This window comes from Streptomyces fungicidicus, assembly GCF_003665435.1.
GTDB lineage: Bacteria > Actinomycetota > Actinomycetes > Streptomycetales > Streptomycetaceae > Streptomyces > Streptomyces fungicidicus.
Map to the genome: position 1 here is coordinate 3,119,163 of NZ_CP023407.1, position 113,577 is coordinate 3,232,739.

Here is a 113,577-nt window from a genome sequence, read left to right on the forward strand (position 1 = left end):
GCCCACGCCGCCGCGGTCCCCCCGGCCCCGCACCGCACCCCAGCACCCCCCGCGGCCGCCCCGCAAGGGTCCGCGCCCGCCGGCGCCGCCGCGCGGGAAGCCGCGCTGGGTCATGCGCACGGTCACCACGCTGTCGGTCGTGGTGCTCGCGTCCGCGGGGATCGGGCACGCGGTGATGAGCAGCCTGGACGAGGACATCACCCGGGTCGACCCGTTCCGCGACATGAAGAACCGCCCCGAGGCCGGTCACGGCATGAACATCCTGCTCGTCGGCACCGACGGCCGGGAGCGGATCGGCGAGGAGGAGCGGCGGAAGTACCGGCTCGGCGGGGCGCCCTGCCACTGCACCGACACGATGATGATCGTGCACATCTCGGCGGACCGCGACCGCGCCAGCGTGGTCAGCCTGCCCCGCGACTCGTACGCCGTGACGCCCCCGCACACCGACCGCGTGAGCGGCGAGCACCACAAGGGGCACCCCGTGAAACTGAACGCGGCGTACGCGGAGGGCGGGCCGCGGCTGACCGTGCGCACCGTGGAGAAGATGACCCGGGTGAAGATCGACCACTACCTGGAGGTCGACTTCACCAGCTTCATGAAGACCGTGGACGTGGTCGGCGGCGTCGAGATCTGCACCGGCACACCGCTGAAGGACAAGTACACCGGTCTCGACCTGCCGGCCGGCCGGCACACCCTCGAAGGCGGCCGGGCCCTGCAGTACGTGCGCGCCCGGCACGTCGACGGCGCCTCCGACCTCAGCCGGATGAAGCGCCAGCAGCACTTCATGGCGGCCCTGGTGGACCGGGCCACCTCCTCCGGGATCCTGCTGAACCCGATGAAATTCCGCGACGTGACCCGCGCCGTGCTCGGCTCGGTCCGCGCCGACAAGGGCTTCGGCACCGGCGAGTTCCTCGACCTCGGCCGGGCGATGCGGAACTTCTCCCCCTCGTCCTCCGAGTTCACCACCGTGCCGATCGGGAGGATGGGGTACGCCGTGAAGGGCGTCGGCTCCACGCTGAAGTGGGACGCCGAGAAGGCGGAGCACATCTTCGAGGCACTGCGCCGGGACCGGCCGCTCTCCGCGCGCCGCACCGCCGACGCGGCGCTGCGCGTCCCCGTGGACCCGCGGCAGATCCGCGTCCAGGTGGAGAACGGCACCCACACCGCGGGCCTCGGCCGGCGGGTGGACGCGGCGCTGGCCGCGACCGGATTCGCCACCACCCGGGCCCCGGCCAACGCCGCGCACCAGGACGTGCGGCGCACCGTCGTCGCCTACGACCCCCGCTGGGACCGCTCCGCGAAGTCCCTGGCCGCGGCGCTGCCGGGCAGCGAACTGCGCGCGGTGAAGGGCCAGGGCGCCACGCTGAAGGTGATCGCGGGCACCGACTTCGAGAAGGTCCGCAAGGTGCGGGCGCAGGATCCGGGACAGGGCGAGTTCGGTGTGGTGCGGGGCGACGAGGTCGGCTGCTCCTGACCCGGCCGCCCGGCGCCCTCAGTCCTCGAGGCCCTCCGCGGCCCGCTTCTCCCGCAGCTCCACGATCGCCCGGCGGCGGGCCAGCCGGTGCGTGCGGCGGATCTGGGCCTCCTGGCGGCGGCGCTCGTCCCGCTCGGTCTCGGGTATCACCTGCGGCACCCGGCGCGGCTTGCCGTCGGCGTCGACGGCCGCGAACACCAGGTACGCCGAGCCGACCTGGGTGGCCGGCGCGGACTCGTTCCAGCGCTCGGCCAGCACCCGCACGCCGACCTCCATCGAGGTCCGGCCGGTCCAGTTCACCTGGGCCTTCACATGGACCAGGTCGCCCACGCGGACCGGCTCCAGAAAGGCCATCTCGTCCATGGAGGCGGTGACGGCAGGCCCTCCGGAGTGCCGTCCGGCGACGGCGCCCGCCGCGTCGTCGACGAGCTTCATGATCACTCCGCCGTGCACCGTACCCAGCAGGTTGGTGTCGTTGTGGGTCATGATGTGGCTGAGGGTGGTGCGGGACGCCGAGGTGGGCTTGCCCGGGATGTCCGGACCGTCCATTGCTGCGGCTGGGGCCTGGTCTGTCATGGCCTCTACCTTATGCCGAGGTCGTGCAGGCGTTTTTTGTGTCGGCTTCGCAACAGGGGTGCCCTGATTTTCCGACGACCCTTGTATGGGGCACAGCGGGGACCTGCACACTGTGTCCATGACTGATTGGCCCGAGGCACGGCCCAACGACAACCGCGGCGGACGCTACGGACGCGGCAGCGGGAGCGCACAGCCCGAGGGCGCCCGGGTCATGCGGCAGGTACGCCGCGGACCGGCGGCCCCTCCCGGGCAGGGCGCGTACGGCGGTGTCCCGCAGCAGCCGTCGTATGTGGACGGCCAGGGCCACGGCGGTCACGACGGCTACGACAGCGGCTACAACACGGGCCAGGTGTACGGCGGATCCGGCGGGCCGGGCGGTGGCGGCGGTTACGCCCCGCAGCGTCCCGCGCCGGACTGGCGCCGCCGCATCAAGGTGACGGCGATCACCCTGGTGACCGTGCTGCTGGTGACGACCGTCGCCACGTACTTCTGGGCCGACTCCAAGCTGAACCGCGAGGTCGACCTGTCGAAGGTGATCGAGCGGCCCGAGAAGGGCGAGGGCACCAACTACCTGATCGTCGGCTCCGACAGCCGCGAGGGCATGTCCGACGAGGACAAGAAGAAGCTGCACACCGGGTCCGCCGAGGGCAAGCGCACGGACTCGATGATGATCCTGCACACCGGCGGCAACGGCCCTACCCTGATCTCCCTCCCCCGGGACTCGAACGTCGAGATCCCGTCCTTCAAGGGCTCCGACTCCGGCAAGACCTACCCCGCAACCGGCCGCCAGGTGAAGCTCAACGCCGCGTACGCCGAGGACGGGCCCGAACTACTGGTCCGCACGGTCGAGTTCAACACCGGCCTGCACATCGACCACTACGTGGAGATCGGCTTCGGCGGCTTCGCGAGCATCGTGGACGCGGTGGGCGGCGTGGAGATCGACCTCCCGCAGGACATCAAGGACACCAAGTCCGGCGCCGACCTCAAGAAGGGCAAGCAGACCCTGAACGGCGAGGAGGCCCTCGCCTTCGTCCGCACCCGGTACGCGCTGGCGGGCTCCGACCTGGACCGTACGAAGAACCAGCAGAAGTTCCTCTCGGCCCTCGCCAACCAGGTGGCCACGCCGGGCACGGTGCTGAACCCCTTCAAGCTGTACCCGACCATGGGCGCCGGCCTGGACTCCCTGATCGTCGACGAGGACATGGGCCTGTTCGACCTGGCCGACATGTTCTGGTCGATGAAGGGCGTCAGCAGCGGCGAGGGCACGTCCATGAACATGCCCATCGCGGGTTCCAGCGGCGGCAACCTGCTCTGGGACAAGGCGAAGGTGAAGCAGCTGGTGAACGAGCTGAACAACGACGAGAAGGTCACCGTCAAGGGCAACTGAGGTCACCGTCAAGGGCAACTGAGCCCGCCGTGGGCACCCCTGAAGGGGGTGCCCACATCCCTGTGTGCGCCGGTTGTCACATCGTGGCGCCGGCCATCGCGCGGCACATCTCGGAGCAGCGGCGACAGGACTCGGCGCAGCGCGTCATCCGGTCGTCGTCCGGCAGGGACATGCACGCCTCGGCGCACATGTCGCACGCCTGCGCGCACATCATGCACATCTCGTTCGCCAGCGGCGAGCGGCGCATCATCATGTCCGCGCACAGGCGGGTCATCTCCGAGCAGTCCATGAGCGCCCGCATGATCCGCGTCCGGTCCTGGCCGCCCGTCTGCAGACAGGAGCTCAGGGTCTCCTCGCACACACCGTGGCAGGCCATGCACGCCTGGACGCAGTCCTGCATCTCCTTGCTCATCGGTTCCATGGTGGTCGGCTGCTGCTGAGTCATGGTTCCTCCCGGGAGAACGGCGGGGGCCACTGCCCGGCCCCCGCCCCTCCGTCCTACGCCCCCGTCCCCATGAGCACCACAGGACGGGACCGCTGTCGGGCAGGACACACCGGACGGCTGCGTGGAACCCCCGGCAGCGGAAACAAGAGCAGACGCGCGGGCCGGGCAGACGGCGCCGTGGGGGCGCACGGCCGGCAGAATCCGGGAGAACAGGAATGACCACACCACAGGCGGAGAGGCAACGGCTGCGCAGACGGCTGGAGCGGCTCCTCGGCATCGCGGCGACCGAGGGCAACGAGCTCCTGCCGCTGCGCAACGGCGACCAGATCTTCCCCGCGATGCTGGCGGCGGTCCGCGCCGCAGAGCACACCATCGACATGATGACGTTCGTCTACTGGCGCGGGGACATCGCGCGGGAGTTCGCCGACGCCCTGGCCGAGCGGGCACGCTCGGGGGTCCGGGTGCGGCTGCTGCTGGACGGTTTCGGGGCCAAGGAGATCGAGCCGGAACTCCTGGACGCCATGGACGCGGCCGGGGTCCAGGTGGCCTGGTTCCGCAAGCCCACCCGGCTGTCGCCGATGCGGCAGAACCACCGCTGCCACCGCAAGGTCCTGGTGACCGACGAGCACACCGCCTTCACCGGGGGCGTCGGCATCGCCGAGGAGTGGTGCGGGGACGCCCGCCACCCCGGCGAGTGGCGCGACACGCACGTCCAGGTCCGGGGGCCCGCCGTGGACGGGATCGCCGCGGCCTTCGCCCAGAACTGGGCCGAGTGCCACGACGACCTGTACGACGAGCACGACCGGTTCACCGCCCAGGAGCAGCCGGGGCGGGCCACCGTCCAGGTCGTGCGGGGCTCGGCCAGCTTCGGCTGGCAGGACATGCAGACCCTGCTGCGCGTCGTGATCACGTCGGCGCGGGAGCGCTTCCGGCTGTCCACGGCCTACTTCGCCCCGGACGTCTACTTCATCGACCTGCTCGCCGACGCCGCCCGCCGGGGGGTGCGCGTCGAGATACTGCTGCCCGGCCCGCACACCGACCAGCGGGCCTGTCTGCTGGCCGGACGCCAGCACTACCAGACCCTGATCGACGCCGGCGTGGAGGTGCGGGAGTACCAGCCGACCATGCTGCACACGAAGGTCATCACGGTGGACGGCGTCTGCTCCCTCATCGGCTCCACCAACTTCAACCGCCGCTCCCTGGAGCACGACGAGGAGGTCATGCTGGCCGTCCTCGACAAGGACTTCACGGCCGCGCTGGACGCCGACTTCGACGCCGACCGCAAGCTGAGCGAGCCCGTCGACCCGGACCGCTGGAGGCGGCGCCCGCTGGCCGCACGCCTCGCCGAGGCCGCGGTCACCCCGATCCGCCGCTTCCTGTGACGGCGGGCGGCGGCCGGAAAGGGCGAGGGGCGCCCGGCCTGCGGACGCCCCTCGCTCCCCGGCCCGCCGTTACGGCAGGTTGCGGGCCATCACGATGCGCTGGACCTGGTTCGTGCCCTCGTATATCTGGGTGATCTTCGCGTCGCGCATCATCCGCTCGACCGGGTAGTCACGCGTGTAGCCGTAGCCGCCGAGCAGCTGGACGGCGTCCGTGGTGACCTCCATGGCGACGTCGGAGGCGAAGCACTTGGCGGCGGCGCCCTGGAAGGTGAGGTCGCTGTCGCCGCGCTCGGACTTGGCGGCGGCCGCGTACGTGAGCTGGCGGGCGGCCTCGATCTTCATGGCCATGTCGGCGAGCATGAACTGGATGCCCTGGAAGTCGGCGATCGGCTTGCCGAACTGCTTGCGCTCCCTGACGTAGCCCTTGGCGTAGTCGAGGGCGCCCTGGGCGATGCCGAGGGCCTGGGCGGCGATGGTGATGCGGGTGTGGTCCAGCGTCTTCATCGCCGTGGCGAAGCCGGTGCCCTCCTCGCCGATCATGCGGTCGGCGGGGATGCGGACGTTGTCCAGGTACACCTCGCGGGTAGGGGAGCCCTTGATGCCGAGCTTCTTCTCCGGGGCGCCGAAGGAGACGCCCTCGTCGGACTTCTCGACGACGAAGGCGGAGATGCCCCTGGAGCGCTTCTCCGGGTCGGTGACGGCCATCACCGTGTAGTACTCGGACTCGCCGGCGTTGGTGATCCAGCGCTTCACGCCGTTGAGCACGTAGGCGTCGCCGTCGCGGACCGCCCTGGTCTTCATACCGGCGGCGTCGGAGCCGGCGTCGGGCTCGGAGAGGCAGTACGAGAACATGCCGTCGCCCTTGGCGAGCGGGGTCATGTACTTCTTCTTCAGCGCCTCGGAGCCGGAGAGGATCACCGGCAGGGAGCCCAGCTTGTTGACGGCCGGGATGAGGGAGGAGCTCGCGCAGACGCGGGCCACCTCCTCGATCACGATCACCGTCGCGAGGGCGTCCGCGCCGGCGCCGCCGTACTCCTCGGGCACGTGGACGGCGTGCAGGTCGTTCGCGACGAGCGCGTCGAGGGCCTCCCTGGGGAAGCGGGCCTCCTCGTCCACCGCGGCGGCGTACGGCGCGATCTTCGCCTCGGCCAGTGCGCGGACGGAGTCGCGGAGCATGTCGTGCTCCTCGGACGGGCGGTACAGGTCGAAGTCAGCCGATCCGGCCAAGGTCTCTCACGCTCCAAAACACTGCGATGCTGGTCACGCTAACTACCGTTAAGTAACTCAAATGTTAGGGCTTCACCCGCGTTCGTGGTAGGTGAGCTGGGCGACAGCCCGCCGGTGGCGCTCGCGCACCCCCGGTTATGCTCGGGCCCGCACTGCTTGCCGCATACCCCTGGAGCATCCATGGCCCTCAAGATCACCGTGATCGGGACCGGTTATCTCGGCGCGACCCACGCGGCGGCCATGGCGGAGCTGGGGTTCGAGGTGCTGGGCCTGGACGTCGTACCGGAGAAGATCGAGAAGCTCCGGCGCGGTGAGGTCCCGATGTACGAGCCGGGGCTCGAGGAACTGCTGCACAAGCACGTGGCGGGCATCGAGGGGTCCAGCGGACGGCTGCGGTTCACCATGGACTGGGCGGAGGCCGGCGAGTTCGGCGACATCCACTTCGTCTGCGTGAACACCCCGCAGCGGCACGGCGAGTACGCCTGCGACATGTCGTACGTCGACTCCGCGATCGCCTCGCTCGCGCCGCACCTGAAGGGGCCCGCGCTGGTCGTGGGCAAGTCGACGGTGCCGGTCGGGTCGGCCGACCGGCTGGCCGCCTACCTGGCCGAGCACGCCCCGGCCGGGGCGGACGTCGAGCTGGCGTGGAACCCGGAGTTCCTGCGCGAGGGGTTCGCCGTCGAGGACACCCTGCACCCGGACCGCCTCGTGGTGGGGGTGCGCGGCGAGCGGGCGGAGAAGCTGCTGCGCGAGGTGTACGCCACCCCGGTCGCGGAGGGCTCGCCGTTCGTGGTGACCGACTTCGCGACGGCCGAGCTGGTGAAGACGTCCGCGAACTCCTTCCTGGCCACCAAGATCTCGTTCATCAACGCGATGGCCGAGGTGTGCGAGGCCGCGGACGGTGACGTCGCCAAGCTGGCGGAGGCCATCGGCTACGACGACCGGATCGGCAAGAAGTTCCTGCGGGCCGGTATCGGCTTCGGCGGCGGCTGTCTGCCGAAGGACATCCGGGCGTTCATGGCGCGCGCCGGAGAGCTGGGCGCCGACCAGGCGCTGACGTTCCTGCGGGAGATCGACTCGATCAACATGCGCCAGCGCGGCCGGATGGTGGAGCTGACGAGGCAGGAGCTGGGCGGCGGCGCGTTCCTGGGCAAGCGGGTGGCGGTGCTGGGCGCGACCTTCAAGCCGGACTCGGACGACGTGCGGGACTCCCCGGCGCTGAACGTGGCCGGGCAGATCCACCTCCAGGGCGGCCAGGTCACGGTGTACGACCCGAAGGGCATGGACAACGCCCGCAGCCTCTTCCCCACGCTGGGCTACGCCGACTCGGCGCTGGAGGCGGTGCGCGGCGCGGACGTGGTGCTGCACCTGACGGAGTGGCGGGAGTTCCGCGAGCTGGACGCTCAGGCGCTGGGCGAGGCCGCGGCGCAGCGGCTCATCCTCGACGGCCGCAACGCGCTGGACCCCGAGGTCTGGCGCAAGGCCGGCTGGCGCTACCGCGGCATGGGCCGCCCCACCGCGTAGGCCCCCGGCCGAACGGCACCTGGCGGACTCCGCTACGGCCGGCCGCCAGGCGCCCCCTGTCCAGGTGAGTGACGCGACCGGCTCATCACCGACCCCCGGCCGACCGGAAAACGCTGCCGACGGGCCGCGTGGGACGACGGCGACGGCGCGTCACCGGCCCGGATGAGCCGGGCCCGGTGTCTGCCGGCCGTCAGGCGTCCCCCTGGCCGGCCAGTCGGCACGTTGCCTCCGGCATCCGCGGCGGGCCGCGTCGGACGACGGCGACGAGGCTTCACCGGCCCGGAGGGGGCTGGGGCGGGCGGCGGGGTGCCGGTTCGGCCGAGGCTCAGTCGGCCGAACCGGCGCCCTGCCGCATTCTGCACCACCGGGCGCGGGCGCGGTGGTGCTACGCCTCCTTCGCCCGGTAGCGGCGCATCTTCGCGCGGGCCCCGCACACCTGCATGGAGCACCAGCGGCCGCGTCCGGCGGGGCTGCGGTCGTAGTACGCCCAGAGGCAGTCGGCGGCCTCGCACGCCTTCAGCCGGTCCCAGGTGCCCGCCGTGACCGCCTCCGCGACGGCCGCGGCCACGCGGGAGAGCAGCGGCCCGTCGTCGACGGGGGCGAGGCCGGCCGTGCCGTCCACCGGGTCGACCGTGACCACCAGCGGGGCCCGGGCGAGCAGCTCGCCGAGCGGGGTGACCTCGCGGTGCGGCGGGTGCCCGGCGTGGGCGAGCAGCGTGGCGCGCAGCGACTCGCGCAGTTCGCGGGCCTGTGCTGCCGATTCCCCGGTGATGCCGAGACGCGCGCGGACGTCCGCCGTGTCCAGCGTGTCAACGCCCGACTCGACGTCCAGGGTGTTGACCAGGTCCCGGACCAGGACGAGTGTCCCGGGCGGGGCCGCTCTCTCGCTCATGCCTTCGGGGACCACCTCTCCTATTCCCTTGCGACGTTACCTCCGATGCGGGAGCATGCGGTAACGGTTACTGGTTGACCGGCTTTGCCGGTAACGACAGGAGGAAGTCATGTCCCTTGCCAAGGTGGGAGCCGTCGTCCTGGACTGTCCGGACCCGCACGCGCTGGCCGGCTTCTACGCCGGGGTGCTGGGCGGCACCGTGGTCGACGAGGAGGACTGGGTCGAGCTGAAGGTGCCCGGCGGCCCGGTCGTCGCCTTCCAGACGGCCCCGGAGTACGTCCCGCCCACGTGGCCGTCCCCCGAGGGCTCGCAGCAGTTCCACCTGGACCTGACGGTCGAGGATCTCGACGCCGCCGAGAAGGAGGTGCTGGCGCTGGGCGCGAAGCCGCTGGACGCCGACGACCGGGCGCGGACCTTCCGGGTTTACGCGGATCCGGCCGGGCACCCGTTCTGCCTCTGTGCCTGCTGACGACCGAAGACACCGATGACACCGGGAGGACCCATGGCCGCCGTGGCCCGTCTGCGTTCCGTCGTGCTCGACTGCCCCGACCCGCGCGAGCTGGCCGTCTTCTACGCGGCCGTCGGCGGCGGCACGCCCGAGGAGGACGGCCCGGACTGGGTGGTGCTCCAGATCCCGGCGGGACCGCGGCTGGCCTTCCAGCGTGCGCCGGGATACACCGCGCCCCAGTGGCCGCGCGCCGACCACGGCTCCCAGCAGTTCCACCTCGACTTCGACGCCGGCGGGACCTGGGAGGAGGTCGACACGGCCGAGGAGAAGGTGCTGGCGCTGGGGGCGAAGGTGCTGGACCGGGAGGACTACGAGAGCAAGGACTTCCGGGTCTACGCCGACCCGGCGGGGCACCCGTTCTGCCTCTGCCGGATCGAACAGCCCTGACCGTCGCCCGTCAGGGCCGGTCCAGATCGGCGATGGTCGCCGTCGACGGGGGCCGGCGCTGCTGGGCCACATGGGCGGCGAATCCGGCGGCGCGCAGCACCCGCTGGACGTTGCCCCAGGTCAGCAGCGCGACCTCGGCCTCGTCCCAGCCGCGACGCAGCAGCTCGGCGATGAGCGTCGGGTAGCAGGAGGTGTCGCCCAGCTCCTGCGGATGGGCGCCGCCGGTGTCGTACGTCCCGGAGAGACCGACGCACTCCGGTCCGGCGACCGCGCGGACCCGGTCGAGGTGGTCGGCGACGTCCCGGACGGTCGTGCCCGACTGCTCGGCGGCCAGCGGCACCATGCACAGGCCCTTGGCCCTGCCCACCTCGGCGAGCAGTTCGTCGGGGAGGTTGGCGGGGTGAGGGCGCAGGTCGCGGGCGGCGGAGCGGCTGAACAGCACGGGCGCCTTGGAGACGGTGAGGACGCGGCGGATCACCGGGGTGGAGGCGTACGAGAGGTCGGCGATCACGCCGAGCCGGTTCATCTCGCGGACGACCTCCTCGCCGAACCGGGTCAGTCCGCCCGCTCCCGCCCAGGAGGCGCCCGCCAGGGTGAGCACCCGCAGTCCGAGGGCGTGCAGCGCGCGCAGGACGCTCAGGGAGTCGCCGAGGGCGGCGGCACCGGCGGGGCCGAACAGCACGGCGACCCGGCCGCAGTTGCGGGCGTCGCTGACGTCTCCCGCCGTGCGGGCGGGGCGCAGGCCCCCGTCGTGGGCGGCGACCACCCCCTTCGCCAGGTCCAGCTGGTCCAGGGCGGCGCCGACGGCCCGGTCGCCCTCCGCGCCCTCGGGCAGGCGCAGCGACCAGAACACGGCGCCGACCCGGCCCTCGCGCAGCCGGGGCACGTCCGTGTCGAGGCCGCTCTCCCCGAGGTCGAGGTCGTACCAGGGCAGCCGTCGCAGCGCCCACGGCAGCCCGCTGCAGCCGTCGGCGACGGGGTGGGCGGCGAGAACGGCCCGGGCCCGGGTGAGGGGCTCGGCGTCCGGGTCGGAGACCGGCTCGTACGTCTCCGGCGCGACGACGACAGCCTCCTGCGGATACGGCTCGTCGACGCGGCCTATCTCGGCGGCGGTGTGCAGGTCGTCCTGGAGATCGGCCATCACGGGCTCCGTACGTCGTGACCTCGTCGGTACGGTCACCGTCGCACGGAGCCCCCGCGGGCTTCCTGGTGAACGAGGCGTTCGGGGGTACACCCGCCCGCCGTCCCCGTTCAGCCGTCGAGCGACTCCAGCGTGGCGTGGGAGGGCGCGCGGGTCGCCCGCAGGTCCCGGGCCACGTCCTCGGCGGCGCCCAGCACCCGCACCGCGTTCCGCCAGGTGAGCTTCGCCAGATCGGTCCTGGACCAGCCGCGGTCGAGCAGCTCCGCGATCAGGTTCGGGTAGCCGGAGACGTCGTTCAGGCCGTCCGGGGTGAAGGCCGTGCCGTCGTAGTCGCCGCCGATGCCGAGGTGGTCGATGCCGGCCGCCTCGCGCATGTGGTCCAGATGGTCGGCGACCGTGGAGACCGTCGCCACCGGACGCGGGTGGGCCTCCTCGAAGGCGCGGTGGACCGCCATCGCGTCCGCGGTGGTGTCGAGGTGGTGGAAGCCGTGCGCGCGCATGTTGTCGTCGGCCGCGGCCGTCCAGTCGACGGCGGCCTGGAGCACGAACTTCGGCACGAACGTCACCATCGCGACGCCGCCGTTGGCGGGCAGCCGCTCCAGCACGTCGTCCGGGATGTTGCGCGGGTGGTCGCAGACCGCGCGGGCGGAGGAGTGGGAGAAGATCACCGGCGCCGAGGTGGTGTCCAGCGCGTCCCGCATGGTCGTGGCGGCGACGTGGGAGAGGTCGACCAGCATCCCGAGCCGGTTCATCTCCCGCACCACCTCGCGGCCGAACGCCGACAGTCCGCCCACACCGGGCTCGTCGGTCGCCGAGTCCGCCCACGCCACGTTGAAGTTGTGCGTGAGGGTCAGATAGCGCACGCCCAGGTCGTACAACCCGCGCAGGGTGCCGAGGGAGTTCGCGATCGAGTGACCGCCCTCCGCGCCCATCAGGGAGGCGATACGGCCCTGTCCGCGCGCCGCCTCCATGTCGGCGGCGGTCAGCGCGGGCGCCAGGTCCTCCGGGTACCGCTCCAGCAACCGCCGTACGCAGTCGATCTGTTCCAGGGTGGCGGGCACCGCGTCCGGCAGGTCCGCGCGGACGTACACCGACCAGAACTGGGCGCCGACCCCGCCCGCCCGCAGCCGGGGGATGTCGGTGTGCAGATGGGCGGACTGGTCGCCGGTGATGTCGCGGGCGCCGAGGTCGTAGCGGACCTGTTCGCGCAGCGCCCAGGGCAGGTCGTTGTGCCCGTCGACGACGGGGAACTCGGCGAGCAGCGCCCGGGCTTCGCCGAGGGACGCCGGGGAACCCATGCCGCTCACTTCCCGAAGCCGAAGCCGCTCGCGGACCCCTCGACCTTGGACCGCAGGCGCTTGCCCTTCTCGGTCGCCTGGTCGTTCAGCTCCTGCTGGAACTCCCGCATGCGGCCGAGGAGTTCCTCGTCGTGGCTGGCGAGGATCCGGGCCGCGAGCAGGCCCGCGTTGCGCGCCCCGCCCACGGAGACGGTGGCGACCGGGACCCCGGCCGGCATCTGCACGATGGACAGCAGGGAGTCCATGCCGTCGAGGTACTTCAGCGGCACGGGCACACCGATGACCGGCAGCGGGGTGACCGAGGCGAGCATGCCGGGGAGGTGGGCGGCGCCGCCCGCGCCCGCGATGATCGCCTTGAGTCCACGGTCCGCGGCCTGCTCGCCGTACGCGATCATCTCGCGGGGCATGCGGTGCGCGGAGACGACGTCGACCTCGTAGCCGATCTCGAACTCGTCGAGGGCCTTGGCGGCCGCCTCCATGACGGGCCAGTCGGAGTCCGACCCCATGACAATGCCTACGACCGGGCTCATTCGGTGATCGTGCCTCTCAGGTAGCCGGCTGCGTGACGGGCGCGCTCCAGCACGTCGTCCAGGTCGTCGCCGTAGGTGTTGACGTGGCCGACCTTGCGGCCGGGCTTCACGTCCTTGCCGTACATGTGGATCTTCAGCTGGGGGTCGCGGGCCATGCAGTGCAGGTACGCGGAGTACATGTCCGGGTAGTCGCCGCCGAGGACGTTCACCATGACCGTCCACTTCGCGCGCGGGCGCGGGTCGCCCAGCGGGAGGTCGAGGACGGCGCGGACGTGGTTGGCGAACTGCGAGGTGATCGCGCCGTCCTGGCTCCAGTGGCCGGAGTTGTGCGGGCGCATCGCGAGTTCGTTGACGAGGATCCGGCCGTCGCGGGTCTGGAACAGCTCGACCGCGAGGTGGCCGACGACGCCGAGTTCCCTGGCGATGTTCAGCGCCATCTCCTCGGCGCGCAGCGCGAGCTCCTCGTCGAGGCCGGGGGCGGGCGCGATCACCGTGTCGCAGACGCCGTTCACCTGGCGGGACTCCACGACCGGGTAGGCGACAGCCTGGCCGTGCGGGGAGCGGACCACGTTGGCGGCCAGCTCGCGCACGAAGTCGACCTTCTCCTCGGCGAGGACGGGAACGCCGGCCTTGAAGGGCTCGGCGGCCTCCTCCGCGGAGTCGACGACCCACACGCCCTTGCCGTCGTAGCCGCCGCGGACGGTCTTGAGGACGACGGGGAAACCCTCCCCCTCGGCGGCGAACGCCGCCACGTCCTCGGGGCCGTCCACGATGCGGTGCCGCGGGCAGGGCACGCCGATCGCGTCGAGCTTCGCGCGCATCACGCCCTTGTCCTGGGCGTGCACGAGCGCGTCGGGGCCGGGGCGGACGGGGACGCCGTCCGCCTCGAGGGCCCTGAGGTGCTCGGTGGGCACGTGCTCGTGGTCGAAGGTGATCACGTCGCAGCCGCGCGCGAACGCGCGCAGCGTCTCCAGGTCGCGGTAGTCGCCGACGACGACATCGCCGACCACCTGCGCCGCGGAATCCTGCGGAGTGTCACTGAGGAGCTTGAACCTGATGCCGAGGGGGATGCCTGCCTCGTGTGTCATACGAGCGAGCTGACCGCCGCCGACCATGCCGACTACCGGGAACGTCACGCCCCCAGGGTATCGGCCCGCGCCACGGTGGCCGATTTCGCTCCCGTAGGAAGCCGAAGTCCCCCGCCCGACCTCCACGTCGGCAGGAAGATCGCGCGGGCGGGTGGTTAGCATGACTGGGTTGACGCATTCGACGGACGGGAGCCTGCGGACGATGGAACGTGGTTCCTCGGGGCTTCGACGGCTTTTCCGGGAAGCGGCCAAGTTCGGCGCGGTCGGAGGAGCCGGGGTACTGGTCAACCTGGGCGTGTTCAACCTGGTCCGGCAGGTGACCGACCTCCAGGTGGTGCGGGCGAGCGTCATCGCCACCATCGTGGCGATCGTCTTCAACTACGTCGGCTTCCGGTATTTCACCTACCGGGACCGCGACAAGTCCGGGCGCACCCGTGAGATGTCCCTGTTCCTGCTGTACAGCGCCATCGGCCTGGTGATCGAGAACGGCGTGCTCTACACGGCGACCTACGGATTCGGCTGGGACAGCCCGCTGCAGAGCAACGTCTTCAAGTTCCTCGGCATCGGCGTCGCGACCCTGTTCCGCTTCTGGTCGTACCGCACCTGGGTGTTCCGTGCGATCCCGGCCCGCGAGCCGGTGGCGCGGAGCGCGTCCTCCGACGGCTCCCGCCGGACACAGCGCGTGCCGTAGGGCCCGTCCGGGGCCCGTCAGCGCACCGTGCGGCGGGTCTCGTCGTCCGGGGACTTCTGCGGGGGCGTGCGGGAGAGGAACAGGCCGAAGACGGGCGGGCCGGCCTGCAGCATCTCCAGACGGCCGCCGTCGGCCTCCGCCAGGTCCCGGGCGACGGCGAGCCCGATGCCGGTGGAGTTGCGGCCGCTGATGGCCCTCTCGAAGATCCGCGCGCCCAGGTCGGCGGGGACGCCGGGCCCCTCGTCGGTGACCTCCACGACGACCTGGTTGCCGGTGACCCGGGTGCGCAGGGCGACCGTGCCGCCCCCGTGCATCAGCGAGTTCTCGATCAGCGCCGCCAGCACCTGGGCGACCGCGCCCGGGGTGCCCACCGCCCGCAGCTCCCGCTTGCCCGAGGTGACGATCGCGCGGCCCGCGCTGCGGTAGGCGGGGCGCCACTCGGCGAGCTGCTGCTTGATCACCTCGTCCAGGTCGAAGGTGACCGCGGAGCCGGTGCGCGGGTCGCGGGAGTTGGTCAGCAGCCGCTCCACCACGTCCGTCAGCCGCTCCACCTGCGCCAGCGCAATTGTGGCCTCCTCCTTCACCGTGTCCGGGTCGTCGGTGAGGGTGATCTCCTCCAGGCGCATGGACAGCGCGGTGAGGGGGGTGCGCAGCTGGTGGGAGGCGTCGGCGGCGAGGCGCCGCTCCGCGGTCAGCATCCGGGCGATCCGCTCGGCGGAGCGGTCCAGCACGTCCGCGACCCGGTCCAGCTCGGGCACGCCGTAGCGGCGGTGGCGGGGGCGCGGGTCGCCGGAGCCGAGGCGCTCGGCGGTCTCCGCGAGGTCGGTCAGCGGGGAGGCCAGCCGGCTGGCCTGGCGGACCGCCAGCAGCACCGCCGCGATCACCGCGAGCAGCGCCACCAGGCCGATGATCAGCAGCGTGCGGCCGACCTCCCGGGTCACCGAGGAGCGCGGCTCCTGCACGGTGACCGTCTCGCCCTCCTCGCCGGGCGCCGTGGCGCTGATGACGTCGCCCTCCGGCTTGGCGCCGACCTCGATGGGCGGCTTGCCGGGGATCCGGATGACGGCGTACCGGTCCTCGGCGACCTGGTCGCTGATGATCTCGGCGGTGACCTTGTCCTCGACGAGCAGCCGGCTGTCGACGATGCTGGCCAGCCGCACCGCCTCGGACTCCACCCGTTCCCGGGCGCTCTCGCTGATCGTGCGGGTCTCGACGATCACCAGGGAGACGCCGAAGACGGCGATGACGACGAGCACCACGGCGAGCGTGGACTGGATCAGGCGGCGGCGCATGTCCTCTTACCCAAGACGAAGAGACCCCGGCGGGGTCTCGCTAGCTCTTCTCGAAGCGGAAGCCCACGCCTCGCACGGTGGCGATGTAGCGCGGGTTGGCCGCGTCGTCGCCCAGCTTCTTGCGCAGCCAGGAGATGTGCATGTCGAGGGTCTTGGTGGAGGACCACCAGGTGGTGTCCCAGACCTCCCGCATCAGCTGGTCGCGGGTGACGACCCGGCCCGCGTCGCGCACCAGCACCCGCAGCAGGTCGAACTCCTTCGCGGTGAGCTGCAGCTCCTCGTCGCCCATCCACGCCCGGTGCGACTCGACGTCGATGCGCACCCCGTGGGTGGCGGGCGGCTGCTGGGGCTCGGACGCGCCGCGCCGCAGCAGGGCCCGTACCCGGGCCAGCAGCTCGGCGAGCCGGAACGGCTTGGTGACGTAGTCGTCGGCGCCCGCGTCGAGGCCGACGACCGTGTCCACCTCGTCGGCGCGGGCGGTCAGGATCAGCAGGGGAACCGTGTGCCCCTCGGAGCGGAGCCTGCGGGCGACCTCCAGGCCGTCCATGCCGGGCAGTCCGAGGTCGAGGACCACCAGGTCGATGCCGCCCCGCATGCCGGCTTCGAGTGCGGCGGGTCCGTCCTCACGCACCTCGACTTCGTAGCCCTCCCGGCGCAGGGCGCGGGCCAGCGGCTCCGAGATGGACGCGTCGTCCTCGGCGAGCAGTACACGGGTCATGCCAGTGATGGTAGACCCGCCGCCAAGGGGCCCGGGGTGTGATCACCCGCGTTGATTCTTACCTCCGGCATACCCGTTTCTCACCTCCGGCGCCCGGAGACGGACCTGCGGCTGTGGGGTGCGACCCTGGGAGGGACCTTCGAATGCGTGATCGCGGTTCCACTGAAACCTGTGATCCGTGTCTCAAGTCCTTCCATATCCGGCACTGTACTGCCGTATGGTGAATCAACGCCTGTTGCACCACGGGGACCTTTGGCGCACTTGACGCCGAAGGTCTCTTTCGTGTGCGGGCCGGCCTTCGAGCCGGCCCCTGAAGGAATGACCTGTGGCCGGGCCTCAACCGCGCACCGATGCGCGCTGAGGCGTGGATCCCGGTGGTCGTCGTCCGCCGCTCCGTGACCCGGAGCGGCCGCCCTGGGGCGTGGGGCGGACGGTGCGACCCTGCCGGTGCCGGCCGCCCCCCACCGGGCGCGTACACGCTCGCGCGACGCGTCCCGACCAGCAAGGAACGACCATGGCGTCCAGCCTGACGAAGGACTCGGTCACTCCGGGCACCCCCGGTTCCGAGAAGACCTTCTTCGGCCACCCCCGCGGACTGGCCACACTCTTCATGACCGAGATGTGGGAGCGCTTCTCCTACTACGGCATGCGCGCTCTCCTCCCGCTGTACCTCGTCGCGCCGGGCGGCCTGGCCCTCAGCGCCGGCACCGCGACGGCGATCTACTCGGTGTACGTCTCGCTCGTGTACCTGCTCGCCATGCCCGGCGGCTGGTTCGGCGACCGGGTCTGGGGTCCCCGCAAGACCGTCGCCGTCGCCGGCGCGGTCATCATGGCGGGCCACCTGACGCTGGCGCTGCCCACCTCGGGCACCTTCTACGCGGGTCTCGGCCTGGTCGCCATCGGCTCGGGTCTGCTGAAGGCCAACATCTCCACGATGGTCGGCCACCTCTACAAGGGCCCGGACGACCCGCGCCGCGACGGTGGCTTCACCGTCTTCTACATGGGCATCAACCTGGGCGCCTTCGCCGCGCCGCTGATCATCGGCACCGTCGGTGAGAGCGTCAACTGGCACCTGGGCTTCGCGCTCGCCGCGCTGGGCATGGGCCTGGGCCTGGTGCAGTTCCTGCTGGGCAGCCGCCACCTGGACGCGCACTCCAGCGTCGTCCCCAAGCCGCTGTCGTCCGAGGAGAAGTCCTCGACCCTGCGCAAGGCCGCCCTCTGGGCGGGCATCGCCGTCGTCGCCTACGCCGCCCTCGGCCTCTCCGGCAACTACACGCTGAACTGGGTCCTGGTCCCGCTGACGCTGCTCGGCGTGATCATCCCGGTGATGGTGCTGGCGCGCATCAAGCGCGACAAGGACCTGGATCGCGCCGAGCAGTCGAAGATGTCCGCCTACATCTGGTTCTTCGTCGCCGCGGCCGTCTTCTGGATGATCTACGACCAGGGCGGCTCGACGCTGTCGATCTTCGCCGACTCCTCGGCCGAGAACAGCGTCCTCGGCTGGCAGTTCCCGGTCTCCTGGTACCAGTCCGTGAACCCGGTGCTGATCATGGCGCTGGCCCCGGTCTTCGCCTGGTTCTGGCTGGCGCTGAACCGGCGCGGCAAGGAGCCGAGCACCATCGTGAAGTTCGGCTCCGGTCTGGTGCTGGTCGGCGCGTCCTTCTTCCTCTTCCTGGCCCCGCTGTCGATCGCCGAGGGCGGTCACAAGGCCGCGGCGATGTGGCTGGTGGCGATCTACTTCACGCAGACCGTCGGTGAGCTGCTGCTCTCCCCGGTCGGCCTGTCGGTCACCACGAAGATGGCGCCCGCGAAGTACGCCTCGCAGATGATGGGTGTCTGGTTCCTGGCCGTCACCGCCGGTGACGCCACGACCGGCCTGCTGTCCATCGCCGGCGTCGACCTGAACAAGACGGGCATCGTCGCGATGGAGGCGAGCCTCGCCGTGCTCGCCGGTGTCGCGGTGTGGATGTACCGCAAGAAGGTCAAGGCCCTCATGGGCGACGTGCGCTGAGTCCCCCCACGGCTCGAACCGAAGGGCCCCGCATCCTGATCGGATGCGGGGCCCTTCGGCTTGCCCTGGTGCGGTGGTGCCGTTCCTGCTGCGGTGGCGCTGCTCCTGCGGGGTGGTACGGCGTTACGCCGGCGCCCCGAGTTCCGCCCAGACCGTCTTGCCCGCGACGTCCGGGGCCCGTACGACCCCCCAGTCGAGGCAGAGGCGCTGCACGATGAACATGCCGTGGCCGCCGGGGCGGCCGGCCCGGTGCGGGGTGCGCGGGGCGGGCTGGCCCGTGCCCCGGTCGGTGACCTCGATCCGGATCACCTTCCGGTCGCAGGAGATGGCCAGCCGGTCCGGTCCCTCGGCGTGCAGGCACGCGTTGGTGACCAGCTCGGAGACGACCAGCAGGACGTCCTCGGCGGCGGCCCGCTGGTCGGCGGTGGCGGCGGGCAGCCAGCCCCACGCGTACAGCGCCTGGCGGGTGAAGTCGCGGGCCAGCGGTACGACGCCGCTCTGGCCGTCGAAGCTCAGCCGGCGGACCCTGCCGCCGTCCGGGGTACCCGAGGACTCCGGCGGCGCCGTCGGCACGGCTACGCCCCCGTCGGACGCGCTCCCCGCCGGCACGCCGCCCCCGGAAGTCCCGGAAGCGCCGCTGGGCTCCGGCCCGCGGTCGCCCGGCGAGTAGGGCCGGGTGGTGCTCATCAGCGCTTCACCTCACCGTGTCACCAGTTCACGAATCACAAGATTCCGTACCCGTTCAGTCACGCGTGCACGGACCGTCCGGTTCCCGGCGCTCTCGCGACCACCGCGTCCCGCACGTTCAGGGTGTCTCCTGCCCGGGCGGATCGAGGGAACACCCATGTATTCGCGCGAAAAGGCGCGACGGAGGGGATCCCGCTGTCGCGTGGGGGTGGTGAGCGCCCGTCCGGGCCCGCTCGCGCGGGTCACGCGGAATCGTCGGCCAGCGCCGCCTCGAGAGTGTCGTGGACCGTGAACACCGCGTCCGCTCCCGTGATCTCGAAGACGCGCGCCACCACGGGCTGCATCCCCGCGAGATGGACTCCGCCCCCTGCCGCCTCGGCCTTCAGCCGGGCTCCGAGCAGCACGTTGAGCCCGGTGGAGTCACAGAACTCCAGCCGGGAGCAGTCGATGACAAGCCGCTTGTACCCCTTGGCGAGGCAGTCCTCCAGCGGCTCACGCAACAGATCGGCGGTGTGGTGATCCAACTCACCCGCCGGAGTCACGACGGCACTGGGGCCCTCTTCTCGCACCTCGACCAGAAGCCGGCCCGACTGTGCGCTGCCGACCGTCCCGCGGTCCATGCCGTCTCTCTCTCCCGACCTCGGCTGTGTGCTGACGTCCTCGAACATTACGCCTTCCGGCAACGCTGCGACAGCCGAACAATCACGCACAAACGGACATACACCAACAGAACGCACTTGCGATCGGCTCGGGAAAACGGGTAGGGCTAGTAAGAACACACCCGACACGGCCGGCTTTGGAGGCGCCGCACACCGCAGTGCACGTATCGGCTTCGGCAGCCATATGCCGAGAACGATGGAGGACATCATGTCACCCCGGCTCGACGCATCGCCTACCCCGAGAGCGACGTCGACACTCCCTCCGGAACATCTGGATCCCATCGAGCAGGACGACCCCGGTGTCGTCCCGGACGACCTCCTCGCCGGACTTCCGGAGATCCCCCCGTACGAGGAGGTGGGCCCGGTCGACGCGCGAGCCCTCTCCAAGACCCTCTTCGAGCGCCTCGAGTCGCTGGAGGAAGGCACCTCCGAGTACTCGTACGTACGCAACACGCTCGTCGAGCTGAACCTCGCCCTGGTCAAGTTCGCGGCCTCGCGCTTCCGCTCGCGCAGCGAGCCCATGGAAGACATCATCCAGGTCGGCACCATCGGCCTGATCAAGGCGATCGACCGCTTCGAGCTGTCGCGCGGGGTGGAGTTCCCCACCTTCGCGATGCCCACCATCATCGGTGAGATCAAGCGCTTCTTCCGCGACACCTCGTGGTCCGTCCGCGTACCGCGCCGGCTGCAGGAGCTCCGGCTCGACCTGGCCAAGGCCGGGGACGAACTCGCCCAGCAGCTCGACCGCTCGCCGACGGTGGCCGAACTGGCGGAGCGCCTGGGCATCACCAACGAGGAGGTCGTCGAGGGCATGGCGGCCTCGAACGCCTACACCGCCTCCTCGCTGGACGCCCAGCCGGAGGAGGACGACGCCGAGGGTGCGCTGGCGGACCGGATCGGCTACGAGGACCACGGCCTCGAGGGCATCGAGTACGTCGAGTCGCTGAAACCGCTGATCGCCGAACTGCCGCCGCGGGACCGGAAGATCCTCTCGCTGCGCTTCGTCGCGGGCATGACCCAGTCGGAGATCGGCGAGGAGCTGGGCATCTCCCAGATGCACGTCTCGCGCCTGCTCTCGCGGACGCTGGTGAAACTGCGCAAGGGGCTCACGGTCGAGGAATGATCCTCACCGGGTGACACCTGTCCTCCAGGGGGCGGTCCGGGCCGGGCCGCCCCCTTCGGGCTGTCCGGGGGCCCGCGGCTCACACCTCGCGTACGCCCCGCCGCCACACCCCGGCGACCAGCGGCACACCGGGCCGGTAGGCGAGGTGGACGTGGCTCGGGGCGTCGAGCAGGGTGAGGTCGGCGTACGCGCCCGGGGTCAGCCGGCCGATGTCGGTGCGGCGCAGGGCCGCCGCGCCGCCCGCCGTGGCCGACCAGACCGCCTCGTCGGGCGTCATCCCCATGTCCCGCACCGCGAGCGCGACGCAGAAGGGCACGGAGGACGTGAAGGACGAGCCGGGGTTGCAGTCCGTGGACAGCGCGACCGTGACGCCGGCGTCCAGCAGCCGGCGGGCGTCGGGCCACTCGGCGCGGGTGGAGAACTCGGCGCCGGGCAGCAGGGTGGCGACCGTGCGGCCGCTCGCGAGGGCGTCGACGTCGGTGTCGCCGAGGTGGGTGCAGTGGTCGGCGCTGGCCGCGTCGAGTTCGACGGCGAGCCGGACGCCGGGCCCGTACGTCAGCTGGTTGGCGTGGACGCGCGGGTGCAGGCCCTTCGCCCTGCCCGCGGTGAGGATCGCGCGGGCCTGGTCGCCGTCGAACGCCCCCTCCTCGCAGAACACGTCGATCCAGCGGGCGTGCGGCGCGCAGGCGTCCAGCATCTCGCCGGTGACCAGGTCCACGTAGGCGGCCGGGTCCCCGGCGTACTCGGGGGCGACGATGTGGGCGCCGAGGAAGGTGACCTCGTCGGTGTGCCGGGCCGCCAGGCGCAGCGCGCGGGCCTCGTCCGCGGTGGTCAGGCCGTAGCCGGACTTGGTCTCGAAGGTCGTGGTGCCCTGGCGCAGGGCCTCCGCGAGGTGGCGGGTGAGGTTCGCCTCCAGTTCCGCGTCGCTCGCGGCCCGGGTGGCGGCCACGGTGGTGCGGATGCCGCCCGCGCTGTAGGGGCGGCCGGACATGCGGGCGTTGAACTCCTCGGTGCGGTCGCCGGCGAAGACCAGGTGGGAGTGCGAGTCGACGAAGCCCGGGACGACCGCCCGGCCTCCGGCGTCGACCCGGTTGTCAGTGGGGGGTGCTTTGCTTGATTCACCGGTCCACACGACGCGGTCGCCCTCGATGACGACGGCCGCGTCCCGGACCAGACCGAGGGGGGATTCGTCACCGAGGGAGGGGTCGTTGGTGACCAGCTGGGCGATGTCGCTGATGACGGTGCTGCTCATGGTGTCCTCATGGGTGGTCGTCAGGCGCGCAGTGCCGCGACAGCCTGTGCGAGGGCTCCGGGTACGTCGGGGACGCGCGTGTGCGCCCCGTCGCGTACGACGTGCCGGCCCGCCACGATCGTGTGCCGTACGTCCGCCGCGGTCGCGGCGAATACGGCCGTCTCGGCCCCGAGTCGGGGCAGCGGCCCCGCCGTTCTGACCGAGTCGAGCGCGAGGGTGGTGAGGTCGGCGCGCGCCCCGGCCTCGATGGTGCCCGCGTCGTCCCAGCCGAGGGCCGCGTGCCCGTCGGCGGTGGCCGCCCGCAGCAGCGCGGCGGCCGTCCAGTGGCCGCGGCTGCGGGTGCGCAGACGCTCGTTGAGCTCCATCGCGCGTGCCTCCTCGAGCAGGTCGATCACGGCGTGGCTGTCGGAGCCGAGGGAGAGCGGGGAGCCCTCGTTCTGCAGGGCGGCGGCGGGTCCGATGCCGTCGGCGAGGTCGCGTTCGGTCGTCGGGCACATGCAGGTGCCGGTACCGCTGCCGCCGATGAGGGCGATGTCCTCGGCGGTGAGGTGGGTGTTGTGGACGCCGGTGGTGCGCGGTCCGAGGACGCCGTGCAGGGCCAGCAGCTGCGCCGGGGTGCACCCGTGGATCTCCTGGCAGGCGTCGTTCTCGGCGGTCTGCTCCGACAGATGCACATGGAGCGGGGCCTCCCGCTCCTCGGCCCACCCCGCCACGGTCGCCAGCTGGTCCGCCGGCACGGCCCGGACGGAGTGGACGGCCGCCCCGATCCGGGCGTGCTCCCGTTCCCGGAGGGCCGAACAGCGCCGGGCCCAGGCGTCCGCGTCGCCGTCGGAGAAGCGGAGCTGGTGGGTGGTGGGCGGCTGTCCGAAGCCGGAGGAGAGGTAGGCGGTGTCTAGGAGGGTGATCCGGATGCCGGCCTCGGCGGCGGCCTCGAGGAGTGCCTCGCCCATGGCGTTGGGGTCGGCATAGGGCATGCCGCCGGGCGCGTGGTGGACGTAGTGGAACTCGCCGACCGTGGTGATCCCGGCCAGCGCCATCTCGGCGTACACGGCGCGGGCGAGGGCGTGGTAGGTGTCCGGGGTGAGCCGGTCGGCCGTGGCGTACATGATCTCGCGCCAGGTCCAGAAGGTCCCGGAGCCGACCTGGACGGTGGAGCGCAGGGCGCGGTGGAAGGCGTGGCTGTGGGCGTTGGCCAGTCCCGGGAGGGTCAGTCCGCGCAGTACCTCGGCGCCGGGCGGCGGGGCGGGGGTGCCGGGGTGGACGGCACGGATGCGGCCGTCCCGGACGTCGAGGGCCACGCCCGGCTCGACATGGGTGCCGAGCCAGGCGTGCTCCAGCCAGTACGTCCGCGGGGTGGCAGTCACGTGCAGGCCAGTCCTTCCAGTACGCCGGCGAGGGCGGTCACGCCGGCCACGCAGTCGTCCTCGGTCGCGTACTCGGCCGGGGAGTGCGAGACGCCGGTGGGGTTGCGCACGAACAGCATGGCGGTCGGGACCCGTCCGGAGAGGATTCCGGCGTCATGTCCGGCGCCGGTGCCGAGGACGGGCACCGTGCGGCCGGTGTCGCCGGCCAGGATGCGGGCGAGTTCGTCGCGCAGGGCGTGGTCGAACTCGACGACGGGGGTGAAGGACTCCCGTTCGACGTCCAGGGTGACGCCGTGCTGCCGCGCGTGGTCACGGGCGGCCTTCCGTACGCCCTCGACGACGGTGTCCAGGCTCTCCTGGTCGGCGGCGCGGGAGTCGAGCCAGCCGCGCACCAGGGAGGGGATGGCGTTGACGCCGTTCGGCTCGACGGCAATCTTGCCGAAGGTGGCCACGGCGCCGGCGAGTTCCGCCTCGCGGCGGGCGGCGAGGACGGTCTCGGCGTACGGCAGCATCGGGTCGCGGCGGTCGGTGAGCCGGGTGGTGCCGGCGTGGTTGGCCTCGCCCCGGAAGTCGAACCGCCAGCGTCCGTGCGGCCAGATGGCGGAGGCGATGCCGACGCGGTCGCCGGACAGGTCGAGGGCGCGGCCCTGTTCGACGTGGAGTTCGACGAAGGCACCGATGCGGTCGAGCCGTTCGGGGTCGGGGCCGAGGGTGCCGGGGTCGTGTCCGGCGGCCTCCATGGCCTGCGGGAGCGTGATGCCGTCCGCGTCGGTGAGCCGGTGGGCCTGCTCGACGGTGAGCGCGCCCGCGGTGAGCCGGGAGCCCACGCAGGCGAGCCCGAACCGGGCGCCTTCCTCGTCCCCGAAGTTGACGACGCCGAGCGGCTTGGTGAACCGCGCGCCCCGCCGGAGCAGTTCGTCCAACGCGGAGAAGGCGGAGACCACCCCGAGGGGCCCGTCGAAGGCCCCTCCGTCGGGCACCGAGTCCAGGTGCGACCCGGTGACGACGGCGTCCCCGCGCGCGGGGTCCCCGAGCCACCCCCACTGGTTGCCGTTCCGGTCCACCTCGTACGCCAGCCCGCGCGCACGCACCTGCTCCTCGAACCACTCCCGGCACTCGGCGTCGGCCCCGCCCCAGGCGAACCTCCGGTACCCACCCGATTCGGAGCTCCGCCCGATGCGCGCCAACTGCCGCCACATCTCGTGGAACGAGGACACTCCAGGCTGTGGGCAGTCGTTCCGCGGGGCGAGGGGGGTACCTCCCATGCCCTTTGGGCCATGGGGGCGGGTGGGCACAGCCGCACCCGCGGGCGGCGGCGGTGCCCCCGCCCCCACCGACGCGTCGCCGTCCCTCACGCCGACTCACCCTCACCCTCACGCATCGGCACCCGCACGCCCCGCTCACCGGCCACCGACTCCGCGATGTCGTACCCGGCGTCCACATGCCGGATGACACCCATCCCGGGATCGTTCGTCAGCACCCGCCGGATCTTCTCGCCCGCCAGCCCCGTCCCGTCGGCCACCGTGACCTGCCCGGCGTGGATCGACCGCCCCATGCCGACGCCCCCGCCGTGGTGGAGGGAGACCCACGACGCCCCGGAGGCCACGTTCACCATCGCGTTCAGCAGCGGCCAGTCGGCGATCGCGTCCGACCCGTCCAGCATCGCCTCGGTCTCCCGGTACGGCGACGCCACCGACCCGCAGTCGAGGTGGTCCCGCCCGATCACGATCGGCGCGGCCAGCTCCCCGCTCGCCACCATGTCGTTGAACCGCTCACCGGCCTTGTCCCGCTCCCCGTACCCCAGCCAGCAGATACGCGCGGGCAGCCCCTGGAAGTGCACCCGCTCCCCCGCCAGCTTGATCCAGCGCGCCAGGGACTCGTTCTCCGGGAACAGTTCCAGGATCGCCTTGTCGGTCTTGGCGATGTCGGCGGGATCACCCGACAGCGCGGCCCACCGGAACGGCCCCTTGCCCTCGCAGAACAGCGGCCGGATGTAGGCCGGCACGAACCCCGGGAAGGCGAAGGCCCGCTCGTACCCCGCCAGTTGTGCTTCGCCGCGGATCGAGTTGCCGTAGTCGAACACCTCCGCCCCGGCGTCCTGGAAGCCGACCATCGCCTCGACGTGCCGCGCCATGGACTCCCGCGCACGCGTGGTGAAACCGGCCGGGTCCTTCGCGGCGGCGTCGGCCATGTCTTCGAAGGCCATGCCTGCGGGGAGGTAGGCCAGGGGGTCGTGGGCGGAGGTCTGGTCGGTGACGATGTCGATGGGCGCGTCCATGGCGAGCAGCCGCGGCACCAGCTCGGCCGCGTTGCCCAGCACCCCGATGGACAGCGGCTCGCGCCGGTCCCTGGCCTCGACGGCCAGCCGCAGCGCGTGGTCGAGCGAGTCGGCCCGCACGTCCAGGTACCGGTGCTCGATGCGGCGGTCGATGGCGCGCGGGTCGCAGTCGACGCAGATCGCCACGCCGTCGTTCATCGTCACGGCGAGCGGCTGGGCGCCGCCCATCCCGCCGAGCCCGGCGGTGAGCGTGATGGTCCCGGCCAGCGTCCCGCCGAACTTCTTCGCGGCGACGGCGGCGAAGGTCTCGTAGGTGCCCTGGAGGATGCCCTGGGTGCCGATGTAGATCCAGGAGCCGGCGGTCATCTGCCCGTACATGGTGAGGCCGAGGGCCTCCAGGCGGCGGAACTCCTCCCAGTTGGCCCAGTCGCCGACGAGGTTGGAGTTGGCGATGAGGACGCGCGGCGCCCACTCGTGGGTCTGCATGACGCCGACGGGCCGGCCGGACTGGACGAGCATCGTCTCGTCCTGCTTGAGCGTCCGCAGCGTGCGGACCATGGCGTCGAAGGAGCGCCAGTCGCGGGCCGCCTTGCCGGTGCCGCCGTAGACGACGAGCTTGTCGGGGTGCTCGGCGACCTCGGGGTCGAGGTTGTTCTGCAGCATCCGCAGGGCGGCCTCCTGCTGCCAGCCCAGGGCGCTCGGTTCCGTGCCGCGTGGCGCTCGCACGGGTCGGGGTCCGGACATGGTCTGCCTCCTCCTGCGGACGAATACTGCAGATATTCACATCCTGACCAGCTGAATAGAACTAGTCAAGACAGGGGCGGCTCGGCACGGCCGTGCGAGGGATGTTTGGCTGGTCGCATGCGCGCGAACATGCACAGCACCGAGGGGACGGGGAACGCGGTGGCTCACGAGGACGGCCGGACGGACGAGAGGGACCCGTACGCCGAGGGACGGGCGGCCCGGCGGGACGAGGCGGTGCGGGCCGCCGTGGAACAGGGGCTGCTCGACACCGACAACCCCTTGGTGGGCCTGCTCGACGTCACGGGCATCCGGGAGTCGGCGGCCGAGCTGAAGGCGGCGTTCGAGGCGGTGGCCGCGCCCGGCACCCCCGTGCTGCACGCCTTCGCGGTGAAGGCGAGCCCGCTGGTGCCGGTGCTGCGGCTGCTGCGGGAGGAGGGCATCGGGGCCGAGGTGGCGAGCCCGGGCGAGCTGGCGCTGGCGCGGGCGGCGGGGGTGGAGCCGGAGCGGACCGTCCTAGACTCGCCCGCCAAGACACCGGCCGAGCTGCGGGAGGCGCTCGCGCTGGGCATCGCCGTCAACGCGGACAACCCGCAGGAGCTGGACCGCCTCGACGCCCTGATGGCGGGCTCCGCCTCCCGCTCCCCCGTCGGCATACGCGTCAACCCGCAGGTCGGCGGTGGTTCCATCGAGGCCCTGTCGACGGCCACGGCGACCTCGAAGTTCGGGGTGGCGCTGCGCGACGAGGGAGCGCGGGAGTGGGTCGTGCGGGCGTATCTGGACCGGCCGTGGCTGACCCGGCTGCACGCGCACACCGGCTCGCAGGGCATCGCGCTGTCGATGATGGCGCGGGGCATCACGGAGACGTACGAACTGGCGGAGGAGATCAACCGCCGGGCGGGACGGCGGCAGGTCGACACCATCGACATCGGCGGCGGTCTGCCGGTCAACTTCGCCTCCGAGGAGAGCACCCCGACGTACACGCGGTACGCGCGGCTGCTGAGCGAGGCGGTGCCGGGGCTGTTCGACGGGCGGTACGGGCTGGTCACCGAGTTCGGGCGGTCACTGCTGGCCAAGCACGGCACGGTGGTGGCGCGCGTGGAGTACGCCAAGAGCGCGGGCGGGCGCCCGGTCGCCGTGACGCACGCGGGCGTGCAGGTGGCGACGCGGACGGTCTACGCGCCGGCGTCGTGGCCGCTGAGGATCGCCGCGTACGACGCGAAGGGACGGCCCAAGGAGGGCCCCCCGGTCGTGCAGGACGTGGCGGGACCGGCGTGCTTCGCGGGCGACCTGCTCGCCCAGGCGCAGTCGCTCCCGCTGCTGGAGCAGGGCGACCACGCGGCGGCGCTGGACACGGGCGCGTACTACTTCGCCCACCACTACGCCTACAACTCGCTCCCCCGCCCGGGTGTCTACGGCTTCGTGCCGGGCGGGGACTCCGGCATCGCCTTCGCGACGGTGCGCACGCCCCAGACGGTCGAGGAGATCGTCACCGAGTCCGGCGCCGCCCACACCGACGCCCTGGTCTCGGGCCTCACTCCCTGACCACGGCGCACCCGCGGGGCCTCCTCACACGAGGGCCGGCGTCCGGCGGCGCGCGCCGCCCGGCGCCGCGTCGCCCGCCGCGATCCCCGTGGTGCGGTAGCCCTTGACCCTCCTGCCCGCGGGCCGGCCCACGCCGGCCCGCAGCCAGTCGACGCGCACCCACAGCAGCACCTCGTCCGACTGCTCCAGACGGCCGATCCAGGCCGCCTTCAGCCACAGTCCGGTCCCGCAGCCGGCGAGCAGCATCCCGCCGGCCGCGGGCACGGCGAAGGCCGTGCCCAGCGCGGCGAGGAAGGCGAGCAGCAGCCACCAGCGGTGCCCGCGGCGCCAGTTGCGGACGGTCACCGCCCGGTCCTGGAGCACGTCGTGCCGGCCCGCCCGGACCGCCGCACGGGCCGGGGCGCGGTAGCGTCCCCGCCCCGCGCAGGCCACGACGGCCGCCGCCACGAGGAACAGCGCGGCGCCCGCCGTCACCCCGATCCGCCGCCCGGTAAGCCCCGGCACCAGCGTCCCGGCGCCCGCCGCGACCACTCCCAGCCACCACAGCGGCGCGGCCCCGGCCCGCACGACGACGGCCACCCGGGCCAGCCCCTGTCCTCCGCGTGTCATCTCCGGCCTCCCGTCTCTCACTCCAGTGGGCAAGGGAGGCTAGCGGCACAAGGTGAGACGAGTCTGAGAGGACGGCGCGGCGGCGAACGGCCCCGCCGTCAGTCCACGAACAGTCCGCGCGCCGCCGCCCTCACGTCGAACTCCTCCAGCCGTGCCTGCGCGTCGGGCAGGTCGTCGCACATCGCCTCCAGCAGCACCCGGCCCAGCAGCATCGGCGCGCACGCCGTGTCGAAGGCGAGGCCGGTCCCGACGGCCGCGGGCAGCAGCAGGTCGGACAGCCCGGCGACCGGCGCGAACGGCGAGTCGGCGACGGTGACCACGGTCAGCCCCGTCTCCTTGGCGTGGATGAGGGCGTCGACGACCTCCCGGGGATGGCGGGGCAGCGCGAAGCACAGCAGGGCGCTCGCCCCGGCCCGCGCGGCGGCGTCGATCCGGTCGTGGAGCATGGTGCCGCCCTCGTTGAGCAGCCGTACGTCGGGATGGACCTTGGCGGCGAAGTACGCGAAGCCGTGCGCCTGGGCCGCCGCCGCCCGCAGTCCCAGCACGGGCAGCGGCCGGCTCCCCGCCAGCATGCGCCCGGCCTGCCGCACCGGCCGGGGGTCGGCCAGCACCTCCGCCAGATGCCGCAGGTTCTCGATCTCGGCCTCGACGGCCTGCTGGTACTCGTTGGAGGAGCCGGTCTCCGGCGCCGGTTCGGCGGGCGCGACCTCGCGCAGGTGCCGGCGCAGCGCCGGATAGCCGTCGAAGCCGAGGGCGACGGCGAACCGGGTCACCGACGGCTGGCTGACCCCGGCCAGCTCGGCCAGCTCCACGCTGGACAGGAACGGCACGTCGGCGGCGCGCCGGACCATGCTGTGCGCGATGCGCCGCTGGGTCGGCGTCAGCCGATGCCCCTCGAAGAGCGCCTGCAGGCGCGCCGCAGGGCTCCCGGTGCCGCTCATGACGTGACTCCCCCTCGACTATTCACCGCTCAGGTCCTCTGCATGCCGTTATACAGGCGCATCCGGGGCCGCGCCGTCCGCACGGCGCGATGGGCGGAGTTCGCGCACTGTGGCCCGATTCGGGGACAGATCCGGAACTCGACGATTTTGCTACGACGTCACCGCGTGCCGAACCGGCCGGTTAGCGTAACTCCTCGAACAACAGAGCGCCTTGAGGCGCAGGCGGCCCATGTGGCACCCGACGGAGGCTGGAGCAGGCGTGGACGCGCAGAGTCGTGGGCAGGCGGACGGAACCGATCCTGCGGACCAGTGGGTACTGAATCCGGAGACCGGGGACTACGAGCTGCGGCTGAACGATTCCGCGGAGCGGCCGGGGGCGCCCCGCCCGCGCAGCGCCCCCCGCCCCGGTTCCGCCGCGCCGCCCCGGGTCCCCGCCCAGCGGGGCCGCCCGCCGGCCCCCGCCCCCGCTCCGGACGGCGACGACACGGCCGGCGCCGGCCGCCGCAAGCGCAAGCAGAAGAGGAGCGGCAGGAGGAAGGCGCTGATGTGGACGGGAGGCGCCCTGGGCCTGGTCCTGGTCGGCGGTTCGGCGTTCGCGTACTACTGGTACGACCGCCTGTACGGCAACATCGACACCGTCGACATCGGTGACGTGGGCAGTGACAAGGTCCTGGCGGACGGGCCGGTCAACATCCTGATCATCGGCAACGACGTGCGCACCGGCGAGGGCAACGAGGCCTACGGCAACCGGACCAACGTCACCGGCCACGCCGACACCACGCTCCTCTTCCACGTGGCGGAGGACCGCTCCAACGCGACCGTGGTGAGCATCCCCCGGGACCTCATGACCACGATCCCGGACTGCACCTCCAGGCAGTCCGACGGTTCGAGCAAGGACATCCCCGGCTCGACGGTTCCCACCCGGTTCAACGAGTCCTACGGTGTGAACGGCCGCGACCCGGGCTGCACCATGCTCACGGTCGAGGGGATCACCGACCTCGAGGTCGACCACTTCATGATGTTCGACTTCAACGCGGTCAAGACGCTGTCCACCGCGGTCGGCGGCGTCAAGGTGTGCCTGGAGAAGCCCATCAAGGACCTGGACGGCGGCTCCGGACTCGATCTGCCGTCCGGGGAGAGCACGGTCGAGGGCGAGGACGCCCTGTCGTTCCTGCGCAACCGGCACGGGCTGAAGAACGAGAGCGACCTGGACCGGATCGAGATGCAGCAGAAGTTCGTCGCGTCGATGATCCGCCAGCTGAAGGAGGACACGCTCAACAGCCCGTCGAAGATGCTCGACGTCGCCGACGCGGCCACCAAGTCCCTCACCGTGGACAAGGGGATAGGCAGCCCCGGCAAGCTGCTCACCCTCGCCAGGGAACTCGGCAAGATCAACCTGAAGAACATCACCATGATGACCGTGCCGGTGAAGGACAACCCGGCGGAGCCCACGCCCGTCACCGTCGTCCTGGACCCGGAGAAGGCCCCGAAGGTCTTCAGCATGCTGCAGAACGACGTCTCCTTCACCGAGGTCGAGAAGAAGGCGAAGAAGGCCAAGGACAAGCAGGCCGAGCTGCTGGAGGGCCCGCGGGCGGAGGAGTCCGCGATCCGCGTCGACGTCTTCAACGGCGGCGGCCCGCAGGGCGCCGCGCAGGACACCCTGGTCTGGCTGCAGACCGACGAGGGCGTGGCCAGGTCCACCAACAAGGGCAACGCACCGGCCGAGGTCAAGAAGACCCGGCTGGAGTACGGCCCCGACCAGGCCGACCAGGCCCGGGCGCTCGCCGATCTGATGGGCCTGCCCGCCTCGGCCCTGAAGCCCGGCACCGAGGACGCCGGCGAGGCGACGCCGATGACGCTCACCCTCGGCCCGGACTTCACGAAGGCCGGCGTCCCCGTCGCCCCGCCGAACAAGGTCGACGGCGTCGATCAGTCCCGGGCCGACGAGAAGATGTGCAAGGCGTAGGACGGCCCGTCACGGCGCGGCGAACCCCCGGCCGACAACGGGGGTTACCCCCAGTGCCACCGGCCTCCCGGCTGCCTACCGTGGGACGCATGACCGGAATGGACGCGCGGGACACCGAGCTGAAGAAGGAACTCGACGCCTCCCTGCAGGCCCGCAGGGAGCTGGGCGAGGAGTACGAGTCCGCGCTGGTCGACTCGTTCCTGGAGAAGGTCGACCAGCGCATCGACGGCGCGGTGGAGCGCCGTGTGCGCCGGCAGCTCGCCGAGCAGCAGATGACGGTGGCCCGGGACACCCGGTCGCCGAGGGCCACGGACAGCTGGGCGGAGCGCTTCGGCTTCGGGATCGTCTCGCTGGTGCTGGCGGTGCCGCTGTCCGCCATCGGCGGGGGCGTCGGCAATCTGCCCGGCCTGATGGTCACCTGGGCGGGCATCGTCGGCGTCAACGTCGTCCAGGCCGCCCGCACCAACCCGGGCCTGTTCGGACGCGGGAAGTCCTCCCGGGACGGTGACTGGGAGGACTGAGGCCGTTTGCGCGGGGACCGCCGCACCCCCGTCGCCGGGGGGCGGGACGACGGCGGTCCCCGCGAGGGACGCGCGCCCGTTGAGGCAGGCCGCGTCCGAGGCGTCCATGGAGGTCCGGGAGCCGCTCCGGAGGTCCTTCGACGCCGTTTGGCCGCCGGCCGGAACGGGGAGCCGCTCCCGTCCCGCCGACACCCACCAATCTGCCGGACCCGTGTTAAGCGAGTGCTGCGCGGACGTGACGCGCTCGTACCACTTCCGCGAAGTCCGCGAAGATCACGAACGCGCCGGGGCCCGGCCGTTCACCGCGGGTTCACCGGAGGCCGGACCGGAGCCCCGTCACTTCCCGCTCTGGGCGAGGAAGGACAGCAGGTCCTGACGGCTGACCACACCGGTCGGCTTGCCCTCGACGAGGACGATCGCCGCGTCCGCCCTGCCCAGCACGGCCATCAGGTCCGCGACGGGCTCACCCGAGCCGACCTGCGGCAGCGGCGCGGACATGTGCTTCTCCAGCGGGTCGTCGAGCGAGGCGCTCTTGCTGAACAGCGCGTCCAGCAGCTCCCGCTCCACCACCGAGCCGACGACCTCGGCGGCCATCACGTCCGGGTGGCCGGCGCCCGGCTTGACCACCGGCATCTGCGAGACGCCGTACTCGCGGAGCACCTCGATGGCCTGCCCGACGGTCTCGTCGGGGTGCATGTGGACCAGGGAGGGGATGTGGCCGCCCTCCTTGTCGTTGAGCACGTCGCCGACCCGGGCGCTGGTGCCGGAGTCCTCCAGGAAGCCGTAGTCGGCCATCCACTCGTCGTTGAAGATCTTGCTGAGGTAGCCGCGTCCGCTGTCCGGGAGGAGGACGACGACCACGTCGTCCTCGCCGAGCCGCTCCGCCACCTCGAGGGCCGCGACGACCGCCATGCCGCAGGAGCCGCCCACCAGCAGGCCCTCCTCCTTGGCGAGCCGGCGGGTCATCTGGAAGGAGTCCTTGTCGGAGACGGCGACGATCTCGTCCGCGACGTCACGGTCGTAGGCGGTCGGCCAGAAGTCCTCACCGACGCCCTCCACCAGGTACGGCCGTCCGGAGCCGCCGGAGTACACCGAGCCCTCGGGGTCGGCGCCGATCACCTTCACTGCGCCGTCGCTGGCCTCCTTCAGGTAGCGGCCGGTCCCGGAGATGGTGCCGCCGGTGCCCACGCCCGCCACGAAGTGGGTGATCCTCCCCTCGGTCTGCTCCCACAGCTCGGGGCCCGTGGAGTGGTAGTGGGAGAGCGGGTTGTTCGGGTTGGAGTACTGGTCCGGCTTCCAGGCACCCGGCGTCTCACGCACCAGCCGGTCGGAGACGTTGTAGTAGGAGTCGGGGTGCTCGGGGTCCACGGCGGTCGGGCAGACGACGACCTCGGCCCCGTAGGCCCGCAGGACGTTGATCTTGTCCGTGGAGACCTTGTCGGGGCAGACGAAGATGCACTTGTAGCCCTTCTGCTGGGCCACGATGGCGAGCCCGACCCCGGTGTTGCCGCTGGTCGGCTCGACGATGGTGCCGCCCGGCTGCAGCTCTCCGCTCTTCTCCGCCGCCTCGATCATGCGCAGGGCGATGCGGTCCTTCACGGAGCCGCCCGGGTTGAAGTACTCCACCTTGGCCAGGACGGTGGCCCTGATGCCCTTGGTCACGCTGTTGAGCCGCACCAGCGGGGTGTTGCCGACGAGGCTGATCATCGAGTCGTGGAATTGCACCGTTGTCTCCGGATGCTTGCAAAAGAGGTCGTAGTGGTGAGGCCAGCCTAGGCCCTCGCCTGTCAACGCCCCGGCCGGGTCGTTCACTCCCTGTCGGGATTGGAGCACGGTCCGTACGGGGCAAGGAGTGGGTGTACGGGTTCGAGGAGGTGGCGGCGAGGGATGACGGGCTTGTCGAGGGCGAGGGTGGCCCGGCGGATCGCGGCCGGCGCGGCATACGGCGGCGGGGGCATCGGCCTGGCCGGGGCGGCCGCGGTGGGACTGCTGCTGGCCGAGGCCCAGCTGGCGCGGCGCCGGGTGGGCAACGGCGCGTCCGGGCACGTACCGAACGCGGACGGGCTGTACGGGGCGTCCTACACGGTGCCGGGTGAGCCCGCGCTGCGGCTGACGATGCTCGGCGACTCCACGGCCGCGGGGCAGGGCGTGCACCGGGCCGGGCAGACGCCGGGGGCGCTGCTGGCGTCCGGGGTCGCGGCGATCGCGGAGCGCCCGGTGGGGCTGAGCACGGTCGCGGTTCCCGGGGCCCGCTCCGACGACCTGGAGCGGCAGGTGACGCTGGCGCTGGCGGACCCGTCCCGGGTGCCCGACGTCTGCGTGATCATGATCGGCGCCAACGACGTCACGCACCGCATGCCGCCGGCCCATTCCGTGCGCCATCTGTCCTCGGCGGTGCGCCGGCTGCGGACGGCCGGCGCGGAGGTGGTCGTCGGCACGTGCCCCGATCTGGGCACCATCGAGCCGGTGCGGCAGCCGCTGCGCTGGCTGGCCCGGCGGGCCTCGCGGCAGCTGGCGGCGGCGCAGACGATCGGCGCGGTGGAGCAGGGCGGGCGGACGGTGTCGCTGGGGGACCTGCTGGGTCCCGAGTTCGCGGCGAACCCGCGGGAGCTGTTCGGGCCCGACAACTACCACCCCTCGGTGGAGGGGTACGCCACGGCCGCGATGGCGGTGCTGCCGACGGTGGGCGCGGTGCTGGGGCTGTGGCCGGCGGAGGAGGAGCGGCCGGACGCCGCCCGCCGGGAGGGGTTCCTGCCGGTCGCCAGGGCGGCCGCGGAGGCGGCGGAGGAGGCGGGCACGGAGGTCACGGCGGCGATGCCGTCCGGGCCCCGGGGCCCGTGGGCCCTCCTCAAGCGACGCCGCCGCCGCAGGCTCCCCGAACCCGAACCCGCCCCCTCGACCCAGCCCACGTAGCCCCGTCCGCCCGCCGCGGGCAGCTCCACCCCGCTCCGCGGGCAGTCGTGCCGCGCGAACACCTCCCCAGGCACCGCAGCGGGAAAAGCAAGCGCTTAGACAGTTGCGGTCCATGTCACAGCGCGGGACCCGTGACCCCGCTCATACGGCCGGGTAACTTCCCAGGGAGCCCGCACCAACCCACCGGTATGCCCTCCGTCACCCGACCACCACCCCCTTGGAGCCGTGATGCCCGAAGCCGTGATCGTCTCAGCCGCCCGCTCCCCCATCGGCCGCGCCTTCAAGGGCTCCCTGAAGGACCTGCGCCCGGACGACCTGACCGCCACGATCATCCAGGCCGCCCTCGCCAAGGTCCCTGAGCTGGACCCGAGGGACATCGACGACCTCATGCTCGGCTGCGGCCTCCCCGGCGGCGAGCAGGGCAACAACCTCGGCCGCGTGGTCGCCGTGCAGATGGGGATGGACCACCTCCCCGGCTGCACCATCACCCGCTACTGCTCGTCCTCCCTGCAGACCTCCCGCATGGCCCTGCACGCCATCAAGGCCGGCGAGGGCGACGTCTTCATCTCGGCCGGCGTCGAGACGGTCTCCCGCTTCACCAAGGGCAACTCCGACAGCCTCCCGGACACCCGCAACCCGCTGTTCGCCGAGGCCGAGGCCCGTACCGCCGCCGTCGCGGAGTCGGAGGGCTCGACCTGGCACGACCCGCGCGAGGACGGCCTGGTCCCCGATCCGTACATCGCGATGGGCCAGACGGCGGAGAACCTGGCCCGGCTCAAGGGCGTCACCCGGCAGGACATGGACGAGTTCGGCGTCCGCTCGCAGAACCTCGCCGAGGAAGCCATCAAGAACGGCTTCTGGGAGCGCGAGATCACCCCGGTGACGCTCCCCGACGGCACGGTGGTCGCCAAGGACGACGGCCCCCGCGCGGGCGTCACCATGGAGGGCGTGGCCGGTCTGAAGCCCGTCTTCCGCCCCGACGGCCTGGTCACCGCGGGCAACTGCTGCCCGCTCAACGACGGCGCCGCCGCGCTCGTCATCATGAGCGACACCAAGGCCCGCGAGCTCGGCCTCACCCCGCTCGCCCGGATCGTCTCCACCGGCGTCTCCGGCCTCTCCCCCGAGATCATGGGCCTCGGCCCGGTCGAGGCGAGCAAGCAGGCGCTGTCCCGCGCCGGCCTGACCATCGACGACATCGACCTGGCCGAGATCAACGAGGCCTTCGCCGCGCAGGTCATCCCCTCCTACCGCGAGCTCGGCATCCCGCTGGAGAAGCTGAACGTCAACGGCGGCGCCATCGCCGTCGGCCACCCCTTCGGCATGACCGGCGCGCGCATCACCGGCACGCTCATCAACTCCCTCCAGTTCCACGACAAGCAGTTCGGTCTGGAGACGATGTGCGTCGGCGGCGGCCAGGGCATGGCGATGGTCGTCGAGCGCCTCAGCTGAGCACCGCACGGTAGCCGTCGCGGCACGGTCCGTGAGACAACGGCCCGGCTCTCCGGAACCTCCGGGGGTCGGGCCGTTCCGTGATCCAATCTCCCCCAGGATGTGACCTATCTCGCTCGCGGAGGGAATCCGCGCAGGTCAGCACGGGCACCCGTTCGGGCGCACCACCAAAGGACTGTCCGTTTCGTGACGTTACGCACTGACAGATGGTTAGTCCACCCTTCAAGCTGATGTAGTAAGTCGGGGGTCGACTTTGAACCGGGAGTACGTCAGTGAGCGCCATGCCGATCGCCCTGCTGGTCACCACGGCCGCCACCGGCGCCGTGGGCGTCGCCGTCCTGCGCAGCATCATGGTGCTGCGCCGGCAGGTCGCTGCCCTGCACTCCGAGCTCGCCGGGAACCACGCCGCCGCCACGCGCGCGCACATTCCCCCCGCCCGCTCGGCCGGGGCCGACGAGATACGCGCCGCGGTGGCGGAGGCGCTCGCCGAGGAGCGGGAGCGCGAGCTCGCCGAGGCGCGGGCCTTCTGGGCCGCCCAGGAGGCGCGTGACGCCTCCGACGCGCCGTCCCTGCTGGGCCTCGCGGACAGCGAGCTGTTCCTGCCCCGGCAGGCCGACTTCGTGGGCCTGGAACCGGTGACCGAGCCGGGCGCCGACACCGAGGACCACCCCGGGGACTCCCCCGAGCTGGCCGCGGCCCGCCGCCGCCACCCCTCGCACCCCGACTTCGTCCCGCACCCCTCGCCGGTGGTGAACGACCACGAGCGGACGGTGTCCACGCTCGAGGAGCTGGCCGCCTCCCGCACCGAGCTGACCGACGTCCGCCCGGGCCCGCTCGGCACCCTCGACGTCTACGTCTTCGCCGACGGTACGACGCTGTGCATGACGCCGGGCCACCGCGAGACCTCGGAGCGCCTGGCCGCGGCGCTGGTCGCGGGCGAGACCCCGTTCCTGCTCGGCGGCTCCGGGATCTCCGGGGCGTACACGCTGACCTTCGCCTGCGGCGACGAGAACGTCTACATCCTCGCGGACCGCGTCATCGCGTCCCTCTAGTCCGGTCCGGACCGGCTAGACCCCGGCGCGCCGGCGCGCCTCCTCCACCAGGCGTACCGCCTCCTCGACCTCGCCCTCGTCCTTCAGTACGAGCGCCAGGTCGTGACCGGCCACGGTGATCTGGTCGGCGGCGGCGAACATGCCCGCGTCGGGCATCTCACGGAGTTCGGTGCCCGGCTCCTCGACGCGCTGGGTGCGCCGCGCCAGCTCCCTGGCCAGGGCGAGCGCCTCGGCCGCCCCTCCCCGTTGCAGCCGGCTCTGCGGCGCGGCCCGCAGCCGGTCGGCGAAATGATCCACGGCACGGATGAAGGGCGTCGTATCAACCACGCGGTGAGCGTACGCGGCGCGGCAGGACTGTTGCCAACGGGCGAACCCTCGGGCACGGTGACCTGAAGGACCGGCTTACATCCCATACGTCCGGAGGCGCCGATGTCCCAAGTCTTCTCCGCCGAGACCCACCGCAACATGCTCGCCCGCATTCCGCACTGCACCGGTCGTGAGATCTCCGACTGGCTGCGCACCGTCGAGGACGGCCCGGCGCTCTTCCGCTTCGAGGAGAAGGTCAGCTGGCTCCGCCACGAGTACGACCTGGCGTACGGCCACGCCAAGGCGATCGTCCACGAATACGACCTGAGAAGGGCTGCGCGCAAGCTGCTCTAGCGCGCCGCCACGACGAAGGGCCCCGGGTGAACCCGGGGCCCTTGTCCGTACTGCCGCGGCACCGCCGCGGTACTGCCGGTCCGCTAGTCGCTGCTGTTGAGGATCGAGATGAGCCGCAGGAACTCCATGTAGATCCACACCAGCGTCAGCGTGAGGCCGAAGGCGGCGAGCCAGGCCTCCTCGCGCGGCGCGCCGTAGGCGATGCCGTCCTCGACCTGCTTGAAGTCCAGGGCGAGGAAGCACGCGCCGAGGAGGATGCCGACGACACCGAAGACGATGCCGAGCGGGCCGCTGCGGAAGCCGAGGCCGTCACCGCCGCCGAACACCGCGAACAGCAGGTTCACGGCCATCAGCAGGATGAAGCCGAGCGCGGCCGCCATCACGAAGCCGTAGAAACGGCGGTTGACGCGGATCCAGCCCGCCTTGTACGCCACCAGCACGGCGGCGAAGACCGCCATGGTGCCGATCACCGCCTGCATGGCCGCACCCTCGGCGATGCGGTTGTCGACGATGCTGGAGATCACGCCGAGGAAGACACCCTCGAACGCGGCGTACGTCAGGATCAGCGCGGGCGAGGCCTTGCGCTTGAAGGACTGCACGAGCGCCAGGACCATGCCGATCAGCGCGGCGCCGATGCCGATGCCGTAGGACCGGCTGATGTTGGCGTCGTCGACCGGCAGCAGCGCCCAGGCGAGCGCGGCGGTGACGATGAGCACACCGAGCGTGGTGCCCGTGCGCATGACGACGTCGTCGATGGTCATCCGGCCCGTGGAGGCCGGCGCCTGCGGCGGTGCGCCGTACTGCAGGTCCTGCTGGGCGTAAGGGTTCTGGGCGTACGGGTTGCCCGTCGGCTGCGCGTACGGGTTGGCCTGCGTGGCGACTGCGGGACCCCCGGCCTGCGGCGCGGTGTTGAAGCCCGCGTAGCCGTTGTCGCGGCCGAACCCCCGTCGCGAGAAGACCGGGTTACTGCTCCTCATTTCACTCCTCCATGGCCACACGGCGCGGCCTTGGCTCAAGAGTAATAGGTAGGCAAAGGATTACCCTACTGCTTGGGAAGGATCTTTCCCTCGTCGTGCTCCCCAACACGCTACGCGGCCGGGTGATTCCCCTCACCGGGCGGCGGCGAACCATGACCGACCCGGTACCTCCCCGGAACCGACCGGAGATCAACCCGTTCCCCCGGACCGGTGAGCCGGCGGCCGCGGCTACTCCGGCAGCGCCCTGCGCACCAGGTGGTCGAGCCGCTCGTCGAGGAGCCGCGCCGGGTCGTCCGCGCACGACGCCAGGGCGACGAGGACGGTCACCGCGACGTCGCACAGCTCCGTCGTGACGTCGTCCCAGGTGTGGGAGGCCCCCTTGCGCGGGTTGGCGCCCATCACGCCGTGCAGGGCCTCGGCGACCTCGCCGAACTCCTCGCCGATCTTGAGCACGCGCAGCAGCTTCGCGCTGTCGTCGGCCACGGGGGCGGCGTTCTCGTCCAGCCAGCCGCGCAGCCACTGCACCCGGTCCCAGGTGCTGTCGTCCATGCAGGTTCTCCTCGTCCCGGGCGCCGCCGTTCGGGGGTGCGCCGCGACCTCGCGCGAGGGGAGGGAAGGTGCCCGGAGCCGGACTTGAACCGGCACGCCCGCTCAGGGGCAGCGAGGTTTAAGCTCGCCGTGTCTGCATTCCACCATCCGGGCAGGCCGTGGGCTCCGCATCGAGGTCCCGAGCCTATCGGTGGCCCTCCCGCCCGCAGGGACCGGAGGGGCCGATCTTGTCTTATTTTATTGGCGCCTGATGGTGCATCAGCACCGTGAACACGCCGACAGCACATGCCCACAGCCTTACAAGTGACGATCCGTCATGCATGCGGAATGACGGAATTTCACCGTCGGAACAGGGGTGCTCCACCTGTTCCGCGCTCCCCCGGTCTCAGGGCCCGCCGTCATCCTGAGGTATGACGGCGCGCCCGGCGGTCCGTCCCGAGTCGCCCCCCGGAACGGGAGCAGCGGCTGACTCCACGGCGGCGATCGGGCGGAACGATGGTCACTGTCCCCGGAACCGTTCCCGGGACCACGTCGCCCCGACAGGAGTGTTCACCCGTGACCACCGCATCCCTCGCCGACCGGACCACCGCCGTGGCCGCGCGCGCCACGGAGCTTTCGAAGATCTACGGCCAGGGAGAGACCCGGGTGGTCGCCCTGGACCAGGTCTCCGTCGCCTTCCAGCAGGCCGAGCTCACCGCGATCATGGGCCCGTCCGGCTCCGGGAAGTCCACGCTGATGCACTGCGTGGCCGGGCTCGACACCTTCTCCTCCGGTTCGGTGCGCATCGGCGAGACCGAGCTGGGATCGCTGAAGGACAAGCAGCTGACGAAGCTCCGCCGGGACAAGATCGGCTTCATCTTCCAGGCGTTCAACCTGCTCCCGACGCTGTCCGCGCTGGAGAACATCACCCTTCCGATGGACATCGCGGGCCGTAAGCCGGACAGGCAGTGGCTGGACAGCGTGATCCGGATGGTCGGGCTGTCGGACCGGCTGGGCCACCGGCCCTCGCAGCTGTCCGGCGGTCAGCAGCAGCGGGTCGCCGTGGCGCGGGCGCTGGCCTCCCGGCCCGAGATCATCTTCGGCGACGAACCCACCGGGAACCTCGACTCCCGCTCCGGCGCCGAGGTGCTGGGCTTCCTGCGCAACTCCGTGCGCGAGCTGGGGCAGACGGTGGTCATGGTGACCCACGACCCGGTGGCCGCCGCCTACGCGGACCGGGTGGTCTTCCTCGTCGACGGCCGGATCGTGGACGAGATGCACGGACCGACGGCCGACTCGGTGCTCGACCGCATGCGGAATCTCCCTGGGGGCAACCCCCGGACCCCCGGCTTCGACGCCAAGGGCCGCACCAGCTGACACCCCGCTCCCGCACCCGCCCCTCCCCCGCCTCCGCACGTCTGGACTCGAGAAGACTCCCATGTTCCGTACCGCCTTGCGCAATGTGTCCGCGCACAAGGCCCGGCTCCTGATGACCGTGCTCGCCGTGATGCTCGGCGTGGCCTTCGTGTCGGGGACCCTGGTCTTCACCAACAGCCTCTCCGACGCCCTGCAGAAGCAGTCCGCCAAGGGCTTCGACCACGTCGACGTCGCCGTCACCCCCCAGTGGAGGGAGGCCGAGGGCGACAAGGTCGGCGAGTACCGGGAGCTGACCCGCGACCTGGTCGACGACAGCGCGAAGGTGCCCGGCGCCGAGCGGGCCATCGGGGTCGTCGAGGGCTTCACCGCCCTCGCCGGCAAGGACGGCAAGCTGCTCGGCAACGGCTTCCAGTCGCAGGGCGGCAACTACTGGGGAGCCGACGACCCCCGCTACCCGCTGGCCGACGGGCGGGCGCCGAAGGGTGAGGGCGAGATCCTCATCGACTCCGAGACGGCGGAGCGTGCCGGTTACGAGGTCGGCGACACCGTACGGATGTCGGTCGACGGTCCCGTCATGGAGCCGGAGATCACCGGGATCTTCACCACCGACGACGGCAACGTCGCGGCCGGCGGCAGCCTCACCCTGTTCGACACGGCGAGCGCGCAGAAGCTGTTCGGCAAGGCCGGCACCTTCGACGAGATCGACGTGAAGGCGAAGGACGGCGTCAGCGACACCGCCCTGGAGGCCCAGCTGAAGAAGGCGCTGCCCTCCGACGCCGTGGAGACCACGACGGGCACCCGGCTCGCCGACGACCAGGCGGAGGCGATCGCCTCGTCGATGAGCGGCATCAAGCAGGGTCTGCTGGTGTTCGCCGGCATCGCGCTGTTCGTCGGCACCTTCATCATCGCCAACACCTTCACCATGCTGGTCGCCCAGCGCACCAAGGAGCTGGCCCTGATGCGCGCGGTGGGCGCCTCCCGGCGCCAGGTGACGCGCTCGGTGCTGATCGAGGCCTTCGTGGTCGGCGCGGTCGCCGCCGTCGCCGGACTGCTCGCCGGTGTCGGCATCGGCGCGGGGCTGCGCTCCCTGATGGGGACGCTGGACGCGCCCATGCCCGACGGGCCGCTCGTGGTCACCCCGGGCACCGTCGCCTCCGCGTTCGTGGTCGGCATCCTGGTGACGATGCTCGCCGCGTGGCTGCCCGGCCGCCGGGCCGCGAAGATCCCGCCGGTCGCGGCGATGAGCGCGGTGCACGCCACGGCCACCACCAAGTCGCTGGTGCTGCGCAACACGCTGGGCGCGCTGTTCTCGGCGGCCGGTGTCGCGGTGGTCCTCGCGGCCACGACGATGAGCGGCTCCGACGGTCAGGCCCCGATGGGGCTCGGCGCGGTGCTGCTGATCATCGGCGTCTTCATCCTGACCCCGCTGCTGTCCCGTCCGCTGATCGCGGCCGCGGCCCCGGTGCTGCGCGTCTTCGGGGTCTCCGGGAAGCTGGCCCGGCAGAACTCGGTGCGCAACCCGCGCCGTACCGCCGCCACCGCGTCCGCGCTGATGATCGGACTCACCCTGATCACCGGTATGACGGTGATGGCAGGCAGCCTGCAGCACTCCATCGACAAGATGGCGGCCTCCGCGGTCGAGGCGGACTACATGGTGTCCATGGCGAACGGCCGCCCGCTGTCGCCGGACGTCGAGAAGAAGCTGAAGGGGGCCGGCGACGTCACCGCCACCAGCCCGCTGCGCAACGCGGAAGCCCGCATCGACGGCCGGAGCGAGTACCTGACCGGCGTGAACGGCGGCACGATCGGCGAGCTGACCGAGTTCCCGGTCCTCGGAGGCGCCTTCGAGGTCGGAGGCGCGCGGGTCGTCGTGGACGAGGACACCGCGACGTCGTACGGCTGGAAGGCCGGGTCGGCCTTCACCGTCGCCTACGCGGACGGCGAGAAGCAGAAGCTCACGGTCGCCGGGGTCTACCAGCCCAACGAGCTGATGAGCGGCATCATGATCGACACCGCGACCCTCGCCCCGCACCAGTCGGAGACGGCCGACATGATGGTCATGGTGAAGACCGCGGGCGGCACCTCCGACGCGGCGAAGGAATCGCTGGAGAAGGCGCTCGGCACCAACCCGGCGATCAAGGTCCAGGACAAGCAGGACCTCTCCAACGAGATCGCGAAGATGTTCACCCTGATGCTGAACATGGTCTACGGCCTGCTGGCGATGGCGGTGATCGTGGCGGTCCTCGGTGTGATCAACACCCTGGCGATGTCGGTGTTCGAACGCTCCCAGGAGATCGGGGTGCTGCGGGCGATCGGCCTGGACCGCAAGGGCATCAAGCGGATGGTCCGGCTGGAGTCCCTGGTGATCTCGCTGTTCGGCGGGGTGCTGGGCATCGGTCTCGGCGTGTTCTTCGGCTGGGCCGCAGGTGAGCTGGTGGGGACCTCGATGGCGACGTACGAACTCGTCCTGCCGTGGGCCAGGATGGGGATCTTCCTGCTGCTGGCCGCGCTGGTGGGCGTCCTGGCGGCGCTGTGGCCGGCCCGGCGGGCGGCCCGGCTGAACATGCTGCAGGCGATCAAGGCCGAGTAGCGGCCCAGGGCCCGTTGCGAAAGTGCCGTCGCCCGGCAGACGGCACTTTCGCAACGGGCCCGAGGCGGTGACGCGGGCCCCGTTCCGGGTGGAGCGGGGCCCGTGGCCGTGCCGAGTCAGTTCCAGGTGCGGGAGCGCAGCGGGAGGGCGCAGGCGCCGGACTCCGGGGTCCTGACGGCGAGGACCTGGTTGACGCCGATGCGGTTGCGTTCGAAGGCGAGGGCGGAGGCGGCCATGTAGAGCTGCCAGACCCGGGCCCGTCCGGGGCCGGTGAGGGCCACCGCGCGGGACCAGCCGGACTCCAGGTTCGCCACCCAGCCGCGCAGGGTCAGCGCGTAGTGCTCACGGATCGACTCGACGTCGCGCACCTCGAAGCCGGCACGCTCCAGCAGGGTCACCGTGCTGCCCAGCGGGGCGAGTTCGCCGTCGGGGAAGACATAGGCGTCGATGAAGTCGTCCACCCGGTACGTCGTCTCGTCCCGCTGCGGGCGGCGCGCGATCTGGTGGTTCAGCAGCCGTCCGCCCGGCTTCAGCAGGCGGTGCAGGGCGGTGGCGTATTCCAGGTAGCGCCGCGATCCGACGTGCTCGGCCATGCCGATGGAGGAGATGGCGTCGTAGGGGCCGTCCGTGACGTCCCGGTAGTCCTGTACGCGGATCTCGATCCTGTCGGTCAGGCCCTCGTCGGCGACGCGCTTGCGGGCGTACGCGGCCTGCTCCTGGGACAGGGTGACGCCGACGACGCCCACCCCGTGGTCGCGGGCGGCGTGGACGGCCATGGAGCCCCAGCCGCAGCCGACGTCCAGCAGGCGCCGTCCGGGCTCCAGGGCGAGCTTGCGGGCGACCAGTTCGAGCTTGTCGTGCTGGGCCTGTTCGAGGGTGCCCCGCGGGGGCGGGGCGGGCCAGTAGCCGCAGGAGTACACCATCGACGGGCCGAGGACGAGTTCGTAGAAGTCGTTGCCGACGTCGTAGTGGTGGCTGATGGCGCGTCTGTCGCTGTGCCGGGTGTGCAGCCCGCGGCGGGGGCGGCGGGCCTCCTCGGGGGGCGGGGCGGGCGGCAGCGGGCTTCCGGCGAGCGCGAGGAGGCCGCGTACGGCGGAGCGGAAGCCGGGGTCGCGCAGGGACCGGGTGAGGGTGCGGGTCTCCTCGTCGCGCTCCCAGATGAGGCCGGAGAGCCGGTCCAGGGCCGTGTAGAGGTCGCCCTCGACGGCGAGGTCGCCGGCCACCCAGGCGCGGGCGAGGCCCAGCTCGCCGGGCTTCCACAGGAGGTGGCGCAGGGCGCGGCGGTTGCGTACGACCAGGGTCGGGGTGTCCGGGGGGCCGGCCTGGGAGCCGTCCCAGGCGCGGACGCGGACGGGCAGGGGTGTGCCGATCAGCTGTTCGAGGATGCCTTTCAGCCGCGGTGCGGCGTCTGCCATGGTGTACACCTCCGTGACGGGGAATCCCGGAATGTCCTCACCACGTAAACACCTGGGGGGCGGGTTGGCAGTCCCCGGCGCGCGTCATCACCGGGCAAAGCCCACGAACGCACCCGCCGGGAGGCACCCGCGCCCCGCCGGGGAACGGCGAAGGGGCCGCCCGCACCACGGATGGCGGGCGGCCCCTCCAGGGGTGACCGGGGGTCAGGAGGCCTTGGCCTCGGTCTTCTTCGGTTCCTGCTGCGCCGCGGCGGGGGCCGGCTTGGCGGCCTCGTAGAACTCCTCGCGCGGCGTCTCGATCGCGCCCAGGGACACGACCTCGCGCTTGAGGAACATGCCGAGGGTCCAGTCGGCGAGGACGCGGATCTTGCGGTTGAAGGTCGGCATGGCCATGCCGTGGTAGCCACGGTGCATGTACCAGGCCAGACGGCCCTTCAGCTTGATCTTCACCTTGCCGACGACGATCATCGCGACGCCCTTGTGCAGGCCGAGACCCGCCACCGCGCCCTTGTTGGCGTGGCTGTACTCCTTCTGCGGGAAGCCCCGCATGCCGGAGATCACGTTGTCGCCGAGGACCTTGGCCTGGCGCAGCGCGTGCTGGGCGTTCGGCGGGCACCAGGCGTTCTCGTTGCCGGCCTTGCGGCCGACGAGGTCCGGGACCTGGGCGTTGTCGCCCGCGGCCCAGATGTAGTCGGTGCCGGTGACCTGGAGGGTGGCCTGGGTGTCGACGTGGCCGCGCGGACCGAGCGGGAGGCCGAAGCGGGACAGCGCCGGGTTCGGCTTGACGCCCGCCGTCCATACGATGGTGTTCGAGTCGACCTCGAGGCCGTTCTTCAGGACGACGTGGCCGTCGACGCAGGAGTCCATCGAGGTGGACAGGTAGACCTCGACTCCGCGGCTCTCGAGGTGCTCCTTGCCGTACTTGCCGAGCTTGGGACCCACCTCGGGGAGGATCTTGTCGGCGGCGTCGACCAGGACGAAGCGCATGTCCTCGCGGGACACCGTCTTGTAGTACTTGGCCGCGTCCCGGGCCATGTCCTCGACCTCACCGATGGTCTCCGCGCCGGCGAAGCCGCCGCCGACGAAGACGAAGGTGAGTGCCTTGCGCCGGATCTCCTCGTCCGTGGTGGAGTCGGCCTTGTCGAGCTGCTCGAGGACGTGGTTGCGCAGGCCGATGGCCTCCTCGACGCCCTTCATTCCGATGCCCTGTTCGGCGAGGCCGGGGATCGGGAAGGTGCGGGAGACCGCGCCGAGCGCGATCACCAGGTAGTCGAAGGGCAGCTCGTACGCCTCGCCGACCAGCGGGGCGATCGTGGCGACCTTGCGGTCCTGGTCGATGGTGGTGACCCGACCGGTGAGTACCTCCGCCTTGGGAAGCACGCGTCGCAACGGGACGACGACGTGCCGCGGGGAGATGTTGCCGGCGGCGGCTTCGGGGAGGAAGGGCTGGTAGGTCATGTACGACCGCGGGTCGACGACGGTGACGGTCGCCTCGCCGTAACGCATCTTCTTCTGGATGCGCCGAGCTGCGTACAGGCCTACGTACCCACCGCCTACTACGAGGATCCTGGGACGCTCCGTGGTGCTCATGCCATCGAGTATCCACCTGCCTCGGAGGGGTACCTCGTGCGCCCCTTCACAAGCTTCGACAGTGCCTGTGTTACCGACCCGCATTTCTTGATCCAGATCACAGCGCGAAGCGGGAACCGAGACCCCGCACGGCACGTTGTCAATGCCGCGTGAGCTGCCTCTCTGTCGGTCCGGAGGTCCTGTGAGGCGGTCCGCGCGATGCGCGCGACGCCCTCCGGCGGGACCCTCTTTCACACCTTCTGAACGTGTTCAAAGGGGTGTTGAGAGCCCGAACGGGTCAACCGGACCCGCTTCTTCGCCCTCGCGGGGCCAATTCCTTGTGAAGAACTTCACGAACTTTCCCGGCGGGGTCCCGCCGGGGGCTCCGGAAGAGCCCCCGAACGCCGCTCAAACGCCGTCCCGACTGCTCAGCGGAGTGCTACCGGCCGGCCGCGGAGGGGCCCTGCGCCACGGACCAGGCGATGCCGTCGAGGATGTCGTGCTCCGAGACCACGACCTCCTCCGCGCCGATCCGCTCCATGATCGACAGCAGCACCAGGGCCCCGGCGCCGATCACGTCCACCCGGCCGGGGTGCATGGAGGGCACCGCGGCGCGCTCGGCGTGCGTGGAGCGCAGCAGCCACTCGGTGATCTCGCGGACCCGGTCACGGGAGACGCGTGAGTGGTGGATGGCCGCGGAGTCGTACTCGGGGAGGTCCTGGGCGATCGCCGACACCGTCGTCACCGACCCGGCCAGGCCCACCAGGGTGCGCGCCTCGCGCAGCGGGACCGTCTCCTCGGCACGGTCGAGGGCGGCCTCGACGTCGGCCCTTATGGCCGCGACCTGCTCCGCGGTGGGCGGGTCCGACACGGCCCCGTCCCGCACCAGGTGGCGCTCGGTCATCCGCACGCAGCCGACGTCCACGGAGCGGGCGGCGCGCACATGCTCGCCGCCGACGACGAACTCGGTCGAGCCGCCGCCGATGTCCACGACCAGGAAGGGGCGGTGCAGATCGGTCCGGCCGGTCAGCTCCTTGGTGGCGCCGGTGAAGGAGAACTCGGCCTCCTGGTCGCCGGTGATGACCTCGGGCTCCACGCCCAGGATGTCCACCACCCCGCGCACGAACTCGTCGCGGTTCTCGGCGTCGCGGGAGGCGGAGGTGGCGACGAAGCGCAGGTTCCGGGCGCCGTGCTTCTCGATGATCTGCGCGTACTCGCGGCAGGCGGCGAAGGTCCGCTCCAGCGCCTCGGGCGCCAGCCGCCCCGTGCGGTCGACGCCCTGGCCGAGCCGCACGATCGTCATCCGCCGGTCCAGGTCGGTCAGTTCACCCGTCACCGGGTCCGCGTCGGCGACCAGCAGCCGGATGGAGTTGGTACCGCAGTCGATGGCGGCGACCCGGGTCACTGGCCGTCCTCCTTCACGGGCTTCACGGGCTTCACGGGCAGCGTCACGCAGGCGCCCTTGCGCCACCACTCCGGCAGCATCGCCAGCGCCTCGTCGCCCAGCGGGTTGACGCCGGGGCCGGCGGCCAGCGAGTGGGCGACCAGCACGTGCAGGCACTTCACCCGGTCCGGCATGCCGCCCGCGCTGGGGAAGTTCTTCAGCTCCTCGATCTCGTCGCGGCGCCGGACGTAGTCCTCGTGCGCCGCGCGGTAGGCGGCCGCCAGCTCCGGGTCCGCGGCCAGCCGCTCCGTCATCTCCTTCATCACGCCGTTGGCCTCCAGCGTCCCGATCGCGGAGTTCGCCTTCGGGCAGGTGAGGTAGTAGAGCGTGGGGAAGGGGGTGCCGTCGGGCAGCCGCGGCGCGGTCTCCACGACGTCCGGCTGCCCGCAGGGGCAGCGGTGCGCGATGGCGCGCAGCCCGCGCGGGGGCCGCCCGAGCTGCTGCTTGAAGGCCTCGACGTCCGCGTCGGTGGGCTCGGTGCGGGGGGTCGTGGGCGGAGGGGTTTCCATACCTGTCTTCTCTGCGGCTTTCGATGGGGGTTACCGGGCGGCGGCGTCGGCCTTGTCGACGCCGTCCCAGACGTTCGCGTACCAGGGGCGGTCGGCGGCCTCGAGATCCGCACGGGACTGCTTGGCCGTGCCCGGGTCGATGACGATGTATCCGGTCTCGCCGGGCAGGACGTAGTGCAGTCGCCGGCGGATCTCCTGCTCGGCGTACGCGTCGTCCTGCCAGCGCGCCTTGAGGTCGCGCAGCCGTTCGACCCGCTGGCGGGTCTCGGCCTGCTCCTGCTGGAGGTCGGCGATGTCCGCGCGCTGGGAGACGTACTGCCGCATGGGGTAGGCGAGGGCCACGATCAGGGAGCAGACCACCAGGGCGAGCAGCGCCGCCCGTCCGGTCAGCCGGGAGCGGCGTGCCTGGCGTTTGGTCTGCGAACGGTAGACCCGGGCGGCGGTCTGCTCACCGATCAGCCGGATCCTGGTCGCGGTGGAGAAACGGTCCCGGTCCTTGACCGCCATGTTCCGCCTCCGGTTCACCTGCTTACGCGCGTACGTCCCCGCACACGGTACGGGACCGGGTACGGGGACGTACGTACGACGCCGCCTCTACGGGGCAGGTCAGCCCTTGAACCGCGGGAAGGCGCTGCGGCCGGCGTACACCGCGGCGTCGTCGAGGATCTCCTCGATGCGCAGCAGCTGGTTGTACTTGGCGACGCGCTCGGAGCGGGCCGGGGCGCCGGTCTTGATCTGGCCGCAGTTGGTGGCGACGGCGAGGTCGGCGATGGTGACGTCCTCGGTCTCGCCGGAGCGGTGCGACATCATGCACTTGAAGCCGTTGCGCTGGGCCAGCTCGACGGCGTCCAGGGTCTCGGTCAGCGAGCCGATCTGGTTGACCTTGACCAGCAGGGCGTTGGCGGCGCCCTCGTCGATGCCGCGGGCGAGGCGCTCGGGGTTGGTGACGAACAGGTCGTCGCCGACGAGCTGGACCTTGTCACCGAGCTTGGCGGTGATGGTCTTCCAGCCCTCCCAGTCGTCCTCGAACAGCGGGTCCTCGATGGAGACCAGCGGGTACGCCTCGACGAGCTCGGCGTAGTACTCGGTCATCTCGGCCGCCGAGCGCTCCTTGCCCTCGAAGGTGTAGACGCCGTCCTTGTAGAACTCGGACGCGGCCACGTCGAGGGCCAGGGCGATCTGCTCGCCGGGGGTGTAGCCGGCCTCCTTGACGGCCTCGAGGATGAGGTCGAGGGCCTCGCGGTTGGAGCCGAGGTTCGGGGCGAAGCCGCCCTCGTCGCCGAGGCCGGTGGCCAGGCCCTTGCTCTTCAGGACCTTCTTGAGGGTGTGGTAGACCTCGGTGCCCCAGCGCAGCGCCTCGGAGAAGGACTCCGCGCCGATCGGCGCGATCATGAACTCCTGGATGTCCACGTTGGAGTCGGCGTGCGAGCCGCCGTTCAGGATGTTCATCATCGGCACCGGCAGCAGGTGCGCGTTCGGGCCGCCCAGGTAGCGGAAGAGCGGGAGGTCGCTGGCCTCGGAGGCGGCGTGGGCGACGGCGAGCGAGACGCCGAGGATGGCGTTGGCGCCGAGGGAGCCCTTGTTGTCGGTGGCGTCCAGGTCGAACATCGCCTGGTCGATCAGGCGCTGCTCGGTGGCGTCGTAGCCGACGAGCTCCGGGCCGATCTGCTCGATGACGGCCAGGACGGCCTTCTCGACACCCTTGCCCAGGTAACGGTTGGCATCGCCGTCACGGAGTTCGATGGCCTCGAAGGCACCGGTGGAGGCGCCGGACGGGACGGCGGCACGACCCGTGCTGCCGTCGTCGAGGCCGACCTCGACCTCGACCGTGGGGTTGCCTCGGGAGTCCAGGATTTCCCGGGCTACGACGACGTCGATGGACGGCACGAGCATCTCCTTCATGGATGTGACGCGGGTGAGCAGGGCCACGGCGGGTCCTGCGAGACCGAGCCTAACCGGCTCCGGGCGATCGGCCATCCGGCCACCCGCCCCGTGGACAGAACCGAGAGTAAATTGTTTCCGGACGGAACAAAGCAGTTTTCGGGAAACCCGCGCGGAACCCGGTCCGGTCCCGACATGAGAACCCCGCCCCGGTGCGTACGGGGGAAGACGCACCGGGGCGGGGAGCAGGGGGACCGCTGCCGCTTACTTCAGGTGCAGCTGCTGGCCCGGGAAGATGAGGTCGGCGTCGTCGACGATGTCGTCGTTCAGCTCGAAGAGCTTGGCCCAGCCGCCCTTGACGTCGTGCTCCTTGGCGATCGAGCTCAGGGTGTCGCCCTTGAGGACCTTGTACTCGCCGTCGCCCTTCTCGACCTTCTTGCCGGTCGGGGTGGTGACGGTCTTCTGCTCGGCCTTCGGCTCGGCCTGCTTCTCGGCGGCCGGGCGCTCGGCGGAGCGGGAGGCCTTCTGCTCGGTCTCACGGGTCTCGGTGGAGCCGGAGCCCTGCGAGGAGCCGGAGCCGTTGGAGGAGGAGCCGCTGTAGGCCGCGCCGGACAGGCCGGTGCCGCAGACCGGCCAGGCGCCCTTGCCCTGGCCCGCGAGGACCTTCTCGGCTATCTCGATCTGCTGGGCCTTGCTGGCCTGGTCGGCGGAGGCGGCGTACTGGGTGCCGCCGTACGCGGCCCAGGTGGAGGCCGAGAACTGCAGACCGCCGTAGTAGCCGTTGCCGGTGTTGATGGACCAGTTGCCGCCGGACTCGCACTGGGCGACGGCGTCCCACTCGGAGGCGGTGGCGGCGGAGGCGTTGCCGGCCGCCATCAGCGGGGCGGCGACGGCGGCGGAGGCGACGCCGGCCACGGCGAGCGCGCGGGTGGCCTTGGACGGACGACGGTGCTTGCCCTTGGTGGAAAACAGCATGCTGGGATCCCCTCACCGACGCCTGCGAGGTGAGCTGTCGGGTTCGGGCCGGTTGAGTTGCCCGGCCGCGCCCCTCCCGGGACACGGCTTCACCCCAAGCCGGATCCGGCGTCAACTGCCCGGACTCGGCGCTTACCTTGGGTCCCCCGCTCCTGCCTACGGCGCATTACGCGACGACTGTTCCCGTGCTGCCACTGGCAGGATTCGGCGTGGCGGCAGCCGGGGCCCGCGATGGCGAGCGGTCACGACCGTAGACACGCGATCCGCGGAATATCAAAGACGATCAGGGCTTCTGAGACCTATATCTCACAGTCTTTAAACCGGACATTCAGCGCGAACCATGACGCCAACTGCCGCCGCCGTCAGGCCCTTTCGGGCGTCACTTTTCGCCCGGTTCGACCCCGACCTCAAGCTCCTGACCGGGCAGGATGAGGTCCGGGTCGACGCCGACGACCTGCTCGTTCACGGCGTAGAGCGAGCGCCATCCGCCCTTGAGCTCAAGGGAGTCGGCGATGAACGAGAGGCTGTCGCCGGTGCGCACGGTGTACGAGCCGTCGGCGGCGTCGCGCGAGGCGTCCGCGCCGCGGGAGGCATGCCGTCCGGACGATCCCGGCGCACGGTCCCCGCCGTCACCCTCCTCGGCGCTCACGCCGCGATGACGGCCGTTGCCCGTGTCCTCACCGTCGACGGCCCCCGAAGAACCGGTACTCTGCCCCGACTTGTCCGACTCGTCACTCTTCGGCGCGTTCGAGGCGGAGGGGGAGGCGCCGGATCCCCCGTCGGAGGCGGTGTCCGAATCCTTGCCGGAATCGCTTGACTTGTCGGACTTGGCCGAATCGCCGGCGACGCTCTCGTCATCGGACGAACCGGAGGAAGGGGAGGATTCGCTGGAGTCGGACGATCTGGATGAGTCGGAGGAATCGGATGAGCCGGACCCACTCTTCGTCGAGTCCTCCGACACGCCGGTGTCGATGTCGGCCGATGCCGAGCCCTGCTCCAGGCCCGAGAGCAGCCCGCAGGTGCGCCACGCGCCGACCCCCTGGTCGGCGAGGATCTTCTCGGCCACGGCTATCTGCTGGCCGCGGCTGGCCTGGTCGGCGCTGGGCGCGAAGTCCAGGCCGCCGTAGTTCTCCCAGTCGTCCTGGGTCAACTGCAGTCCGCCGTAGTAACCGTTGCCGGTGTTCTGGCTCCAGGAGCCGCCGCTCTCGCACTCGGCGACCCGGTCCCAGGTGGCGCCGTCGGCCGCGCTCGCGCTGCCTGCCCCGAGGAGGGGGATCGCGATGGCGGAGCCGGTCACTCCGGCCGCGACGAGGAGAGCCGGAGCCTGGCGGGGGCGACGGTGCCGACCGTTCCCGGAGAGCATGCGGAGACCTTTCGCGAGACAGCAATGACGGTGCGGCGAGTCGGAGTACGAGCCACCACACTTGATGGGTGAACGTATCGGCAGTCGATCACTTGTCACAAGTTCATGCCGCGCAGATCACGTGAAGATCACAGACATGAGGGCGTGTCATGTTTGCGCTGGTCCGTTGGCGGGCAGGGCGGACGGCCGCCCGGTCCGTCACGTCCGCGGCGGGGTGAACTCCACGGGCAGCGTGCGCAGTCCGCGCATGATGAGCCCGCCGCGCCAGCGGAGCTCGGCGGGATCCGCGGCGAGCCGCAGGTCCGGGAGGCGGGTCAGCAGGGTGGCGAGCGCGGTCTGGCCCTCCAGCCGGGCCAGCGGGGCGCCCAGGCAGTAGTGGATGCCGTGGCCGTACCCCAGGTGCTGGTTGTCGCGCCGGCCGAGGTCGAGCAGGTCCGGGTCGGCGAACCGCTCCGGGTCCCGGTCCGCCGCCGCCAGCACGACGAGGACGGGGTCGCCGGCCGCGATGCGCTGCCCGCCGAGGGTGACGGGCTCGGTGGCGAACCGCCAGGTGGCGAGCTCCACGGGGCCGTCGTAGCGCAGGAGCTCCTCGACGCCGGTCTCCAGGAGTCCGTGGTCCCCGGCGGCGAGACCCCGCTGCAGCCGCTCGCGCTCGCCGGGATGGGTGAGCAGGGCGTAGGTGCCGTTGCCGATGAGGTTGACGGTGGTCTCGAACCCGGCGAACAGCAGGATGAAGGCCATCGCGGCGGCCTCGTTCTCGGTGAGGTGCTCGCCGTGGTCGGAGGCGCGGATGAGACCGGAGATGAGGTCCTCGCCGGGGGCCGGCTCGGCGGGGAGCGCCTCGCGCTTGCGGTGGATCAGCTCGGCGAGGTACCCGCGCATCTTCTTCACGGAGCGGGCGACTCCGCCCCTCGGTCCTCCGCCGTGACGGATCATCATGCCCGCCCAGTCGCGGAAGTCGTCCTGGTCCTCGCGCGGGACGCCGAGGAGGTCGCAGATGGCGTAGATGGGGAGGGGGAAGGCGAACTCGTGGATGAGGTCCGCGGAGCCGCTGTCCGCGAACCGGTCGATGAGCCCGTCGGCGAGCTCCTGCACCCGGGGCGCGAACTCGGCGACCCGGCGCGGGGTGAACGCCTTGCTGACCAGCCGTCGCAGCCGGGTGTGGTCCGGCGGGTCGATGTTCAGCAGATGCGTCATCAGCTCCGCCTGCCGCTCCCCGGGGATGCCGGTCTTCCCCTTGGCGTGCGCGGGCTCGTCGTGGTGCGCGGGATTCTTGGACAGCCTGCTGTCGGCCAGGGCCTGCCTGGCGTCGCCGTACCGCGTGACCAGCCACGCCTCCACCCCGCTCGGCAGCCGTGTCCTGCGCACCGGCGCGTGCTCGCGCAGCCAGGCGTAGGCGGGATAGGGATCGGCGGCGAACTCCCAGCTGAACAGCTCGGGGGTGGGGGTGGAGGCGGAGGGGTGGTTGGTCACACCTCGACGGTAGCGGGCGGGCGGGGCGGGCCCGTCCCGCGCTATCCCCCGCTCTGCCCCTCCGCCGCCCGTATCGCGTCGCGGTACACCCGCGCCGCCGCCCGCAGCGCCGCCTCCGGGTCCACCCCGGCGGCCTCCGCCCGCACCGCCAGCGCCAGCAGCTCGTAACCGACGTCCTCCCCCGCCGGCAGCGGCACCTCCAGTCCCGCGCTCCGCGCCCGCGACCCCAGTTTCGCCGCCAGCGCCAGCCCGGGCTGCCCGATCGGCACCCCCTCCGTCACCGAGCTGCGCCGCTTCTCCTCGGCCTTGGTGCGCATCCAGTGCGCCTTGACGTCCTCCGGCGTGTCCGCCGTCTCCTCGCCGAAGACGTGCGGGTGGCGGTGGATCAGCTTGGCGACGATGCCGCCGGCCACGTCGTCGACCGAGAAGGGCGCGTCGGGGTCCTCCTCCGCTATACGGGCGTGGAAGACGACCTGGAGCAGCACGTCCCCCAGTTCCTCGCGCAGCTCGTCCCGGTCGCCCTCCTCGATGGCCTCGACGAGTTCGTACGCCTCCTCGATGCCGTACTTCGCCAGGCCCTTGTGGGTCTGCCGGGACGACCACGGGCACTCGGCGCGGATCCGGTCCATGACCTGCACCAGGTCGAGCAGCCGGGCGCCGGGGAGGTCGTAGGAGGCGGGCAGCAGCTCCAGACCGGGCATCCGGACCCTGCCCGACCCGGCCAGCCGGGCGAGTCCGTCGGTGAGCGCGGGTTCGCCCTCGCCGGTGGCGACGACCACCACCGTCCGCCCGCCGGAGCAGGCGCCGACGATCTCCTCGGCGGTCGGTGACGCCTCCTCGACCGGTATCCCGGCCTCCCGCAGATACGGCAGCTGCGGGTGGGCGCCGTCCGCGCACAGCACCCTGTCGGCCGCGTGCAGGGCCTGCCAGGCCGGCCAGGACAGCAGGCCGGGCGCGACACGGTGGCTGGTGGTGAGCAGGACGACGCGGCCGGTGGCGGCCTCGGAGCTCGGTGCGGGGCTGTGTGCGTTCACGCTTCGAAACTAGCCCACCGCGCCGACAGCCCCCGAGTTGTCCACAGGCCGGTTGCCGAGGGACCGGTTGTCCACAGGCCGGTCGTCCACAGGCGGCCGGTCAGAGCGTCTGCGGCATCCCGGCCGCCGTGACGTCCCGTACCCACGGCGTCTTGGCGTCGACCCGGCTGCTCTTCTCCACGTCCCAGTCGCCGTAGCGCGGGTTGAGGTCGACGTCGAGCTTCTTGCTCGCCTCGGACAGCGCCTGCCAGAACTCGGGCCGGCTGGTGTCGGTGCCGAGCCGCTGGGCCAGCTTCTGTGCCTGGACCTGGAGGCGGAAGTTGTCGTCGAGGCGCTGCGGCGGGATGCCGTACTGCTGCAGCCAGGCCGCCTCCAGCGCCTCGGCGCCGCCGGTCTGCTGCTCCAGGCCGGACCGCATCTGCTGGACCTCCTTGCGGGTGACGCTCACGCCGGCGTCCCGCGCGGCGCGCTCCAGCACGCGGTCCAGGACCATGCTGTGCAGGGTGTCGCGGGTGAGGGTGCCGGTCCGGGCGATGGCCTGCTGGTACTGGGCGTCGTCCGGTACGGCCGCCCGCTGGGCCGCGCGGACCTCGTCGACGCGGTTCTCCAGCTGCGACACGGTGATCCGCTCGCCGCCGACGACGGCCGCCGCACCGGGGTGCGCGTCGTTTCCGCAGGCGGTGAGCAGGGGTGCCGCCGCGGCGATCGCGGCGGTGAGGAGGAGCGCGGTGCGACGGCGGCGGTGCAAGGAGACCTCCTGAGGAGAGCTTGTGCGGCGGTGCACAAAGTCTTGCGGTGATCGATGGTAGGCATCGGCCAAGCTCTGGCCAACCCATTCGACCAACGATTCACGGCAACTTCCGGCACCGGCACGGGGGCCGTCCGGACGTACGGCCCGTCCGCGCGCCGTCCGCGGCCCCCTCGGGGCCCTCGCCGTCCCGCTAGCCGCGCACCTGCCCCAGCCACTGCAGGGTCCGCCGGATGTCGGCGGCCAGCGGGTGCCCGGGGCCCTGCACGCGTTCCACGTCGTGCAGCAGCCGGACCAGCGTGTCGTGGGCGGCGGCACGGTCGCCGAGGGCGAGCAGCAGATGCCCGATGCGGCGGCGCACGTCATGGGCGAGCTGCGGGTCGCCCGCCGCCACGTACTGGTTCTCGTAGTACCCCAGCAGCGCCCGGTACTCGGCGAGCGCCGCCGCCGGTTCGCCGAGCTGTTCCAGGCACTGGGCGGACTCGTAGCGGTAGCGCAGGGACTGCGGGTCGGCCTGGCCCGCCTCGGCGGCGCGTTCGTCGGCGAGGCGGCGCAGCTCGGGCAGGGCGCGCCGGTACTGGCCGTCGTCCAGGAGCGTGGCCGCGTACTGCTTGCGCAGGGTGCGGACGACCGGGGAGTGCTCGCCGTGCTGGTCGGCGGCGACGGGCAGGATCGAGCCGAGGATGTCGACGGCCTGGGTGATGCGGCCCTCGCCGAGCAGCCGCTTCACCTCGTCCACGGCCGCGGCGACATCGGCCTTCTCCCCCGTCGGCGCCGGCGCCGCGGCGGGCGCCGGCTGGGGGGCGGGGGTGCGCGCCCGGTCCGGCCAGGGGGCGTGCGGGCGCAGGAAGGGGCGGGTGGGGTCCAGCGGGGCGCCGGTGGGCGTTCCCCGTGCGGGGAGCAGCAGCGCCAGGTGTTCGTAGACCTCCTGCGCGGAGTCCGGGCGGTGCTGGGGGTCCTTGGCGAGCAGGCGCAGCACCAGGGCCTCCAGGGCCTCGGGGACCTCCGGGCGGAGCCGGCGCACCGGCACCGGCGGCTCGTACAGGTGCCGGTGCAGCACTCCGAGCGCCGTGGAGCCGGCGAACGGCACGTCGCCGCTGAGGAGTTCGTGCATCAGCACGCCGAGCGCGTACAGGTCCGTGTACGGGCCGACCGCGCCGCCCATCGCCTGCTCGGGGGCCATGTAGGCGGGCGATCCGATGGGCGAACCGGTGTGCGTCAGCCGGGTGGTGTCGCTGTCCATGACGGAGGCGACGCCGAGGTCGAGCACGGTGACGGTGCCGTCCTGCTTCACCATCACGTTGCGCGGCTTGAGGTCGCGGTGGACGATCGGCACGGCGTGCACGGCGCTCAGCACCGCGCACAGCTGGGCCGCGACCGCGACCGTCCACTGCCACGGGTAGGGGTCGTGTTCGGCGAGGTGGTCGCCGAGGTCGGCGCCGTCGACGTACTGCATGACGAGGAACAGTTCCTCGCCCTCGCTGCCCGCGTCGTGCACGGTGACCAGTCCGGGGTGGTCGACCTGCGCGGTCACCCGGCACTCGCGCACGAAGCGGCGGCGCAGCTCGTCGGCCTCCTGGCCGGCCACCTTGTCGGGCCGCAGCAGTTTCACCGCCACGCGCCGGTCCAGCCGCTTGTCGTAGGCCGTCCAGACCTGCCCCATGCCGCCCTGTCCGATGAGCGTGGACAGTTCGTACCGGCCGGCGACGACTCGTCCCGCCGTCACGCTCACTTGCCGCCCTCGCCGCCGCCGTGCTGTCCGGGACCGCCGTCCTGGCGGCGCAGGTAGTCGCTGAGTTCGTCCAGCTCGGCGCGCACCTGGTCGATCCGGGCGGGCGCGGGGCGCTGCGGCGGCTGCTGCGACTGCGGCGGTACGGGGGTGGGCGGCACGGGGGTGGGCGCTGCCGGGGTGTGGGGGGCCTGCGGCTGGGGCACCGGCGTGGACGCGTACGGCGAGGCGGGCCCCGGGTAGCCGTACGGGGAGTGGACGCCCGGCGCGTGCACCGTGGTGGCGTGGGGCGACGGCGGCACCTGGCCCGGGTAGGGGCGCGGCTGCCGGTGGAGGCGGATGTCCACGGTCAGGAAGTACGCGGCGGAGCTCGCACCCAGGATCAGGACGGCGGCCAGGGCCACGTCGGTCCGGTAGTCCGACTCCGGCAGCGAACCGACCACCGCCAGGCAGGCTATGGACAGCGGGAGGCTCACCCAGGCCATCGCCCAGTCGAGCGGACGCCCCCGCAGGAACGCGATCCGGAACAGCGGCACACAGGCCAGCAGACCGCAGCACAGGACTCCGGCGGCGGCGTACAGCACGCGCTGCGTGATGACCATTGCCGCGCTGGGGGTGGGCGGCGCCGCGCCGTGGCCGTACATGACTGCTCCTGGACAGGTGTAGCCGATGGAAACTCGGAGTCCGAGCGTATAGGCCGACGGCGACAACCGGTCCCGGGATGTACCGAACCGTTGTCGTACGGGGCCCTCCCACGGGCTCAGTCGGGGGCGACGGTCCCGTCGGTCAGGCCGTCGTACATCCCGCGCAGCAGCTGTTCGCCGAGCCGGCCCGCCTGCCTGAGCGTCCGTTCGAACTCGTCGAGGGCGCGGAAGCGGGCGCCGTAGCGCCGCTGTTCGGCGGGCAGGAGCCGGGGCAGCTGGAGGCGGCGGACGTCGAGCCGGGTGGCGGTGGACGCGTAGCTGCTGGCCTGGCGGTTGTTGGCGGTGCCGCGCAGGAACCCGGCGAGGAACCACGCGTCGAGCAGCTCCGGATCCGGGCGCAGCAGTACGAGGTTGCGGCCCAGGGCGGCCCCGGCGGTCGCGTCGTCGATCACCCGGGCGACGGCGCCCCCGCCCAGCACGGGGACGACGACGTCGCCCGCCTCGGTGAGCACCGCTTCCTCGTCGCCCTCCGGGAGCGTCCCGGAGGGGGCGGTTCCCGCGAGTACGTCGTGGTCGGTGAGGACGGGCAGGCGCGTGCGGCCGCCGTTTCCGCCCGTGCGCATCACCAGGGCGCCCGCGCGGGCGAGTTCCCCGACGGTGGTGAGCGGCCGGCGTCCGGCGGCGGGAAGCGCGGGGTCCACGGGCGGGGTGAGCCCGGCGGTCAGGCGCAGGGTCTCGGCGAGCCGTTCGCGTACGTCGGTGAGCCGGCCGGCGCCGTCCGCGGCGGCCGGGGGCGGCAGATGGCGGGCCGGGGCGAGGTCGACGTCGTCGTCGAGGAGTTCGATGACGGGCACGGAGCGGGCCAGGCCCGGCCGTTCGTCGAGCCGGCCGGCCCGGTCGAAGGCGTGCCAGGCGTCGAGGACCGTCTCCCGGACCCCCTGCCAGTCGGGCCCGCCGCGCCCCTCGCCGGCGAACCGCCCGGCGTCGGCGAGCAGCACCTCCGGCTGCGCGCAGGCCCGTTGTGGCCGGCGCAGCACCCACAGGTGCAGCGGGATGTTGTACGGCGGTGCCGCCCCGACCGGCAGCGCGACGACGGCGCGGAGCGCGCCCCGGCGCAGCAGGTCGGCCCTGATCCGGCGCCCGGAGCGGCGTGAGGCGGCGGCGGGCGGCATCAGCAGCACGGCGGTGCCGCCCTCCCCCAGCCGGGCGAGCGCGTGCTGCACCCAGGCCAGCTCGGACTCGGTGCGGGCCGGGAAGCCGTACTCCCAGCGGGGGTCGTAGGCGAGTTCGTCGTGTCCCCAGTTGCGCTCGTTGAACGGGGGATGGCACAGCACCGCGTCGGCCCGCAGCTCCGGGTGCGCGTCGGCGCGCAGGGCGTCGCCGGCGGCGGCGTGCACTGGGGCGCGGGTGTGCAGGGCGAGACGGAGCGCGGTGAGGGCGGCGAGCTCGGGGGAGCTGTCCTGGGCGTACAGCCGGCGGCCGGTCGCGCCGCCGCTGCCGTTGGCGCTTGGGCCGCCGTTTCCGCCGGCGTTCCCGCCGCCGTTCCCGCCGCCGGCGGAGCGCAGCAGGGCGCCGGTGCCGCAGGCGGGGTCGAGGACGGTGCGGGCGGTCCCGGCCAGGGCCGCCATGAGACCGGCGAGGTCGGCGGGGGTGACCGTGTACTGGCGCGGGTTGGCGTCGAGGTGACGGCCGAGCAGGAACTCGAAGGTGTGCCGGGCGCCCAGCTCGGCGGCGAGTTCGGCGACGGCGCGGAAGAGGGGGGCGGACGGAAGCAGCTGAGGGGCGGTGGGAGTGTTCACAGGAACGGTGTTCACAGAGCCCGGGGAGTTCGCGCGTGAGCCGTCCGGGCCGCCGCCGAGCCGGGTCGTGAGCACCTGTTCCAGCGCTGCGGGGAGCAGTGCGGCGAGCCGCTCGTCGGTGCCGGAGCTCACCTCCAGCCACACCGGGGAGCGGTCGTGGATCAGGAGCAGGACGCAGCCGGCGTGGGTGAGCGCGGTGACGGGCCCGGCGGGGTGCCCCGCGAGCCGCTGCCAGACGCGCTCCTTCAGCGGGACCTCGGCGAGCTTGCTGTGCCGGCGCAGCCAGCCCTCGACCTCGGCGAGCGCGAACGCGGGGCTGGTCTCGGTGCCGCCCACCGGCCGGGGGAAGTCGGTGTGCCGGCGGCGCCAGTTGCTGACGGCGGCGCGGCCGACTCCGGCCAGCCGCGCGATCCCGGCGGCGGTCACCTCCGTCGCGTTGTCCTGCATGCCCGGCATCCCGCCCCGCTTTCCCTCTGTCCCCTGTGTGGCGACGAGCATACCGACGACGGCGAGATCCGCGGATTCACTGTCACTCATCCCCTCTCACACGTGAACTGTGTTGACGCGGTTCACAGCACATGCTCTTATTGACTCCGTGAACGGGTGACCGCCGAACAGGTGGCGGCCGCCGCTTGGGGAGGGACACAGCCATGGGCATGAAGAGCAAGCTCGTTCTGGGCGCCGTCGTGGGGATCGTCGTCATCGGCGCCGTCTCGGCGAACTCCGGTGACGCGGACGGCGGCTCCGGCGACAAGGGCACCTCGGCGTCCGCCGAGCAGCAGTCCGCCGGCACCAAGTCGGACGGCAGGTCGGACGCGAAGCCCGCCGAGGACAAGGACGCCGAGAAGGCGTCCCAGGCCGAGCAGTTCAAGGCCTTCGTGCGGAAGAACGGCACGCCCCAGGAGAAGGACGCCGTCTCGCACATCACCAAGGTGCAGGGCGCCGACGAGCAGAACGACATCCTCGACGCCGCCGACGTCTACACCGACTTCACCGGCGGGATCATGGGCGAGGGCACGGGCCCCGCCAAGCTCATCGCCTCCGCGTTCGCCGACTGGAAGCAGAGCGACAACGGCCTCGTCACCGTCTACGACGCCGACGGCGAAATCATCGGCAACGGCAACTTCTGACACCCCTGGGGGATCCCGCCATGCGTCGCACCGCACTCGCCGCCCTCTGCCTCGCCGCCGTGGCCACCGCCGGTCTCACCGGCTGCGGCAGCGAGGGCAAGGCGGACGGCAGCTCCTCGCACGACCCCTCCGCACGGAACACCGCGAAGGAAGGGAAGAACACTCCGGAGCCCGAGAAGGAACCGTTCGCCGGCCTGACCGCCGGCGACATAGCCGAAAGGGCCTTCGAGGCCACGAACGGCGCGTCGTCCCTGCGCATGACGGGCGACGTCCCGGACGACGGCGGTGGCGGCAGCATCCGGATCGACATGGCCCTGAACAAGCGGGGCGAGTGCGCCGGAACGATGGGCGTGGAAGGTCAGGGCGAGGCCGAGCTGATCCGGACCGGCGACACCGTCTACCTGAAGTACGACGAGGAGTTCCTGCGGTCCCAGAGCGAGGGCGAGCCCAAGGAGAGCGTGGACGCGACCGTGGCGCTGCTGGCCGGGAAGTGGACCAGGATGTCCGCCGAGGGCGCCGACGCCGAGGATCTTGCGGAGCTCTGCGACCTCGACCAGATCTTCGACGGGGCGAAGAAGGGCGACTCGGGTGCGACCCGCGGGAAGACCACCACGATCGACGGCACTCCGGCGATCACGCTGACGGCGCGGGACGGCGCCGACCGCTACACGCTGTACGTCGCCACCGAGGGCGAGCCGTACCTGCTGCGCCTCGACAGCGCGTCCACCACCGAGCCGGGGTCCCTCACCTTCAGCGACTACGACGAGCCGGTCCCGGTGGAGAAGCCCGCCGGTGACGTCCTGGACCTCGACGCGCTGGGCTGAGCCGCCCCGCCCGGCAGCTCACAGCGGATGCCGCATCCACACGTTGGGCTCGACGTACACGGCGTATCCGCGCTCCGCCTCGCAGCGCACCGGGGCCAGCGCGCCGGGCACCTCGATGTCTCCGTCGGTGTCGAAGGGCAGCCCGGTCCAGCGGCGCCAGTCGTCCAGCGAGGCGGACACGGTCATGGACACCGGTGCCACGGACTCGATCGTGGCGCCGGCCCTGGCGTGGACCCGCAGCCACGGATCGTGCGGCAGTCCGTCGGGGCGCACCCGCCGCGCGTACTCCTCGATGGAGGTGCGCGGTTCGAGGTGTTTGGCGCTGGGCCGGACCGGGGCGACGACCTCGCGGAAGCCGCGCGCCCGCGCGTTGTCCCGCATCGCGGAGAGCATCACGCCGGACAGTCCCCGCCCCTGGGCCCCGGGGGCGACGGTGACCGAGATGGCGCTGACGGTGTCCGGCCGGACCCCGTGCCGCAGATCGGAGAAGGCCCACACCAGGACCCCGTCCCAGCCGCGGGCGGGCAGTGCGCCCCGGCCCTCGGCGGCGAGGGAGAACGGCACACTGTGGGCGGTGGCGACCACCTCGCCCCGCTCGTCCTCGGCGAACAGCACATACTCGGGCAGTTCCGCGGCGATGCGCGGGAAGTGCGCGTTGCCCACCAGGTCCTCGACCACGAACCGCGGCCAGCTGTCCGCCATCTCCCGCACCGCCCGCTCCATACCGGGACGGTCCGCGAGCCTCGACACCTTGCATTCCATGGCGTCACCGTAGGCAGCGGCACGGCCGGGGGAAAGCGAATTCCTCTCGCTCAGCCCCCGCACTGCTCCAGCATCATCCGCCGGTCGGCCGTCGTCACCGGCATCTCGTACTTGAGGGCGACCTGCGCGAAGCGGACCGCGTAGGAGCACCGGATGCCCTTGTCCGGCGGGAGCCAGGCGGCCGGGCCGGAGTCGCCCTTGGAGGAGTTGGCGCGGCCCTGCACCGGGATCAGGTTGAGGGTGTCGTTCGCCAGCCGCTTCCGCTTGTCCTCCGCCCACCGCGAGGAGCCCATCTGCCAGCTGTAGGAGAGCGGCACGACGTGGTCTATCTGCACCTCGGCGGCCTTCTGCTTGCGCCACTCGATGGTCGTGCCGGTGTACGGGTCGGCCAGCGTCATGGCGACCACCACACAGTTGGAACCGGACCGGAACCGCACGTCCTCGCCGTCGCGCTGGAGCAAATCGTTGCGCGTGTCGCAGCCGTTCCTCGCGAGGGGGACGCCGTCGGCCGTGTCCATCCAGGCGTAGCCGAACTCGTCGCGGTCGTAGCCCGTCTTCGGGCCGCGGCCCTTGGTCGGCACCTTGGTGATGAGTGCGACGGCCTCGGCCCGGTCCGCGTCACCGGTCACCGGCGCGAGGCCCGGTTCGGTGCCGTCGGGGTTGTCCAGCGGGCTGACGGCCCGCCCGTCCGGGGCGGCGCTCGCGGCCCCGCCGCCGGCCGGGGGGCCGGCGTCCTGGATTCCCTCGCAGCCGGCGAGGAGGGCCACCGCCGCGATCACCGCCGGGCCCGTGCGCCCGGTCCTTACGCCCCACCCCTTGTATCGCGTCACCGCGCCCCTCCCTCTGCTCATGTCAATTCCTGCCCCGGCCGGAGCGGGTCGATCCGGATCTCACCATAACGAGTGAGAGGTCCAGACCAATTCAAGGCTGTAGGGGCGTTTCGGGCGAAGCGCGCGTATCGTCGGTTCTGGGTTCACCTCCGGAAGGAGTTCTGCATGGGCATCCTCGACAAGTTCAAGAGCAACAAGGCGGCGCGCGACAAGGCCAAACACGCCTCCGACACCGCCGAACGGAAGATGAACGAGAGGACCGGCGGCAAGTACGAGGGCCAGATCGACACCGCGCAGCAGCAGGCCGAACGCCGGCTCGGCATGGACCGCGATCGCCCCGACCAGCCGTAAGGGCTCGCTCGACCGTTCAGGGCCGTCCACGGCGCCCAGCGCCGCGGACGGCCCCGTCCGTGCGGGTCAGGATCCCAGGACCGACGTCAGGAACTCCCCGGTCCAGCCCAGCAGGTCCCGCCCGACCAGCGGCTTGCCGCCCACCTTCGCGGTCTTCGGACGCGGCACCAGCACCTGGTGGACGGACGGCTTGATCACCGTGCCCGGGTACAGGCGCTTGAGTCGCAGCTCCTGCGACTCGCGCAACTCCACAGGAGCGAAGCGGACGTTGTTGCCCTGGAGCACGACCTCGCCCACACCGCACGCCCGGGCGAGCATCCGCAGCCCCGCCACCAGCAGCAGGTTCTCCACCGGCTCCGGCAACTTGCCGTAGCGGTCGACGAGTTCCTCCCGCACCGCCTTGATGTCCTCCTCCGAGTTCGCGGAGGCGATCGCCCGGTACGCCTGGAGGCGCAGCCGCTCGCCCGGCGCGTAGTCGTGCGGGACGTGCGCGTCGACGGGCAGCTCGATCTTCACCTCGAGCGGCGGCTCCTCCTCGATCCCGCCCGTCTCCAGCTGCCTGCGGTAGTCCGCGACCGCCTCGCCCACCATCCGCACGTACAGGTCGAAGCCGACGCCCGCGATGTGCCCGGACTGCTCGCCGCCGAGCAGGTTTCCGGCGCCGCGGATCTCCAGGTCCTTCATCGCCACGTACATGCCCGCGCCCATCTCGGTGTGCTGGGCGATGGTCGCGAGCCGCTCGTGCGCGGTCTCCGTCAGCGGCTTCTCCGGCGGGTACAGGAAGTAGGCGTACCCGCGCTCCCGGCCGCGTCCCACCCGGCCGCGCAGCTGGTGCAGCTGGCTGAGGCCGAAGTTGTCGCCGCGCTCGACGATCAGGGTGTTGGCGTTGGAGATGTCGATGCCGGACTCGACGATCGTCGTCGACACCAGCACGTCGGACTTCTTCTCCCAGAAGTCGACGACGACCTGCTCCAGCGCCGACTCCGACATCTGGCCGTGCGCGGTGGCGATCCGCGCCTCCGGCACGATCTCGCGCAGCCGGGCCGCCGCGCGGTCGATCGACTCGACCCGGTTGTGGATGTAGAAGACCTGGCCCTCGCGCAGCAGTTCACGGCGGATGGCGGCACCGATCTGCTTCTGCTCGTAGGGGCCGACGAACGTGAGCACCGGGTGGCGCTCCTCCGGCGGCGTGGTGATCGTCGACATCTCCCGGATGCCGGTGACGGCCATCTCCAGGGTGCGCGGGATCGGCGTGGCGGACATGGTCAGCACGTCGACGTTGGCGCGCAGCTTCTTCAGCTGCTCCTTGTGCTCGACGCCGAAGCGCTGCTCCTCGTCGACGATGACCAGGCCGAGGTCCTTGAACTTGGTCTCCGAGGAGAACAGGCGGTGGGTGCCGATGACGACGTCCACCGAGCCCTCGCGCAGGCCCTCCAGGACCGCCTTGGCCTCGGTGTCGGACTGGAAGCGGGACAGCGCCTTCACCACCACGGGGAACTGCGCGTACCGCTCGCTGAACGTCCCGAAGTGCTGCTGCACCAGCAGCGTGGTGGGAACGAGCACGGCGACCTGCTTGCCGTCCTGCACGGCCTTGAAGGCGGCCCGGACCGCGATCTCCGTCTTGCCGTAGCCGACGTCGCCGCAGATCAGCCGGTCCATCGGGACCGACTTCTCCATGTCCTCCTTGACCTCGGCGATGGTGGTGAGCTGGTCGGGGGTCTCCGCGTACGGGAAGGCGTCCTCCAGCTCGCGCTGCCAGGGCGAGTCGGCGCCGAAGGCGTGGCCGGGGGCGGCCATGCGGGCGCTGTACAGCTTGATCAGGTCGGCGGCGATCTCCTTGACCGCCTTCTTGGCGCGTGCCTTGGTCTTGGTCCAGTCGGCGCCGCCGAGCCGGTGCAGGGTGGGCGCCTCGCCGCCGACGTACTTGGTGATCTGCTCCAGCTGGTCGGTGGGGATGTACAGCCGGTCGCCGGGCTGGCCGCGCTTGGCGGGGGCGTACTCCACGACCAGGTACTCGCGGGTGGCGCCCTGGACGGTGCGCTGCACCATCTCGATGTAGCGGCCCACGCCGTGCTGCTCGTGGACGATGTGGTCGCCCGCCTCCAGGGTGAGCGGGTCGATGGTCTTGCGGCGCCGGGCCGGCATCCGGGCGCCCTCGCGGCCGGAGGCCTTCTGGCCGGTCAGGTCGGTCTCGGTGAGCACGGCGAGGCCGAGCGCAGGGTCGACGAAGCCGTGGTCGATGCAGCCGCAGGAGACGTGCACCACGGACGGGGTGATCTCGCCGAGGTCCGGGTCGAGACGGGCGGCGATGCCCTCGCCGCCGAGCACCTCGACCGTGCGGGCGGCCGGGCCGTGTCCCTCGGTGACGAACACCGTGCGCCAGCCGTCGGCGAGCCAGCCCTTGGTGTCGGCGAGGGCCCTGGCGGTGTCGCCGCGGTAGGTCTCCGGGGCGTGCATGCCGAGCTTGAGGGTGTCGGAGTCGAGTTCCTCGTCGGCGGCGAACGGGGACACCGACCACCACATCATGTCCAGCTCGCGGGCCCGGTCGCGGACGTCCGCGAGGGACCACAGGGAGGCGGCGTCCACGTCGATGGGCGCCTCGCCGCCGCCTGCGGTGGCCGCCCAGGAGGCCTGCAGGAACTCCTGCGAGGTGGCCACCAGGTCCGACGCGCGCGTCCGCACCCGCTCGGGGTCGCAGACCACGGCCATGGCGCCCTCGGGCAGCACGTCCAGCAGCAGCTCCATGTCGTCGACGAGGACCGGGGCCAGGGACTCCATGCCCTCGACCGCGATGCCCTCGGCGATTTTGCCCAGCAGTTCGCCCAGCTCCGGGTGGTCCTCGGCGAGGGCCCGGGCGCGTTCCCGTACGTCGTCGGTGAGCAGCAGCTCGCGGCACGGCGGGGCCCACAGACCGTGCTCGGCGACCTCCAGGGAGCGCTGGTCGGCGACCTTGAAGTAGCGGATCTCCTCGACGTCGTCGCCCCAGAACTCGACGCGCAGGGGGTGTTCCTCGGTGGGCGGGAACACGTCGAGGATGCCGCCCCGGACGGCGAACTCGCCGCGCTTCTCGACGAGCTCCACACGTGCGTACGCGGCGGCGGCCAGGGCTTCGACGGTCGCGCCCAGGTCGGCGGTCCCGCCGGTGCGCAGGGACACCGGCTCCAGGTCGCCCAGGCCCTTGACCTGCGGCTGGAGCACGGAGCGCACGGGGGCGACGACGACGGAGACCGGGCCGGTCTCGGGGTCGTCCGGGCGCGGGTGGGCCAGGCGGCGCAGCACGGCGAGGCGGCGGCCGACGGTGTCGCTGCGCGGGCTGAGCCGCTCGTGCGGGAGGGTCTCCCAGGACGGGTACTCCACGACGCCCTCGGGCGGGAGCAGCGAGCGCAGGGCCGCGGCCAGGTCCTCCGCCTCGCGTCCGGTCGCCGTCACCGCGAGCACCGGGCGGCCGGTGTCACGGGCCAGGGCGGCGACCGTGAAGGGCCGGGCCGCGGGCGGCCCGACCAGGTCGATGTGCATGCGGTTGCCGTCTGCGGCCGCCGCGATCGCTTCCGCGAGGGCGGTGTCCTTGACTACGGCGTCGAGCAGACCGTGCAGGCTCATTCGGGGCGCTTTCCGTCCGGGGGTGTGCAACACGACGGGCCCGACGCGCGCTGCGGGCCGGGGGTATCCAGCGTACGTCGCCGCGTACGCGGGCGCGGGGCCGTGAACGACGCCCCCGCGGGCCGGCGGCACGTTTCCCCGCACCCCTGGACCCCCGGACCCGGCCCCGGGTGACCGCGCACCGGAGCCCGCGCGGGCATACACGCATCCGGCCCAGAGAACCCCCGGCGCCGGGTGTGTACGCCGCCGCGTACGCGGGACCGCGAACGACGCCCGCCGACCAGGCGCCGGGGCCGGTGGGCCCGCCGTGGGCCGCCGGCCCATGGGCGGCCGCGGACCGGCCGGGGCTCGTGGCGCGGTTCCCCGCGCCCCTGGACCGCTGGACCGGGTCCCGGGTGACCGCGCACCCGGAGCCCGCGCAGCAGGCACGCACCCGGCGCCGGAAAGCCCCCCGTGGACTCTCCGGCGCCGGGTGTTTCCTCCGCAACCCCCGTGTGCGGTGGCTAGTCGGTGGCGATGGCGTTCAGGACGTTCATGCGGCCGGCGCGGAAGGCCGGGACCAGGGCCGCGAACAGGCCCACGAAGGCCGAGCCGATGAAGACGCCGGTGATCGTCGGCCACGGGATGTCGAGGACCTTCAGGCCCTCCAGGGCGAGCAGCTGCTGCGCGGTGGCGCCCCAGCCCATGCCCAGTCCCAGGCCCAGCAGGGCGCCGAAGAGGGCGATCACGACCGACTCCATGCGGATCATGCGGCGCAGCTGCCGGCGCGAGAGGCCGATGGCCCGCATCAGGCCGATCTCCCGGGTCCGCTCCACCACCGACAGGGCCAGGGTGTTCACCACTCCGAGGACCGCGACGACGATCGCCAGGGCCAGCAGGCCGTAGATCATGTTCAGCAGCTGGCCGATCTGGTCCTTCAGCGCCTCCTTGTAGTCGGTCTGGTCGCGCACCGTGTACTGCGGGTAGTCGTGCAGCCCGTCCTTGAGCGCCTTGTACGCGGCCTCCTGCTGACCGTCCTTCGCCGAGACGAAGAGCAGCATGTCCAGCGGCATCCTGTCGGCCGGCACGTACTTCGCGAGCGTGTCGATGGACGTGTACATGGCTCCGGCGTCGACGACGGCCTCGCTGCTGGTGATCGCGCGGACCGTCAGCGCGCCCGTCCCGCCGTCCTTGAACGCGATCTCGATCTTCGAGCCGACGCTGATCCCGTGGTCCTTCGCGAAGTCCTCGTGGACGGACATCGAGCCGGGCCGGTAGGCGTCGGCCAGCTTGCCGGCGACCGTCTCGACCCGCAGGTCGGTCGCGTACGTCGGGTCGGCGGCCGTGATCGCCGTGTCCTTCAGCGTCTTGCCGTCGGGCGTGGTGAAGTCGGCCTCGGTCCACTTGTACTCGGTGACGCGGTCCACCCCGGACGCCCCCCGTACGGCCTCGACCGCCTGCGGGGTGATCAGCTGGCCGCTGTCGGACTGGATGATGAAGTCCGTGCCGACCGACTTGTCGAGCTCCTCGGTGGCGGAGGCCACCATGGAGGAGCCGACCACCGACAGGCACGCCACCAGCGCCAGACCGATCATCAGCGCCGCGCCCGTCGCCCCCGTGCGCCGCGGATTGCGCAGCGCGTTGCGCTCGGCCATGCGGCCCACCGGGCCGAAGGCCCGCAGCAGGACCGCGCCGAGGACGCGCACCACACCACTCGCCAGCACCGGACCGACGACGACGAACCCGATCAGGGACAGCACCACGCCCAGGCCCAGCCACATCGAGCCGTCCGTCGCCTTGTCGGCGCTCCCCGCCAGGTACAGGGCGGCTCCGCCCGCGGCGGTGAGGACCAGGCCGATGCCGCCACGGATCCGCCCGGCCCTGGCGTCCGCCGGGGTGCCGGCGTCACGCAGCGCGGCCATCGGGGAGATCCTGCCCGCCCGCCGGGCGGGCAGGTAGGCGGCGAGGACCGTGACGGCCACGCCGAGGAACAGGCCGATCGCCGGGGTCGTCCAGGCCACCGTGAGGTCGTCGGTGGACAGGTCCATGCCCGCCAGGCCCATGAGCTTCATCAGGCCGACCGCGAGACCGACGCCCGCGCCGGCGCCGAGGACCGAGCCGATGATCCCGAGCAGCAGCGCCTCGACCAGCACCGAGCGGTTGACCTGCTTGCGGGAGGAGCCGATCGCCCGCATCAGGCCGATCTCCCGGGTGCGCTGGGCGACCAGCATGGAGAAGGTGTTGATGATCAGGAAGATGCCGACGAGGAAGGCGATCCCGGCGAAGCCGAGCATCGCGTACTTCATGACGTTCATGAAGCCCTCGACGTCCTTCTGGTTGGCCTCCGCCGTCTCCTCGGCGGTCTGCACCTTGTAGTCGCCGCCGAGCGCGGTCACGACGTTCTTCTTCAGCTGCGCGTCGCTGACGCCGCCCGCGGCGGTGACGTTGACGTTGGTGTAGACGCCGCTCTCGCCGACCAGGACCCGCTGCGCGGTCTTCGTGTCCAGGTAGAAGATCGCCGCGCCGGGGTTGGTGACCGTGAAGTCGGCGATGCCGGAGACCTTCGCGGTGTGCGTGCCGACCACGGTGATGACACCGATCTCGTCACCGGGCTCCAGGCCGTGCTTGTCGGCGGTGTCGGCGTCGACCATGATCTGGTCCGGCCCCTCGGGCGCCGCACCCGAGGTGATCTTCATGGTGCGGGCGTCGTTGGCGTTCCAGCTGCCGACGATGGTCGGGCCGCCGCTGGTCGGCGACAGGCTGTCCTTGTCGCCGTCGACGACGGTCACCGAGGTGGAGACCACCGTGCCCTCGGCCGACTTCACGCCGGCCGCCCCCCGCACCTCGTCGACCACGGCGGCAGGTATCACCGGCGGCTTGCCGTTGTCGGACGTGGTCTCCCCGGTGTCGGAGGAGTCCTTGGCGCTCACCGTGACGTCCGAGGAGGTGGCCGCGAACAGCTTGTCGAACGTCGTGTTCATGGTGTCCGTGAACACCAGCGTCCCGCACACGAACGCCACGGACAGCAGCACCGCCACCGCCGACAGCGCCATGCGCCCCTTGTGCGCGAAGAAGTTGCGCATCGAGGTCTTCAGCACGGTCATGACGTGCGCCCCCGGGCGTCGAAGTCCTTCATCCGGTCCAGGACCTGATCGGCCGTCGGCTGGTGCATCTCGTCGACGATGCGGCCGTCGGCGAGGTACAGCACCCGGTCCGCGTAGGAGGCGGCCACGGGGTCGTGGGTGACCATCACGATGGTCTGGCCCAGCTCGTCCACCGAGCGGCGCAGGAAGCCGAGCACCTCGGCGCCGGCCCGCGAGTCGAGGTTTCCGGTCGGCTCGTCACCGAAGATGATCTCCGGGCGGGCGGCCAGCGCCCGCGCCACGGCGACCCGCTGCTGCTGACCGCCGGACAGCTGCGTCGGCCGGTGCTTCAGCCGCTCCGCGAGCCCGACGGTCTCCACCACCCGGTCAAGCCACGCCTTGTCGGGCCTGCGGCCCGCGATGTCCATGGGCAGCGTGATGTTCTCGATCGCGTTCAGCGTCGGGAGCAGGTTGAACGCCTGGAAGATGAAACCGATCCGGTCCCGGCGCAGCCGGGTGAGCTTCTTGTCCTTCAGACCGGTGATCTCGGTCTCGTCCAGATAGATCTGACCCGACGTCACGGTGTCGAGCCCGGCCAGGCAGTGCATCAGGGTGGACTTGCCGGACCCCGACGGGCCCATGATCGCGGTGAACCGGCCGCGTGCGATGTCCACGTCGACGTGGTCGAGGGCGACCACACGGGTCTCCCCCGATCCGTAAGCCTTCACGACCTGCCGCGCCCGTGCGGCAACGGCCGTACGCCCTCCAGTGCCCCCGTGCCTGGGAATGGTCACAGCCGATGTCACGGTATGTCTCCTATGTCGGTCAGCAAGTCAGTACGGTGCCCCGGCGGCCACCCCCGTCTCCCGGCGGCCGTTCGGTGCGTGTTCGTCCGGTGCGCTTCAGTCTCGCCCCGGAGGGGGGCCGGGCGCCCTGGTGCCCGGCGCAGTCTTTTCCTGAGGAAAACCCCACCCCCGCCGGTGTGCTCCGCCACCCCCCAGCGGCGTAAAGCCAGGTTAAGGACGGCCGGCACCCGGTCTCGTCCTCCGCCAGTACGAACCCTCCCCGACCCGTAGTACGGAGGTACCCCTAAGGGCTCTCCTCCGCCGGGCGGACACCGTCTCAGGGTCACTCCTCCCGACGGCCCATCCAGCCTCCACCCTCCCGCGGCGCGAGGGTCAACCCCGGAGCCGGGCGAAGACATGGGCCGCTCCGACCGGGGCGCGGGGCCGGCCCCGCGCCCCGGGACCGTCACTCCACGGCGCGGCCCGTCAGCGCGCTGAGGCTGGCGCAGACGTGGTCCATGTGGGTCTGCACGTCCTCCCGGCGTTCCGCGTGGTCGCGCAGCACCCGCTCGGTCTCCCGCGCGACGCCCTCCGCGCGGACCCGCGCCTCGGCCAGCACCTCCTCGGCCCGCTCCCGCGCCTCCTCCGCGCGGCGCCGCGCGGACTCCTCCGCGTCGGCGAAGACCTGCCGCGCCTCGGCCAGCAACCGCTCGGCGGCCGCCTCCGCCTCTACCTGCCGGGCGTGCAGCGCGGCCAGCCGCACGGCCTCCTCCCGCTCCACCTCGTCCAGCCGCTCCGCCTGCTCCCGCGCCCCCTCGGCGAGCGTCGCCGAGGTGCGCTCCCGCATCTCCCGCAGCGCCGCCAGCGTCTCCCCGCGCCGCTCCTTCACCTCCAGCCGCGCCCCGACCCGGATGCCGTCGGCCTCCGCGCGGGCCGCCTCCAGCACCTCCCGGGCACGCTCGTCGGCGTCGGCGCGCACCGCGCCGGCGTACACCTGGGCGGCCTCCCCGACACCGGCCGCCTCGTCGCGCGCCAGGTCCAGCACGTCCTGCGCGTGCTGCCGCGCCGACTCCCGAACGGCCGTCGCCTCCTCCTGGACCAGTCCGAACAGCCGCCGCGCGCTCTCCCCGAGCGACTCGTAGGTCTGCGGGGCCAGTCCCGCCACCCGCACCCGCAGCAGCTCCAGCTCCTCCTCCATCTCCCGCGCGAGCACGGTGAACCGCGCGGCCCGTTCCCAGGCGGCGTCACGCTCGTCCGAGAGCGCCTCGACGAACGCGATCACCTGCAAGGGACGGTAGCCACGCCCCCGTACGACCTCGAAGCCCTGCGACGACACCGATGCGCTGCTCACCCTGGAACCCCTCTCCACCGACGGACACGAAGCCCAGCACCAAGACCGAGCACGAAATGGGATGAATCGCGCACATCTTGATGGATCACACGGAAGTGTTCATAACGCGACACTCCGCGAGGAGGACACGCAAAAGCCGGGCCCGGTCGTCCTGACGACCGGGCCCGGCTCCTCCCACGGCGGCGGCGCTCAGCGCCGGAGGGTCACAGCAACCCGTCCCACATCTCCTCGAGCAGCACCGACCACCAGCTCTCCGGCGAACCCAGCGCCGCCGGGTCCAGCGCGGCCAACTGCGCCTGGAAATCGACCGTCCAGCGGCCCGCCTGCTCCTGGTTCAGCCCGAACCGCAGCCGCCACATCCTGCCCAGCAGCGCCAGACAGCGCGCGAACTCCGGCAGACCGGTGTTCACGAACTGCGGCGGCACCGGCGCACCGCCCGGCCCCGCCTCCACCGGCACCGCGACGATGTTCGCCGTGCCGTACTGCACACAGATCGCCTTGCCGAAGTCGCTGCCCATCACCAGGTACGAACCCGCGTCCGGCGCGGGCTGCACGCCACGCTCCGCCGCCAGCTCCGCCAGCGTCGGCACCGGACGCCCCGGCTGGGCCTGCGCCCAGAAGAACGGGCCCATGTCCACCGGCAGACCGGCCGCCACCAGCGTGTGCGCCACCACCGGCGGCACCCCCTGCCGGGACACCGCCGCCTGCTCGAACCGGAACACGCCCGGCCCGAACGCGCCCGCCAGCTCCTGCGCGACGGCCTCCGGCGGAACCGGCGGCGCCGGCTGCACCGGCGGAATCGGCGCGCGCACCGGCGCGGGACGCGCGGGACCGTCCGCGACCTGGTGCAACTCACCCTGGTGGGCCAGCAGTTGCTGCATCCCCTGCTGCCGGCTCGCATGATCCGCGCCGTACGGGGCGATGCTCGTGATCCGCGCCTGCGGCCACTGCTCCCGGATCATCCGCGCGCAGTACGCACCGGGCAGCTCGCACGACTCCAGCTCGGTGTGCAGCTCCAGCACCTGGTCCGGCGGCACGTTCATGGCGCGCAGCTCGTGGAAGATCTGCCACTCCGGGTGCGGCGTGCCCGGCGCCGAACGCCGGATCAGCTGCTGCTCGCTGCCGTCCTGCGCCCGGTAGCGCAGCACCGCCTGATAGCCGGGGCCGACGGTCGGCTGACCGGCGGGCTGCGGCGGATAGCCGTACGCCGGAGGCTGCCCCGGCGCGGGAACACCGGGCGGCATCGCGCCGGGCGGCATCGGCGGCGCACCCGCGGGCACGCCCGGAGGCGCCGGCGGCGGGGGCGCGCCGGGACCGCCCACCGAGGGCGCGGCCAGCACGGTCTCCGCGTGGTGCACCGGCCCCCGCCCGCCCGCCGTACCGGGAGCGGCCGGAGCACCGGGCGGCTGCGGGGCACCGGGCGCACCGGGCGCGCCAGGAGGCTGCGGGGCGCCGGGCGCGGAGGGGGGACCGGGGGGCGCCGGAGGCTGCGGCGCGCCGGGACCGGCCGGCCCCATGCCCGACGGATCGGCGAACATCGTCGCCGCGTGGTGCACCCCACCCGGCGGCGTACCCGGCGTACCCGGCGCGCCGGGCGGCGGCGGAGGCGGCGCCGGGGTCCCGGGCGGCGGCGTCGCGCCACCCGGAGCACCGGGCCCGTCCGGGCCGAGCGACGACACCATCTGCGTCGGCACGTACCCGCCCGCCGGCGCACCCGGAGGCGGCGTCGGCGTACCACCCGGGCGCGCGCCCGGCGTACCCGGAGCGCCCGGCGGAGGCGGAGTCGTCGCACCCGGGCCGCGGCGCGGAGGCGGAGCCGCCTTGCTGGTCGCCGCGTCGGCGATGTCCCCCGCGTTCGGCGCGAGCGGCCGCTCCGGCGCACCCGGACCGGGTGGCGGAGGCGCAGCGGGCATACCGGGAGGAGGCGTCCCCGGCACACCCGGCGGAGGCGTCCCGGGAGGAGGCGTCCCCGGCGCACCGCCGGGACCCTGCGGATAGCCGTACTGCGCGGGCGCCTGCGGCACACCCTGCGGCGCGCCGGAACCCGGAAGCGCCGGCGCGACAGTCGTCGCCGGCAGCCCGCTGCCACCCGACATCAACGTCGTCTTCGCCTCCGGCGGCGCAGCGGGCGGCGGAGCGTCGTCGTCCGGCTCGCTCAGCTGCTGCGCGAACACCGTCTCCGGCAGCGGCACCGAACGGTCCTCACCCGCATCCGCGTTCGTGTCCGTACCGGCCCACGGAGTGGCCCCGGCCGGCGCCCCCGCGCCCGACTGCGCACCGCTCCCCCCGGCAGCGGGCCACGCGGCCCCGCTCCCCGACGCGTCCGCGGACGCCGCCGCAGGATCCGGAGCGGAACCCGAGGACGACCCCGAACCCTCCCCCCGACGGTCCGGAATCCCCAGCCGGTCCGCCGCCTCCTGCAACCACTCCGGCGGACTCAACAGGAACGACGTCTGATTCAGATCCACCCGCGCCGCAGGCGCCGGAGCCGGCTCGGACGCCACGTCCTCACGGCCGTACTCCTCCTCGTACCGGCGGATCACCTCACCCACCGGCAACCCCGGCCACAACGTCGCCTCACCACTGTCACGGGCGATCACCAGGCGCTGCGCGCCCCCGTCCGAACGAGGCCCGTCCGCACGGTCCTCCGCCCACACCACGAACCCCAGGTCGAACTCCCGTACCCGCACCTCACGATGCTGGTACGACGGCACATCGCCGTTGACCCACTCCTCCGCACGCTCCTGCGCCTGCGCGAACGTCACCATCGCCGAAGCTCACTCCCCCGCGGAAGAAACCGGAACGGCACGCGCGAACCCACCGTCCACCATCAGATTCGCCACCGTCTCCAGCTCCGGCGGAGACCCCGCCAACCGGGACAGAAAACCGTCGAAGTCGTCCCCGCACGACAGCAGCAGCCGCTCCACCCGCTCCGCCGGCGGCAACGACGGATCCACGTCACGCACATCGTCGTACGCGCAGAACCACACCGAACCCTGCCGCTCGCCCCGCACCTTCACCGCCAGCAGACCACCCTGCACGAACGCCACGCACAGATAGTCCTTGGTCAGATGATCACGCAGGCACTTGTTGACATAGACGAGGTCATTGACCGCCGCCTCGTCCCGCACCGTGAAGAACGGCTGGTCCACCAACAACCCCAGCTCCGCGTCCAACGCCGTCCCCACCGGCGCACAACCACCCGCCGCCTTCAAGAACGACCGGTACGCCCCCGGCAGCCGGTACCCGAGATCCTCCTCGACCCCCAGCACCTGCGACTCCGTCACCGCCACACCCGACTTCGGCAGCCCGAAATGCGCCGGACGCGTCTCCTGCAACGGCCGCGTCCCCCGCTTGCCCTGGTCCACCACCGCCGTCGCCACCCCACCGTGATGCCGCAGCAACGCCTTCACATCGACCGGAACCAGCTCCAGCCGCCGCGAACCCACCACGTGATGCCACGTCCAGCCGTGCGGCGTCGCCACCGCCGGCACCGTGTCCCACAACTCGTGACCACTCGCCGCCAGCGCCGCGTTCGCCGACACGTAGTCCGTCAGCCGCAACTCGTCCACGCCGAAACCCTCCGGCGGATCCGCGATCTCCGCCGCCGCCCGCGCGTACGCCGAAAAATCGGGATAACCACGCTCGTCCACCCGCACACCTCTCGGGTGACGCGCCGCCCGCACCGGATCCGGGAAGTGCACGACCTGCCCGGCATAGGCCGCGTTCGGCGGCACGGCATCTCCCCCGGCCTGGCGGCCGGAAGGTGCCCCCAGCCCGAGCCGACCTGTCGTCATCGCGGTTGCCCCCTGCGGCACTCTGTACGACTCCCACCGCCCCCTACGGACGGTTACGGAACGTATTCGACTGTCACGTCTGTCTCGACTGCATTCCGCCCCGACCCCCACAGCGCCCGCACACCCAACCGCGCGGTCACCGCAGGAATCGCGGTGCCGACAGCCTATGCCGTACGACTCCACCGGTCACCGGCACCGGCCCCCCACCCTTCCGCTTCCGTGACCAGCCGTCACCCTCCCGTGACAGCCCGCCCCGAACAGGGCGTGTCGCCCCGCCCCAGCTTCCGCATCAGCCACCCCATTTGGCACTCTGTGACCTCCGAGGGGATGCTCGGGAGGGGATGACGATCATGAACGCAACGCAGACAGGGCCGCACAGCGGCCCCTCCGGCGACCCTCGCTCCGGCGACCCCCGCATCGGCTGGAGCGCCACCGACACCGCCCACACCCCCACCCTCCACCACCGCCGCGACGGCATCCTGCCCACCATCGCCGCCGCCCTCTCCGTCCGCGGCGACACCCTCACCGGCACCGCCGCACGCGGCGACACACCCCCCGCCCTCCACCCCCTCGTCCAGGACTTCCTCGACACCCTCACCAGCGACCAACGCGACCGCTTCACCGGCCGCTGCGCCGAGACCATCCTCATCTCACGGCACATCACCACCGCCGACAACGCACGCAGCAAACGCGCCGCACGCAAACCCATGACCAACGGCGAAGCCCGCAAAGCCCTCAAACAAGCGAAACTCACCACCCGCCGCATCCGCGAAGACGGCGACCCCCTCCACGGCAGCTACGCCGCCCCCTGCCGCGCCTGCGCCGCCCTCAGCGCCCACTTCGGCGTCCGCACGGTCGACCCGGCCACCACCGCCAACTGACCCACGGCCCCCACGACCACGAACGAAGAACAGATGCACACCGACCGCACCTCGACCACCCGCTTCGCCGTACCCGTCGACGCGGCCCTGCGCACCGCCGGCTGGCAACCCGGACACTGGGACATCAAACAAGCGGAGATCTGGGCCGACACCCTCCGCGACCACACCTCACCCGCCGGACACCGCCACGCCGTCTTCCCCGCCGCCGTCGAAGCCTGGGCCGAATTCGGCGGCCTCCGCATCAGCCCCGGAGGACCCGGCCGGCAGATCGCCCCCGCCACCCTCCACCTCGACCCCCTCCACGGCCTCCACATGGCCCGCACCCTCGGCGACCTCGGCCGCGCCCTCGACACCGAGGTCAGCCCCCTCGGCGCCGAAACCGACACCCAGGCACTCCTCGCCATCGACACCCAGGGCCGCGTCTACGCCCTCGACCACACCGGCGACTGGTACCTCGGCCCCCACATCGACCACGCCCTCACCAGCCTGGTCTCCGGCACCCAGCCCACCCGCCTCACCACCGGCTGACCCCGCGCACCCACCCGGCTACGACGCCGGAATCACCGCCGACACCCGGAAACCCCCCGCGTCCGTCGGCCCCGACACGAACACCCCACCCAGCGCCGACACCCGCTCCCGCATCCCCACCAGACCATTCCCGCCCGACGGCAGCCCCGCCGACGACACCGCCCCCGACGGCGGCTCGTTCTCCACCTGCATCGCGATCTCCGACACCCGATGCGCAAGACGCACATACGTCTTCGCACCCGCCGCATGCTTGTGCACGTTCGTCAACGCCTCCTGCACCACCCGATACGCCGTCGACTCCACCTCCCGCGCATACGACCGCTCCTCCCCCACCACCGACAGATCGACCACCATCCCCGCCGCCGCCGACTGCCCCACCAGCTCACCGATCTCCGACAGACACGGCCCCTCCGCACCCGCCGCCTCGTCCACCGCCCGCGACGCCGCAGCCGCAGCCGCCACCCCCACCGCCGCCAACGGCACCGACGCACTCTCCCGCCGCCGCTCACCCTCCCCGCCCGAACGCAGCACCCCGAGCATCTCCCGCAACTCCGTCAACGCCTGCCGCCCCATGTCCCCCACCAGCGCGGCGTTCCTCACCGCCTTCTCCGGATCCTTCCGCGCCACCGCCTGCAACGCCGCCGCATGCACCACCATCAGACTCACCCGGTGCGCCACCACGTCATGCATCTCCCGCGCGATCCGCGTCCGCTCCTCCCCCCGCGCCCACTCCGCACGCTCCTCCGCACGCTCCGCCAGCAACTGGAGCTCCCGCTCCAGACTGTCCGCCCGCTCCCGCAGGCTCTCCATCAGCCGGCGCCGCGCCCCCACGTACAACCCCAGCAGCAACGGAGGCGCCGTCACCCCCAGCGCCGTCGTGATCGACGCGAACGGCACGATCCAGTCCCCGACGTCCACATCCCCCTTCGCCATGTCCTGCCGCATCCGCACGAACATCACGACGAGCACACCCACCAGCTGCATCCCCGCCAGCGACCCGATGATCCGCCGCGGCACCTCCGACGCCGCCAGCGAATACAGACCGACGATCCCCATCAGGAACCCCATCGCGGCCGGCGTCACGGCGATCGCCACCAGCACCACCGCGATCGGCCACTTCCGCCGCACCAGCAGCACGGACCCGGCCAGGAGACCGAAGACCACCCCCACAGGGACCGGAATCCCCGCCTCCCGCGCGAACGGGACCCCCTCCAGCCCACACTCCAGCGCGGACACCACCGCGAGCCCCACATCGAGCACGGCACTGCGCCGCCGCTCCCACCACCACGGCCCTCCCCGGGCCGTCACAAGCTCTTCCCCCGTCGTGGTCATGCGACCAGCCTACGGGCGCGCGGCGCCCCAAATCCGGCGAGTTTCCACGACCGCGCCACACCACACAGGGTGACCCTTCGGACGCGATACGCCCTGGAATCCCTCGAACTGCTGAATCGATCACCGTTCGAGAGGGGAAGCGCCCATTCCGCCCGGACGGTAGGGACGTGACACACGCACCAGGCAAGTACGCCGACTTCGAGGGCCTGCGGGAGCGGGCGGTGGCGCTGCGACGGGCGGGACTGAGCCGTCGCCAGATCCGCGACCGGCTCCACGTCGACAACAACGACATCCTCAACCGCCTCCTCCGGGGCGAGCCGGCCCCGGAATGGACGAAACGACCGAACGCCAGGGACGACCTGCGCGAGAAGGCGAGGGAGCTACGGCTCCGGGGCTGGACGTACGACCGGATCCAGGTCGAGCTGGGCTGCTCCAAGAGCTCGATCTCGCTGTGGGTGAGGGACCTGCCGAAGCCGGAGCGGAAGCGGAGCCCCGAGGAGGCTTCGGCGATCGCGAGGAGAGGCTGGGAAGCCACGCTCCGACGACGCGAGGAGGAACGGCAGCGGACCAAGCAGCAAGCCAAACAGGCGGTCGGCAACCTGACGCCCCGAGAACTGTTCCTACTGGGAGTCGGCCTCTACTGGGCGGAAGGCTCCAAGGACAAGCCGTACGACCGACGCGAGAACGTCGTCTTCGTCAACAGCGACCCGGGAATGATCCAGGTGTACCTCAGCTGGCTCGACATACTCGGCATCGAGCGGGAACGACTCCGGTTCAACGTCATGATCCACGAGAACGCCGACGTCTCCGGCGCGGAGGACTACTGGGCCGAGCTCACCGGAGCCGACCGCTCCGCGTTCAACAAGACGACGCTCAAGCGCCACAACCCCAAGACGGTGCGGAAGAACGTGGGCGACGGCTACCGCGGGTGCCTCGTGATCAAAGTGCTCAAGAGCGCCGACCTGTACCGTCGCATCGAAGGCTCCTGGTACGGCATAGTGTTGGGAGCCACCCAGCAGACTGACCAAATGTCCGTTTAGCCGGGTTGATTATCCCCTGTGGTGTAATCGGCAACACTATCCACTTTGGATGGATCATTTCAGGTTCGAGTCCTGGCAGGGGAGCCGAGCTCGAGTCAGGGCCCCGACCGGTCACCGGGTCGGGGCCCGCTCTCATGTCTCCCTCCGGAAACACCCCGGTATCCTGCGGATGTCACCCCACCCCAACACAGCCGAAGGGCATCCCGTGAGCGCCAATCGCCCGGCAGCCGTAGTCGTTCTCGCAGCGGGTGAGGGCACCCGTATGAAGTCGGCCACACCGAAGGTCCTGCACGACATCTGTGGCCGTTCCCTGGTGGGTCATGTGCTCGCCGCAGCCGGTGAGCTGGAGCCGGAGAATCTGGTCGTCGTCGTGGGGCACGCCCGCGAGAAGGTCACCGCGCACCTTGCGGGGATCGCCCCCGACGTCCGCACCGCGGTGCAGGCGGAGCAGAACGGCACCGGGCACGCGGTGCGGATGGGCCTGGAGGAGCTGGGCGGTTCCGTGGACGGGACGGTGGTCGTCGTCTGCGGTGACACCCCGCTGCTGACCGGTGAGACGCTGCGGCGGCTGTCGGCGACGCACGCGGCGGACGGCAACGCGGTGACCGTGCTGACGGCCGAGGTGCCGGACGCGACCGGGTACGGGCGGATCGTGCGGGACGACAGCGGTGCGGTGACCGCGATCGTGGAGCACAAGGACGCGTCGGGGGCGCAGCGGGAGATCCGGGAGATCAACTCGGGTGTGTTCGCGTTCGACGGGGCGTTGCTGGCGGACGCGTTGAAGAGGGTGCGGACGGACAACAGTCAGGGTGAGGAGTACCTGACGGATGTGCTGGGGATTCTGCGTGCGGCGGGGCACCGGGTGGGTGCGTCGGTGGCGGGGGATCACCGGGAGATCGCGGGGATCAACAACCGGGTGCAGTTGTCGGAGGCGCGGCGGATCCTGAACGACCGGTTGCTGACGGCGGCGATGTTGTCGGGGGTGACGGTGGTCGATCCGGCGACGACGTGGGTGGATGTGACGGTGTCGTTCGGTCAGGACGTGGTGGTGCATCCGGGGACGCAGTTGCTGGGTGTGACGCTTTTGGCCGAGGGGTGTGAGGTGGGTCCGAATTCGCGGCTGACGGACACCCGGGTGGGTGTGGGGGCGCGGGTGGACAACACGGTGGCGGTGGGTGCCGAGGTGGGTGCCGAGGCGTCGGTGGGTCCGTTCGCGTATCTGCGGCCGGGGACGCGGTTGGGCCGTAAGGGCAAGATCGGTACGTATGTGGAGACGAAGAACGCGTCGATCGGTGAGGGGACGAAGGTTCCGCATCTGTCGTATGTGGGTGATGCGACGATCGGCGATTTTTCGAACATCGGTGCGGCGAGTGTGTTCGTCAACTATGACGGGGAGCACAAGCACCACACGACGGTCGGGTCGCACTGCAAGACGGGTTCGGACAACATGTTTGTGGCGCCTGTCACGGTGGGGGACGGTGCTTATACGGCTGCCGGCTCGGTGATCACGAAGGATGTGCCGCCGGGTTCGCTGGCCGTGGCCCGCGGTCAGCAGCGGAATATCGAGGGTTGGGTGGCTCGAAAGCGTCCTGGGAGTGCTGCCGCGAAGGCGGCGGAGGCGGCGTCCCGGGGGTCGGCTGCCGAGGAGTGACCGGATTCCGCCCCTTCGGACAGGGCGTACCGTGATAAGTGCACATGCGCACCCCCACCTGCTGCGACACCTCTGAGGAGACAGTGCTGTGACCGGGATCAAGACGACCGGCGAGAAGAAGATGATGTTCTTCTCCGGCCGCGCCCACCCCGAGCTTGCCGAGGAAATCGCCCACCAGCTGGGTGTCGGGGTCGTCCCGACGAAGGCCTTCGACTTCGCCAATGGCGAGATCTATGTGCGGTATCAGGAGTCGGCTCGTGGTGCCGACTGCTTCCTGATCCAGAGCCACACGGCTCCGATCAACAAGTGGATCATGGAGCAGTTGATCATGATCGACGCGTTGAAGCGGGCGTCGGCGAGGTCCATCACGGTCATCGTGCCGTTCTACGGTTACGCGCGGCAGGACAAGAAGCACCGGGGTCGTGAACCGATTTCGGCGCGTCTGATCGCGGACCTGATGAAGACGGCGGGTGCGGACCGGCTGCTGGCGGTGGATCTGCACACGGATCAGATCCAGGGTTTCTTCGACGGGCCGGTGGACCATCTGTTCGCGTTGCCGCTGCTGGCGGACTACGTGGGTGCGAAGGTGGACCGTTCGAAGCTGACGGTGGTGTCTCCGGACGCGGGCCGGGTGCGGGTCGCGGACCGGTGGTGCGACCGGCTGGGTGCGCCGCTGGCGATCGTGCACAAGCGGCGGGACAAGGACGTGGCGAACCAGGTCACGGTGCACGAGGTCGTCGGTGATGTGAAGGGGCGTATCTGCGTCCTGGTCGACGACATGATCGACACGGGTGGCACGATCTGTGCGGCGGCGGACGCGTTGTTCGCGCATGGTGCGGAGGACGTCATAGTGACGGCGACGCACGGTGTGCTGTCGGGTCCCGCGGCGGACCGGCTGAAGAACTCGCGGGTGAGTGAGTTCGTGTTCACGAACACGCTGCCGACGCCGGGTGAGCTGAGTGAGTCGCTGGACAAGATCAAGGTGCTGTCGATCGCGCCGACGATCGCGCGTGCGGCGCGTGAGGTGTTCCAGGACGGTTCGGTGACGAGTCTGTTCGACGAGCAGTAGGGGTGCCGCTGCGGTGCAGTAAGGGTTCTGCACTGTGTCGTGGCGCCGGGTCTCCCGCTGATCGTTTTGGGTGCGGCCTCCTGGTCCGAGTAGACTGCTGAAGTTGCTCGGCGAGGGAGGCCGTACCGCTTTTCATGGAGCGGGTGCGGTGGTCCGTTATCGACGCGCTCTTCGTAGCAGGCCGTTCGTGGCCGGGTGACCACGTCCGTTTCTGACTTCGAGGAGTGACTATGTCCGAGGTGAAGATCTCCGCCGCCACGCGCGACGAGTTCGGCAAGGGTGCGGCGCGCCGTATCCGCCGTGACAACAAGGTTCCGGGTGTTCTGTACGGGCACGGTTCGGACCCGCGGCACCTGACCTTCCCGGGTCACGAGCTGCTGATGGCGCTGCGTACGCCGAACGTGCTGATCGCGCTGGACATCGACGGCAAGTCGAACGAGCTGGCGATCCCGAAGTCGGTTCAGCGTGACCCGATCAAGGGTTTCCTGGAGCACGTGGACCTGCTGCTGGTGAAGCGCGGCGAGAAGGTCCAGGTCGAGATCCCGGTGCAGACCGAGGGTGAGCTGGCCCCGGGTGGTTACCTGCTGGAGCACGTGCTGTCCGCGCTGCCGGTCGAGGCCGAGGCCACGCACATCCCGGAGAGCGTGACGGTGTCCGTGGAGGGTCTGGAGGCCGGTGCCGCCGTCCTGGCGAAGGACATCTCGCTGCCGAGCGGTGTGACGCTGGCCGTCGAGGAGGACGCGGTGGTCCTCCAGGTTCTGGCCGCGCAGGCCGAGGAGGCGCCCGCCGAGGGTGCCGAGGGTGAGGGCGAAGCGGGCGCCGAGGCCTGATCCTCTTCCTGAGTCGTCGTTTCGTCGGCCGCTGTTCCCGTGCGGGGCAGCGGCCGACGTGCTGGTAGAGGCGTGCGCGAGGGCGCGGGTGAAGGAGACATGGACGTGACGACGGATGCGGCGGCCGGTGCGGCGGGTCCCTGGCTGATCGTGGGGCTGGGCAATCCGGGGCCGGAGTACGCGATGAACCGCCACAATGTGGGGTTCATGGTGGCGGATCTGCTGGCGGAGCGGATCGGGGCCCGGTTCAAGCGGGCGGGGAAGGCGCAGGCGCAGGTCGTGGAGGGCCGGATCGGACCGCCGGGGCCGGCGGGCCGGCGGGTGGTGCTGGCGAAGCCGATGTCGTACATGAATCTGTCGGGCGGGCCGGTGAACGCGCTGCGGGAGTTCTACAAGGTGCCGGTGGAGCGTGTGGTGGCGGTCCATGACGAGTTGGACATCGACTACGGGACGCTGCGGCTGAAGCTGGGTGGCGGGGACAACGGTCACAACGGGCTGAAGTCGATGACGAAGGCGTTCGGGCGGGATTACCACCGGGTGCGGTTCGGGATCGGGCGGCCGCCGGGGCGGATGCAGGTGGCGGATTTCGTGCTGAAGGACTTCGCGTCGGCGGAGCGCAAGGAGCTGGACTACTTCGTGGACCGGGCGGCGGACGCGGTGGAGTGTCTGGTGATCGAGGGTCTGGAGCGGGCGCAGGGGACGTACAACTCGTGACCTGCTGAGGGGTGCATCGGCCGACTTGTCGTGCCTTCGGTGCCTGCCGGGCCCGGTCGAGTTGACCGGCCGCAAGGTCATGGCCAAGGATCTCCGCCATGTCTCCCGCTGCCCGTTCCTCCCGTGGCTCCTCCGCCCTGCGTTTCGGCCGGTTCGCGGTGATGGGCACGGTCGCCGCGCTGATCCTGATCGCGGGTGTGTGGGCGTCGTGGGGTACGGCGCAGCACGTGATGCTGCCGAAGGGGCGCGAGCGCGGCACGGTCGAGGTGGCGCGGTGCGGTGAGGGGATCTGTACGGGTCCGTACACGCCGGTGTCCGGGGGGTCGCAGCCGCGTGCCGAGGTCCGGCTGGAGGACTCGGTGGCGGTGGAGAAGGGCCGGACGTACGCGGTGGTGCTGAAGCCGGGTGGCGGGGAGGCCGTCCGCTCGGGTCCCGCGGGGGTGCTGTACGCCTGGGTTCCGCTGGGTGGCGCGTTGCTGCTCGCGTCGGTGGTGGTGGCGGGCGGGCTGTTGCGGACGCGGTGGGCGTGGGTGATGGCGTCGCTGGGGGCGGTGCTGCTGACGGGGGCGTTCCTGGCGGTGTGACGGCGTGGGGAACGAAAAGGGTGCCCCCGGCCTCGTGCGAGGCCGGGGGCACCCTTTTCGTGCCGGTGGGTCAGCCGGTGTTGCGCAGGCCGGCCGCGACTCCGTTGACGGTGAGCAGCAGGGCGCGGGCGAGCAGCGGGTCGGGCTGTTCGCCTGCGGCGGCGGCGTCGCGCTGGCGCTTGAGGAGGGCGACCTGGAGGTAGGAGATGGGGTCCAGGTAGGCGTCGCGGATGGAGAAGGTCTGCTTGAGGACGGGGTCGGCGTCGAGGAGTTCCTGTTCGCCGGTGACCCGCAGGACCTCGGCGACGGTGAGTTCGTGTTCGGCCTTGATGGCGTCGAAGACGTGCTGGAGCTCGTCGGGGACGAGGGTGTCGACGTAGTGCCCGGCGATGCGCAGGTCGGTCTTGGCGAGGGTCATCTCCACGTTGGAGATGAAGTTGCGGAAGAAGTGCCACTGCTGGTGCATCTCGTCGAGCACGGTGTCGAGGCCGGCCTCGCGCAGTGCCTTGAGGCCGGAGCCGACGCCGTACCAGCCGGGGACGATCTGCCGGGACTGGGTCCAGCCGAAGACCCAGGGGATGGCGCGCAGTCCGTCGAGCGAGACGCCGGAGCCGGGGCGGCGGGAGGGCCGTGAGCCCAGGTGCAGGTCGGCGAGCTGGTCGACGGGGGTGGAGGCCAGGAAGTACGTCGGCAGGTCGGGGTCCTCGACCAGCTTGCGGTAGGTGGTGTGGGCGGCGTCGGAGACGACGTCCATGGCGGCGTCCCAGCGGGCGAGTGCCTCGACGGACTGGCGGGGCGCGGTGTGCAGGGCGGACGCCTGGAGGGTGGCGGCGACGGAGAGTTCGAGGTTCTCGCGGGCGAGGGCCGGGATGAGGTACTTGTCGGAGATGACCTCGCCCTGTTCGGTGACCTTGATCTCGCCTTCGAGGGTGCCCCAGGGCTGGGCGAGGATGGCGTCGTGGGTGGGGCCGCCGCCGCGTCCGACGGTGCCGCCGCGGCCGTGGAAGAGGCGCAGACGGACGCCGTAGCGGTGGGCGACGTCGCGCAGCCGGCGCTGGGCGCGGTGGATCTCCCACTGGCTGGTGGTGATGCCGCCGAACTTGGAGGAGTCGGAGTAGCCGAGCATGACCTCCTGGACGTCGCCCCTGAGGGCGACCAGGCGCCGGTAGGAGGGGTCGGCGAGCATGTCCTCGAGGATGGTGTCGGCGGCCTTGAGCTCGTCGGTGGTCTCCAGGAGGGGGACGATGCCGATCTTCGCCCAGCCGGCGTGCAGGTCGATGAGTCCGGCCTCGCGGGCGAGGACGGTGGCGGCGAAGACGTCGTCGGCGCCCTGGCACATGGAGATGATGTAGGACTCGATGACCTCGGGTCCGAAGACGGCCAGGGCCCGCTTGACGGTCTGGAAGACGCCGAGGGTCTTCTCGCCGGCCGCGTCGACGGGCGCGGGGGTGGGGGCGAGCGGCCTCCTGCTGCGCAGTTCCTTGGCGAGGAGCTTGCCGCGGTAGTCGCGGGGCATGTCGGCGTAGCGCCAGGATTCCTCGCCGAGCCGGTCGAACAGCTGGCCGAGGGCGTGGTGGTGGGCGTCGGCGTGTTCCCGTACGTCCATGGTGGCGAGCTGGAGGCCGAAGGCGGCGAGGGTGCGGATCGTGCGGGCGAGGCGGCCGTCGGCGAAGAGTCCGCCGCGGTGTTCGCGCAGGGAGGCCTGGATGATCCGCAGGTCGGCGAGGAGTTCGCCGGTGCCGAGGTAGTCGCGGCCGGGTTCGTGCGTGGTGCCCTTGGCGAGGCGGAGCTTGGTGTTCTCCAGCTTCTGCCGGATGCAGGTGGCCTTGAGCCGGTAGGGCTCCTCGGCGTTGAGGCGCTTGTAGCGGGGGCTGATCTCGGGGAGGGCGTCGAGGTCGGCCCGGAGGGAGGTGAGGAGTTCCTCGGTGGCTCCGGTGTAGCGGATGGAGTTGGAGAGGAAGCCGCGCAGTTCGTCGATCATCTCCAGGGCGTCGTTGATGCCGTGTTCGTGCTGGAGGATGAGGACGTCCCAGGTGACCTGGGGGGTGACGTTGGGGTTGCCGTCGCGGTCGCCGCCGATCCAGGTGCCGAAGGTGAGGGGGCGGGTGTCGTCGGGGAGGTGGACGCCGACGCGCTCGAGTTCCGCGGTCAGGTCCTCGAGGACGTCGCCGACGGCGCCGGCGTGGAGTTCGTCGAGGTAGTAGATGGCGTTGCGGGCCTCGTCGGCGGGTTCGGGGCGGACCACGCGCAGTTCGTCGGTCTGCCAGACGAGGTCGATGTTCTCGGCGAGCCGGGTGTCGAGGCGGCGGCGGTCGGACTCGATGACCGGGGTGTCGAGGAGCGCGGCGATCCGGCGGAGCTTGTTGAGGACGGAGCGGCGGGCGGCCTCGGTGGGGTGGGCCGTGAAGACGGGCCGGATGTTGAGGTTGCGGACGGTGTCGCGCAGGTGCTCGGGGTCGGCGTCCTTGAGGCGGTCGGCGGTGCGGGAGAGCAGTCCGCCCTCGGCGGCGCGGCGGGCGCGCAGTTCGCGGCCGCGGTGCACCTGCTCGGTGACGTTGGCGAGGTGGAAGTAGGTGGAGAACGCGCGGACCAGCTTGGCCGCGGTCTGCAGTTCGGTGCCTCGCAGCAGTTCGGCGGCGGCTTCGCCGTCCTCACGGGTGAGCCGGCGCACCTTCTCGACGAGGTCGAGGAGTTCCGGGCCCTCCTGTCGCACCAGGGTCTCGCCCAGGAGGTCACCCAGTCGGCGGATGTCGGCACGCAGTTCGCTGCTCGTGGTCGCCGTGGATACGGTCTGGTCGTCGGCACTGCTCACAGGTGCGGCTCCTTGCAGTGTTGAAGCTCGTCCGGGAGGGAACCCGGCGTGCGTCTCGCGCGGCGTGCGCCGCTTACGGGCCGGACGTCCGGGAAGAAATCAGAGCGGACCGCGCTGTCCGACCGACTTCAAGGATAGGTGCCGACCCGGACGCGCAGACTCGCGGGCTCTTGCCGCCGGGCGACGCACTGCCATACTTACGTTGCCGTAGGTTACGGAGGCGTAGGTGTGAGTTGCGTCTCCGGCGGTGCGGCACCCACCCTCAGTCCACATACCCCACAGGGGACACGCATGACCTCAAGCTCCGACGTGCTCGACGAAGCCCCGAAGCAACCCCGGTCCGACGACGCCATGCCCTCCGCCACGCTGGGCGGTGAGCGCAAGCGCTCCCTCGAGCAGATCACGCTGCTGCTCTTCATCATCGTCCCCTTCCTTGCGCTGGTGGCGGCGGTGCCGCTGGCGTGGGGCTGGGGGGTGAGCTGGCTGGACCTCGGTCTGCTGGTGTTCTTCTACTACCTCGGGTGCCACGGCATCACGATCGGTTTCCACCGTCACTTCACGCACGGTTCGTTCAAGGCGAAGCGGCCGCTGAAGATCGCGCTGGCGATCGCCGGGTCGATGGCGGTGGAGGGCCCGCTGGTGCGGTGGGTGGCCGATCACCGCAAGCACCACAAGTTCTCCGACGCGGAGGGCGACCCGCACTCGCCGTGGAAGTACGGCGAGACGGTCCCGGCGCTGATGAAGGGCCTGTGGTGGGCGCACATCGGCTGGATGTTCGACGAGGAGCAGACCCCGCAGGACAAGTACGCCCCGGATCTGATCAAGGACCCGGCGCTGCGGGCGATCTCCCGGCAGTTCATCCTGTGGACCCTGGTGTCGCTGGCGCTGCCGGCGGTGATCGGCGGTCTGGTCACCATGTCGTGGTGGGGCGCGTTCACGGGCTTCTTCTGGGGCTCGCTGGTGCGGGTGGCGCTGCTGCACCACGTGACGTGGTCGATCAACTCGATCTGTCACGCGGTGGGCCGGCGACCCTTCAAGTCGCGGGACCGTTCGGGCAACGTGTGGTGGCTGGCGGTGCTGTCGTGCGGTGAGTCCTGGCACAACCTGCACCACGCCGACCCGACGTCCGCGCGGCACGGCGTGGAGCGCTGGCAGCTGGATTCCTCGGCCCGGCTGATCCGCTGGTTCGAGCAGCTGGGCTGGGCGTACGACGTGCGGTGGCCGTCACGCTCGCGTATCGATTCGCGCCGGAACTCCGCGGAAGACAGCGTCCGGCGCGGGAAGGAACGCGTCGAGGCGGCATGATGGTCGGTGTGGCCACCGACTCCAGCAGCACCCCGAACAGCGAGAAGCCCCGGCGCGCCCGCCGCACCCGGATGACCGGTGCGGAGCGCCGCCAGCAGCTGCTGGAGATCGGCCGCACCCTCTTCGCGGCGAAGGGCTTCGAGGGCACGTCGGTGGAGGAGATCGCGGCGCGGGCCGGGGTCTCCAAGCCGGTGGTGTACGAGCACTTCGGCGGCAAGGAGGGTCTGTACGCCGTGGTGGTGGACCGGGAGATGCGGCGCCTGCTGGACATGGTGACCGGTTCGCTGACGGCGGGCCATCCGCGGGAGCTGTGCGAGCAGGCGGCGTTCGCGCTCCTCGACTACATCGAGGAGTACACGGACGGTTTCCGCATCCTGGTCCGGGACTCCCCCATCCCCCAGTCGACGGGGTCGTTCGCCTCGCTGATCTCGGACATCGCCACCCAGGTGGAGGACATCCTGGGCCGCGAGTTCAAGAGCCGGGGCTTCGATCCGAAGCTGGCGCCGCTGTACGCGCAGGCCCTGGTCGGGATGGTGGCCCTGACCGGCCAGTGGTGGCTGGACGTCCGCAAGCCGAAGAAGGCGGAGGTGGCCGCGCACCTGGTCAACCTGGCCTGGCACGGTCTGGACGGCCTGGAGCCCAAGCCCCGGCTGATAGGCCACCGGAAGAGCTGAACCGGTAGCGCACTGCGATCGTTCTCGAGCCGCACGCCCTGAGATCAACTCCCCTTGCGCGCGACGGCGAAGACGCGGCGGAAGGGGAACGGGGTGCCGTGGGGGCCCGTCGGGTAGGCGGCGCGCAGGGCGGTGCGGTACTCGGCGACGAAGGCGTCCCGGGCCCGCGGGTCGTCGGCGAGGGCGGTGAGGACGGGGCGCAGTCCGGTGCCCTTCACCCAGTCGAGGACCGGGTCCTCGCCGGTCAGCAGGTGGACGTAGGTCGTCTCCCAGGCGTCGGCCGCGCAGCCCAGGGCGGTCAGGTGCTCCAGGTAGGCCTCGGGGCGGAGCACGGCGTCGTCGTGGCGCAGGACGCCGTCCAGGCGGTCGCGCCAGCGCGGGGAGCCGGCGATGTCGCGCATCAGGGTGTGGCTGGGGGCGTCGAAGTTGCCGGGCACCTGGAAGGCGAAGGTGCCGCCGGGGGCGAGCCCGGCGATCCAGTCGGCGAACCTCTCCACGTGTCCCGGGACCCACTGCAGCGTGGCGTTGCTGACGATCAGGTCGTACGGCTCGTCCGGGGTCCAGGTCCGGACGTCGGCGTGGGCGAAGTCGAGCCGGCCGCCCCCGGAGACCGGGCCCCCGTGGTCGGCGCGGGCCCTGCCGAGCATCTCGGGCGAGTTGTCGTAGCCGGTGATCCGGGCCGTCGGCCAGCGGCCGGCGAGCAGCGCGGTCACGTTGCCGGCGCCGCAGCCGAGGTCGGCGACGCGGGGCGGGTCGCCCGGGAGGCCGGGGACGCGGGCGAGCAGGTCGGTGAAGGGCCGGGCGCGGTGTCCGGCGTGACGCAGGTACTGGGCGGGGTCCCAGGCGGGGGTGGCGGCTGCTGCGGACATGGGGCCTCCCGGGGGTGGTGGACGGGTACCCACCCTCACTCCCCAGACATCTCGACGTCAAGAGACTTCACATCAAGAGACTTCACATCGACACAACCACTACACTGATCGCCATGGAGGACGAGGTCGATCGGCTGGTCGCAGCGTGGCGCCGGGAGCGCCCGGACCTCGACGTGGAACCGCTCGAGGTGCTCAGCCGGGTGAGCAGACTGGCCCGGCACCTGGACCGGGCACGCCGGCTCGCCTTCACCGAGCACGGGCTGGAGTCCTGGGAGTTCGACGTGCTGACCGCGCTGCGCCGCGCGGGCACCCCGTACCAGCTCTCCCCGGGGCAGCTCCTCACGCAGACGCTCGTCACCTCGGGCACGATGACCAACCGCATCGACCGCCTCACCAAGAAGGGCCTGGTGGAGCGGCTGCCCGACCCCAGCGACCGGCGCGGTGTGCTGGTCCGCCTCACGGCCGAGGGCCGCGACCGGGCCGATCAGGCGCTGGCCGGACTGCTGGCGCAGGAGCGGGCGATCCTGGCGGAACTCACCCGCGCCCAGCGCGGCGAACTCGCCGGTCTGCTACGCCAGTTGACCGCCCCGTTCGACAACATCCCCGGTTAGGTCGACGGGCCCGACACCCGCCCGCCGGGCGAGGGCCACCGCGGCCAGCGTGGAGTGCACGCCCAGTTTCCCGAGCACGTTCTGCATATGGGTCCGCACGGTGTGCGGGGACAGGTACAGGCGCTCGGCGACGGCCTTGCGCCCCAGTCCCGCGACCATGCACCGCAGCACCTCCCGCTCGCGCGGGGTGAGGGACTCCACGAGCCGTTCGCTCTCGGTGCGGTGCCGCCGGGCCGCGGTCAACTCCCGCAGCACCCCGGTCAGCAGGGCGGGCGGCAGATGCGTCTCGTCGCGCAGCACGCCCCGGATGACGGTGAGCAGACGGTTCAGCGAGCAGTCCTTGGCCACCCACCCGGAGGCGCCCGCCTGCAGCGCGAGCGCGGCACGGGCCGGGTCGTCCTTCTCGGCGAGGACCACGATCCTCACCAGCGGCTGCGCCGAACGCACCCCGGTGACCAGCGACATCCCGTCGACGAGCCCGTCCTCGTCACCGGCCTGCACGGGCACGGCCGGCCGGCCGCCCGGCACCTTGCCGCCCAGATCGGCGTCGACGAGGAGCACGTCGAACCGCCGCCCCTCGGCGGCCGCCCGCTCCAGGCAGCGCAGCGCGGCCGGGCCGCTGCCCGCCGCGGACACGTCGACGTCGGGCTCTGCGGCCAGGGCCGCGGCCAGCGACTCCGCGAAGATGCGGTGGTCGTCGACGACCAGGACTCGAATGCGCACCACGAAACCCCCTTCCCCGAGCTCCTCACAGAGCAGGGGACTACCCCATCGTCGGAGGTCGACACCGGCGCGGGTACGACGCCGAGGCCCCTGTCACTGCACTCACCTGACCCGGGACGGGCCGCCGCGGCCGCACGGCCGCCGCCGCGCGACAACCGCCACCCCCGCCCCGGACGCCGTACCCGACCGTCTCGCCCCCGGAACGGCGCCGGCCCCCACCGGCGCTGTTCATCAGGGTACGGGCGGGGGCCGGGAGCGGAAGCGGATTTGCAGAACTGGCGGCCTGACGCGTTTATGGTGAGCCGCATGTTTCGTCTTGAGACAGAAGTCGACAAAGCCCGACGCGATCTGCTCCACAGGCGGCTGAGGGACACCAACACCGCGGCCTCGGCGGTCCTGCGCGCCCTGCGCGGAACCCCGGCCGCACGCGAATCGCCTTTGCACGTGTGGGCGTCGGATGCGAACGGCGAGCTGGCCGGCGGCCTGGTCGGCCACACCTGGACGGCCTGGCTGCACGTGACGTACCTCTGGGTCGACGACCGCCACCGGGGAGCGGGCCTGGGCTCCTCGCTCCTCGCCGAGGCGGAACGCGTCGCCGCCGGACGCGGCTGCACGGCCTCCCGCGTGGAGACCTGGGACTTCCAGGCCCCGGACTTCTACCGGCGCCAGGGCTACGAGGTGGTCTGCGTGATCCCCGACTACCCGCCGGGGATCACGGAGTACACCCTCACCAAACAGCTGCGCTGAGCGGTCAGCGCACGCGCCGCGCGCCCGCCGAGGGCACCGCCTCGAAGACGCGGGGAGCGGCGAAGCCGGCCGCCGCGAAGGCCTCTTCCACCGCCTTGGTGACGGCGGGGACGTCCGCCTCCTCGGCCAGGACGATGGCCGAGCCGCCGAAGCCGCCGCCGGTCATCCGGGCGCCGAGGGCGCCGGCGGTGACGGCGGTGTCCACCACCAGGTCGAGTTCCGGGCAGGAGACGCGGAAGTCGTCGCGGAGGGAGGCGTGGCCCTCGACCAGGACCGGGCCGATGGCGCGGGTCTCGCCCGACTCCAGCAGCCGGACCACCCTCTCCACCCGCTGGTCCTCCGTCACCACGTGCCGGACCAGGCGGCGGACCTCCTCCTCGTCGCCCAGCCGCCCGAGCGCCGCGTCCAGTTCCGCGTACGGGACGTCCCGCAGGGCGTCGACGCCCAGCAGGGCCGCGCCCTTCTCGCAGCCCGCGCGGCGCTTGCCGTACTCGCCCTCGCTGTGGCTGTGCTTGACCTGGGTGTCGACGACGAGCAGGCGCATGCCCTCGGCGGCCAGGTCGAAGGGGATCTGGCGCTGGGAGAGGTCGCGGGTGTCGAGGAACAGGGCGTGACCGGTCTCGCAGCACGCCGAGGCCGTCTGGTCCATGATGCCGACGGGGGCGCCGACGTAGACGTTCTCCGCGCGCTGGCACAGCCGGGCCAGCTGCCAGCCGCGCAGGCCGAGGCCGAACAGGTCGTTCAGGGCGAGCGCGACGACGACCTCCAGGGCCGCCGAGGACGACAGGCCCGCCCCCGCCGGGACGCTCGAGGCCAGGTGGATGTCCGCGCCGGTCACGGTGTGCCCGGCCTCGCGCAGCGCCCACACCACGCCCGCCGGGTAGGCGGTCCACCGCCTGTCGGACTCGGGGGTCAGGGCGTCCACCGCCAGTTCCACGACCGGCCCGTCCACGTCCGCGGAGTGCAGCCGCAGCACTCCGTCGTCCCGCCGGGTCACCGCGGCGACCGCGGTGTGCGGCAGGGCGAACGGCATGACGAAGCCGTCGTTGTAGTCGGTGTGCTCACCGATGAGGTTGACCCGGCCCGGTGCCGCCCACACCCCGTCCGGCGCGGCACCGTACAGCTCCTCGAACCGCTCGGCGACGGACCCCGCGACGGCCTCGCTGGACTCGCTCATGCCCTGACCCCTGCCCCTTCGTGACGTTCTAGTCGGTCTGCTCGGCGCGCTGCTGCGCGAACTCCCACGCGTCGGCGACGATCCCCGCGAGGTCCGTGCGCGACGGATTCCAGCCCAGCCTCTCGCGGGCCGTGGCGGCCGACGCGACCAGGACCGCCGGGTCGCCGCCCCGGCGCGGGGCCACGACCTCGGGGATCGGCCGGCCGGTGACCTTGCGGACCGTCTCGACGACCTCGCGGACGGAGAAGCCCTCGCCGTTGCCGAGGTTGCAGACCAGGTGCTCGCCCGGCGCGGCGGCCCCCAGCGCGAGCAGATGGGCCTCGGCCAGGTCGGCGACGTGGATGTAGTCGCGCACACAGGTGCCGTCCGGCGTCGGGTAGTCGTCGCCGTAGACGGAGATCGACTCGCGCCGGCCCTGGGCCACCTGCAGCACCAGCGGGATGAGGTGCGACTCGGGGTCGTGCCGCTCGCCCTGCCGTCCGTACGCGCCGGCCACGTTGAAGTAGCGCAGGGAGACCGCGCCCAGCCCGTGGGCGGCCGCCTCGCCGCTGATCATGTGGTCGACGGCGAGCTTGGAGGCGCCGTAGGGGTTGGTGGGCCGGGTGGGCGCGGACTCGGTGATCGGCACCTGCTCGGGTTCGCCGTAGGTGGCGGCCGTGGAGGAGAACACGAGCCGGCGCACGCCCGCCTCGCGCATCGCGCCGAGCAGCGCCATGGTGCCGCCGACGTTGTTGTCCCAGTACTTCTCGGGCTTCGCCACCGACTCGCCGACCTGTGAGAAGGCGGCGAAGTGCAGCACCCCGTCGTACGACGAGTCCAGCCATTTGGCGGCGTCGCGGATGTCGCCCTCGACGAACGACGCGCCCGTGGGAACGCCTTCCCGGAACCCGGTGGACAGGTTGTCGAGGACGACGACCTCGTGTCCGGCCTCGATCAGATGCTGGGCGACGACCCCGCCGACATACCCCGCACCGCCGGTGACCAGGTACTTCCCGCTCATGAACTCGCTACCTCCCGCAGTCGCTGGGCCGCGCGCTCCGGCGGCACGTCGTTGATGAACACGTTCATGCCGGACTCGGAGCCCGCGAGGAACTTCAGCTTGCCGGACGTGCGGCGGATGGTGAAAAGCTCGAGGTGCAGCGCGAAGTCGTCACGCGTCACGCCCTCGAAGTCCTCCAGCTGCCCGAACGGGGCCTGGTGCCAGGCCGCGATGTACGGCGTCGGAGGCTCGTTCTCCCCGAAGATCCGGTCGAAGCGCTTCAAGAGTTCCAGATAGACCTGGGGGAACTCTGTGCGCGCCGCCTCGTCCAGCCCGAGCAGGTCGGGCACCCGGCGCAGGGGGTAGAGGTGGACCTCGTAGGGCCAGTGCGCCGCGTAGGGCACGAAGGCCACCCAGTGTTCACTCCGGAGGACGATCCGTTCCTCCGTCAGTTCCCGCTGCAGCACGGCGTCGAAGAGGTTCTCCCCGCCGGTCGCCTCTTTGTGTGCGGCCACTTGGCGCAGCATCAGGGCGGTGCGGGGGGTGGTGAAGGGGTAGGCGTAGATCTGCCCGTGGGGGTGCTGGAGGGTGACGCCGATCTCGGCTCCCCGGTTCTCGAAGCAGAAGACCTGTTCGACGGAGGGCAGATGCGACAGCTCGGAGGTCCGGTCGGTCCAGGCGTCGAGCACCAGCCGGGCCTGCGGCTCGCTCAGCGAGGCGAAGGACGCCTGGTGGTCGGAGGTGAAGCAGACGACCTCGCACCGGCCCGAGTCGCCGGCCAGGGAGGGGAAACGGTTCTCGAAGACCACCACGTCGTACGAGGAGTCCGGGACCTCGCTCAGCCGGTCGCCCCGGGAGGGGCAGAGGGGGCATTCGTCGGCCGGCGGGTGGTAGGTGCGGCCCTGGCGGTGGGAGGCGATGGCGACGGAATCGCCCAGCAGCGCGTCGTGGCGCACTTCGGAGGTGGTGACGGTGGCGTCCAGCGGGCGGCGGTCGACGGCGTCCCGCACGGTGTCGTCGCCCAGGTCGTAGTAGACGAGCTCGCGACCGTCGGCCAGCCGGGTCGAGGTCTTCTTCACTGCGGCACTCCTCTGCACCCACCAGTCACCCAACACAATCGAACATAACACATCACAACTCACCAGCGCGCGGCTCTCATCACGATCAAACAAAGAACATCACCAGAAGTGTTCAGTTACTGAACACAGAGGCATAGGTTCCGCACCGGATCAGTTCGCGAACGAAGCGAGTGTGTATGCAAACCCCCACATATCTGGCCGCAGAGCTTCGACTCCCCACCAACTGGCTGGACTACACGATCCTCGGGATCTACTTCGTCGTGGTGCTGGGCATCGGCTTCGCGGCCCGCCGCTCGGTCAAGACCAGCCTCGACTTCTTCCTCTCCGGCCGCTCCCTGCCCGCCTGGGTCACCGGCCTCGCCTTCGTCGCCGCCAACCTGGGCGCCACCGAGATCCTCGGCATGGCGGCCAACAGCGCGCAGTACGGCGTCTACACGACCCACTGGTACTGGATCGGCGCCATCCCCGCGATGGTCTTCCTGGGCCTGGTGATGATGCCGTTCTACTACGGCAGCAAGGTCCGCTCGGTCCCCGAGTTCCTGCTGATGCGCTTCGACAGAGCGGCCCACCTGCTCAGCTCGATCCTCTTCGCGGCCGCCGCCATCCTGATCGCCGGCGTCAACCTGTACGCCCTGGCGATCGTCGTCGAGGCCCTGCTCGGCTGGCCGCAGTGGGTGGCCATCGTCGTCGCCGGCTTCTTCGTCCTGGCCTACATCACCCTGGGCGGCCTCTCCTCCGCGATCTACAACGAGGTCCTGCAGTTCTTCGTCATCCTGGCCGCGCTCATCCCCATCACCGTGCTCGGCCTGAAGAGCGTCGGCGGCTGGGACGGCCTGTCCGACTCCCTGAGCGCGTCGCACGGCGGCGACTTCATGACCGCCTGGGGCGGCACCGGCATCGGCAGCGACAACCCGCTCGGCGCCAACTGGCTGACCATCGTCCTCGGCCTCGGCTTCGTCCTCTCCTTCGGCTACTGGACGACCAACTTCGCCGAGGTGCAGCGCGCCCTGTCCGCGAAGAACCTCTCGGCGGCCCAGCGCACCCCGCTCATCGCCGCCTTCCCGAAGATCTTCATCGTGTTCCTGGTGATGATCCCGGGCCTGGTCGCCGCGGTGCTGGTGCCCAGCATCGGCACGCCCGACTCTGACCTGCAGTACAACGACGCCATCCCGTACCTGATGGAACAGCTCCTGCCCAACGGCGTCCTCGGCATCGCCGTCACGGGTCTGCTGGCCGCGTTCATGGCCGGCATGGCGGCCAACGTCTCCTCGTTCAACACGGTCTTCACCACCGACATCTGGCAGAGGTACGTGGTGACCGACCGCGAGGACGCCTACTACGTCCGCTTCGGCCGCCTGATCACCGCGATCGGCGTCCTCGCCTCCATCGGCACGGCGTTCCTGGCCAGCTCCTTCTCCAACATCATGAGCTACCTCCAGACGCTGTTCTCCTTCTTCAACGTGCCGATGTTCGTGGTCTTCATCATCGGCATGTTCTGGAAGCGCGCCTCGATGAAGTCCGGCTTCTGGGGCCTGATCGCCGGCACCACCGCCGCGATGGTCAACTACTTCGTCATCTACAAGCAGGGCATCATCGACATCCCGTCCGACCAGGGCGCCAACTTCGTCTCCGCGATCGCCGGCTTCGTGGCGGGCGCGGTGGTCATGGTCGCGGTGTCCCTGTTCACCGCCCCCAAGCCCGCCGACGAACTCCAGGGCCTGGTCTACGGCACGCGCTCACCCGGCATGGCGGAGCCGCCCGCGGAGGGCGACGACGCGTGGTACCGGAAGCCGGCGCTGCTGGGCTGGGGCGCCGTCGTTCTCGCCGCCGCCTGCTACATCCCGTTCTCGTTCTGAACGCGGGAGGATTGAGGGACCATGTCCGAGCACTTTTCCGAGCGTGATCTTCAGCAGCAGGTCTCCGATCTGGAGACCAGGTCGACGACGGCCGCGCGGCTGTTCGACATCCGGCGGATCATCGGTGGGCTGTTCGTCCTGTACGGCGTGATCGTGACGATCGCGGGGTTCACCGCGTCCGACGCGGACATCGACAAGGCGCAGGGGGTCAACATCAACCTGTGGACCGGGTTGGGGATGCTGGTCCTCGGCCTGCTGTTCCTGCTCTGGCTGAAGCTGAGGCCGACGGCTCCGCCGCCTGAGCCCCTGCCGGGGGAACGGGAGGAGTAGCCGCGGGCCTCGCGGCGCCCGGCGCCATACCGGTACCCGGCGCGGGTGTGGGCCGGGGGTGGGTCTGCGCAGCCCGGCGCCAACGGGGTGCCGTCGCGCCCACCCGTGCCGCCCCAGCGGCACGACTGCCCGCGGAGTGCGGCGGTGTGGCGGGTTCGGCGGTTAGCCGCTTACGGCGCGGAGGGGGCGGGGCGGGGGTGGTCGCCCGCAGTGGCTGGCGCGTCCGCGCCCTGTGCCCCTTCCAGCCGGGACAGTCGCGCCAGTCCGAGGACGTCCACCCCCGACACGACCCCGCACCACCCACCGCCCCCAGGCGTTCAACCCACCGGCCCCGCGCGGTCCAGGAGGCCCGTGCGGGCGGCCAGTGCCGCCGCCTCCAGCCGGGACCCCACCCCCAGCTTCATCAGCACCCGCTGCACATGCGTCCGCGCCGTCGACGGCGCGATCCCCATCCCCGCCGCGATCAGCCGCGTGTCCTCCCCCTCCGCGACCCGCACCAGCACCTCCACCTCCCGAGGCGTCAGCATCTGCAACAGCCGCGCCCCCTCGTCATCCGGCTGAGCCACCGGATTCAGCAGCTCCCCGAACGCCCCCTGCAACAACTGCGGCGCCACAGCGGCCTCCCCCGCCCGCGCCTTCATGATCGCCCGCTCGACCCCCTCGATCCGCTCGTCGTGCCGCACGTACCCCGACGCCCCCGCCGCGAAAGCCGCCGCGATCCCCCGAGGCGACGGCACCGGCCCCAGCACCACCACCGCCACCTGCGGCCGCTCCCGCTTGATCTTCACCACCGGATCGAACGCCCCCGGCTCCGCCGGCCCGGCCGTCCCCAGCAGGCACACCTCCGGCGCCCTGCTGATCACCAGATCCGCCGCCCCCGCCGCCGGCGCCGCGGCCGCCAGCACCCGGTGCCCCCGCAGCTTCAGCGCCGAGGCCAACGCCTCGGCGAGCAACCGGTGGTCGTCGACCACCATCAGCCGCACACCCATCGAACAACCAACCCCCCAGACCAACGCACCCCCGGATGCCCCCGGAAGCTACACGCTTGTTCGACGTCGCGCTCCCCCTACCGGCGAGAATCGCCCCGGATCGCCGAACTTCCCGTATTCGGTGCCGATGAGCCCATGATGAGCGGTACGCGCACGGCCCCGTCCCTGAACAGGGACGGGGCCGTGGAAATTGTCCGACCGACGATCAACTCGTACCGAACGCGATCACCAGATACTCCTTGCGGTCCGTTCCCGCCGAGAAGTCACTGGCGTACACACTCGACATGTACAGACCCCCCTTGGAGAACAGGATCTCCGCGTAGTCCGGGGACATCCGCGCCTCCACGTCCCGCACGTTCTCCGTCGCCGGGTTCTCCATCAGCGTCGTCTGCTTGAAGGTGCCGCCGTCGATGCTGACGATCTGCCCGCCCTTGTCGTACGGCGGACGCTTGTACGCCAGGACGTTGTTGCCGTCCATCCGCAGCGGGTAGATCTCGTAGTCGTCGCCCGCGTCGGCCCGCTGGCCGGTCTGCTTGCCGGTCGCCAGGTCGAAGGCCACGATCTCGTTGGTCTGGCCGTACGACTCCCCGCTGCCGTCGTGCTCCTCGGTGGCGATGTACAGCCGGTCGTTGCCGACGGCCAGCCCGCTGCACTTCTCGATCTTGTAGATCGCGTCGCAGCGCGCCGCGAAGTCCTCGCCCGGCGCGGAGATGCGCGTGCGCAGCTTGCCGGTCTTGTTGTCGACGGAGAAGAAGTCCGAGATGCCGCTGCCGTCACCCGCGGAGTCACCGACGTCGGCGGCCACGACCAGCGGGTCGGTGGAGACCACGGCCGCGTACTCGATGCCCTCGTCCATCTTGTACTCGGTGATCACCTTCCCGGTCTTCGGGTCGATGTTCTGGATGTGCAGCTGACGCGCCTCGTACTCACCGCACTTGCGCACCGCGACGAGCTTCGCGCCGCCCGCGTACCCGGAGTCGTAGCAGGAGTCGGACGTCTTCGGCGCCCAGAGCTGCTTGCCGGTGGCGACGTCCCAGGCGGCGCCGCCGCTGGTGCTGCCCGCCGCGACGGTGCCGCCGCTGACGGTGACGTTGTTGAAGCTGATCGGCATCGTGCCGGACTGGGCGGTCTTGGTCCAGACCTCCTTGCCCGTCTCGAGGTCGATCACCGCGACCTGCGTGCAGGACTGCGGGTCGCCCTTCGTCGGCATGTCGGGCTTGAAGATGATCGCCGTCTTGTTGTCCTCGGTGGTGCGGCCGCTGCCCTCGCACACCGGTCCGGGCAGGTCGATCGTCCACTTCTTGGTGCCCTTGGCGCGGTCGTACCCGACGACCTCGGCGATCCCGCTCTTGGCGTACACCGTGTCGGTCAGCCAGGAACCGGCGGTGGAGATGCTGGTGACGTCCTTGGGCGTCTTGGGCGCGGGCACCTGGAACAGCACCTTGGAGCCGGTGTCGGCCGGCGCCTTCTCCTGGGCCCCGGAGGAGCCGCTGCCGCTGCCGTTCTCACCCCCGCCGCCACCGTTGGTCTTGTTCTTGCCGTCGCCCCCGGCGGTGTTCTTGCTGTCGTCGTCCTTGCCGGACGAAGACGCGTACCAGACACCGCCACCGACGATGAGGGCGATGGCCACGACCGCGGAGACGATGATGGCGATCTGCGAGTTGAACTTCTTCCCGCCACCCCCCGGCTGCGGCTGCATCGGCATGGTCGCCGGCTGCGGATACCCGTAACCGGGCTGCCCGTAGCCGGGCTGGCCATAACCGGGCTGCCCGTAGGCCCCGGGCTGCTGCGGCTGCCCGTAGGCACCCGGCTGCTGCGGCTGCCCGTACGGCCCGGGCTGCGCCTGCCCCGGATACCCGTACCCGGCGGCCGGCGGCTGCTGCTGCTGCGGATACCCGTACCCCGGCCCCTGCGGGGCGGCCGGAGGCGCGGACGGCTGCGGCGCCTGAGGATAGCCGTACCCCGGCTCGGGAGCCTTGTTCAGATCAGGCCCGCCCGCCGGAGCGGACGGCGGCTGCTGCGGAGACTGCGCGGGCTGCTGCTGCGAAGGATCCTGCGGCGGCCCGAACCCCGGCTGCTGCGGGGGCTGGTTGGGCGGCGGAGGCGGCTGGGTCATGGCGTGAGTACCTCGGGGAAGGGGACGACGGGCGACGGAAAGGGGACGGGCGGGACCCTCACTTGCCGTAGGCGAGCATCAACTTCTCCTTCGACTCGTCGTTGCCGGTCAGCCGGGTGGTCGAGATGTAGAAGCGTCCGTCGACCCAGTCGATCGACTTGCTGAAGAAGCTGTTCTCGATGTCCGCGACGCCCTGCGGGTTCTGCATCAGCTTGGCCGGCTCGTGGCTGCCGCCGCCGACCGGAATCGCCACGATCTGGCCGCCGGCGTCGTACGACGGGTCGACGTAGGCGACGAGCTTGCCGCCCTCCACCTTCAGCGGCTGCATGGACTCCCCGGCGGGGGACTTGACCCGCCACCGCTCCTTGCCGCTGTCGAGGCTGATCGCGACGATCTCGTTGGCTCCGGTGGTCGCCTTGGTGGGCAGGTACAGGGTGTCGCCGTCGACGACGACGCCCTCGCAGCCCTGGAGGTCGCGCGCGAGGATGGCCCAGCCGCAGCCGGGGGCGAAGTCCTCGTCGACGGTGACCTGCGAGCGGAACGTTCCGCTACCGGTGAAGGCGGAGATGTTCCAGGCCTTCTTGTCCTCGTTGGTGCTGTAGATGACCACCGGGTCGACGGAGTAGGCGCGCTCGACGCGCCACCCCTTGTCGAACTTCTGGGTCCACTTCACCTTGCCGGTCTTCGGGTCGAGCTCCCGGAGCTCGTCGTGCTCGTTGTCGCCGCCGGCGCCGCAGGACGCGACCTGGAGCAGCCGCTCGCCGCCCGCGAAGGCGCCGGGGAAGCAGGGCGCGTCGCCGTACTTCTTGGAGTCGAACAGCTTCTTGCCGCTGGTGACGTCGTACGCCGTGCCGGACTGCGAGCGGCCCACCATCAGGGTGTCGCCGGTGAGGGACATCTCGATGGAGAGCACGGAGTCGAACAGCGCGCCCTCGGCGACCTCCTGCGTCCAGCCCTTCTCGCCGGTGTCGAGGTCGACGAGCTGGAGCTGGTTGCACTTGGCGCGGTCGCTGCTGCCGCTCATGTAGGCGATGACGACCTTGTCGTCGGCCGTCTTGTCCTGGGTGACCGCGCAGATCTTCTGCGGGAAGGCGATGGCCTCCCAGGCGGGCTTGCCGTCGGCGACGTTGTAGGCGAAGAGCTCCTTGTAGGCGGCCTTGACGGCCGTCTTGCCGGTGACCCACATGCCGGGGGCCTCGGCGCCGGAACCGGGCGCGTCGGGCGCCTCCTTGTACCAGAGCACCTTGGACTCACCGGCCTGGCGGCCCTCGTTGAGGTCCTCCGGGTCCTCGCCGCCGTCGCCGCTGCCGTCGCCCGGGTTGACCGGGGCGCCTGAGGCGTCCGGCTTGGGGTCGTCGGTCTGCTGGGCGACGGGCTTCTTGTCCTTCTTCCCGTCGTCGCCGCCGGAGACGGCCCACACGGTGCCGCCTATCAGCAGCAGCGCGGCCACGGCGGCGCCAACGACCAGGGCGGGCTTGCCCTTGAACGGGTTGCGGGAGCCGGTCCCGCCGGGCGGCGGCGTGCCGGGCGCCCCGGGGAACTGCGGCTGCGTCGGGTATCCGTACCCGGGCTGCTGCCCGTACGGCCCCGGCTGCTGCGGCTGGCCGTAGGGGCCGGAGGCGTACGGTCCGCTGTTGTACGGGCCCGGCTGCTGCGGTGCCTGCTGCGGGTATCCGTACCCCGGCTGCGGCGCCCCGGCCGGAGGCGGCGGCGTCTGGGGCGCCCCCTGCGGGGGCGGCGGGGTCGGTGCCCCGAAGCCACCTCCCGGCGGCGGATCCTGCGGCGCTCCGAAGCCGCCCTGAGGCGGCTGGTTGGGCGGCTGAGTCATCAGCGCGTTCCCCCTTACTCACTGATTTTTAGCCACGCCCTGAGGCACCCGGTGGACTCAGAGTCGTCTTCATACTGTTTTCAGACGGCCTCTTTCTATCACCCGGCACCGGCAGGTCACCGGGCCGCGCCCTCCCCTGTTCCCAAGGGAGAACCGGCCTGTGATGCCCCCGTTACGCGCCTTCACGCCCTCTTCACGCCACCCGCGCCCCCCTGCACGCGGAACCGGCCCGGCGCTCTCAGGCGTCCTCCGCCAATTCCAGCCAGCGCAGCTCGAGTTCCTCGCGCTGACCGGAAAGCTCCCGCAGCTCGGCGTCCAGTTCGGCCACTTTCGCGAAGTCGGTGGCCTGCTCGGCGATGGCGGCGTGCAGCGCGGTCTCCTTCTCGGAGATCTTGTCGAGCTGCCGCTCGATCTTCTGGAGTTCCTTCTTGGCGGCGCGCTGGTCGGCGGCGCTCTTCTCCGGCGCGGCGCCCCGCGCCGGAGCGGCCGGTACGGAGGCCGCCGCGGCGGCGGTCTCCTCCATCCGCTTGCGGCGCTCCAGGTACTCGTCGATCCCGCGCGGCAGCATCCGCAGGGTGCCGTCGCCGAGGAGGGCGAAGACCCGGTCGGTGGTGCGCTCGACGAAGAACCGGTCGTGGGAGATGACGATCATCGAGCCGGGCCAGCCGTCGAGGACGTCCTCGAGCTGGGTGAGGGTCTCGATGTCGAGGTCGTTGGTGGGCTCGTCGAGGAAGAGGACGTTGGGCTCGTCCATCAGCAGGCGCAGCAGCTGGAGGCGCCGCCGCTCACCGCCGGACAGGTCGCCGACCGGCGTCCACTGCTTCTCCTTGCTGAACCCGAAGGTCTCGCACAGCTGCCCGGCGGTCATCTCGCGACCCTTGCCGAGGTCGACCCGCTCCCGGACCGCCTGCACGGCCTGCAGCACCCGCCAGGACGGGTCGAGTTCGGCGACCTCCTGGGACAGGTAGGCGAGTTTGACCGTCTTGCCGACGCGGACGGCGCCGGCCGCGGGCTGCGCCTCGCCCCCGGTGCGGGCGGCCTCCGCCAGCGCCCGCAGCAGGGACGTCTTCCCCGCGCCGTTGACCCCGACGAGACCGATGCGGTCGCCGGGGCCGAGCTGCCAGGTGATGTGCTTGAGCAGCACCTTGGGGCCGGCCTGGACGGTGACGTCCTCGAGGTCGAACACGGTCTTGCCCAGCCGCGAGGAGGCGAACTTCATCAGCTCGCTGCTGTCGCGCGGCGGGGGGACGTCCTTGATGAGCTCGTTGGCGGCCTCCACGCGGAAGCGCGGCTTCGACGTCCGTGCGGGAGCGCCGCGCCGCAGCCAGGCCAGCTCCTTGCGGACCAGGTTCTGCCGCTTGACCTCCTCGGTGGCGGCGATGCGCTCGCGCTCCGCGCGGGCGAAGACGTAGTCGGAGTAGCCGCCCTCGTACTCGTACACGGTGCCGCGCTGCACGTCCCACATGCGGGTGCAGACCTGGTCGAGGAACCAGCGGTCGTGGGTGACGCAGACGAGCGCGGACCGGCGCTCGCGCAGGTGCCGGGCGAGCCAGGCGATGCCCTCGACGTCGAGGTGGTTGGTCGGCTCGTCGAGGACGATCAGGTCCTGCTCCTCGATGAGCAGCTTGGCGAGCGCGATCCGGCGCCGCTCGCCGCCGGACAGCGGTCCGATGACGGTGTCCAGCCCCTTGGGGAACCCCGGCAGGTCCAGTCCGCCGAACAGTCCGGTCAGTACGTCCCTGACCTTGGCGTTGCCGGCCCACTCGTGGTCGGCCATGTCGCCGATCACCTCGTGCCGGACGGTGGCCGCGGGGTCGAGGGAGTCGTGCTGGGTGAGCACCCCGATGCGCAGCCCGCCGGAGTGCGTGACGCGCCCGGTGTCGGCCTCCTCCACCTTGGCGAGCATCCGGATGAGGGTGGTCTTGCCGTCGCCGTTGCGCCCCACGACCCCGATCCGGTCCCCCTCGGAGACGCCGAGGGAGATCCCGTCGAGCAACGCGCGCGTGCCGTACACCTTGCTGACGTTCTCGACATTGACCAGATTGACGGCCATTACTCTCCTGCCCGGTGGATCGATCAGCTTTCAAGCGTAGGCCCTGACGGAGGGCTGCCGGAACGTGAGAAGGCGGCCGCTCTCCGTGAGCGGGCGGGCGGCTGCCGTGGAGGGCGGCGGCGGGTTCAGACGAGCGCCGCGCCCGGTACCGGGCCCGCCGCCGTGCGCACGGTGCGGCAGGTGCCGGAGGCCCGCAGCGCGCCCGCGATCGCCTCCGCGCCCTCCGCGTCCCGGGCGAGGAACGCCGTGGTCGGCCCCGATCCCGAGACCAGCGAGGCCAGTGCCCCGGCGGCGCGTCCGGCGGCCAGCGTGTCCGCCAGTTCGGGGAACAGCGACAGCGCCGCCGGCTGAAGGTCGTTGGAGACGGCGGCGGCGAGCGCGTCGGCGTCCCCCTTTGCCAGTGCGCCCAGCAGGTCCTGCGAGGCGACGGGCCCGGGGATCTCCCGCCCCCGCGCCAGCCGGTCGAACTCCCGGAACACCGCCGGTGTCGAAAGGCCCCGTGCGGCCATCGCGAACACCCAGTGGAAGGCGCCGCCCACCTCGAGCTCCGTCAGCCGCTCACCGCGGCCCGTGCCCAGTGCCGCCCCTCCGACCAGGCTGAACGGCACGTCGCTGCCCAGCTCGGCGCAGAGGGCGAGGAGCTCCTCGCGCGAGGCGCCGGTCCCCCACAGCGCGTCGCAGGCCAGCAGGGCGCCCGCGCCGTCCGCGCTGCCGCCCGCCATGCCCCCGGCGACGGGGATGTCCTTGGCGATGTGCAGGTGCACGTCCGCGTCGCGGCCGTACCGCTCGGCGAGCGCCAGGGCGGCGCGGGCGGCGAGGTTCGTACGGTCCAGGGGGACCTGGCCGGCGTCGGGGCCCGCGCAGGTCACCCGCAGCTCGTCGGCCGGGGTGACGGTCACCTCGTCGTACAGGCCGACCGCGAGGAAGACGTTGGCCAGGTCGTGGAAGCCGTCGGGGCGGGCCGCGCCGACCGCGAGCTGGACGTTGACCTTGGCGGGGACTCGGACGGTGACGCTCACTGCTGGCCCGGCTCCTTCTTCTCGGTGTGCTGGGCGTTCTCGGCGATGCGCGCGAACTCCTCGACGGTCAGCGACTCCCCCCGGGCCTGCGGGGAGACCCCCGCGGCGACCAGGGCGGCCTCCGCGGCGGCGGCCGATCCCGCCCACCCGGCGAGCGCGGCCCGCAGTGTCTTGCGGCGCTGGGCGAACGCCGCGTCGACGACGGCGAAGACCTCGCGCCGGGAGGCGGTCGTCTTCGGCGGCTCGGCGCGGCGGACCAGCGAGACCAGGCCGCTGTCGACGTTCGGCGCCGGCCAGAACACGTTGCGCCCGATGGCACCGGCCCGCTTGACCTCCGCGTACCAGTTGGCCTTGACCGACGGGACGCCGTACACCTTCGAGCCGGGGGCGGCGGCCAGCCGGTCGGCTACCTCCGACTGGACCATGACCAGGGTGCGCTCGATGCTCGGGAAGCGCTCCAGCATGTGCAGCAGCACCGGGACCGCCACGTTGTAGGGGAGGTTCGCGACGAGCGCGGTCGGGGCGGGTCCCGGGAGCTCGGTGACGTGCATCGCGTCGGAGTGGACCAGCGCGAACCGGCCGGCCCGCGCGGGCATGCGGGCGGCGACCGTCGCGGGCAGCGCGGCGGCGAGCACGTCGTCGATCTCGACGGCGGTGACCCGGTCGGCGGCCTCCAGGAGCGCCAGCGTGAGCGAGCCGAGGCCCGGGCCGACCTCGACGACCGTGTCGTCGGGGCGGACCCCGGCGGTGCGCACGATGCGGCGGACCGTGTTGGCGTCGATCACGAAGTTCTGGCCGCGCTGCTTGGTGGGCCGGACGCCGAGGGCGGCCGCCAGTTCACGGACGTCGGCGGGGCCCAGGAGGGCGTCAGGGGTGGGGCTGGTCACGGGACAAGGGTACGGGGCACGGTGACCGGGCAGGTCACGCCTGTGGATAACCGAAGGCGCGGGCCGTGTTCGCGCCGAGGGCGGCGGCGAGGGTGTCCTCGTCGACGCCCCGCACGGCCGCCATCGCCCGCACGGTCACCGGCACCAGGTAGGGGGCGCCCGGCCGCCCCCGGTAGGGCACCGGGGTCAGGAAGGGCGCGTCGGTCTCGACCAGGACCAGCTCCAGCGGGGCCACGGCGAGCGCGTCCCGCAGGTTCTGCGCGTTCTTGAAGGTGACGTTCCCGGCGAACGACATGTAGTAGCCGGCGCTCGCGCAGATCTCCGCCATGTCGGCGTCCCCGGAGTAGCAGTGGAAGACGGTGCGCTCGGGGGCGCCCTCCTCCTTCAGCACCCGCAGCACGTCGGCGTGGGCGTCCCGGTCGTGGATGACGAGGGCCTTGCCGTGCCGCTTGGCGATCTCGATGTGGGCGCGGAAGGAACGCTCCTGCGCCTCCTTGCCCCCGGGGCCGGTGCGGAAGTGGTCCAGTCCGGTCTCGCCGACGCCCTTGACCTGGGGCAGCGCGGCCAGCCGGTCGATCTCGGCGAGCGCCTCGTCCAGTCCGGCGTCGCCGCCGGGCTCGCGGGCGCCCTGCCGGGACCAGCCGTCGGGGTCCCCGTGGACGATGCGGGGTGCCTCGTTGGGGTGCAGGGCGACCGTCGCGTGGACGGCGTCGTACGCCGCGGCCGTCTCCGCCGCCCACCGGGACCCCTCGAGGTCGCAGCCGACCTGCACCACCGTCGTCACGCCCACGGACGCGGCCTTGGCGAGGGCCTCCTCCACCGTGCCGGACTGCATGTCGAGGTGGGTGTGCGAGTCCGCGACCGGTGTCCGCAGGGGTTCCGGGAGCGGCGGGGCGGCGTTCTTGTCGGGGGCGTTCGCAGGCATGTCCCCGATCCTACGGAAAGCGGCGCGGGCGTCAGCCCGCCCTGCGGAAGGGGTGCAGCAGGTCCGACAGATGCCAGTGGTGACGCCCCGCCGGCGGCGGGGCGTCGTCGGGCTCCCACACGGCCTCGACGGGCCCGGCGGGCGGCACCCGGCGCTCGCGGTGGGCGGCGTTCCGGGCGGAGGCGACCCGGCCCGGCCGCATGATCCGTACGACGTGGCCGTCGCAGTGCCGGCAGGCCGGCCGGCTGAGCGGGGAGGGGACGATCCGTCCGTCGGCGACGTACAGCACGAACTCGTGGCCGTCGGCGCCGGTGTGGTGCTCTATCTCGTACGACTGCTCCCAGCCGTGGCCGCAGCGCATGCAGGCGAAGGAATACGACTCGTTGACGACGGCGGTGGCGCCCGCGCGCAGCGCGGCCCGTCCGGTGATCTCGGTCATGCCGACTCCTGTCGGTCCTCTGGAGGGGCGGATGCGCCCCGCCCACCAGTGGACTCCTCCGCGGACCGGAAGGCAGGCGGGGCAGCCGAGTGTTGGAGCCGATTTGGGGTCCCCTTGCCCGACCGGCCTCCGGACGGCCCCGGCGCTTTGCCTTCCGCACGGCTGCTTTACCCGCCCGTGGGGCGTCCGCTCACCGGAGGAGCGGCCTGCTCAGAGGGGTTTCGCGTCCCCGGCGCCGTTCACGCCCCCGCGTTCTTGGCCGCCACCACCGCGTCGAAGACCTGCCGCTTGGGCAGCCCGGCCGCCGCCGCCACCGCGGCGATCGCCTCCTTGCGCCGCTCCCCGGCGTCCTCCCGCACCCGCACCCGCCGCACCAGCTCCGCCGCGTCGATCTCCTCGGGGCCCTGCTCCGGGGCGCCCTCGACGACCACGGTGATCTCGCCGCGCACGCCCTCGGCCGCCCACGCGGCCAGTTCGGCCAGCGGCCCCCGCCTGACCTCCTCGTACGTCTTGGTCAGCTCCCGGCAGACGGCGGCCCGGCGTTCCCCGCCGAACACCTCGGCCATCGCGGCGAGGGTGTCGTCGAGGCGGTGCGGGGCCTCGAAGTAGACGAGGGTGCGGCGCTCCCCGGCGACCTCCCGCAGCCGTCCCAGCCGCTCGCCGGCCTTCCGGGGCAGGAACCCCTCGAAGCAGAACCGGTCCACGGGCAGCCCGGACAGGGCGAGCGCGGTGAGCACGGCGGACGGGCCGGGCACCGCGGTGACCTTGATGTCCCGCTCGACGGCCGCCGCGACCAACCGGTACCCGGGGTCGGAGACCGACGGCATCCCCGCGTCCGTCACCAGCAGCACCCGCGCCCCGCCCGCCAGCTCCTCGACCAGCTCGGGCGTACGGGCGGACTCGTTGCCCTCGAAGTACGACACGACCCGGCCCCCGGGTGTGACGCCGAGCGCCTGGGTGAGACGGCGCAGCCGCCGCGTGTCCTCCGCGGCGACGACGTCGGCGCCCGCCAGTTCCTCCGCGAGCCGGGGCGGCGCGTCGGAGATGTCGCCGATGGGGGTGCCTGCGAGTACGAGGGTTCCGGTCACGCCCCCATCCTCCCAGGAGCGGACGGAGGCGGGGCATACCGGCCATGAGCGGGACTCGCACAGCGCCGTTCCCTACGATGGCGCGGTGACCAGTACCGCGTCCTCCACGGACACCCGGCAGGACCAGGCACCGCACGAGCAGCGGCCGTCGTGGCAGCAGCGGCTGCGCCGTTTCGGCTACCCGGCGCCGGGGCGGGCGCCCTCGGGGGACGACGTCCGCGACCGCCTGGTACCGCCGTACACGGAGCCCTCGCCCCGGCTGTGGGACACGCTGGGCGTGCCGCCGCGGCTCGGGGGGCGGCTCACCCGCTGGTCGGCGTGGGGCGGTCCGCTGCTGGTCACGCTGCTGGCGGGGGTGCTCCGGTTCTGGAACCTGGGCAGCCCGAAGGCGGTGATATTCGACGAGACGTACTACGCCAAGGACGCGTGGGCGCTCATCCACCGCGGCTTCGAGGTCAACTGGGACAAGAACGCCAACGATCTGATCCTCTCGGGCGGCCCCGTCCCCATCCCGACGGACGCGGCGTACGTCGTGCATCCGCCGGTCGGGAAGTACGTGATCGGGCTGGGCGAGCTGATGTTCGACTTCGACCCGTTCGGCTGGCGGTTCATGACCGCCCTGCTCGGCACGGTCTCCGTGCTGATGCTGTGCCGGATCGGCCGGCGTCTGTTCCGCTCCACGTTCCTCGGCTGTCTGGCGGGCGCGCTGATGGCGGTGGACGGGCTGCACTTCGTGATGAGCAGGACCGCGCTGCTCGACGGCGTGCTGATGTTCTTCGTGCTCGCGGCCTTCGGCTGTCTGGTGGTCGACCGGGACCGGGCGCGGGAGAGACTCGCCGCGGCGCTGCCGGTGGACGCCGACGGCCGGGTCCGCCCGGACGCGTACCTCGCGGAGAACACCCGGATCGGCTTCCGGCCCTGGCGACTGGCGGCCGGCCTGATGCTGGGCCTTGCGATCGGCACGAAGTGGAACGGCCTGTACATCACGGCCGCGTTCTGTGTGATGACGGTGCTGTGGGACGTCGGCGCGCGCCGGGTGGCGGGCGCCCGGCGGCCCCGTACGGCGGTCCTGAAGCGGGACCTGGGCTGGGCGTTCCTGTCGACCGTGCCGGTGGCGGTGGTCACCTACTTCGCGTCCTGGATCGGCTGGATCCTCTCCCCGTCCGACGGCACGGGCGGCTACTACCGCGACTGGGCCACCAAGGACGGCAGGAGCAGCGACTGGTCCTGGCTGCTGCCCGACTGGTGGCGCAGCCTGTGGCACTACGAGAACCAGGTCTACGACTTCCACGTCGGCCTGTCCTCGCCGCACACCTACGAGTCCAACCCGTGGAGCTGGATCGTCACGGGCCGCCCGGTGTCGTACTTCTACGAGTCCCCGGCCCCCGGCACGGACGGCTGCCCGGCGGACGCGGGCGAGAAGTGCGCCCGCGAGGTCCTGGCGCTGGGCACGCCCGTGCTGTGGTGGGTGGGCTGCTTCGCGCTCCTGTACGTCCTGTGGCGCTGGCTGTTCCGCCGGGACTGGCGGGCCGGCGCCATCGCCTGCGGCCTGCTGGCCGGCTACGCCCCCTGGTTCCTCTACCAGGAACGCACGATCTTCTTCTTCTACGCCATCGTCTTCCTCCCCTTCCTGTGCCTGGCGGTGGCGATGATGCTGGGCGCCCTCGTCGGCCCACCCCGCTCCACCGACGCCCGCCGCGTCGCGGGCGCGACGGCAGCGGGCGTCCTCACCCTGCTGATCGCCTGGAACTTCATCTACTTCTGGCCCATCTACACCGGCACGTCGATCCCCATCGACGACTGGCGGGCGCGGATGTGGCTGGATACGTGGGTCTAGCCGTGTTGGCGCCGCCGTCCTGCGGCGGACCGGCCGCCGACAGGTTGATTCCGACGTCCGGCGGAAAGACTGCCCTGGAGCCGGGAGCGAGCGCGGCCTGACCGCCGCGGGGCGAGTGCCGGTTCCGGATCCGCAGGGGGTACTGATGGATCAGGGGTTGGCTGCGATCTTCGCAGGCGTAGCGGGCCTTGTCGGTACGGGCGTCGGGGGGATGGCCACGGCGTACGGCGCGCGCACCGGAGGCAACAAGATGCTGGAGACCGCGCATGCCCAGGTCCGGGCCCAGTCCAGTGCTGAGCACGGTCACTGGGTACGAGAGCAACGCCGGCAGGCGTGTACGGAGATAATCGACACCTACGGGATCTTCATGCTCGCGCTCAATCGCGTGACGGACAACGTCTGGGTGAGCGTTCCGCCGACGGACAGCGACCTCGAAGCCGTGACAGTCGACGCACGGAACTTCCATCTCGCCGCCGAACGTCTGGCTCTGTGGGGTCCGGACGAACTCGTGGCGCTCGTTCCGCCGATCAGAGCGGCGGTGGAGGGCCTGCACTCCCTCGCCTTTGCCTCGTGCGACGTCGTGGCGACGGCCAACCCTGTCGTGATCGATGACCACTACGACGCGTGCCGCGTCATGGGCGACTCGGCCAAGGCGGCGAGAGGGGCGTTCATGGCCGCCGCCCGCCGCATCCTGGGCAGTCCCTGACCTCCCTCACCGAGCTCCCGGGAGTCTCTGTTCGGACAACAAAGGGGAACGGCGGGCCCGGGGGGCGGCTGTGGCGCATAGAGTGCTCACTCACCCGGGCTTTTTGAACGCGTTCATAAGATGCGGGAGGCCCGGTCGAGGGGGAGCGTTCGATGGGCAAGGGGGTCAAGGCCGCCGTCGTCGGGGGTGTCTTCGCGGTGATGCTGGGCGGGGCCGGGTACGGCGCCTACAACATCGTGTCCGCCGTCAGCGGGGGCGGCACCGGCGGGGCGGAGACAAAGAAGTCCGGGCCGCCGGACGCGGCGGAGGTCGCGGAGACGACCGGCAGTTTCTTCGCGGCTTGGGAGAAGGGCGAGGCCGCGCGGGCGGCGTCGTACACGAACGACGCGGAGCAGGCGGGCGCCCTGCTGACGGCGTACGGCGACGACGCCCGCATGGGCGAGGTCGCGATCACGCCCGGCAGGCCCGCCGGGACCACCGTGCCGTTCACCGTGAAGGCGACCGTCACCTTCGACGGGAAGTCGAAGCCGCTGACGTACCGGAGCGAGCTGACCGTCGTGCGCGGGCAGACCACCGGGCGGCCGCTGGTCGACTGGGGGCCGTCCGTCGTGCACCCGGACCTGAAGGAGGGGGACACCCTCGTCACCGGGGAGTCCGCGCAGCCGGCCATCGAGGCCGTGGACCGCGACGGCAAGGTGCTGACGAAGGAGAAGTACCCCTCGCTCGGCCCGGTCCTGGACACCCTGCGCCAGAAGTACGGGGAGAAGGCGGGCGGCACCCCCGGCGTCGAACTGGTGATCAGGCACGCCGACGGCGCCACGGGCGAGGCCGCCGCCGACACCCCGCTGCTGACCCTCGCCGAGGGCAGGCCGGGCAGGCTGCGCACCACCCTCAGCGCCGGGGTGCAGGCCGCGGCCGAGAAGGCGGTGCGGCAGTACGCCGAGTCGTCGGTGGTGGCGGTGAAGCCCAGCACGGGTGAGGTGCTGGCGGTGGCCAACCACCGCGAGGACGGCTTCAACGC

General features: G+C 71.8%; 98 protein-coding genes, 2 tRNA genes and 1 riboswitch (2 of these 101 running past the window's edge). Of the genes, 39 read left to right on the forward strand and 61 right to left on the reverse strand.

The genetic code is table 11. The features are described 5' to 3' along the window. Positions 1–1,474, forward strand: partial view of an LCP family protein gene (locus CNQ36_RS13980; protein ID WP_121546250.1) — the 3' portion only. The gene continues 2 nt to the left of window position 1, outside the view; only the last 1,474 of its 1,476 coding nucleotides appear in the window; its start codon straddles the left edge of the window (only 1 of its three bases is visible, at position 1); its stop codon occupies positions 1,472–1,474. 18 nt (positions 1,475–1,492) lie between these two features. On the opposite strand, the gene CNQ36_RS13985 is transcribed toward CNQ36_RS13980, so the two are convergent. Then, positions 1,493–2,050 carry an acyl-CoA thioesterase gene (locus CNQ36_RS13985; RefSeq protein ID WP_004930547.1) on the reverse strand — a complete coding sequence of 186 codons (558 nt, stop codon included), beginning with the start codon at positions 2,048–2,050 and terminating at the stop codon, positions 1,493–1,495. Positions 2,051–2,168: 118 nt separating this feature from the next. Between CNQ36_RS13985 and CNQ36_RS13990 the strand changes: the two genes are divergently transcribed. Then, positions 2,169–3,437, forward strand: coding sequence for an LCP family protein (locus CNQ36_RS13990; RefSeq protein WP_228312971.1), 1,269 nt, complete (start codon positions 2,169–2,171; stop codon positions 3,435–3,437). A gap of 76 nt (positions 3,438–3,513) precedes the next feature. On the opposite strand, the gene CNQ36_RS13995 is transcribed toward CNQ36_RS13990, so the two are convergent. Next, complete coding sequence (locus tag CNQ36_RS13995; RefSeq protein ID WP_004930542.1) at positions 3,514–3,882, reverse strand: four-helix bundle copper-binding protein; 369 nt, start codon at positions 3,880–3,882, stop codon at positions 3,514–3,516. A 215-nt stretch (positions 3,883–4,097) separates the two neighbouring features. Between CNQ36_RS13995 and CNQ36_RS14000 the strand changes: the two genes are divergently transcribed. Next, entirely contained in the window at positions 4,098–5,264 is a 1,167-nt protein-coding gene (locus tag CNQ36_RS14000) for a phospholipase D-like domain-containing protein (protein WP_121546252.1), read from the forward strand. A 69-nt stretch (positions 5,265–5,333) separates the two neighbouring features. On the opposite strand, the gene CNQ36_RS14005 is transcribed toward CNQ36_RS14000, so the two are convergent. Next, a complete protein-coding gene (locus CNQ36_RS14005) occupies positions 5,334–6,491 on the reverse strand; it encodes an acyl-CoA dehydrogenase (protein ID WP_004930537.1) in 1,158 nt (385 codons plus the stop codon). Positions 6,492–6,671: 180 nt separating this feature from the next. Here CNQ36_RS14005 and CNQ36_RS14010 point away from each other — a divergent pair, with 180 nt between their 5' ends. After that, positions 6,672–8,015 carry a UDP-glucose dehydrogenase family protein gene (locus CNQ36_RS14010; RefSeq protein WP_121546253.1) on the forward strand — a complete coding sequence of 448 codons (1,344 nt, stop codon included), beginning with the start codon at positions 6,672–6,674 and terminating at the stop codon, positions 8,013–8,015. Between the two features lie 385 nt (positions 8,016–8,400). Here CNQ36_RS14010 and CNQ36_RS14015 read toward each other — a convergent pair whose 3' ends face one another. After that, the gene (locus CNQ36_RS14015; RefSeq protein ID WP_004930532.1) at positions 8,401–8,907 is read right to left on the reverse strand and encodes a CGNR zinc finger domain-containing protein; all 507 of its coding nucleotides are present in this window, start codon (positions 8,905–8,907) and stop codon (positions 8,401–8,403) included. Between the two features lie 109 nt (positions 8,908–9,016). Here CNQ36_RS14015 and CNQ36_RS14020 point away from each other — a divergent pair, with 109 nt between their 5' ends. Both CNQ36_RS14020 and CNQ36_RS14025 read left to right on the forward strand, forming a co-directional pair. Beyond that, complete coding sequence (locus CNQ36_RS14020) at positions 9,017–9,376, forward strand: VOC family protein (protein ID WP_121546254.1); 360 nt, start codon at positions 9,017–9,019, stop codon at positions 9,374–9,376. 33 nt (positions 9,377–9,409) lie between these two features. Next, a complete protein-coding gene (locus CNQ36_RS14025) occupies positions 9,410–9,802 on the forward strand; it encodes a VOC family protein (protein WP_004930528.1) in 393 nt (130 codons plus the stop codon). 10 nt (positions 9,803–9,812) lie between these two features. Here CNQ36_RS14025 and CNQ36_RS14030 read toward each other — a convergent pair whose 3' ends face one another. From CNQ36_RS14030 to CNQ36_RS14045, 4 genes are all read right to left on the reverse strand, one after another. Beyond that, complete coding sequence (locus CNQ36_RS14030; protein ID WP_121546255.1) at positions 9,813–10,943, reverse strand: dipeptidase; 1,131 nt, start codon at positions 10,941–10,943, stop codon at positions 9,813–9,815. A gap of 110 nt (positions 10,944–11,053) precedes the next feature. Continuing rightward, on the reverse strand, positions 11,054–12,241 hold the full coding sequence (locus CNQ36_RS14035) for a dipeptidase (protein WP_040906992.1): 1,188 nt from the start codon (positions 12,239–12,241) through the stop codon (positions 11,054–11,056). 5 nt (positions 12,242–12,246) lie between these two features. Next, positions 12,247–12,771: a 5-(carboxyamino)imidazole ribonucleotide mutase gene (gene purE / locus CNQ36_RS14040; protein ID WP_004930525.1), complete on the reverse strand. Its 525-nt coding sequence runs from the start codon at positions 12,769–12,771 to the stop codon at positions 12,247–12,249. After that, complete coding sequence (locus tag CNQ36_RS14045) at positions 12,768–13,907, reverse strand: 5-(carboxyamino)imidazole ribonucleotide synthase (RefSeq protein WP_121546256.1); 1,140 nt, start codon at positions 13,905–13,907, stop codon at positions 12,768–12,770. Before CNQ36_RS14045 ends, purE begins: the two co-directional genes overlap by 4 nt. Before the next feature lie 154 nt (positions 13,908–14,061). On the opposite strand from CNQ36_RS14045, the gene CNQ36_RS14050 reads away from it, so the two are divergent. After that, complete coding sequence (locus tag CNQ36_RS14050; RefSeq protein WP_121546257.1) at positions 14,062–14,550, forward strand: GtrA family protein; 489 nt, start codon at positions 14,062–14,064, stop codon at positions 14,548–14,550. Positions 14,551–14,567: 17 nt separating this feature from the next. Here the strand turns inward: CNQ36_RS14050 and CNQ36_RS14055 are convergent, their stop codons facing one another. Together CNQ36_RS14055 and CNQ36_RS14060 are read right to left on the reverse strand one after the other, a co-directional pair. Then, a complete protein-coding gene (locus tag CNQ36_RS14055) occupies positions 14,568–15,842 on the reverse strand; it encodes an ATP-binding protein (RefSeq protein WP_004930521.1) in 1,275 nt (424 codons plus the stop codon). Between the two features lie 40 nt (positions 15,843–15,882). Continuing rightward, positions 15,883–16,560, reverse strand: coding sequence for a response regulator transcription factor (locus CNQ36_RS14060; RefSeq protein ID WP_004930519.1), 678 nt, complete (start codon positions 16,558–16,560; stop codon positions 15,883–15,885). A gap of 514 nt (positions 16,561–17,074) precedes the next feature. Here CNQ36_RS14060 and CNQ36_RS14065 point away from each other — a divergent pair. Next, on the forward strand, positions 17,075–18,571 hold the full coding sequence (locus CNQ36_RS14065) for an oligopeptide:H+ symporter (protein ID WP_004930516.1): 1,497 nt from the start codon (positions 17,075–17,077) through the stop codon (positions 18,569–18,571). A 123-nt stretch (positions 18,572–18,694) separates the two neighbouring features. On the opposite strand, the gene CNQ36_RS14070 is transcribed toward CNQ36_RS14065, so the two are convergent. Both CNQ36_RS14070 and CNQ36_RS14075 read right to left on the reverse strand, forming a co-directional pair. Further along, positions 18,695–19,258 (reverse strand): ATP-binding protein, encoded by a 564-nt coding sequence (locus tag CNQ36_RS14070; RefSeq protein ID WP_121546258.1) that lies wholly within the window; start codon positions 19,256–19,258, stop codon positions 18,695–18,697. 242 nt (positions 19,259–19,500) lie between these two features. Next, positions 19,501–19,878 carry an STAS domain-containing protein gene (locus CNQ36_RS14075; protein ID WP_004930512.1) on the reverse strand — a complete coding sequence of 126 codons (378 nt, stop codon included), beginning with the start codon at positions 19,876–19,878 and terminating at the stop codon, positions 19,501–19,503. A 235-nt stretch (positions 19,879–20,113) separates the two neighbouring features. Here CNQ36_RS14075 and CNQ36_RS14080 point away from each other — a divergent pair, with 235 nt between their 5' ends. After that, positions 20,114–21,040 (forward strand): RNA polymerase sigma factor SigF, encoded by a 927-nt coding sequence (locus CNQ36_RS14080; RefSeq protein ID WP_163013265.1) that lies wholly within the window; start codon positions 20,114–20,116, stop codon positions 21,038–21,040. A 79-nt stretch (positions 21,041–21,119) separates the two neighbouring features. Here the strand turns inward: CNQ36_RS14080 and hutI are convergent, their stop codons facing one another. The 4 genes from hutI to hutU all read right to left on the reverse strand — a co-directional run bounded on the left by hutI (position 21,120) and on the right by hutU (position 26,678). After that, complete coding sequence (gene hutI, locus CNQ36_RS14085; protein WP_121546259.1) at positions 21,120–22,292, reverse strand: imidazolonepropionase; 1,173 nt, start codon at positions 22,290–22,292, stop codon at positions 21,120–21,122. A 20-nt stretch (positions 22,293–22,312) separates the two neighbouring features. Next, on the reverse strand, positions 22,313–23,656 hold the full coding sequence (locus CNQ36_RS14090) for a formimidoylglutamate deiminase (protein WP_121546260.1): 1,344 nt from the start codon (positions 23,654–23,656) through the stop codon (positions 22,313–22,315). Beyond that, a complete protein-coding gene (locus CNQ36_RS14095; protein WP_121546261.1) occupies positions 23,653–24,921 on the reverse strand; it encodes an allantoate amidohydrolase in 1,269 nt (422 codons plus the stop codon). Before CNQ36_RS14095 ends, CNQ36_RS14090 begins: the two co-directional genes overlap by 4 nt. An 86-nt stretch (positions 24,922–25,007) precedes the next feature. After that, entirely contained in the window at positions 25,008–26,678 is a 1,671-nt protein-coding gene (hutU, locus tag CNQ36_RS14100; protein ID WP_121546262.1) for a urocanate hydratase, read from the reverse strand. A gap of 117 nt (positions 26,679–26,795) precedes the next feature. Between hutU and CNQ36_RS14105 the strand changes: the two genes are divergently transcribed. Continuing rightward, a complete protein-coding gene (locus CNQ36_RS14105; RefSeq protein ID WP_228312972.1) occupies positions 26,796–28,220 on the forward strand; it encodes a type III PLP-dependent enzyme domain-containing protein in 1,425 nt (474 codons plus the stop codon). Positions 28,221–28,244: 24 nt separating this feature from the next. Here the strand turns inward: CNQ36_RS14105 and CNQ36_RS14110 are convergent, their stop codons facing one another. Next, positions 28,245–28,829, reverse strand: a complete 585-nt coding sequence (locus tag CNQ36_RS14110) for a hypothetical protein (RefSeq protein ID WP_121546263.1) — start codon at positions 28,827–28,829, stop codon at positions 28,245–28,247. A 98-nt stretch (positions 28,830–28,927) separates the two neighbouring features. After that, the gene (locus CNQ36_RS14115) at positions 28,928–29,770 is read right to left on the reverse strand and encodes a MurR/RpiR family transcriptional regulator (protein ID WP_121546264.1); all 843 of its coding nucleotides are present in this window, start codon (positions 29,768–29,770) and stop codon (positions 28,928–28,930) included. 259 nt (positions 29,771–30,029) lie between these two features. On the opposite strand from CNQ36_RS14115, the gene CNQ36_RS14120 reads away from it, so the two are divergent. After that, positions 30,030–31,736, forward strand: coding sequence for an LCP family protein (locus tag CNQ36_RS14120; RefSeq protein ID WP_121546265.1), 1,707 nt, complete (start codon positions 30,030–30,032; stop codon positions 31,734–31,736). A 98-nt stretch (positions 31,737–31,834) separates the two neighbouring features. Further along, the gene (locus tag CNQ36_RS14125; protein WP_163013415.1) at positions 31,835–32,257 is read left to right on the forward strand and encodes a hypothetical protein; all 423 of its coding nucleotides are present in this window, start codon (positions 31,835–31,837) and stop codon (positions 32,255–32,257) included. Between the two features lie 336 nt (positions 32,258–32,593). Here the strand turns inward: CNQ36_RS14125 and CNQ36_RS14130 are convergent, their stop codons facing one another. Beyond that, complete coding sequence (locus CNQ36_RS14130; RefSeq protein WP_121546267.1) at positions 32,594–33,982, reverse strand: cystathionine beta-synthase; 1,389 nt, start codon at positions 33,980–33,982, stop codon at positions 32,594–32,596. A 162-nt stretch (positions 33,983–34,144) separates the two neighbouring features. Between CNQ36_RS14130 and CNQ36_RS14135 the strand changes: the two genes are divergently transcribed. The 3 genes from CNQ36_RS14135 (at position 34,145) to CNQ36_RS14145 (ending at position 37,671) form a co-directional block, all read left to right on the forward strand. Further along, positions 34,145–35,170 (forward strand): SGNH/GDSL hydrolase family protein, encoded by a 1,026-nt coding sequence (locus CNQ36_RS14135; protein ID WP_121546268.1) that lies wholly within the window; start codon positions 34,145–34,147, stop codon positions 35,168–35,170. Between the two features lie 228 nt (positions 35,171–35,398). Beyond that, the gene (locus CNQ36_RS14140) at positions 35,399–36,619 is read left to right on the forward strand and encodes an acetyl-CoA C-acetyltransferase (protein WP_121546269.1); all 1,221 of its coding nucleotides are present in this window, start codon (positions 35,399–35,401) and stop codon (positions 36,617–36,619) included. A 272-nt stretch (positions 36,620–36,891) separates the two neighbouring features. Next, on the forward strand, positions 36,892–37,671 hold the full coding sequence (locus CNQ36_RS14145; RefSeq protein ID WP_121546270.1) for a hypothetical protein: 780 nt from the start codon (positions 36,892–36,894) through the stop codon (positions 37,669–37,671). Positions 37,672–37,686: 15 nt separating this feature from the next. Here the strand turns inward: CNQ36_RS14145 and CNQ36_RS14150 are convergent, their stop codons facing one another. Continuing rightward, positions 37,687–37,998: a hypothetical protein gene (locus tag CNQ36_RS14150; protein WP_121546271.1), complete on the reverse strand. Its 312-nt coding sequence runs from the start codon at positions 37,996–37,998 to the stop codon at positions 37,687–37,689. A gap of 102 nt (positions 37,999–38,100) precedes the next feature. Between CNQ36_RS14150 and CNQ36_RS14155 the strand changes: the two genes are divergently transcribed. Then, on the forward strand, positions 38,101–38,331 hold the full coding sequence (locus CNQ36_RS14155; protein ID WP_004930470.1) for a DUF4287 domain-containing protein: 231 nt from the start codon (positions 38,101–38,103) through the stop codon (positions 38,329–38,331). A gap of 83 nt (positions 38,332–38,414) precedes the next feature. On the opposite strand, the gene CNQ36_RS14160 is transcribed toward CNQ36_RS14155, so the two are convergent. The 3 genes from CNQ36_RS14160 to CNQ36_RS14170 all read right to left on the reverse strand — a co-directional run bounded on the left by CNQ36_RS14160 (position 38,415) and on the right by CNQ36_RS14170 (position 40,010). Continuing rightward, complete coding sequence (locus tag CNQ36_RS14160; RefSeq protein ID WP_121546272.1) at positions 38,415–39,308, reverse strand: Bax inhibitor-1/YccA family protein; 894 nt, start codon at positions 39,306–39,308, stop codon at positions 38,415–38,417. A gap of 228 nt (positions 39,309–39,536) precedes the next feature. After that, positions 39,537–39,857 carry a MazG-like family protein gene (locus CNQ36_RS14165; RefSeq protein WP_004930463.1) on the reverse strand — a complete coding sequence of 107 codons (321 nt, stop codon included), beginning with the start codon at positions 39,855–39,857 and terminating at the stop codon, positions 39,537–39,539. A 69-nt stretch (positions 39,858–39,926) separates the two neighbouring features. Continuing rightward, positions 39,927–40,010 (reverse strand) — tRNA-Leu (locus CNQ36_RS14170). Between the two features lie 402 nt (positions 40,011–40,412). Between CNQ36_RS14170 and CNQ36_RS14175 the strand changes: the two genes are divergently transcribed. Together CNQ36_RS14175 and CNQ36_RS14180 are read left to right on the forward strand one after the other, a co-directional pair. Continuing rightward, on the forward strand, positions 40,413–41,213 hold the full coding sequence (locus CNQ36_RS14175) for an ABC transporter ATP-binding protein (RefSeq protein ID WP_121546273.1): 801 nt from the start codon (positions 40,413–40,415) through the stop codon (positions 41,211–41,213). 61 nt (positions 41,214–41,274) lie between these two features. Beyond that, complete coding sequence (locus CNQ36_RS14180) at positions 41,275–43,803, forward strand: ABC transporter permease (protein WP_121546274.1); 2,529 nt, start codon at positions 41,275–41,277, stop codon at positions 43,801–43,803. Between the two features lie 116 nt (positions 43,804–43,919). Here CNQ36_RS14180 and CNQ36_RS14185 read toward each other — a convergent pair whose 3' ends face one another. The 14 genes from CNQ36_RS14185 to CNQ36_RS14250 form a co-directional block, all read right to left on the reverse strand. After that, on the reverse strand, positions 43,920–45,218 hold the full coding sequence (locus tag CNQ36_RS14185; RefSeq protein WP_121546275.1) for an SAM-dependent methyltransferase: 1,299 nt from the start codon (positions 45,216–45,218) through the stop codon (positions 43,920–43,922). 204 nt (positions 45,219–45,422) lie between these two features. Next, a complete protein-coding gene (locus tag CNQ36_RS14190) occupies positions 45,423–46,808 on the reverse strand; it encodes an NAD(P)/FAD-dependent oxidoreductase (RefSeq protein WP_121546276.1) in 1,386 nt (461 codons plus the stop codon). Positions 46,809–47,226: 418 nt separating this feature from the next. Continuing rightward, positions 47,227–48,192 (reverse strand): Ppx/GppA phosphatase family protein, encoded by a 966-nt coding sequence (locus tag CNQ36_RS14195; protein ID WP_121546277.1) that lies wholly within the window; start codon positions 48,190–48,192, stop codon positions 47,227–47,229. Continuing rightward, positions 48,189–48,740 (reverse strand): DUF501 domain-containing protein, encoded by a 552-nt coding sequence (locus CNQ36_RS14200; protein WP_121546278.1) that lies wholly within the window; start codon positions 48,738–48,740, stop codon positions 48,189–48,191. The genes CNQ36_RS14195 and CNQ36_RS14200 overlap by 4 nt, the downstream gene beginning before the upstream one ends. Before the next feature lie 30 nt (positions 48,741–48,770). Next, positions 48,771–49,247, reverse strand: coding sequence for an FtsB family cell division protein (locus tag CNQ36_RS14205; RefSeq protein WP_040906975.1), 477 nt, complete (start codon positions 49,245–49,247; stop codon positions 48,771–48,773). Between the two features lie 99 nt (positions 49,248–49,346). Then, positions 49,347–50,627 carry a phosphopyruvate hydratase gene (eno, locus tag CNQ36_RS14210; protein ID WP_004930442.1) on the reverse strand — a complete coding sequence of 427 codons (1,281 nt, stop codon included), beginning with the start codon at positions 50,625–50,627 and terminating at the stop codon, positions 49,347–49,349. A gap of 258 nt (positions 50,628–50,885) precedes the next feature. Next, positions 50,886–51,596 carry a LysM peptidoglycan-binding domain-containing protein gene (locus CNQ36_RS14215; protein ID WP_004930441.1) on the reverse strand — a complete coding sequence of 237 codons (711 nt, stop codon included), beginning with the start codon at positions 51,594–51,596 and terminating at the stop codon, positions 50,886–50,888. A gap of 4 nt (positions 51,597–51,600) precedes the next feature. After that, a riboswitch (cyclic di-AMP (ydaO/yuaA leader) is annotated at positions 51,601–51,770 on the reverse strand. Between the two features lie 205 nt (positions 51,771–51,975). Further along, positions 51,976–52,959: a LysM peptidoglycan-binding domain-containing protein gene (locus tag CNQ36_RS14220; protein WP_121546279.1), complete on the reverse strand. Its 984-nt coding sequence runs from the start codon at positions 52,957–52,959 to the stop codon at positions 51,976–51,978. A 198-nt stretch (positions 52,960–53,157) separates the two neighbouring features. After that, entirely contained in the window at positions 53,158–54,432 is a 1,275-nt protein-coding gene (locus tag CNQ36_RS14225) for a cytochrome P450 family protein (protein ID WP_121546280.1), read from the reverse strand. A 41-nt stretch (positions 54,433–54,473) separates the two neighbouring features. Next, positions 54,474–55,466, reverse strand: a complete 993-nt coding sequence (locus tag CNQ36_RS14230; protein ID WP_121546281.1) for a nucleoside triphosphate pyrophosphohydrolase — start codon at positions 55,464–55,466, stop codon at positions 54,474–54,476. 100 nt (positions 55,467–55,566) lie between these two features. Next, entirely contained in the window at positions 55,567–56,214 is a 648-nt protein-coding gene (locus CNQ36_RS14235; RefSeq protein ID WP_004930437.1) for a SurA N-terminal domain-containing protein, read from the reverse strand. A 193-nt stretch (positions 56,215–56,407) separates the two neighbouring features. After that, positions 56,408–57,904, reverse strand: a complete 1,497-nt coding sequence (locus CNQ36_RS14240; protein WP_266104754.1) for a serine/threonine-protein kinase — start codon at positions 57,902–57,904, stop codon at positions 56,408–56,410. Between the two features lie 38 nt (positions 57,905–57,942). Next, positions 57,943–58,587, reverse strand: a complete 645-nt coding sequence (locus CNQ36_RS14245; RefSeq protein WP_121546283.1) for a hypothetical protein — start codon at positions 58,585–58,587, stop codon at positions 57,943–57,945. Between the two features lie 116 nt (positions 58,588–58,703). Further along, a complete protein-coding gene (locus tag CNQ36_RS14250) occupies positions 58,704–60,833 on the reverse strand; it encodes an N-6 DNA methylase (RefSeq protein ID WP_121548458.1) in 2,130 nt (709 codons plus the stop codon). Positions 60,834–61,036: 203 nt separating this feature from the next. Here CNQ36_RS14250 and CNQ36_RS14255 point away from each other — a divergent pair, with 203 nt between their 5' ends. Together CNQ36_RS14255 and CNQ36_RS14260 are read left to right on the forward strand one after the other, a co-directional pair. Then, entirely contained in the window at positions 61,037–61,516 is a 480-nt protein-coding gene (locus CNQ36_RS14255; protein WP_121546284.1) for a hypothetical protein, read from the forward strand. A gap of 20 nt (positions 61,517–61,536) precedes the next feature. Next, the gene (locus CNQ36_RS14260; RefSeq protein WP_121546285.1) at positions 61,537–62,340 is read left to right on the forward strand and encodes a hypothetical protein; all 804 of its coding nucleotides are present in this window, start codon (positions 61,537–61,539) and stop codon (positions 62,338–62,340) included. An 18-nt stretch (positions 62,341–62,358) separates the two neighbouring features. Here CNQ36_RS14260 and CNQ36_RS14265 read toward each other — a convergent pair whose 3' ends face one another. Further along, complete coding sequence (locus CNQ36_RS14265) at positions 62,359–63,102, reverse strand: GNAT family N-acetyltransferase (RefSeq protein WP_121546286.1); 744 nt, start codon at positions 63,100–63,102, stop codon at positions 62,359–62,361. Between the two features lie 50 nt (positions 63,103–63,152). Next, on the reverse strand, positions 63,153–63,932 hold the full coding sequence (locus CNQ36_RS14270; RefSeq protein ID WP_004930430.1) for an HNH endonuclease family protein: 780 nt from the start codon (positions 63,930–63,932) through the stop codon (positions 63,153–63,155). A gap of 165 nt (positions 63,933–64,097) precedes the next feature. Here CNQ36_RS14270 and CNQ36_RS14275 point away from each other — a divergent pair, with 165 nt between their 5' ends. Then, positions 64,098–64,283, forward strand: a complete 186-nt coding sequence (locus CNQ36_RS14275; protein WP_121546287.1) for an antitoxin — start codon at positions 64,098–64,100, stop codon at positions 64,281–64,283. Between the two features lie 66 nt (positions 64,284–64,349). Here CNQ36_RS14275 and mfd read toward each other — a convergent pair whose 3' ends face one another. The 6 genes from mfd to CNQ36_RS14305 form a co-directional block, all read right to left on the reverse strand. Further along, on the reverse strand, positions 64,350–67,883 hold the full coding sequence (gene mfd, locus CNQ36_RS14280; protein WP_121546288.1) for a transcription-repair coupling factor: 3,534 nt from the start codon (positions 67,881–67,883) through the stop codon (positions 64,350–64,352). A 503-nt stretch (positions 67,884–68,386) separates the two neighbouring features. Beyond that, positions 68,387–70,966 (reverse strand): ABC transporter permease, encoded by a 2,580-nt coding sequence (locus CNQ36_RS14285; RefSeq protein ID WP_121546289.1) that lies wholly within the window; start codon positions 70,964–70,966, stop codon positions 68,387–68,389. After that, positions 70,963–71,751 (reverse strand): ABC transporter ATP-binding protein, encoded by a 789-nt coding sequence (locus tag CNQ36_RS14290; protein ID WP_121546290.1) that lies wholly within the window; start codon positions 71,749–71,751, stop codon positions 70,963–70,965. The genes CNQ36_RS14285 and CNQ36_RS14290 overlap by 4 nt, the downstream gene beginning before the upstream one ends. Before the next feature lie 445 nt (positions 71,752–72,196). Further along, positions 72,197–73,081: a cellulose-binding protein gene (locus CNQ36_RS14295; protein WP_228312973.1), complete on the reverse strand. Its 885-nt coding sequence runs from the start codon at positions 73,079–73,081 to the stop codon at positions 72,197–72,199. Between the two features lie 203 nt (positions 73,082–73,284). After that, on the reverse strand, positions 73,285–75,849 hold the full coding sequence (locus CNQ36_RS14300) for an SUKH-4 family immunity protein (protein ID WP_121546292.1): 2,565 nt from the start codon (positions 75,847–75,849) through the stop codon (positions 73,285–73,287). 9 nt (positions 75,850–75,858) lie between these two features. Next, positions 75,859–76,878 carry an SMI1/KNR4 family protein gene (locus CNQ36_RS14305; protein ID WP_004930417.1) on the reverse strand — a complete coding sequence of 340 codons (1,020 nt, stop codon included), beginning with the start codon at positions 76,876–76,878 and terminating at the stop codon, positions 75,859–75,861. Between the two features lie 350 nt (positions 76,879–77,228). Here CNQ36_RS14305 and CNQ36_RS14310 point away from each other — a divergent pair, with 350 nt between their 5' ends. Both CNQ36_RS14310 and CNQ36_RS14315 read left to right on the forward strand, forming a co-directional pair. Continuing rightward, positions 77,229–77,759, forward strand: coding sequence for a YwqJ-related putative deaminase (locus tag CNQ36_RS14310; RefSeq protein ID WP_121548459.1), 531 nt, complete (start codon positions 77,229–77,231; stop codon positions 77,757–77,759). 33 nt (positions 77,760–77,792) lie between these two features. Continuing rightward, a complete protein-coding gene (locus tag CNQ36_RS14315; RefSeq protein WP_004930413.1) occupies positions 77,793–78,287 on the forward strand; it encodes an SUKH-3 domain-containing protein in 495 nt (164 codons plus the stop codon). Between the two features lie 18 nt (positions 78,288–78,305). Here CNQ36_RS14315 and CNQ36_RS14320 read toward each other — a convergent pair whose 3' ends face one another. After that, positions 78,306–79,619 carry a sensor histidine kinase gene (locus tag CNQ36_RS14320; protein WP_004930410.1) on the reverse strand — a complete coding sequence of 438 codons (1,314 nt, stop codon included), beginning with the start codon at positions 79,617–79,619 and terminating at the stop codon, positions 78,306–78,308. Between the two features lie 167 nt (positions 79,620–79,786). On the opposite strand from CNQ36_RS14320, the gene CNQ36_RS14325 reads away from it, so the two are divergent. The 7 genes from CNQ36_RS14325 (at position 79,787) to CNQ36_RS14355 (ending at position 85,507) form a co-directional block, all read left to right on the forward strand. After that, positions 79,787–80,659 (forward strand): hypothetical protein, encoded by an 873-nt coding sequence (locus tag CNQ36_RS14325; protein ID WP_121546293.1) that lies wholly within the window; start codon positions 79,787–79,789, stop codon positions 80,657–80,659. Between the two features lie 12 nt (positions 80,660–80,671). Then, positions 80,672–80,743: transfer RNA gene (locus tag CNQ36_RS14330), tRNA-Gln, on the forward strand. A gap of 121 nt (positions 80,744–80,864) precedes the next feature. Beyond that, positions 80,865–82,310 carry a bifunctional UDP-N-acetylglucosamine diphosphorylase/glucosamine-1-phosphate N-acetyltransferase GlmU gene (gene glmU / locus CNQ36_RS14335; RefSeq protein ID WP_121546294.1) on the forward strand — a complete coding sequence of 482 codons (1,446 nt, stop codon included), beginning with the start codon at positions 80,865–80,867 and terminating at the stop codon, positions 82,308–82,310. Between the two features lie 88 nt (positions 82,311–82,398). After that, complete coding sequence (locus CNQ36_RS14340; RefSeq protein WP_004930403.1) at positions 82,399–83,379, forward strand: ribose-phosphate diphosphokinase; 981 nt, start codon at positions 82,399–82,401, stop codon at positions 83,377–83,379. Between the two features lie 230 nt (positions 83,380–83,609). Next, the gene (locus tag CNQ36_RS14345) at positions 83,610–84,209 is read left to right on the forward strand and encodes a 50S ribosomal protein L25/general stress protein Ctc (protein ID WP_121546295.1); all 600 of its coding nucleotides are present in this window, start codon (positions 83,610–83,612) and stop codon (positions 84,207–84,209) included. Between the two features lie 99 nt (positions 84,210–84,308). Next, complete coding sequence (gene pth / locus CNQ36_RS14350) at positions 84,309–84,923, forward strand: aminoacyl-tRNA hydrolase (RefSeq protein WP_121546296.1); 615 nt, start codon at positions 84,309–84,311, stop codon at positions 84,921–84,923. Between the two features lie 98 nt (positions 84,924–85,021). Next, positions 85,022–85,507 (forward strand): hypothetical protein, encoded by a 486-nt coding sequence (locus CNQ36_RS14355; protein WP_121546297.1) that lies wholly within the window; start codon positions 85,022–85,024, stop codon positions 85,505–85,507. Positions 85,508–85,577: 70 nt separating this feature from the next. Here CNQ36_RS14355 and ppc read toward each other — a convergent pair whose 3' ends face one another. Further along, positions 85,578–88,319, reverse strand: coding sequence for a phosphoenolpyruvate carboxylase (gene ppc, locus CNQ36_RS14360; RefSeq protein WP_121546298.1), 2,742 nt, complete (start codon positions 88,317–88,319; stop codon positions 85,578–85,580). A 291-nt stretch (positions 88,320–88,610) separates the two neighbouring features. On the opposite strand from ppc, the gene CNQ36_RS14365 reads away from it, so the two are divergent. Then, positions 88,611–89,624, forward strand: coding sequence for an acyl-CoA desaturase (locus CNQ36_RS14365; protein WP_004930398.1), 1,014 nt, complete (start codon positions 88,611–88,613; stop codon positions 89,622–89,624). After that, positions 89,621–90,298: a TetR/AcrR family transcriptional regulator gene (locus tag CNQ36_RS14370; protein WP_004930397.1), complete on the forward strand. Its 678-nt coding sequence runs from the start codon at positions 89,621–89,623 to the stop codon at positions 90,296–90,298. The genes CNQ36_RS14365 and CNQ36_RS14370 overlap by 4 nt, the downstream gene beginning before the upstream one ends. A gap of 44 nt (positions 90,299–90,342) precedes the next feature. Here CNQ36_RS14370 and CNQ36_RS14375 read toward each other — a convergent pair whose 3' ends face one another. Next, positions 90,343–91,167 carry a trans-aconitate 2-methyltransferase gene (locus CNQ36_RS14375; protein WP_004930396.1) on the reverse strand — a complete coding sequence of 275 codons (825 nt, stop codon included), beginning with the start codon at positions 91,165–91,167 and terminating at the stop codon, positions 90,343–90,345. Between the two features lie 113 nt (positions 91,168–91,280). On the opposite strand from CNQ36_RS14375, the gene CNQ36_RS14380 reads away from it, so the two are divergent. Then, positions 91,281–91,778, forward strand: a complete 498-nt coding sequence (locus tag CNQ36_RS14380; protein ID WP_004930394.1) for a MarR family winged helix-turn-helix transcriptional regulator — start codon at positions 91,281–91,283, stop codon at positions 91,776–91,778. Here the strand turns inward: CNQ36_RS14380 and CNQ36_RS14385 are convergent. Then, positions 91,737–92,504, reverse strand: coding sequence for a LuxR C-terminal-related transcriptional regulator (locus tag CNQ36_RS14385; RefSeq protein ID WP_040906954.1), 768 nt, complete (start codon positions 92,502–92,504; stop codon positions 91,737–91,739). The two genes, CNQ36_RS14380 and CNQ36_RS14385, sit on opposite strands and share 42 nt — an antisense overlap. A gap of 291 nt (positions 92,505–92,795) precedes the next feature. Here CNQ36_RS14385 and CNQ36_RS14390 point away from each other — a divergent pair, with 291 nt between their 5' ends. Beyond that, entirely contained in the window at positions 92,796–93,248 is a 453-nt protein-coding gene (locus tag CNQ36_RS14390) for a GNAT family N-acetyltransferase (RefSeq protein ID WP_176117454.1), read from the forward strand. A 4-nt stretch (positions 93,249–93,252) separates the two neighbouring features. On the opposite strand, the gene galK is transcribed toward CNQ36_RS14390, so the two are convergent. Genes galK through galT form a run of 3 tightly spaced genes read right to left on the reverse strand, consistent with a single transcriptional unit; the run spans position 93,253 to position 96,483 of the window. Further along, entirely contained in the window at positions 93,253–94,425 is a 1,173-nt protein-coding gene (gene galK, locus CNQ36_RS14395; RefSeq protein WP_121546299.1) for a galactokinase, read from the reverse strand. 28 nt (positions 94,426–94,453) lie between these two features. Next, positions 94,454–95,425: a UDP-glucose 4-epimerase GalE gene (gene galE, locus CNQ36_RS14400; protein ID WP_004930387.1), complete on the reverse strand. Its 972-nt coding sequence runs from the start codon at positions 95,423–95,425 to the stop codon at positions 94,454–94,456. Continuing rightward, positions 95,422–96,483: a galactose-1-phosphate uridylyltransferase gene (gene galT, locus CNQ36_RS14405; RefSeq protein ID WP_040906952.1), complete on the reverse strand. Its 1,062-nt coding sequence runs from the start codon at positions 96,481–96,483 to the stop codon at positions 95,422–95,424. The genes galE and galT overlap by 4 nt, the downstream gene beginning before the upstream one ends. A 176-nt stretch (positions 96,484–96,659) precedes the next feature. Here galT and CNQ36_RS14410 point away from each other — a divergent pair, with 176 nt between their 5' ends. Then, a complete protein-coding gene (locus CNQ36_RS14410) occupies positions 96,660–98,339 on the forward strand; it encodes a sodium:solute symporter family protein (RefSeq protein ID WP_121546300.1) in 1,680 nt (559 codons plus the stop codon). 21 nt (positions 98,340–98,360) lie between these two features. Then, a complete protein-coding gene (locus tag CNQ36_RS14415) occupies positions 98,361–98,669 on the forward strand; it encodes a hypothetical protein (RefSeq protein ID WP_121546301.1) in 309 nt (102 codons plus the stop codon). Positions 98,670–98,986: 317 nt separating this feature from the next. Here the strand turns inward: CNQ36_RS14415 and CNQ36_RS14420 are convergent, their stop codons facing one another. The 9 genes from CNQ36_RS14420 to rsmI form a co-directional block, all read right to left on the reverse strand. Continuing rightward, complete coding sequence (locus tag CNQ36_RS14420; protein WP_040906947.1) at positions 98,987–99,658, reverse strand: helix-turn-helix transcriptional regulator; 672 nt, start codon at positions 99,656–99,658, stop codon at positions 98,987–98,989. Positions 99,659–99,863: 205 nt separating this feature from the next. After that, positions 99,864–101,774: an outer membrane protein assembly factor BamB family protein gene (locus tag CNQ36_RS14425; protein WP_121546302.1), complete on the reverse strand. Its 1,911-nt coding sequence runs from the start codon at positions 101,772–101,774 to the stop codon at positions 99,864–99,866. 58 nt (positions 101,775–101,832) lie between these two features. After that, positions 101,833–103,602 carry an outer membrane protein assembly factor BamB family protein gene (locus CNQ36_RS14430; RefSeq protein WP_121546303.1) on the reverse strand — a complete coding sequence of 590 codons (1,770 nt, stop codon included), beginning with the start codon at positions 103,600–103,602 and terminating at the stop codon, positions 101,833–101,835. Positions 103,603–103,840: 238 nt separating this feature from the next. Continuing rightward, a complete protein-coding gene (locus tag CNQ36_RS14435) occupies positions 103,841–105,655 on the reverse strand; it encodes an ABC-F family ATP-binding cassette domain-containing protein (RefSeq protein WP_121546304.1) in 1,815 nt (604 codons plus the stop codon). A 125-nt stretch (positions 105,656–105,780) separates the two neighbouring features. Then, entirely contained in the window at positions 105,781–106,674 is an 894-nt protein-coding gene (locus tag CNQ36_RS14440; protein WP_121546305.1) for a 4-(cytidine 5'-diphospho)-2-C-methyl-D-erythritol kinase, read from the reverse strand. Beyond that, positions 106,671–107,561 carry a 16S rRNA (adenine(1518)-N(6)/adenine(1519)-N(6))-dimethyltransferase RsmA gene (gene rsmA, locus CNQ36_RS14445; protein WP_121546306.1) on the reverse strand — a complete coding sequence of 297 codons (891 nt, stop codon included), beginning with the start codon at positions 107,559–107,561 and terminating at the stop codon, positions 106,671–106,673. Before rsmA ends, CNQ36_RS14440 begins: the two co-directional genes overlap by 4 nt. A 34-nt stretch (positions 107,562–107,595) precedes the next feature. Then, entirely contained in the window at positions 107,596–108,486 is an 891-nt protein-coding gene (locus tag CNQ36_RS14450) for a TatD family hydrolase (protein WP_121546307.1), read from the reverse strand. Between the two features lie 31 nt (positions 108,487–108,517). Beyond that, positions 108,518–108,925 (reverse strand): hypothetical protein, encoded by a 408-nt coding sequence (locus CNQ36_RS14455; RefSeq protein ID WP_121546308.1) that lies wholly within the window; start codon positions 108,923–108,925, stop codon positions 108,518–108,520. Positions 108,926–109,164: 239 nt separating this feature from the next. After that, on the reverse strand, positions 109,165–110,013 hold the full coding sequence (gene rsmI / locus CNQ36_RS14460) for a 16S rRNA (cytidine(1402)-2'-O)-methyltransferase (RefSeq protein ID WP_121546309.1): 849 nt from the start codon (positions 110,011–110,013) through the stop codon (positions 109,165–109,167). 85 nt (positions 110,014–110,098) lie between these two features. On the opposite strand from rsmI, the gene CNQ36_RS14465 reads away from it, so the two are divergent. The 3 genes from CNQ36_RS14465 to CNQ36_RS14475 all read left to right on the forward strand — a co-directional run. After that, entirely contained in the window at positions 110,099–111,850 is a 1,752-nt protein-coding gene (locus CNQ36_RS14465; RefSeq protein WP_121546310.1) for a dolichyl-phosphate-mannose--protein mannosyltransferase, read from the forward strand. Positions 111,851–112,007: 157 nt separating this feature from the next. Next, a complete protein-coding gene (locus CNQ36_RS14470; RefSeq protein ID WP_163013266.1) occupies positions 112,008–112,556 on the forward strand; it encodes a hypothetical protein in 549 nt (182 codons plus the stop codon). Positions 112,557–112,708: 152 nt separating this feature from the next. Continuing rightward, positions 112,709–113,577, forward strand: the 5' portion of a protein-coding gene (locus CNQ36_RS14475) for a penicillin-binding transpeptidase domain-containing protein (protein WP_121546312.1). 769 nt of this gene lie beyond the right edge of the window; only the first 869 of its 1,638 coding nucleotides appear in the window; it begins with the start codon at positions 112,709–112,711; its stop codon lies beyond the right edge, outside the window.

What these genes read in the sequence shown, in the direction of transcription:
- CNQ36_RS14430 (WP_121546303.1), bottom strand. Translation starts at nt 103,602, where the DNA reads ATGACTCAGCCGCCCAACCAGCCGCCTCAGGGCGGCTTCGGAGCGCCG.
- CNQ36_RS14255 (WP_121546284.1), top strand. Translation starts at nt 61,037, where the DNA reads ATGGGCATGAAGAGCAAGCTCGTTCTGGGCGCCGTCGTGGGGATCGTC.
- CNQ36_RS14020 (WP_121546254.1), top strand. Translation starts at nt 9,017, where the DNA reads ATGTCCCTTGCCAAGGTGGGAGCCGTCGTCCTGGACTGTCCGGACCCG.
- CNQ36_RS14125 (WP_163013415.1), top strand. Translation starts at nt 31,835, where the DNA reads ATGGACGCGCGGGACACCGAGCTGAAGAAGGAACTCGACGCCTCCCTG.
- CNQ36_RS14355 (WP_121546297.1), top strand. Translation starts at nt 85,022, where the DNA reads ATGTCTCCCGCTGCCCGTTCCTCCCGTGGCTCCTCCGCCCTGCGTTTC.
- CNQ36_RS14030 (WP_121546255.1), bottom strand. Translation starts at nt 10,943, where the DNA reads ATGGCCGATCTCCAGGACGACCTGCACACCGCCGCCGAGATAGGCCGC.
- CNQ36_RS14320 (WP_004930410.1), bottom strand. Translation starts at nt 79,619, where the DNA reads ATGACCACGACGGGGGAAGAGCTTGTGACGGCCCGGGGAGGGCCGTGG.
- CNQ36_RS14135 (WP_121546268.1), top strand. Translation starts at nt 34,145, where the DNA reads ATGACGGGCTTGTCGAGGGCGAGGGTGGCCCGGCGGATCGCGGCCGGC.
- CNQ36_RS14380 (WP_004930394.1), top strand. Translation starts at nt 91,281, where the DNA reads ATGGAGGACGAGGTCGATCGGCTGGTCGCAGCGTGGCGCCGGGAGCGC.
- CNQ36_RS14310 (WP_121548459.1), top strand. Translation starts at nt 77,229, where the DNA reads ATGAACGCAACGCAGACAGGGCCGCACAGCGGCCCCTCCGGCGACCCT.
- CNQ36_RS14060 (WP_004930519.1), bottom strand. Translation starts at nt 16,560, where the DNA reads ATGACCCGTGTACTGCTCGCCGAGGACGACGCGTCCATCTCGGAGCCG.
- CNQ36_RS14000 (WP_121546252.1), top strand. Translation starts at nt 4,098, where the DNA reads ATGACCACACCACAGGCGGAGAGGCAACGGCTGCGCAGACGGCTGGAG.
- CNQ36_RS14140 (WP_121546269.1), top strand. Translation starts at nt 35,399, where the DNA reads ATGCCCGAAGCCGTGATCGTCTCAGCCGCCCGCTCCCCCATCGGCCGC.
- CNQ36_RS14315 (WP_004930413.1), top strand. Translation starts at nt 77,793, where the DNA reads ATGCACACCGACCGCACCTCGACCACCCGCTTCGCCGTACCCGTCGAC.
- CNQ36_RS14345 (WP_121546295.1), top strand. Translation starts at nt 83,610, where the DNA reads ATGTCCGAGGTGAAGATCTCCGCCGCCACGCGCGACGAGTTCGGCAAG.
- hutU (WP_121546262.1), bottom strand. Translation starts at nt 26,678, where the DNA reads ATGTCCGGACCCCGACCCGTGCGAGCGCCACGCGGCACGGAACCGAGC.
- CNQ36_RS14165 (WP_004930463.1), bottom strand. Translation starts at nt 39,857, where the DNA reads ATGGACGACAGCACCTGGGACCGGGTGCAGTGGCTGCGCGGCTGGCTG.
- CNQ36_RS14180 (WP_121546274.1), top strand. Translation starts at nt 41,275, where the DNA reads ATGTTCCGTACCGCCTTGCGCAATGTGTCCGCGCACAAGGCCCGGCTC.
- CNQ36_RS14245 (WP_121546283.1), bottom strand. Translation starts at nt 58,587, where the DNA reads ATGTACGGCCACGGCGCGGCGCCGCCCACCCCCAGCGCGGCAATGGTC.
- CNQ36_RS14015 (WP_004930532.1), bottom strand. Translation starts at nt 8,907, where the DNA reads ATGAGCGAGAGAGCGGCCCCGCCCGGGACACTCGTCCTGGTCCGGGAC.
- CNQ36_RS14155 (WP_004930470.1), top strand. Translation starts at nt 38,101, where the DNA reads ATGTCCCAAGTCTTCTCCGCCGAGACCCACCGCAACATGCTCGCCCGC.
- CNQ36_RS13990 (WP_228312971.1), top strand. Translation starts at nt 2,169, where the DNA reads ATGACTGATTGGCCCGAGGCACGGCCCAACGACAACCGCGGCGGACGC.
- CNQ36_RS14275 (WP_121546287.1), top strand. Translation starts at nt 64,098, where the DNA reads ATGGGCATCCTCGACAAGTTCAAGAGCAACAAGGCGGCGCGCGACAAG.
- CNQ36_RS14075 (WP_004930512.1), bottom strand. Translation starts at nt 19,878, where the DNA reads ATGGACCGCGGGACGGTCGGCAGCGCACAGTCGGGCCGGCTTCTGGTC.
- CNQ36_RS14070 (WP_121546258.1), bottom strand. Translation starts at nt 19,258, where the DNA reads ATGAGCACCACCCGGCCCTACTCGCCGGGCGACCGCGGGCCGGAGCCC.
- CNQ36_RS14190 (WP_121546276.1), bottom strand. Translation starts at nt 46,808, where the DNA reads ATGAGCACCACGGAGCGTCCCAGGATCCTCGTAGTAGGCGGTGGGTAC.
- mfd (WP_121546288.1), bottom strand. Translation starts at nt 67,883, where the DNA reads ATGAGCCTGCACGGTCTGCTCGACGCCGTAGTCAAGGACACCGCCCTC.
- hutI (WP_121546259.1), bottom strand. Translation starts at nt 22,292, where the DNA reads ATGAGCAGCACCGTCATCAGCGACATCGCCCAGCTGGTCACCAACGAC.
- CNQ36_RS14410 (WP_121546300.1), top strand. Translation starts at nt 96,660, where the DNA reads ATGCAAACCCCCACATATCTGGCCGCAGAGCTTCGACTCCCCACCAAC.
- CNQ36_RS14010 (WP_121546253.1), top strand. Translation starts at nt 6,672, where the DNA reads ATGGCCCTCAAGATCACCGTGATCGGGACCGGTTATCTCGGCGCGACC.
- CNQ36_RS14025 (WP_004930528.1), top strand. Translation starts at nt 9,410, where the DNA reads ATGGCCGCCGTGGCCCGTCTGCGTTCCGTCGTGCTCGACTGCCCCGAC.
- CNQ36_RS14065 (WP_004930516.1), top strand. Translation starts at nt 17,075, where the DNA reads ATGGCGTCCAGCCTGACGAAGGACTCGGTCACTCCGGGCACCCCCGGT.
- CNQ36_RS14425 (WP_121546302.1), bottom strand. Translation starts at nt 101,774, where the DNA reads ATGACCCAGCCGCCTCCGCCGCCCAACCAGCCCCCGCAGCAGCCGGGG.
- CNQ36_RS14390 (WP_176117454.1), top strand. Translation starts at nt 92,796, where the DNA reads ATGGTGAGCCGCATGTTTCGTCTTGAGACAGAAGTCGACAAAGCCCGA.
- CNQ36_RS14300 (WP_121546292.1), bottom strand. Translation starts at nt 75,849, where the DNA reads ATGGTGACGTTCGCGCAGGCGCAGGAGCGTGCGGAGGAGTGGGTCAAC.
- CNQ36_RS14305 (WP_004930417.1), bottom strand. Translation starts at nt 76,878, where the DNA reads ATGACGACAGGTCGGCTCGGGCTGGGGGCACCTTCCGGCCGCCAGGCC.
- CNQ36_RS14110 (WP_121546263.1), bottom strand. Translation starts at nt 28,829, where the DNA reads ATGACACGCGGAGGACAGGGGCTGGCCCGGGTGGCCGTCGTCGTGCGG.
- CNQ36_RS14250 (WP_121548458.1), bottom strand. Translation starts at nt 60,833, where the DNA reads ATGCAGGACAACGCGACGGAGGTGACCGCCGCCGGGATCGCGCGGCTG.
- CNQ36_RS14160 (WP_121546272.1), bottom strand. Translation starts at nt 39,308, where the DNA reads ATGAGGAGCAGTAACCCGGTCTTCTCGCGACGGGGGTTCGGCCGCGAC.
- CNQ36_RS14450 (WP_121546307.1), bottom strand. Translation starts at nt 108,486, where the DNA reads ATGCCTGCGAACGCCCCCGACAAGAACGCCGCCCCGCCGCTCCCGGAA.
- purE (WP_004930525.1), bottom strand. Translation starts at nt 12,771, where the DNA reads ATGAGCCCGGTCGTAGGCATTGTCATGGGGTCGGACTCCGACTGGCCC.
- CNQ36_RS14365 (WP_004930398.1), top strand. Translation starts at nt 88,611, where the DNA reads ATGACCTCAAGCTCCGACGTGCTCGACGAAGCCCCGAAGCAACCCCGG.
- CNQ36_RS14055 (WP_004930521.1), bottom strand. Translation starts at nt 15,842, where the DNA reads ATGCGCCGCCGCCTGATCCAGTCCACGCTCGCCGTGGTGCTCGTCGTC.
- CNQ36_RS13995 (WP_004930542.1), bottom strand. Translation starts at nt 3,882, where the DNA reads ATGACTCAGCAGCAGCCGACCACCATGGAACCGATGAGCAAGGAGATG.
- CNQ36_RS13985 (WP_004930547.1), bottom strand. Translation starts at nt 2,050, where the DNA reads ATGACAGACCAGGCCCCAGCCGCAGCAATGGACGGTCCGGACATCCCG.
- CNQ36_RS14035 (WP_040906992.1), bottom strand. Translation starts at nt 12,241, where the DNA reads ATGGGTTCCCCGGCGTCCCTCGGCGAAGCCCGGGCGCTGCTCGCCGAG.
- pth (WP_121546296.1), top strand. Translation starts at nt 84,309, where the DNA reads ATGGACGTGACGACGGATGCGGCGGCCGGTGCGGCGGGTCCCTGGCTG.
- CNQ36_RS14375 (WP_004930396.1), bottom strand. Translation starts at nt 91,167, where the DNA reads ATGTCCGCAGCAGCCGCCACCCCCGCCTGGGACCCCGCCCAGTACCTG.
- CNQ36_RS14285 (WP_121546289.1), bottom strand. Translation starts at nt 70,966, where the DNA reads ATGACCGTGCTGAAGACCTCGATGCGCAACTTCTTCGCGCACAAGGGG.
- CNQ36_RS14200 (WP_121546278.1), bottom strand. Translation starts at nt 48,740, where the DNA reads ATGGAAACCCCTCCGCCCACGACCCCCCGCACCGAGCCCACCGACGCG.
- CNQ36_RS14435 (WP_121546304.1), bottom strand. Translation starts at nt 105,655, where the DNA reads ATGGCCGTCAATCTGGTCAATGTCGAGAACGTCAGCAAGGTGTACGGC.
- CNQ36_RS14420 (WP_040906947.1), bottom strand. Translation starts at nt 99,658, where the DNA reads ATGGGTGTGCGGCTGATGGTGGTCGACGACCACCGGTTGCTCGCCGAG.
- CNQ36_RS14115 (WP_121546264.1), bottom strand. Translation starts at nt 29,770, where the DNA reads ATGAGCGGCACCGGGAGCCCTGCGGCGCGCCTGCAGGCGCTCTTCGAG.
- CNQ36_RS14215 (WP_004930441.1), bottom strand. Translation starts at nt 51,596, where the DNA reads ATGCTGTTTTCCACCAAGGGCAAGCACCGTCGTCCGTCCAAGGCCACC.
- galE (WP_004930387.1), bottom strand. Translation starts at nt 95,425, where the DNA reads ATGAGCGGGAAGTACCTGGTCACCGGCGGTGCGGGGTATGTCGGCGGG.
- CNQ36_RS14095 (WP_121546261.1), bottom strand. Translation starts at nt 24,921, where the DNA reads ATGGGAGGTACCCCCCTCGCCCCGCGGAACGACTGCCCACAGCCTGGA.
- CNQ36_RS14455 (WP_121546308.1), bottom strand. Translation starts at nt 108,925, where the DNA reads ATGACCGAGATCACCGGACGGGCCGCGCTGCGCGCGGGCGCCACCGCC.
- CNQ36_RS14205 (WP_040906975.1), bottom strand. Translation starts at nt 49,247, where the DNA reads ATGGCGGTCAAGGACCGGGACCGTTTCTCCACCGCGACCAGGATCCGG.
- CNQ36_RS14220 (WP_121546279.1), bottom strand. Translation starts at nt 52,959, where the DNA reads ATGCTCTCCGGGAACGGTCGGCACCGTCGCCCCCGCCAGGCTCCGGCT.
- CNQ36_RS14260 (WP_121546285.1), top strand. Translation starts at nt 61,537, where the DNA reads ATGCGTCGCACCGCACTCGCCGCCCTCTGCCTCGCCGCCGTGGCCACC.
- galK (WP_121546299.1), bottom strand. Translation starts at nt 94,425, where the DNA reads ATGAGCGAGTCCAGCGAGGCCGTCGCGGGGTCCGTCGCCGAGCGGTTC.
- CNQ36_RS14050 (WP_121546257.1), top strand. Translation starts at nt 14,062, where the DNA reads ATGGAACGTGGTTCCTCGGGGCTTCGACGGCTTTTCCGGGAAGCGGCC.
- CNQ36_RS14370 (WP_004930397.1), top strand. Translation starts at nt 89,621, where the DNA reads ATGATGGTCGGTGTGGCCACCGACTCCAGCAGCACCCCGAACAGCGAG.
- CNQ36_RS14105 (WP_228312972.1), top strand. Translation starts at nt 26,796, where the DNA reads ATGCGCGCGAACATGCACAGCACCGAGGGGACGGGGAACGCGGTGGCT.
- CNQ36_RS14080 (WP_163013265.1), top strand. Translation starts at nt 20,114, where the DNA reads ATGGAGGACATCATGTCACCCCGGCTCGACGCATCGCCTACCCCGAGA.
- CNQ36_RS14265 (WP_121546286.1), bottom strand. Translation starts at nt 63,102, where the DNA reads ATGGAATGCAAGGTGTCGAGGCTCGCGGACCGTCCCGGTATGGAGCGG.
- CNQ36_RS14185 (WP_121546275.1), bottom strand. Translation starts at nt 45,218, where the DNA reads ATGGCAGACGCCGCACCGCGGCTGAAAGGCATCCTCGAACAGCTGATC.
- CNQ36_RS14415 (WP_121546301.1), top strand. Translation starts at nt 98,361, where the DNA reads ATGTCCGAGCACTTTTCCGAGCGTGATCTTCAGCAGCAGGTCTCCGAT.